The following is a 102,694-nucleotide window of genomic DNA, read 5'->3' as shown; positions in this document are numbered from 1 at the left end:
GGGGGGGGGAGGCGGAGAGGCGGAGAGGCGGAGAGGCGGAGAGGCGGAGAGGCGGAGAGGCGGAGAGGCGGAGAGGCGGAGAGGCGGAGAGGCGGACAGGCGGAGAAGCAGACAGGCGGAGAGGCGGACAGGCAGCCCGCGATGCTTCGCGCGGGCTGCCTCGTCGGCCGATCAGTGCGCGCCGGCCTTCGGCTTGCGCGGTGCCTTCTCGAACAGGCGGTCGTAGAGCCAGCGTGGCAGCACGTGCAGCACCTTCGCGACGACGCCCATCTGCCACGGAATCACGCGGAACGCGTGCTGCCGTGCGATCGCCCGGGCCGCACGCGCGGCGAAGCGGTCGGCGTCCATCAGGAACGGCATCCGGTACGGGTTGTGCGCGGTCATCGGCGTGCGGATGTAGCCGGGCGCGATCGTCACGACGCCGACGCCGGCCGGCCGCAGTTCGACCCGCAGCGCTTCGAGATACTTGATCGCGGCCGATTTTGACGCGCTGTACGCGCCTGAGCCGGGCAGGCCGCGCACGCCGGCGACGCTCGCGACACCGACCAGCGTGCCGTGGCGCGTGGCCGTCATCGGGCCGACGAACGGCTCGAACGTCGCGACCATCCCGTAGTAGTTGATGTCCATCACGTCGCGGAACGTCGCAAGATCGCCCTGGCCCGTGACGGCGCCCTGGCTGATGCCTGCGTTCGCGATCACGACGTCGGGGCAGCCGTGCGTCGCGATGAACGATGCGGCGGCCGTCGCGAGCGCTTCGGCATCGCGCACGTCGGCGGAGTAGACGGAGATGGACAGCTTCGGGAAGCGTCGCGCGAACGCATCGAGGGCATCGGTGCGTCGCGCGACGAGTGCGAGCGTGGCGCCCTGGCGGGCGTATTCCTCGGCCATCGCGAGGCCGAGGCCGCTCGATGCGCCGGTGATGAAGACCTTCAGCGGAGTAGTCATGCCGGCGCGCGGGCGGGGATCAGAGCTTCTTGTCCTGAACCTGCTTCACGAGGAAGTCGAGCACCTGGGCCGTGCCCGGGATGCTGTTCGCGTAAGCGGGGCCCGTCTTGTACTTGCCCTGGACGACGACCGTCGGCACGCCGTCGATCGCGTAGTCCTTCAGCAGCTTGGCCGCCTGGTTCACTTCGCCCTGCACGCTGAACGAGTTGTACGCGTCCATGAACTGCTTCTTGTCGACGCCCTGCGTGGCCAGGAAGTCGGCCTGCGCCTGCGGCGTCAGCAGGTAGTTCTTCTGCTTGTGGATCGCGTTGAAGATCGCCGGCGTGACCTTCTCGGAGATGCCGAGCGCGGACACCGCGTAGAACAGCTTCGAGTGCGGGACGAAATCGTCACGGAATGCGACCGGGACGCGTTTGAAGTCGATGTTGTTGCCCTGTTTCTTCACCCAGGCCTCGATCGTCGGCTCGAATTCGTAGCAGTGCGGGCAGCCGTACCAGAAGAACTCGATCACCTCGACCTTGCCGGCCGGCGCGGACACCGGCTGCGGCGACTTCATAACCTCGAAGTCCTTGCCGGCGACCGGCGCGGCGGGCGAAGCCTGCGCGAGGCCGGCGGCCAGGCCCAGGGACAGAAGGAGCGTGCTAAGCAGTTTTTTCATGTTGTGAACGTCGAATCAGTTGCTCGGGTTACGGAACGTAACGGGTTCTGAGTGGGCTCGGCTGGTTGCTTACTGCTTCGTGAAGCGGATCACCGCCGTGTCGACACCTGCATCGGACAGGCGCTGGCGGGCCGAGTTCATATCCTCGAACTTCGAGAACGGGCCGACGCGCACGCGGAAGTACGTCACGCCGCTGACATCGCGCTTCGACACCTTCGACTCGAAGCCCTGGAAGCCGAGGCGCGCGCGCTGCTGCTCGGCGTCGCCTTCGGTCTTGTACGCGCCCACCTGCAGGAAGTAGCCGGTATTTGCGTCGTTCGCGGTCGGCGGCTTCGCTGCCGCGGCGGCCGTGGCCGACGAGGTGGGCTTCGGCGTGTTCGCGGCCAGTTGCTGCTGTTGCTGCTTTTGAGCGGCGGCTTGCTGGGCCTGCTTCTGTGCGGCGAAGCGTGCGAGGTCGTCCTCACCGCCTTGCTGCTGTTGCTGCGCTTGCTGCGTCTTCTTCGGCGGCGGCGTGGTGTCGGCCGGCTTCGGCGCGACGGCGACGCCGTTGCCCGACGACGTGTTGTTGTTCGACGCGGTCGTGCCGTTCGAGCTGCCGGTGTTGTTCGAGCCGCTCGACCCGTTGGCCGACGGCGGCACTTCGACGATCTGCGGTTCGGGCAGCAGGCCGCCCTGGGTCTGGTTCGCGGCCTGGCCGGGCGCGGTGTTCGGCGGCGCGGGCTGCGCGGCCTGCGGCACCGGCTGGCCGGGCGTCTTGCCCTGCAGCGCACGGTTCGGATCGAACTGCTGCGGCTGGCTCGCGCCGTTGTCGGCCGGCGGCGGCGCGACCTTCGACACGAACGGCGACGGGGAACGCGTGATGTAGAGCGCCACCACCACGGCGATCGCGAGGCCGACGATCAGGCCCAGCACGATTCCAAGAAATGTTCCTCCGGCTTGTTTCGATTGCTTCGAAGTTCGGCGTGGTTGTGCCATTGCTTGAGTCACCTGCAAAAAGAATCGTGAAAAGGCCGCGACGGGCACCCGACGGCGGGTATCCGACGGCGGGCGCTGCCGCGGCCATTCGCTGCCCGGTTCGGGCCGCTTACGTCGTTACATCTTGGCGGGCGCGGACACGCCGAGCACCGCCAGACCGTTCTCGAGCACCTGCCGGGTCGCGGCGAGCAGCGCGGCGCGCGCATTGCGCGGCGCTTCGTCGTCGACCAGCACGCGCTCCGCATTGTAGAACGAGTGGAATTCGCCAGCGAGGTCGCGCAGGTAGAACGCAACCGCATGCGGCGCCAGCTCGTTCGCTGCGTGCGTGAGCATGTCCGGGTACTCGGCCAGCTTCTGCATCAGCGACGCCGCCTGCGCGCTCGTCAGCTGCGTCAGGTCGGCGCCCGGCAGCTGCGCGGCGTCGACGTTGTAGCGCGACTTCAGCTCATTGAGCACCGAGCAGATCCGCGCATGCGCGTACTGGACGTAATAGACCGGATTTTCATCGTTCTGTTTCAGCGCGAGGTCGATGTCGAACACGAACTCGGTATCGGCCTTGCGCGAGATCAGGAAGAACCGCACCGCGTCACGACCGCGCGTGATGGTTGCTTCGTCGATCAGGTCGGGCGCCGCTTCCTGGCCTGCCGCCGCGCCACCCGACCATTCGATCAGGTCGCGCACCGTCACGTAGCTGCCTGCGCGCTTCGAGATCTTCACTTCCTGGCCGTCGCGCATCACGGTGACCATCTTGTGCAGCACGTAGTCGGGGTAGCCCTTCGGGATCCCGATGTGCAGGCCCTGCAGGCCCGCGCGCACGCGTGCGATCGTGCCGTGGTGGTCCGAACCCTGGATGTTGATCACCTTCGTGAAGCCGCGCTCCCACTTCGTCACGTGGTACGCGACGTCCGGCACGAAGTACGTGTAGGTGCCGTCCGACTTGCGCATCACGCGATCCTTGTCGTCGCCTTCGTCGGTCGTGCGCAGCCACAGCGCGCCGTCCTGCTCGTAGGTCATGCCGGCCTTGACCAGCGCGTCGACCGTCTTCTCGACGCGGCCTTCGCTGTACAGCGACGACTCGAGGTAGTACTGGTCGAATTTCACGCCGAACGCCTGCAGGTCCATGTCCTGCTCGCGACGCAGGTACGTGACCGCGAACTTGCGGATCGCGTCGAGATCCTCGACGTCGCCCGTGCCCTTGACCGGCTCGCCGTCCGACGCGGCGACCGTTTCGCCGTTCAGGAAGTCGCGCGCGATGTCGGCGATGTATTCGCCGTTGTATGCGGCTTCCGGCCAGCCCGCGTCACCCGGCTTCAGGCCGCGTGCGCGCGCCTGCGTCGAGATCGCGAGGTTGCCGATCTGCACGCCCGCGTCGTTGTAGTAGAACTCGCGGTGCACCGCGTAGCCCTGGCTCGCGATCACGTTCGCGAGCACGTCGCCGAGCGCGGCCTGGCGGCCGTGGCCGACGTGCAGCGGGCCGGTCGGGTTGGCCGACACGAATTCGAGCAGCACCTGCTTGCCTTTCTCGCGATCCGACGTGCCGAACGCGCGGCCCTGGTCGAACACGGCGGCGATCACCGCCTGCTTCGCGGCGGCCGACAGGCGCAGGTTGATGAAGCCGGGGCCGGCGATCTCGGCGGCTTCGACGAGGCCTTGCGCGCCCGGCTGGGCGGTGAGGGCGGCGACGATCTGCTCGGCGAGCTGGCGCGGGTTCGTGCCGAGCGGCTTCGCGAGCTGCATCGCGACGTTGCACGCGACGTCGCCGTGCGCGGCGACCTTCGGGCGCTCCAGCGTGATGGCGGGGGCGACGAATGTGGCGTCGGCGCCTTTCAGCGCGTGTGCGACCTGCTTGACGCTATCCGCGAGCAGGGCTTCGAGGGTCTGTTTGTGTGCTGGCAGCATGCTGGTAGAAGGCTTCGTTGGTGGCGGCCGGAAACGCCGGCCCGCCGGCGCGCTTTTTAAGCGCGCGTTTCAGGGATCGCAGAATTTTAACAGGTGCTAATATGCCGCTCAGGCGGCCCGCGTCCGCGAGGCCGGGCGCCGGTCTGCCGGCGTTCCCCAACCGCGCCGCGCAGGCACAACAAGATGAAAAGGGAATTGTCATGATTACGTTCAAGAGCAAGGCGGCACAGGATCTCGACGTGCTGAAGGATTTCGCCGTGTATGTGCTGGGTCTCGTCGGCAAGCAGCTGGGCGAGCGCGGTGTGATTACGCACGACGAGCTGGACCACGCGATCGCCAAGCTGGAAGGCGCCGTTGCGCAGGCGAAGCAGGAACGCGCCGAGCATGCCGGCCATTTCCACGAGGACGAAGCCGACCACGCGCACCACGAAGTGCCGCCGAGCCTGGCACAGCGCGTCGCACCGTTCCTCACGATGCTGCGCGAAGCGAAAGCCGGCGAAGCCGACGTGCACTGGGGTTTCTGAGCTTCCTTGCCTGGCAGGTTGAAAGGTTAGTAAGACAAGAAAAAGCCCGCTTTCGAGCGGGCTTTTTCTTTTGTCTGACCAAACGGGCGGCTGGCCGCCCGTTCGCATCGATCAGAGCTGCGGCGCAAGCGCGCGGCGCGCGTCGTCGAGCGACAGCGCCATGCGCTGCGCGTAGTCCTCGAGCTGATCCTGACCGATTTTCCCGACCGAGAAATACGTGCTGTCCGGATGCGCGAGATAGAAACCCGACACGCTCGCGGCCGGCAGCATCGCCAGCGAGTCGGTCACGCTCATGCCGATCTCGTCCGCGTGCAGCACGTCGAACATGTCGCGCTTCACGAGGTGATCGGGGCAGGCCGGGTAGCCGGGTGCCGGGCGGATGCCAGCGTACTTTTCCGCGATCAGCGCGTCATTGTCGAGCGTCTCGCCGCTCGCGTAGCCCCACAGCTCGCGGCGCACGCGTGAGTGCATCGCTTCGGCGAATGCTTCAGCGAAGCGGTCGGCGAGTGCCTTCAGCATGATCGCGCTGTAGTCGTCGTGGTCGGCTTCGAACTGCTTTTCCTTCACGTCGACGCCGAGGCCGGCCGTCACCGCGAACATCCCGATGTAGTCGGCGACACCCGATTCCTTCGGCGCGATGAAGTCGGCGAGCGAGCGGTTCGGGCGCATCACGCCGTCGACCACCGGGCGCACGCTCTGCTGGCGCAGGTTGCGCCACGTGAGCAGCACCTCGCTGCGCGACTCGTCGCTGTAGATCTCGATGTCGTCACCGTTGACGGTATTCGCCGGCAGCAGCGAGATCACGCCGCTCGCGGTCAGCCAGCGGCCCTGGATCAGGCGCGCGAGCATCGACTTTGCGTCGGAGAACACGCGGCGCGCCGATTCGCCGACGATCTCGTCGTTCAGGATGGCCGGGTACGGGCCCGCGAGATCCCAGGTCTGGAAGAACGGGCCCCAGTCGATGTATTGCGCGAGCTCGTTCAGGTCGTAGTTCTTGAACACGCGGCGGCCGATGAACTTCGGCTTCACCGGCTGGTAGCCCGCCCAGTCGACCTTGGTCTTGTTCGCGCGCGCTTCGGCGAGCGTGACCATCGGCTGCGCCTTGCGGTTCGCGTGCTGGTCGCGGATGCGTTCGTAGTCGGACTTCAACTCGTCGAGGTACTTCGCCGCGCCTTCGTCGGACAGCAGGCTCGAGGCGACCGACACCGAGCGCGACGCGTCGGGCACGTAGACGACCGGGCCTTCGTAGTGCGGCGCGATCTTCACGGCCGTGTGCACGCGCGACGTGGTGGCGCCGCCGATCAGGAGCGGAATCTTCTTCACGCGGAAGTAGTCGTCGCGCTGCATTTCGGATGCGACGTACGCCATTTCCTCGAGGCTCGGCGTGATGAGGCCCGACAGCCCGATGATGTCCGCGCCTTCGACCTTCGCCTTCGCGAGGATCTCGTTGCACGGGACCATCACGCCCATGTTGACCACTTCGAAGTTGTTGCACTGGAGCACGACCGACACGATGTTCTTGCCGATGTCGTGCACGTCGCCCTTCACGGTCGCGATGACGATCTTGCCCTTCGCGCGCACGTCGCCGCCGGCTTCCGCGAGCAGGCGCTTTTCTTCCTCGATGAACGGGATCAGGTGCGCGACGGCCTGCTTCATCACGCGCGCCGATTTCACGACCTGCGGCAGGAACATCTTGCCCTGGCCGAACAGGTCGCCGACGATGTTCATCCCGTCCATCAGCGGGCCTTCGATCACGTTGATCGGGCGGCCGCCCGCCGCGTCGATCTTCGCGCGCACCTCTTCGGTATCCTCGACGATGAAGGTCGTGATGCCGTGCACGAGTGCGTGCGAGAGCCGCTTCTCGACCGGCTGGTTGCGCCACTCGAGGTTCTCTTCCTTCTTCGCGCCACCGGCCTTGAACTTGTCGGCGATTTCGAGGAGCCGGTCGGTCGAATCGTCGCGGCGGTTCAGGATCACGTCCTCGACGCGCTCGCGCAGCTCCGCGTCGAGATCGGCATACACGCCGAGCTGGCCCGCGTTGACGATGCCCATGTCCATCCCGGCCTGGATCGCGTGATACAGGAACACGGTGTGGATCGCCTCGCGCACCGGGTCGTTGCCGCGGAACGAGAACGACACGTTCGACACGCCGCCGCTTACCTTCGCGTACGGCAGGTTCTGCTTGATCCAGCGGGTCGCCTCGATGAAGTCGACCGCGTAGTTGTTGTGCTCCTCGATGCCCGTCGCGACCGCGAAGATGTTCGGGTCGAAGATGATGTCTTCCGGCGGGAAGCCGACTTCGTTCACGAGGAAGTCGTACGAGCGCTTGCAGATCTCGGTCTTGCGTTCGTACGTGTCGGCCTGGCCGGTTTCGTCGAACGCCATCACGACGGCGGCCGCGCCATAGCGGCGGATCAGGTTCGCGTGGTGGCGGAACGCTTCCTCGCCTTCCTTCAGCGAGATCGAGTTCACGATCGCCTTGCCCTGTACGCACTTCAGGCCCGCTTCGATCACTTCCCACTTCGACGAGTCGATCATGATCGGCACGCGCGCGATGTCCGGTTCCGACGCGATGAGATTCAGGAAGCGCACCATCGCCGCCTTCGAATCGAGCATCGCCTCGTCCATGTTGATGTCGATCACCTGCGCGCCGTTCTCGACCTGCTGGCGCGCGACGGCGAGCGCCTCGTCGAACTGGCCGTTGAGGATCATGCGTGCGAACGCCTTCGAGCCGGTGACGTTGGTGCGCTCACCGACGTTGATGAAAAGCGTCCCGGACGTGACGTTGAACGGCTCGAGGCCGGCAAGGCGCATCATGTGATCGGTCATGGCGGTGCGAATTCTTTGAATGAAGGACGTGGGGCGGTCGGGTCAGGCGTTGTCGCTGTACTGGTTCGGCCAGCGGCGCGGCTTCACGTCGGCGAGCGCCTTCGCGATCTCGGCGATGTGTTCGGGCGTCGTGCCGCAGCAGCCGCCCGCGAGGTTCACGAGCCCGGCCTGCGCGAATTCCTTCAGGAGGCCCGACGTGACGTCCGGCGTCTCGTCGAAGCCCGTCTCGGCCATCGGGTTCGGCAGGCCCGCGTTCGGGTAGCACGATACGTAGGTGTCGCACAGCTTCGCGAGCTCGGCGATGTACGGGCGCATCAGCGCCGCGCCGAGCGCGCAGTTCAGGCCGAACGTGAGCGGCTTCGCGTGGCGCAGCGAATTCCAGAACGCCTCGACGGTCTGCCCCGACAGGATCCGGCCCGATGCATCGGTGACGGTGCCCGAGATCATGATCGGCAGGCGCACGCCGGTGTCCTCGAACAGCTCGTCGAGCGCGAACAGTGCGGCCTTCGCGTTCAGCGTGTCGAAGATCGTCTCGACGAGGAACAGGTCGACGCCGCCGTCGAGCAGCGCCTTCGCCTGCTGGTAGTACGACGCGCGCAGCTCGTCGAACGTGACGTTGCGTGCACCCGGATCGTTGACGTCCGGCGAGATGCTGGCCGTTTTCGGCGTCGGCCCGATCGCGCCCGCGACGAAGCGCGGCTTGTCCGGCGTCGCGCATTTCGCGGCCGCTTCGCGCGCGAGCTTCGCCGATTCGACGTTCATCTCGACGACGAGATCTTCCATCCCGTAGTCGGCCTGCGCGACGGTCGTCGCGCCGAACGTGTTGGTCTCGACGATGTCGGCGCCGGCCGCGAAGTACTGGTCGTGGATCTCGCGGATGATCTGCGGCTGCGTGATCGACAGCAGCTCGTTGTTGCCCTTGATGTCGCGCGGGAAATCCTTGAAGCGCTCGCCGCGATACGCGGCTTCGTCGAGCTTGTAGCGCTGGATCATCGTGCCCATCGCGCCGTCGAGGATCAGGATGCGCGATTTCAGCAGCGCAGGCAGAGCGGCGCCGCGCGTGTAGGGCGCGTCGAGCGGGACGGAAGCGGCGAGAGGAGTCGCAGACATGGGCGAAAGACCGGCGAAGACGGGAAAGGCGTCATTGTAGCCGGTGCGCATGGGTGCCGCCCGGCCTTGCGCCGCGCCGGCCGGGCCGCCAAATGAAAACCCCCGCCCGGCGAACCGGGCGGGGGCATGATCGGAGTGCTCGCGGCGCCGCGTCGATGCGCGGCGAATCGCCCGGCCGCACGAGGCGCCGGGCAGCGGGCCGTCAGTGCAGCACGACGGGCATCATCATCAGGCTGTCGAATTGTCCGAGGAATTCGTCGACTTCGTCGAGCGATGGTTCGTCCTCGATCAACTGCTTCACGTGCGCGCGGAATCGTTCGGCAAGTTCGCCGTCGATGAAGATTTCGCGCTGCGCGTTCTTGTCGACGATCTCGTATCCGCCGGCATTCATCAGGTGGTGGCCGGCCTGCGGCGCGAATTCGACGACGCAGTAGTTGGGGCTGTTGTAGATCATTTGCATGGCGGCACTCCTCTTCGCAGTGGCATTTGGCCTTGTTGTCCCCTAGGTGGGGCGAGCCTTGCCGGTTTCAAGGGGCTTGCGCTGCACACCCCGGTCCCGTTTGCGTGGGGTGTATCGGTTAGAAGCCGATGTCTATGAAACGTTTCCTATTGTCGACCGGTGGACTGAAATAGTTGTTAAAGAGTGTCATCGGCCATTTCACGGAAATCTGTAGTCGGTCGAAATTGCCGAATCGCGTGCATTCGCTCGCGAGTTCACTGTGTGACAGGCGATGTGACAGGCGAAGACGCGGGTGGTGCAGCCGGTTGGGTAGCCGGTTGTGCCGGCGGTTGCACGGTGGCCGGCGGCGCGGGTTGTGCCGGTTCCGCGGCCGGTGCGGCCGATGGTTCGGGTGCGGGTGCAACGGCGGGCGCATGCGTGGCGCCGCCTGCCGGTTCCGTGTCGGACGGCGCGCCCGGCGCCGCGAGCGGACCATGCCACAACAGCTCGATCTGCGCGCCGTTCGGTTCGGTCTGCACGAGCCGCGCGGGCAGCCAGCCAAGCGACGGGGCGAGCCACATGTCGATGCGGCGCGTGTCGCCGTCGCGCCGCGGCAGGCGCATGAAGTGCCGCGCGCTGATGATGCCGGCCTGCGTCTGCACCTGCTCGTCGCCGATCACGGTGATCGGCCAGGTCTCGCCGCTGTTGTTGTCGATCACGAAGAACTGCTGCGTGACGCCCGGCTTGTACGCGGACGGATTGCCGCGCACGAGCCCCGACAGCTGCATCAGCATGCTGAAGCGGTCCTGTATGCCGTCGGGCAACGGTGCGTTGTTTGGCGTGCGCGTGAACACGACCTGCCGGATCTCGCGATTGAAGATCGCGATGTCTTCCGGACGCTTGCCGCGCTTCTCGACGTAACGCTCGGGCGCGACGCCGAACGCGTCGATGCGGCCTTCGCTGCGATAGGTGAACGGCCCGACGAACGGCACGGGCATCGACACCGACAGGTCGTAGGTGCGCCCGTCGGTGCGCCAGCGGATCGTGCCGATCATGTTCTGCATGCCGTTGTAGAACGTGTCGTACTGCAGGTCGCCGGAGGGCGGTGCGGTGAACTTCACGCCGTTCGTCGCGGGGCCCGGTGTCGTGGCACTGGCGGCACTGGCGGCACTGGCGGCGCCAGCGGCCGACGCGGCATGCGCGCCCGAGGCGCCCGGTACGCCACTCGCTGCAGACGCGGCGGCCGGCGGCTCACCGTGTTCGGCCGTTTGCGTCGACGTGAGGACCGGCTCCGGCGTGGCCGCGGGTTTCGGAGGGGCGGCCCTGGGGGCAGCCGGTGCGGGAGCCGCCGGATGCTCGACCGGCTTCGCCGCAGGCGGCGCGGGCTGGCGCTCGATCGGTTGCGGTTTCAGCAGCTCGATCTGCACGGGGATTTCGGCGGGCACGGGCGGCGTGAACGCGTCGCGGTTGCGCATCAGCCAGAACCCGGCGAGCGCGTGCAGCACCAGCACGACGACGAGCGCAACGCCCACGCGCAGCCAGCGGCGGGGCAAGGCATGACTCGGGCGGATGTCGGCAGGCTGCATGGGCATCGGAACAGGATCGGGGCGCTCGCATGACGTCGGGCGCGCAGCGCGCGCCACAGGAATCGGACTGTCGAATGCGCCGCGCGTTCGCGCTGCGTGACGTTAGGTGACGTGACGGGTACCGTGTGTGTCAGGCGTCGCGCGCGTCGGCACTATAGCCGAGTTCGTAAGACAGTTTCTGCGCGCATGCGCGCAGCGCCGTGTCGATCTCGCCGCCCCATGCAATGTCGAACGAGCCTTCCTGGCCGAGCGCGACGATGGCGAGCGCGAGCTCGCCGACCGCATCGAACACGGGCATGCAGAATGCGTGGATCGTCGGCAGCAGCATCCCCTCGACGCGCGCAGCCTCGTGCTCGCGCACGTCGGCGAGCACCGCGTCGACCTCGTCGAGCGTGCGCGGGCCGCCGTGGTGCGGCGAGCGGCGCGTATCGGCGAGTTCGCGCTCGAGCATCGCGGCGGTCTTGCCGCGCGGCAGGTACGCGGCGAACAGCAGCCCCGTCGCGGAGCCGAGCAGCGGCATCACGTCGCCGAGCTTCAGCGACGCCTTCGCCGGGTGGCTCGATTCCATCCAGTGCACGATCGTCGGCCCCTGGTTGCCCCACACCGCGATGCCGACCGTCTGGTCGAGGCGGTCGCGGAATTCGGTCAGCGCGATCCGTGCCAGCTTCACGCCGTCGACGCGTGCGAGCCGCGCGAGCCCCATCTGCAGCGCGAAGCCGCCGAGCTCGTAGCGGCCCGAGACGGGATCCTGCGACACCACGCCGAGCCGCGAGAAGCTGACCAGGTAGCGGTGCGCCTTCGCGGGACTCATGCCCGCGCGCTGCGCGAGGTCGCGCAGCATCATCGCGCGCGGCTCGCTCGTCAGCACGTCGAGCAGGCGGAAGCCCACCTCGATCGACTGGATGCCGGAACGGACCTTCTCGCTGTTTTCGCCGTGCTCGCCGGAAGCGGCGTCGTCGGTGTCGGAGTCGGCGAGATCGTCGTCGGGAAGCGGGCTGGCGGGCATGGGCGGCAGGGGCGCGAAAATGCGGCAGGAATCGGGGCGAAAAATCGGGGCGAAAACGGCGTGCACGATCGTGGCGCGCCGCAGGGATTCACCATCGTAAAATAGATTCCCTCCATCGTCACTACAACGGCAGAGTCCCCCTTATGAAACTTGCTTCGCTGAAGGACGGCACGCGCGACGGCCAGCTGATCGTCGTGTCGCGCGACCTGCACACCGCGGCGATCGCCGACGCGATCGCGCCGACGCTGCAGCGTGTCCTCGACGACTGGGCGTTCTACGCGCCGCAGCTGCGCGACCTGTACGACGCGCTGAACCAGGGCCGCGCGCGCAATGCGTTCGCGTTCGATCCGGCCAACTGCATGGCGCCGCTGCCGCGCGCGTTCCAGTGGGCCGACGGCTCCGCGTACGTGAACCACGTCGAGCTCGTGCGCCGCGCGCGCGGCGCGGAGATGCCGCCCGAATTCTGGACCGATCCGCTGATGTACCAGGGCGGCAGCGACGATTTCCTCGGCGCGCGCGACGACGTCGTGTGCCCGTCCGAGGAATGGGGCATCGATTTCGAGGCGGAAGTCGCGGTGATCACCGGCGACGTGCGGATGAGCGCATCGCCCGACGAAGCGCTGAAGGCCGTCCGGCTCGTCACGCTGGTGAACGACGTGTCGCTGCGCAACCTGATTCCGGCCGAGCTCGCGAAGGGCTTCGGCTTCTTCCAGAGCAAGCCGGCCACCGCATTTGCGCCGGTCGCCGTGACGCCCGACGAGCTCGGTGACGAATGGCGCGAAGGCCGCGTGCACCGGCCGATGATCGTCCACTGGAACGGCAAGAAGGTCGGCCAGCCCGATGCGGGCACCGACATGGTGTTTCACTTCGGCCAGCTGGTCGCGCACGCGGCGAAGACGCGCAACCTGCGCGCCGGGTCGATCGTCGGCTCGGGCACGGTGTCGAACAAGGACGCGAAGCGCGGCTACTGCTGTATCGCCGAGAAGCGCTGCCTCGAGACGATCGAGCACGGCGCGCCGCAGACCGAATTCATGCGCTACGGCGATACCGTGCGCATCGAGATGTTCGACGCGGCCGGCAAGTCGATCTTCGGCGCGATCGAGCAGTCGGTCGCTCCGCCCGACGGCGCGGCGTAAGTCACGCGGAGCACGCAGCGCGCCGCACCCGCGAAACCCGGCTTCCGCCCGCGCGCCGGGTTTCGCCTGATGTTTGCCCGCGCGGGCTTGGCTACACTCGATTCAAGAGCCTTGACTCGAAGGAGCGGCACATGGCCGATCTCGCCGCATATGGCGGTTACGAAGCACTGAAGGTGACGCGCCGGGACCACGGCGTGCTCGACATCGTGATGAGCGGCGAGGGCGCGAACCGCAGCGGGCTCGCGACCGCGAACGCGCGCATGCATCGCGAGCTCGCCGACATCTGGCGCGACGTCGACCGCGATCCCGACACGCGCGTCGCGGTGATCCGCGGTGAAGGCAAGGGCTTCTCGGCGGGCGGCGATCTCGCGCTCGTCGAGGACATGGCGAACGACTTCGACGTGCGCGCCCGCGTGTGGCGCGAGGCGCGCGACCTCGTCTACAACGTGATCAACTGCAGCAAGCCGATCGTATCGGCGATGCATGGCCCGGCCGTCGGCGCGGGGCTCGTCGCCGGGCTGCTCGCCGACATCTCGATCGCCGCGAAGGATGCACGCATCATCGACGGCCACACGCGGCTCGGCGTCGCGGCCGGCGACCACGCGGCGATCGTGTGGCCGCTGTTGTGCGGGATGGCGAAGGCGAAGTACTACCTGTTGCTGTGCGAGCCCGTGAGCGGCGAGGAGGCCGAGCGGATCGGGCTGGTCTCGCTCGCGGTCGAGCCGGCCGACCTGCTGCCGAAGGCCTACGAAGTGGCCGAGCGGCTCGCGCACGGTTCGCAGTCGGCGATCCGCTGGACCAAGTACGCGCTGAACAACTGGCTGCGCTCGGCCGGGCCGACCTTCGATGCGTCGCTCGCGCTCGAATTCATGGGTTTTTCCGGGCCCGACGTACAGGAAGGCCTCCGGTCGTTGCGCGAGCGGCGCCCACCCGAGTTTCCCGGCGACGCGCCGTTCTGACACGCGCCGGCGCTATGATCGAACCAGGCGCGGCTCGCGCGACGCATGGCGGCCGCCTCGCTCTCACCCAGTCAACCAGGATGCCCGTATGACGACCGATGCCTCCGGCGCCAACCCTTTCGCCGGCTTTGCCGGCTTCAAGCCCGCCGACATGATGGACCGGATGTGGGACATGATGCGGATGTCGCCGTTCGGCGCGATGACGCCGTTTCCGGGCGGCACGCAAGGGCTGCCGCCGTCGCTGTCGAGCATGTCCGACATGATGGCGCCGCTTACGAGCGTCGAGGAGCTCGACAAGCGGATCACCGACCTGCGCGCGGTCGAGCAGTGGCTGAAGCTCAATCTCGGGATGCTGCAGTCCGCGATCCAGGCGCTCGAGGTGCAGCGCGCGACGCTCGCGACGCTGCGTGCGTTCGGCGCGTTCGCGCAAAGCTCGATGTCGGCGGCCGAGGAAGCGGCCGTCGCGGCGGCGCATGCGGCGAAACACGCGTCGGCGTCGCCGGGCGATGCACCGCCGGCGGCGGATGCCGCGGATGCAGCGGCGGGTGACGCTGCGCAGCAGGCCTTCGATCCCGCCGGCTGGTGGAACCTGCTGCAGTCGCAGTTCAACCAGCTCGCGAGCCTCGCGATGGCGCAGCCGGGCATGCAGCCCGCCGCGCCGGGCGATGCGCCGCCGGCCGCGGCCGCTGCGCCGGAGCCGGCCGTGAAGCCGGCACCGGCCGCCGCCGCGCCGCGCAAGCCCGCCGCGAAGCGCGCGAAGTCGACCGGTGCGGCCGGTTCGGCCGCGGCGCGCGCGGCGGCCGCATCGTCGCCCGAAACCCGTCCGCCGAAGCGCTCGACGTGACGCGGCGCGGATAGCAGGTCGATCATGCGGCTCGCGCTCGTTCTGATGGGAGGCGGCGCACGTGCCGCCTATCAGGTCGGCGTGCTGAAGGCGCTGGCCGAGATCGCGCGCGAGGCCGATCCGCAGCGGCACACGCTGCCGTTCGCGGTCGTGTGCGGCTCGTCGGCCGGCGCGATCAACGCGACGTCGATCGCGAGCCACGCGGACGATTTCTCTCACGGCGTGCGGCGCCTGCTCGAATTCTGGGAGCCGTTGCGGGCCGACTACGTGTATCGCACCGACTGGCTCGGCGTCGCCGCCGCCGGCGCACGCTGGCTCGCGGCGATGACCTTCGGCTGGGCGTCCCGCCGCTCGCCGCGCGGGCTGCTCGACAACGCGCCGCTCGCACACTTGCTGCACCGCGAGCTGAGTTTCCACCGGATCGAGCAGATGCTCGAGGCGCGCCTGCTGCACGCGCTGTCGATCACGGCGCTCAGCTATTCGAGCGGGCGGCACCTCACGTTCTACCAGGCGGCCGAGCCGATCCAGGCGTGGCGGCGCGCGCAGCGCACTGCGCGGCTCGTCGACCTGTCGGCGTCGCACCTGCTCGCGTCGTCGGCGATTCCGTTCGTGTTCCCGGCCGTGCCGCTCGTGCTCGACGGGCAGATCGAATACTTCGGCGACGGGTCGATCCGGCAGATCGCGCCGCTGTCGCCGGCGATCCACTTCGGCGCGCACCGGATCGTCGTGGTCGGCGCGGCCGACCCGCGGCCCGAGATTCCGGCCGCGAACGGCGCAGGGCTGGTACGCGGCTATCCGACGCTCGCGCAGATCGGCCAGCAGGTGCTCGCGAGCGTGTTCCTCGACTCGATCGGCTCGGACATCGAGCGGATCGAGCACATCAACCGGATGATCGAGCACCTGCCGCACCAGGTCGAGGTGGACAGCGGCTGGCGGCATGTCGACGTGCTCGCGATCGCACCGTCCGAGCGCATCGAGCTGATCGCCGCGAAACACCTGAAGCAGATGCCGGCGACGATGCGCGGGCTGCTCGGCGCGATCGGCGGCAGCCAGCCGGCCGGCGCGTCGTTTGCGAGCTACCTGCTGTTCGAGGAGGCGTTCACGCGTGAACTGATCGAGCTCGGCTACCGCGACGGGCGCGCGCAGCGCGACACGCTGGCCGGCTGGATTGCGCTGGCGGACGGCGGCAGCACGACGGCCGCCGGCATGCCGCCGGAAGACGGTCTTGCCGCAGGCGAAATACGGGTCTGACTCGCGCAGGGGAATGTAAGGTTGTGTTTTCGCGACGGTTGCCCGCGACCGATCGCCGCACCGCGGTTGGCGGCGCGCGACCGGGCAGGCGTCTCGGAACCGTCATGCACGCGTGCTATCATGGCCGCCGCCGTATACACCATATCGAGCAGTCCGCCGATCCGGCATCCGCACGGGACCCTCCGGGGAACCCGCCTGGGGCAGGGGATGGGCGCGCCAACGAGCCGGCCAGCGCCGGTCCCCAACTCAGGCAGGCGTGGCCGGCTCCGTCCGAACGGAGCGTGGCTGCGGCATGCCAAACGGCGGCGACGCGGCCGCCCGGCTGCCGGACGAGGAATCAGCGTCCGGCGGGTCGGTTTCCCGCGTAAAATTAGAGTCTTGGCTGCAAAAAGCGCGCTCGGGCGCGCTTGCGCGGCAACAGTCACGTTTAGAGAAGTCGCATTGCGCAGAACAGGGGTGGGACCATCATGAACACGATGCTTTATCCGGAACTTTACAGGTCGCTCGAAGCTGTCCGCTGGGACATGGAGAAGGACATTCCGTGGGACAAGTTCGACGCTTCGCTGCTCACCGACGAGCAGGCGAAGACGATCAAGATGAACGCGATCACCGAGTGGTCGGCGCTGCCCGCGACGGAGATGTTCCTGCGCGACAACCAGCACGACAGCGACTTTTCCGCGTTCATGAGCGTGTGGTTCTTCGAGGAGCAGAAGCATTCGCTCGTGCTGATGGAATACCTGCGCCGCTTCAAGCCGGAAATGGTGCCGACCGAAGAGGAACTGCACGCGGTGCGCTTCCAGTTCGACCCGGCGCCGCCGCTCGAGACGCTGATGCTGCACTTCTGCGGCGAGATCCGCCTGAATCACTGGTACCGCTGCGCGGCCGACTGGCACACCGAGCCGGTCATCAAGCAGATCTACGAAACGATCTCGCGCGATGAAGCGCGCCATGGCGGCGCGTACCTGCGCTACATGAAGAAGGCGCTGAACAACTGCGGCGACGTCGCGCGTGCGGCGTTCGCGAAGATCGGCGTGCTGATGGCGTCGGCGCGCCGCACCGAGAAGCCGCTGCACCCGACCAACCTGCACGTGAACCAGGCGCTGTTCCCGCGCGACACTGTGCAGTCGCGCCTGCCCGATCCGGAATGGCTCGAGCGCTGGCTCGACGAGCAGATCCGGTTCGACGGCGAGTGGGAAAAGAAGGTGGTCGAGCGGATCCTGCACAACCTGTCGATCCTGTTCGAACGCACGTTCGCGACCGCGCAGGAGCTGAACCGCTACCGCAAGGAAGTCACCGGCCGCCTGCAGGCCGAAAGCGGCCCGTCGTCGGCTGCGCAACCGGCCTGAGGCCGGTCGGCTGGCGCCGCAGCCGGTGCGCATTGCGCCGGCCGCGTGGTCGGCTTGTCCGCTTCGCATGCGATTCGCATCCGTAGCATGAAGCCCGCCCGGCCGGTCCGGCGGGCTTTTTATCTGGTGCCGCCGCCGCGTCCTGCCGTCCGGTCCGCCGCGCGCGCCGTTGTTCATTCAGTCCGCCATCCATCATGCCCGCCACCTTCGAACGCAAGCTGATCACCCGTGATGCCCTCGTCGCCCTGCGTGCGTCGCTGCCGTCGCCCGTCGTGTTCACCAACGGCGTATTCGACATCCTGCACCGCGGCCACGTCACGTATCTCGCCGATGCGAAAGCGCTCGGCGCATGCCTGATCGTCGGCGTGAACAGCGACGCGTCGGTACGCATGCTCGGCAAGGGCGACGACCGGCCGATCAATCGCGAGGACGATCGCGCGGCGCTGCTCGCGGCGCTGGAAAGCGTCGACTGGGTCGTGAAGTTCGAGGAACAGACGCCTGTGTCGCTGATCGAGGCCGTCCGGCCGGACATTCTCGTGAAGGGCGGCGACTACGACATGGATGCGTTGCCGGAATCGGCGCTGGTGCGCGGCTGGGGCGGTCGGGCGCTGGCGATTCCGTTCGAGCACGACCGCTCGACCACCGCGTTGCTGAAGAAGGTGCGCGCGCAGCAGCCCTGAGTACGGCCCGGCGCCGTCAGGGCGCGGACGCCGCGAGCGGCTCGGCGGTGACGGCCGGCGGCGCGATCGGGCCGCCGATGACGGGCTGGTCGGTTGCCTGCGCGAGCGGCGTCACGCGTAGCGCATCGGGTCGCACCTGGCGCGACAGCACGCCGGGTTCGCGCGGGCCGGCCGCCGGCAGCGGCCCGAACACGCCGCGTGCCACCACGAACGCAAGCATGTTGGCGAGAAAGAGAACAGCGATCAGCCAGCGCAGCATCGTCGACACTCCTCGTCGTCATTGACGTGGTTCACGTCATTCAATCGGGCCGGCCGCATCGCCGGCTGCTTCATTCCTTCCGTTGACCGTGCGCGCGCGGCCGTCGTGGCACCACGCGCTCTTCACCGTCATCGTGACGCAGGCCCGCCCGGGCCTGCATTGCCTTGCGCCGGCGAGATGCCGGCGCTCTTCCATCACTCCTGCGCCGCCGCCGCAGTTGCCGCTTCCGCGGCAATCAGCGCGAGCCCGGACAGGATCAGTGCGTCGTGCCGCGTATGCGGGAGCGTCAGCGCACGCGCGACGTCGTCCGCCGCGCCGCCGGCCAGCACGAGCCGCACGGGCGCCTGCCACGCGGCGGCGAGATCGCGCCACGCGCGTTCGATCAGCCCGGCTTGCGCATACAGGCAGCCGGCCGACAGCGAGCGCGGCGTATCGACCTGGAACGGTTCGGCCTGCGCATCCGCGAGCAACCCGCTCGCGATGTCGGTGGTCAGCGTCGGCAACTGCGCGGTGTGCGTGCCGAGCGCGCGCATCATCAGCGACCAGCCCGGCGCGATCAGCCCGCCCGTGAAGCGGCCGTCGGCGCGCAGCGCCTCGAGCGTCGTCGCGGTGCCGAACGTCGCGATCAGCAGGTGCTCGCCCGGAAACGCCGCGTGCGCGCCGATCAGGCCGGCCCAGCGGTCGCTGCCGAGCTGTTCGGGCGTCGTATAGCCGTTCGTCACGCCGCATTGCGCCTGACGCGAGCGTATCGTCGTGCGCGGCAGGCCCGGCCAGCGCGCGTCGAGCAGCGCGTCGAGCCGGGCGGCCACGTCGGTGCCCGCGACGTTCGAGATCCACGCGCCGCGCGGATGCGGCAGGTTCGACCAGTCGGGATCGGTGCCGCCGTCGCGCGTGTGGCCGAATGCGCCCGTCTCGACGAGCGTGCGCTGCGCATCGGCGAGCGCCCACTTGATCCGGCTGTTGCCGGCGTCGATCAGCAGGTGCGGTTCGTTCATTGCGCTTCGCGCAGCGACACGTCGCCGGCCGCAATCGTCTGGATGCCGTCCGGCGTGTCGAGCAGCAGCTGGCCGGTCGCGTCGATGCCCGTCGCGATGCCGCGCGCGCGTTCGACGCCCTGTTCGAGCAGCACGACTTCGCGCCCTGCGTATGCGTGCAACGCGTGCCAGCGCGGCAGGAACGGCGCGAGCCCTTCGGCGCCGAACTGCGCGAGCGCGGGTGTGAGCGCGTTCAGCGACGCGGCGAGCGTATCGGTGAGGTTGGCCGAGGCGCACGCGATCGACAGCGCTGCGGGCGGCAGCCCGCTCGCGAGGGTCGCTTCGCGCGCGCGCAGCGCGTCGACCTGCGCGGCGACGGCTTCCGCGCCGCGCACGTTGATGCCGAAGCCGATCACGACGGCGGTGGCGTCGGCGCTGGCCCAGGCGGTTTCGATCAGGATCCCGGCGAGCTTGCCGACGATACGCGGCGTACCGTCGTCGGTGGCCGTCAGCAGCAGGTCGTTCGGCCATTTGAGCGCGACGCGCGAGCGGGCGTCGAGCGGCAGGGCGGCGAGCCCTTCGGCGAGCGCGACGCCGATCGCGATGCTGAGGCCGCCGAGCGCGTCGACGGGGCGCGGCACGATGCAGCCGACCGAGCACAGCAGCGCATTGCCGGGCTGCGCGAACCACGGGCGGCCCTGCCGGCCGCGGCCGGCCGTCTGCTCGAACGCAACGCGCACGAGCGGCGCGGGCAGCGCGTGCGCGTTGCGCGGCAGCGCCTTGAGCCGGGTGGCGACGTCGGCGTTGGTCGAGCCGGTGGCGGCGACGATGTCGAGCGGCCACGCACGCGGCGCGGCGTCCAGGTGCGCCTCGAGCCGGTTGCGCGCGATGTGCGCGTCGCCGGAGTCGGGCGTGTCGGAGGAGGTGGGGGCGTTCATGGAGGCTATTGTAGCGACAGGGGGCGGTGGCGCGCGTCGAGCGGCGCGCGCCACCGGCAGCGACCCACCGGCAGCGACCCACCGGCAGCGACCCACCGGCAGCGACCCACCGGCAGCGACCCACCGGCAGCGACCCACCGGCAGCGACCCACCGGCAGCGACCCACCGAAAGCGACCGACCGGCAGCGACTGGCAGCGCGGCGCGCGGCCGCCCGCACGCGAACGGCGCCGGAGCGCCGCCGCACGGCTCAATGCTTTTCCATCTGCTCCAGCGCCTTGATGTCTTCTTCGGACGTCATTTCGCACGCGAGCAGCGTCTTGCCCTTCAGCGCCGGGCCCTGGCGGGCCGACACTAGGATCAGCGCGCCGCCCGGGCCGCGCACGGTCAGCCGGCGCGAATAGCCTGCCGACGCCGCGCCCAGCAGGTGGCCCTTTTCAGGCGCGAGCTTGTAGCGTTGCGCGAGCTCGCCGGCGACTTCGCCGTCCACGAGCACGCCGATGCCCGTGCTGGTGAACACGACGTGCTGCGTCGTGAAGCCGTCTCGGTGGATCGGCTCCGGCAGACGGAAGACCGCGGCGCCCAGCATCGATTCGTCCGGCTTCGGATCGGTGGCCTTGACGGTGTTGTAGATCGAGTCCATCAGGTCCGACGTGAACGGCGGATTGCAAATCGCGGCGTTGAAGATGTCGGGATGGGCGGGCGGCGCGGCGAGTGCAGTGAGCGGCGCGGCGGCAATGGCAATGGCGGTGGCGCCGACGGCAGCGGCGCAACGCCCGGACAGGCGAAGGGACATGGATGCAGTTCTCTCAGGTTTTATTGTGAGGCTGCATGTTAATGCATTGCCGCACGCCGACCGATCGATGTGGAGCGGCCGGATGGCGGCAATGCAACAGGCGCGTGCGCCCGCGCTCCGCGATCGATTCCGTTGCCGGGCGATCGATGCGCGGAGCGTCGGGGCTTGCCTGTCAGGCAGCCGGTGCGATGCGGGTTCGCGCTCGTGCGTGCGGAAGAACCGTCACGGCGCGACGACCGGGTGCTTCAGCGCATGCGCGGTCTCGATCCACTGCGCGTGGAATTCGTCCGCGTCGGGCTTGAGCCCGAGCTCGCCGTTGCGATAGGCCATCGCGAGCGTCTGCACGGCTTCCGGCAACTCGTGCTCCGCGGCCCGGCGATACAGCGCCAGCGCGCGTGCATCGTCGCGCGGCACGCCGGTGCCGTCGCGGTACGCGTTCGCGAGCATGAAGTCGGCGGCCGGGATGTCCGCGCGCGATGCGACCTCGAACCAGTGCGCGGCCTGCACGGGATCGGCGGCGATGCCGTAGCCGCTGCGATAAATCAGCCCGAGGTAATACGCGGCGGCCGGGTCGCCCTGCGCGGCCGCTTCACCGAGCAGCGTGCGGGCGCGCGCATAGTCCTTCGGCATGTCGCTGCTGCCGAGCAGCAACGCCTTGCCGAGCGCGAGCTGCGCACGCCGGGCGGCCGGCGCGCCGGCCTTGCTGTCTGCCGTCGCGGCCGTTTCCAGCCAGCCGCGCCCCTCGTCGCGCAGCCCCGGTTCGTGCGCGTCGACGAGCGCGATGCCGAGCGCCGCCTGCGCGTCGCCCGAGCCGCGGCGCGCCAGCGTGCGCAACTGCGCGAGCGCGCGCGGCTCGGTGGCCTGCGTGACCATCGCCTGCCACTCGTCGAGCTGCGCGGCGCTCGGCGCGGGGCCGGCGCTGCGCAGTCCGGTCGCAGCTACCACGGCCGCGACGGTCACGGCCGCCGTCGCGAGCAGCGCGGCCGGCGGGAGTTTCGCGCGCAGCAGGCGCCGCGCGGCAGCGGCAAGGCCGGTTTCGGCCGGCCGCATCGTCCGGATCGGTTGCATCGCGTGTCTCATTGGGTGAGGTCGATCTCGTAGGTGGCGAGGTTCTTGCCTGAACCGTCGTCGGCCGCGACCTGCGTGATGCCGGTCAGGCCGGCCGCCGCCGCGTCGCCGAGGCGGTTCGGTGCGGACGCGAACTGCACGTGCGCGACCGAGCTCGCGAGCTTCGTGAAGCGCCAGCTGCGCTGCGCGCCGTCGGCCGTGCGCGTGATCTTGCCGCGCTGTTTCACGAACGCGATCAGCACGTCGCGGTTCGCATCGGGCGACGCGAAGATCGTCTTGCTGCCGTCGAGGCCCGGGAAGTTGCCGCCGCCGCTCGCGCGGTAGTTGTTGGTCGCGACGATGAACTGCGCGTTCGGGTCGATCGGCGCGCCCTTGTACGTCAGGTTCTTGATCCGGCTGCCGACCGGCTGCGTGACGTCGATTTCATACGCGAGATCGGCGGACGTGAACATGTCGAAGTTGTAGCCGGGGAACGTGCTGACGAGCGGCTGCACGGTCGCCTTGGTCGGGTCGATGCGGTTGAAGCGCTTCGCGGCGGTTTCGAGCCAGTTCTTCACGTCGGCGCCGCTCACCTTCACCGCATACACGGTGTTCGGATACAGGTACAGGTCGGCCGCGTTGTTGATCGCGAGCGCGCCCGGCGCGACGTCGGTGTAGTCGGTGCCGCCGCCGAAGCCGCTCTTGAACGGCGCGCTGACCGACAGCACCGGCAGCGACGCGTATTGCGGCAGGTTCGCCTGCACGTAGGTTTTCACGTAGTCGGCCTGCGCCTCGTTGACGATCTGGATCGCGCCCGGGTCGCCGACGTCCGCGAAGTACGAGTTCATCCGGTAGTCGGTCGAGCCGATCGGCGTCTTCACGTAGTCGATCGTCGCCTGGTGTTCGGCGGCGATCGCGGTGGAAACCGACGGATCGGCCGCGACGTAGCTCTTGTCGGCGTTCTGGGTCGAGCGCGCCTCGACGGTCGTCTGCGACTTGTCGACGCTCCACGTCTTGCCGTCGAACTTCAGGCCGAGCTTGATCACGCCGAGGTGCTTGCCCCAGTAGTTGGCCATCACGGTCGGCACGCCGTTGACGGTGCCCTTGACCTTGTCGACGCCCGGCAGGTTGAACTGCGACACGGTGCTGTTCGCGTCCGGGAACACCTGGTGCGAGTGGCCGATCAGCATCGCGTCGATGCCGGTCACCTTCGACAGCCACCAGCTGCCGTTCTCCATCGTCGGCGAATACGCGGAATTGTCGAGGCCGCCGTGCGAGATCGCGACGACGAGATCGGCGCCCTTCGCGCGCATCTCCGGAATGTACTTCTCGGCGGCTTCCTTCAGGCCGGTCGTGTAGACCTTGCCGTCGAGCCAGCGCTTGTCCCAGTTCATGATCGCGGGCGGCGTGAAGCCGATGATGCCGATCTTCACGGGCGCGCTGACCGTCTTGCCGTCCGGCGTCGTCGCGGTCACGGTGCGGGTCAGGATCGTGTACGGCGTGAACAGCGGCGCGTTGGTCTTCGCGCTGATCACGTTCGCGAGCACCTGCGGGAAGTTCGGGCCCGCGCACTTCTTCTGCTGGGCGGGCGCCGGCAGGCCGTCGACCTCGAACGTGTTGCCGGTCACCTGCGACAGGTACGGCAGCCCGTAGTTGAATTCGTGGTTGCCGATCCCGCCGCCGTCGAATTTCGCGGCGTTCATCACCTTGTAGATCGCGAGCGTCTGGTCGCAGCCGACCGGCTTCACGAGCGCTTGGTAATCCGACAGCGCGGTGCCCTGGATCGTGTCGCCGTTGTCGAGCAGCAGCGTGTTCGGGTATTGCTTGCGTGCTTGTGCGATCAGCGTCGACACGCGTTCGAAGCCGAGCGAATTGTCGGCGGCGAGCTTGAAATAGTCATACGACAGCACGTTGGTGTGCAGGTCGGTCGTCTCGAGCAGGGCGAGCGTGGCCGTCGTGCCGACGGGCGCCTGGGCCGCCGGCGGCGTCACCGGCGGCGAGGTGACGTCGTCGCCGCCGCACGCGGCGAGGATGAAGGCGAGGCTGGCGAGCGCGGCGATGGCCGGCATGCGACGGCGGGAAAGCAGGGGGAGATGCATCGGTTGTCCTGTTCGGTGTTCTGTTTTATGAAACGCGAGGTGCGCAGCGAATGGCGGCGCGGGGCGCCGACGGCCTGATGTGCGGCGCGTGAGAGTATCGAAAGGAAACGTGACGGAAGAATGAAAGGTGGTGAAGCCGTCAACCGGCAGGGGCGGCGGCTTCCACGCGCACCCCGGGGCGGGCGACCCGGCCCGGCGCCTCCGGCTGGGCGCACCCGGCCAGGCGCGCCCGGCTGCGGGCCCCGGGCTGGGCGTCCACACGGAAATCCTCACGTCGCGTCGCCGGGCGGTTCGCTACAATGACCGCTGTCACCTTTTTGCAAACAACCTGCCCTTGGACTTCGAGACTCCTCCCGGCCTGTCGGTCGACGCCGGCGGCCAGGGCCAGACGGTGCGCCTGTACGGCCAGTGGACCGCGCTCGCGCTTGCACGCAATCGTGGCGCGGTGGCGCGTCGTATCGCGAGCATCGGGTCCGGGCGCGTGAGCGAATGGGATCTGTCCGGCATCGAGCGGCTCGACCACGTCGGCGGCCAGGCGCTGTGGCGCGTGTGGGGCCGCAAGCTGCCGGCCGGCGTCTCGTTGAGCGACACGCAGCGCACGATCTTCGAGCGCATCGAGCGGCTCGACAGCGGGCGCGAGGCGCCCGAGCGCGTCGTGCGCTTCGATCCCGTCACGCGGCTCGGTCAGGCGATCTTCCGGTTCGGCGAACACCTGCAGGGCGGCATCGCGTTGTTCGGCCTCGTGATCCTCGATGCGCTGTCGGTGTTGCGCCGTCCGCAGACCATGCCGTGGAAGGAGACCTCGGCGAACATCTACAGCGCCGGCGCGCAGGCCCTGCCGATCACCGCGCTCGTCGCGTTCCTGATCGGCATCGTGCTCAGCTACCTGTCCGCGCAGCAGTTGCAGATGTTCGGCGCGAACCGCTACATCGTGAACATCCTCGGGCTGTCGGTGATCCGCGAGCTCGGCCCGGTGCTGTCGGCCATTCTCGTCGCGGGCCGCTCGGGCTCGGCGATCACCGCGCAGATCGGCGTGATGCGTGTGACCGAGGAGCTCGACGCGATGCGCGTGATGGGCATTCCGCACGGGCTGCGGCTGATCCTGCCGCGCGTGCTCGCGCTCGGCGTCGCGATGCCGCTGCTCGTGATGTGGACCAACATCATCGCGTTGACGGGCGGTGCGCTTGCCGCGAAGCTCGTGCTCGGGATCGACGTCAACTATTTCGTGCGCTCGCTGCCGGGCGTCGTGCCGATCGCGAACCTGTACATCGGCGTGGGCAAGGGCGTCGTGTTCGGCATGCTGATCGCGCTGGTCGCGTGCCATTTCGGCTTCCGGATCAAGGCGAACTCGCAGAGCCTCGGTGAAGGCACGACCACGTCGGTCGTGTCGTCGATCACGGTCGTGATCCTCGCCGACGCTGTGTTCGCGATCCTGTTCCAGAACGTGGGGCTCGGATGAACGCATCGAACGAAACGACCGCGCATGCGGCGGCCGTCGGTGCCGGGTCGGTCGGCGACCGGCCGGCCGCGGCGGCCGATCCCGGCGACCTCGTGATCGAGGTGCGCAACCTGACCAAGCGCTACGGGCGCAACATCATTCACCAGAAGCTCGACTTCGACGTTCGGCGCGGCGAGATCGTGGCGATCGTCGGCGGCTCGGGCTCCGGCAAGACCACGCTCGTGCGGCAGATCCTCGGCCTCGAGCGGCCGACGTCGGGCACGATCAAGGTGTTCGGCGAAGATACCGCGACGATCGACGACGCGAGCGCGCGGATGATGCGCACGCGCTCGGGGATGCTGTTCCAGCAGGGCGCGCTGTTCTCGTCGATGACGGTGTTCGACAACGTCGCGCAGCCGCTGCGCGAGCTTGGCCGCGTGCCGCCGGATCTCCTGCACGACATCGTGATGCTGAAGCTCGAGATGGTCGGGCTGCCGTGCAAGCACGCGTCGAAGATGCCGGCCGCGCTGTCGGGCGGAATGGTCAAGCGGGTCGGCATCGCGCGTGCGATCGCGCTCGAGCCCGAGCTGCTGTTCCTCGACGAACCGACGGCCGGCCTCGATCCGCAGGCGTCGGACGAATTCGTCGAGCTGATCGCGACGCTCCACCGCACGCTCGGGCTGACCGTCGTGATGGTGACGCACGATCTCGACACGATGGTCGCGCTGTCGACGCGCGTCGCGGTGCTGGCCGACCGCAAGGTGCTGGTCGCCGCACCGGTCGAGGAGGCCGCGAACGTCGACCATCCGTTCATCCACGAATATTTCCTGGGGCTGCGCGGGCGCCGCGCATTGCAGGCGCTGCCGCCCGAGCGACGCGCGAAGCTGCCGAAGGCGGCCCTCGAACCGGCGCTGTCGAGCGTCGAGCTGTAGGAACGAAGGAATCCCCGAATGGAAAACAAATCACATGCGTTCTGGGCCGGCCTGTTCACGATCGCGCTGACGCTCGCGATCGCGGGCACCGTGTTCTGGTTCAACGTCGACCGCACCGTACGCGTGCCGTACGACCTGCTCGCGCGCACCAACGTGACGGGGCTGTTCCCGGACGCGGCCGTGCGTTTTCGCGGCCTCGACGTCGGCAAGGTGCAGTCGATCGGCTTCGATCGTTCGCACCCGGGCCAGATCCGGATCCGGATTCTCGTCGATCACGACGCGCCGATCACGCAGTCGACCTACGGCAGCCTCGGCTTCCAGGGCGTGACGGGGATCGCGTTCGTGCAGCTCGAGGATACGGGGCGCGACCTGGCGCCGCTGCCGTCGTCGACGAAGTCGATCGCGCAGATCCCGATGCGGCCGAGCCTGTTCGACCAGATCCAGGAGCGCGGCGACGTACTGCTGCGGCAGCTCGAACTGGCCGCGAAGAGCGCGAACGCGCTGATGTCGCCCGAGATGCGCGAGCAGTTGCGCGCGACCGCCGAAAGCCTGCAGCACGCGGCCGATGGTGCCGCCACGCTGACGAAGCAGCTTGGCCCGACGGTCACCGCGCTGCCGGAGACGATGCACGAGGTGAACCGCGCGATGGCGTCGGCGAACACGCTGCTGCAGCCGAACGGGCCGCTCGTGTCGAACCTGAACAAGGCCGGCACGGCCGCCGAGCAGGTCGGTGTCACGCTGAACGAGCTCAACGCGCGCGTGCAGTACGACACGCTGCCGCGTTTCAACGCGCTGGCCGGCAGCGTCGGCGATGCGTCGCGGCAATTGAAGGACGTGGCCGGTGAACTTGGCCGCAACCCGCGCAGTCTGTTGTTCGGTGCGCCCGGCGCGGCGCCGGGGCCCGGCGAAGCGGGCTTCGTCTGGCCCGGTGCGACGGCCGGGCAGTGACACCCATCGAAACCGGAAACATCATGCAGGAACACGCCATGCCACGAATCCTTGACCGCGCGCTGCGTCCGGCCGCGGCCGCGCTTGCCGCGCTGACGCTGTCGCTCGCGGCCGGCTGCGCGGGCAACAGCGCGGTGCTGTCGAATGTCCGCTATGACCTCGGGCCGGCCACACCTGGGGCGGCCCCGTCGGTCGTGACCGCAGGCCCGGGCCCCGCGCTGAAGGTGCTCGACGTCGCCGCGCCCGACGCGCTCGACTCCGACAAATTCTCGTACCGCCTCGCGTACGTGGACGCGCAGCACGTGGCCGTCTATCGCGACAGCCGCTGGACGGCACCGCCCGCACAACTGCTCACGCAGCGGCTGCGCGGCGCGCTGTCGTCGCGCGGCACGGTGCTCGAAGGGTCCGACGGCGTGCGCGCGCCGACCCTCAAGGTCGACCTGAACGAATTCGAGCAGGTGTTCGACGGCCAGTCGCAGAGCCACGGCGCCGTTACCGCGCGCGCGACGCTGACACTGGACGGCAAGGTGCTCGGCCAGCGCACGTTCGTCGCGCGTGCGCCGTCGAGCACGCCCGACGCGGCGGGCGGCGCCCGCGCGCTCGCGACGGCGAGCAACGAGCTCGTGTCGCAGATCGCCGCGTGGGTCGGCATGCAGGCGTACGCGGGCACGCCGTGACGCGTGCCGTGCAGCCGCGATGAGCGCGACCGGCACGCCTCGCGCATCGCCGCTCGCGCGGCAGGCCTTTGCCGCTTACACGGCACTCATCGTCTACGCGTCGCTGTATCCGTTCGAAGGCTGGGTGTCGCTCGGCATCGGGCCGTTCGACTACCTGTTCGCGCCGATGCAGCGCTACGTGACCGCATTCGACGTGGTCACGAACGTGCTCGGTTACCTGCCGTTCGGCGCGCTCGCCGTGCTCGCCGTGCTCGCGCTGCATCCGCGCTGGCGCGGCGTGGCCGCGACGCTGATCGCGGCCGGGCTCGGCGTACTGCTGTCGGGCTCGATGGAAGCGTTGCAAACCTACCTGCCGACGCGTGTCGCGTCGAATCTCGATCTCGCGGCCAATGCGCTCGGCGCGTTGCTGGGCGCGGCGCTCGTCGCGCCGGCCACCGGTGCGCTGCTCGATCGCGGCGCGCTGCGGCGGCTGCGCTTCGCGTGGTTCGAGGACGACGGTGCGACGCCGCTGCTGCTCGCCGGGCTGTGGCCGTTCGCGATCCTGTTCCCGTCGCCGTTCCTGTTCGGCATCGGCGACTGGCCGGCCGCGCTGTGGGAGCGTGCCGACACGTCGATGCAGGACGCGCTGCTCGCGTGGCTGCCGGCCGCGTGGCGCGTGGGCGAATGGCCCGAGCGCGTCGACGGCTGGCTGTCCGACTCCGCGTGGGAGGCCGCGCTCGGCGGGCTGATGCTGTTCGCCGCGCTGACGATCGCGTCGCTCGCAATGCGGCCGCGCGCGCCGCGCATCCGGCTGCTGATCGCGCTCGTCGCCGCGACGCTCGTGCTGAAGGCGGCCGCGACGTTCATGCAGTCGGCCACCGGCCTCGTCGTCGTATGGGCGACGCCCGGTGCGCGGCTCGGGATCGAGCTCGGTTTCGCGGCCGCGCTCGTCGCGCTGCACGTGCCGGCGACGTGGCGCGCGACGCTTGCGGCGCTCGCGCTGCTGGCCGGCGTGGCGCTCGTGAACCTGCTGCCGGTCAATCCGTTCTTCGACTTCACGCTGTCGGGCTGGCGGCAGGGCCGCTACCTGCACTTCAACAGCCTCGCGCGCTGGCTCGCGTGGATCTGGCCCTACGCGGCGCTGATCTGGCTCGGCCAGCGCGTCGAGCACGCCTGGCTGCCGGCCGTGTTGCGCCGCTGACGCGGTAGCTGCGATGGCTGCGGCGGTTGCAACGCTTCCAGCGCTTCCAGCAGCGCGGCCGCGGCGGTATCGCGGGCAGCGGCGTACGCCGGTCGCTATAATCGTCCGCATGAGTGCAGTGTTCGGCACCAATCGGCACTCATGTGCGGCGCCTTCGCACCCGTGGCCGCGTTGCAAATCCTCGCGATGCCACCAGGCATCGCTGCGGTTTGCGCCTTGCCACGAGCACGAATCCGCTGGCACATCAGCGCCGCCTGGCACCGAACACTACACACCCGTTGCCCCGCGCAGCGGCAATCGCTCCTCTTTCCGCACGGCCTTGCGCCGGGCCGCTCGTCACGATCATGGATTCCTACTACCAGCACCACGTCTTCTTCTGCCTGAACCAGCGCGAACCGGGCGCCGAACGCCCGAGCTGCGCGCAATGCGGCGCGCAGACCATGCAGGAATACGCGAAAAAGCGCGTGAAGGAGCTCGGCCTTGCGGGGCCCGGCAAGGTTCGCATCAACAAGGCCGGCTGCCTCGACCGCTGCGAGGAGGGGCCGGTGATGGTCGTGTATCCGGAGGGCACGTGGTACACGTACGTCGACCAGGCCGACATCGACGAGATCGTCGAATCGCACCTGCGCGACGGCAAGGTCGTCGACCGCCTGAAGATTTGAGCGGGTCGGCCGAATGAACGTTCATACGCAGAAATCGCTGATCGCGGGCCCGGTCGGGCAGATCGAGATCGCGGTCGATCTCCCCGATGCCGTGCGCGAAAGCGGTGCCGCGCCGCGCGGCATCGCGCTCGTCGCGCATCCGCATCCGCTGTTCGGCGGCACGATGGACAACAAGGTTGCGCAAACGCTCGCGCGCACGCTGGTGCAGTTGAACTACGTCGTGTTCCGGTCGAACTTCCGCGGCGTCGGCGCGACCGAGGGCGTGCACGATAACGGCACCGGCGAGGCCGACGACCTGCTCGCGGTGCTCGCGCACATGCGCGCGCAGCCCGCATATGCCGACCTGCCGCTCGTGCTCGCGGGCTTCTCGTTCGGCACCTTCGTGCTGTCGCACGTCGCCAGGCGGCTGTGCGACGCGGGCGAGTCGATCGAGCGGATGGTGTTCGTCGGCACGGCCGCGAGCCGCTGGCAGGTGGCCGACGTGCCCGAGAACACGCTCGTGATCCACGGCGAAACCGACGACACGGTGCCGATCGCGTCGGTGTACGACTGGGCGCGGCCGCAGGAACTGCCGGTCGTCGTGATCCCCGGCGCCGAGCATTTCCTGCATCGCAAGCTGCACGTGCTGAAACGCATCATCGTCGACGCCTGGCGCTAGCCGGCGCGCGGGTGCCGGCTAGCGCCGGCGGCCCGCGACGTCTTGCGCACACGGCCTCCGGCACGCGCCGGAGGCGCGATCCTCCCGCGCGACATCGCGCCGCAGCGTGCGGCGCGGCCCCACTTCCACCTCGCCTGCACACGCCTTTCGCACACCTTCGCGTGCGATGACGCGCAGCCTGCCGGTACCCTGCGCCCGATGAAGATGGTCGGCCGTCCGGCGCCAGGTTCGCGAAAACGCCCTGCGCGGCCACGTATAATGGCCGGATTCCGCGTCGCCCGCGGCCCGGCTGGGCCCATGCGGCGCTCGTTTCGCCATCTGTCCGCCCGCTCGCGACAGCCGCGAACCGAACGCGTCCGCACGAGTCCAACCGGCGCGTTTCGCGTCGCCCGACGATATCGGGCGAGTGCCCGAAACGCCCGCCGCCTTGCCGTTCAACCCTGCGCGTTTCGCACCGCACTTTCTGCCATCAGCCTGAATCGATCATGCGTCTGTCTCCCCAAGGCCTCAAGTCCCTCGCTTCCTCCATCGCCTTCGGCACCGCCGCGCGCAACGTCGCGCTCGGCGTGATGCTGCCCGTCGCGCTCGCGTCGACGATCGTCGTCGCCGAGGCGAAGCCGGCCGCCAAGGCCAAGGCCGCGCATGCTGCGCCGGCCGCCGCCGAGCAGTTCACCGGCGCGCCCGCGACCTACATGCCGGGCGCGGTGCCGCCGCCGGGCGTGAATGCGCGCTCGTGGGTGCTCGTCGATGCGACCAGCAACACGGTGCTCGCGTCGGGCAATGCCGATGAACGTGTCGAGCCCGCATCGCTGACGAAGCTGATGACGGCGTACCTCGTGTTCGAGGCGCTCGACAAGAAGAAGATCTCGATGGAGCAGATCGTCACGCCGAGCGAAGCCGTGCGCCGCGTCGGCCGCGACGAGTCGCGCATGTTCATCGAGGCGAACAAGCCGGTGTCGGTGCACGACCTCGTGTACGGGATGATCATCCAGTCGGGCAACGACGCCGCGATCGCGCTGGCCGAACTCGTCGGCGGCAGCGAAGGGCAGTTCGTCAACATGATGAACGACGAGGTCAAGCGCCTCGGCATGAAGGGCACGCACTTCGCCGACGTGAACGGCATGCCCGACCCGAACCACTACACGACGGCCGGCGACCTCGCGAACCTGTCCGCCCACCTGATCCGCGATTTTCCGCAGTACTACAGCATCTTCTCGGAGAAGGAATTCAAGTACAACAACATCCGCCAGGGCAACCGCAACCGTCTGCTGTGGCTCGACCCGACGGTCGACGGCCTGAAGACGGGCCATACGCAGGCGGCCGGCTACTGCCTGATCGCGTCGGCGAAGCGCGCGATCCCGGGCGTGGACGGCCAGCGCCGCCTGGTGTCGGTGATGATGGGCGAGCAGAAGGAAGGCGAGCGCACGCAGGACAGCATGAAGATGCTGAACTACGGCTACAGCGCGTTCGATTCGGTGCGCCTGTTCAAGGGCGGCCAGGCGATCTCGACGCCGCGCATCTACAAGGGCAAGGACAACACCGTGCAGGTCGGCGTGAAGGGCGACCAGTGGGCGACCGTGCCGCGCGGCCTCGGCGACAAGGTCAAGACGGAAGTCGACGTCAACGCGCCGCTGATCGCGCCGCTCGCGGAAGGCCAGCAGGTCGGCACCGTGAAGATCGTCGCCGACGGCAAGACGCTGTCGGAATTCCCGGTCGTCGCACTGCAGGCCGTGCCGGAAGCGGGTATCTTCGGGCGTATCTGGGACTCGATCCTGCTGATGTTCAGCAAGAAGAAGTAAGCACGACGGGCCTTTGTTTTCACGACTTCATCCCCATCTGTCATAGCTATGAGCCAAGCCGAATTCGAACCGATCGTCTACCTCAGCGTGTCGTCGCAGGAAGAAATGGTGCCGCTGTCGGAAGCCCGTGTGCCGGTGCTCGACCGTGGGTTCATCTTCGGCGACGGCGTGTATGAAGTCGTCCCCGTTTATGCGCACGATGGCGCGCACGTGCCGTTCCGGATCGAACAGCATCTGGCGCGGCTCGAGCGCAGCCTGAAGAAGATCGGTATCGCCAGCCCGCACGACGACGCGGGCTGGCGTGCGCTGATCGAGCGCGTCGTCGCGGCGAATGCCGAAGGGCTCGGCGACGGCAACGCGCTCGTCTACCTGCAGGTCACGCGCGGCGTCGCGAAGCGCGGCCACGCGTTCCCCGCGAACGCGGTGCCGACGGTGTTCATGATGACGAGCCCGCTGCGCCTGCCGTCCGCCGACGAACGCGCGCAGGGCGTGCGCTGCGTGACGGCCGAGGATCGCCGCTGGCTGCATTGCGACATCAAGTCGATCTCGCTGCTCGGCAACGTGCTGATGGCGCAGCATGCGGCCGAACGCGATGCGTTCGAGACGCTGCAGTTGCGTGACGGCAACCTGACGGAAGGCTCGTCGTCGAACGTGTGGATCGTGAAGAACGGCGAGCTGCTCGCGCCGCCGCGCAGCAACAAGATCCTCGAGGGGATCCGCTACGCGCTGATCGAGGAGCTGGCCGACGAATGCAGGATTCCGTTCGTCGCGCGCGAGATCAGCGAAGTGGAATTGCGCGCAGCCGACGAGATCATGATCACGTCGGCCACGAAGGAAGTGCTGCCCGTCACGTCGCTCGACGATCTGCCCGTGCAGGGCGGCAAGCCGGGCCCCGTGTTCGCGGCGTTGTATGACGCGTACCAGCGCGCGAAGGCGCGCGAGTTTGAACAGTTTGACCTAACCCGGAGAAAGTGATGAGCGAACCGACCAAAACCATCGAGGTGACCGGCGCGATCGATACCCGGAAGGAGTCGCTGCTGGAGTTCCCGTGCGATTTCCCGATCAAGATCATGGGCAAGGCGCACCCCGAGTTCAAGGACACGATCTTCAAGGTCGTCGCCGTTCACGACAACGAGATCGATGTCGAGAAGATCGAGGAGCGTGCGTCGAGCGGCGGCAATTACACGGGCCTTACGATCACCGTGCGGGCGACGAGCCAGGAACAGCTCGACAACATCTACCGCGCACTGACCGGCCATCCGATGGTCAAGGTCGTACTCTGAGCGAAAGCGCCTTCCATCCTCCTTCCTGCGCGCACTCGGCGGGGGTCTTCCCCGCCGCGCGCCGCGCGTCCAGCTCGTCGCACAGCCGTTTGTATTCGGCGACTTCCTGAAGCAGCCAGGTCCTGAACGCCTGCACGCGCGGCGTGTTCAGGAGCGGCGGCGGACACACGAAAAAATAGTGCCACGGGCTCGGCCCGTCGATGTCGAACAGGCGCACGATGCGCCCGTCCAGCAGGTCGTGCACCGCGAGCGAGCGGCGCACCAGTGCGATGCCCTGGCCGTCGATCGCGGCCAGCAGCAGGTTCGACGAATCCTGGTACAGAATCCCCCGTTTCGGCTCGGTCAGCGTCTTGAGTCCGGCCACGTCGAACCACGGCCGCCACAGCTCGTCATCCGAGCGCAGCAGGTTGTAGTGCACGAGATCGGCGGGCGTTTGCGGCAGCTTGCCACCGTTCAGTGTCGGCGAGCACGCCGGAAAGAACACCTCGTCGAACAGCGGCTCGACATGCAGCCCCGGATAGTTGCCGTGCCCGAAGCGGATCGCGAGATCGACGTCGTCGCGCGCGAAATCGGTGAGCGAGTTGGTCGACTGCAGTTCGACGTCGATTTCCGGATGCCGCTCGATGAACGAGCCGATGCGCGGCGTGATGAAGCGCGCGGCAAACGACGACAGCATCGACACCACGAGCCGCCGGTCGCGGTCGCTCGCGCGCACGTCGCGGGTCGCGTCGGCGATCACCATCAGCGCGGTGCGGATCTGCTGCGCATAGCGCATGCCGGCGTCGGTCAGGCACAGCCGCTTGCCGTTGCGCGTGAACAGCTGCACGCCGAGCTCTTCCTCGAGCGCGCGTACCTGGTGGCTGACCGCGCCGTGCGTGACGTACAGCTCGTCGGCGGCGCGCGAGAAATTCTCGTGACGGGCGGCGGCTTCGAACGCGCGAATCGCGTTCAGCGCAGGCAGCTGGCGGAGGTCCATTTGCTAATTTTCCTCACATCGACGTGAAAATTGGTCGTTTTGTCGGACGCCTTGAAGTGACTACGATTGTAGCCATCGAAGCACTTTTTGGCGGAGTCGATCATGCAAGAAATTTCCTCAAGCATCACGTTCGAAATCCCGGCGGGCGAAACCGTGCCGATGAAGGTACAACGCAGCACGCGGCTGGTGGTGCAGTGCGGGCCGGTGTGGGCGACGCGCAGCAACGACGTCGACGATTACTTCCTGGTCGATGGCGAGACACTGAAGCTGCGCCGCGGCGAGCGGCTGTGGCTCAGCGCGGAAGGCCGGGAGGGCGCGTGCGTGGCGTTCTCGGTGTCGCGGCCGCCCCGGGAAGTCGCGCTCGGCGGGCTGGCACGGCTGCGCGAACGTGTGAGCGCGCTGCTCCACGACGGATGGCGGACCGTCTGACCATCATTTCCTCCGACGGATACCGGCGATCCGTCCCCCTCCAAGGCCGGCGAGACCCACGGGTTTTCGGTAAACTACCGCCCATGTCCGTTTCGCCGGTTTCCATCGTGTCCACGCCTGTTGCCGTTTCCGCATCGCCCGCCGGGTCCCCGGATCAGCCGGCCCCGCCGGTCACCGTGCGCTGGCGGGGCGTCGAGACCTACGAGGCGAGCTTCGACGCGATGCGCGCGTTCACCGACACGCGCACGGCCGACACCGGCGACGAGATCTGGCTGGTCGAGCATCCGCCCGTCTACACGCTCGGCCAGGCCGGTGACCCGTCTCACCTGCTGGTGGCCGACAGCGGCGTGCCGCTCGTGAAGGTCGACCGCGGCGGGCAAATCACTTACCACGGCCCTGGCCAGATCGTCGCGTACCTGCTGCTGGACCTGCGCCGGCGCAAGCTGATGGTGCGCACGCTCGTGACGAAGATCGAGGAGGCCGTGATCGAAACCCTCGCGGCGTATAATCTCGCTTCGGTCCGCAAGGCGGGTGCGCCCGGGATCTACGTGGCGTCCGGCGTGCACGAGGGCGCGAAAATCGCGGCCCTCGGCCTGAAGATCCGCAACGGCTGCAGCTATCACGGGCTGAGCCTGAACGTGAAGATGGATCTGCGCCCGTTTCTTGCGATCAACCCGTGCGGCTATGCCGGACTGGAAACTGTCGACATGGCGAGCCTCGAGGTTGCCGCCGACTGGAACGACGTCGCCCACACGCTGGTGCGCCGTCTGATCGCCAACCTCGACGGCGCATCCGCGGCCGCCGACAAGCCGCAGGCACTGGAACAACATTCGAATGACTGACGTTACCGCTTCCCCCGCACCGGCCGATCCGGCCGCGACCCCTGCCTACGATCCGACCGCCAAGCAGAAGGCGCAGGCGAAGACGGCGCGCATTCCGATCAAGGTCATTCCGATCGAGAAGCTGAAGAAGCCCGAGTGGATCCGCGTGAAGGCGGCCACCGGCAGCTCGCGCTTCAACGAGATCAAGACGATCCTGCGCGAGCACAACCTGCATACGGTGTGCGAGGAAGCGAGCTGCCCGAACATCGGCGAATGTTTCGGCAAGGGCACCGCGACGTTCATGATCATGGGCGACAAGTGCACACGCCGCTGCCCGTTCTGCGACGTCGGCCACGGCCGTCCCGATCCGCTCGACGCGGATGAACCGAAGAACCTCGCGCGCACGATCGCCGCGCTGAAGCTCAAGTATGTGGTGATCACGAGCGTCGACCGCGACGACCTGCGCGACGGCGGTGCCGCCCACTTCGTCGAGTGCATCCGCGAAACGCGCGCACAGTCGCCGGAAACGCGCATCGAGATTCTCACGCCGGACTTCCGCGGCCGTCTCGACCGCGCGATCTCGATCCTGAACGCCGCGCCGCCGGACGTGATGAACCACAACCTCGAAACGGTGCCGCGCCTGTACAAGGAAGCGCGCCCGGGTTCGGACTATGCGCACTCGTTGAAGCTCCTGAAGGACTTCAAGGCGCTGCATCCGGACGTCGCGACGAAGTCGGGCCTGATGGTCGGCCTCGGCGAGACGGAAGAGGAAATCCTGCAGGTGATGCGCGACCTGCGCGCGCACGACGTCGACATGCTGACGATCGGCCAGTACCTGCAGCCGTCCGAGCACCACCTGCCGGTGCGTGCGTACGTGCATCCGGATACGTTCAAGATGTACGAGGAAGAGGCGTACAAGATGGGCTTTACGCACGCGGCCGTCGGCGCGATGGTGCGCTCGAGCTATCACGCCGATCTGCAGGCGCATGGGGCCGGGGTGGTCTGAACGCCCTTGCTTCGTCGTCTTCGGACGAACCCGAAAAAAGCCCGCAGCGATGCGGGCTTTTTCGTTGGTGCGGACGCCGCCAGCGCGTTCGCACGGCAATCGCCATCCGACCGGACACACAATCCGGTCGAGCATGGAAAGCAAAGCTGAAACAGCATCGATAGCTTCGCAGGATAAGTTCGCTCCCGCCGTGCGCAAAGCTCCTATAGTCGGCTCTCCCGCAGCATTGCCCGCATTCCGAAGGAGAGCCGCATGTCCCGTTTCAGCTTCATCCGCCGCGCCGTCGTCGCGCTGACCGCCTTTGCCGCGCTCGGTGCGGCACACGCCGAATCGCGCGAAGTCGTGATCGCGTACCAGGACATGGTGGTGCCGTGGCGCTACGCGCAGGCGAGCGGTGAAGTCGAGAAGGCGACCGGCTACAAGGTCACGTTCCGCAAGCTCGACAGCGGCGCCGACGTGATCCGCGCGCTCGCATCGGGCTCCGTGCAGCTCGGCGAAGCCGGCTCGAGCCCGATCGCGGCCGGGCTGTCGCAGGGGCTCGACATCTCGCTGTTCTGGGTGCTCGACAACATCAACGACGCCGAGGCGCTCGTCGCGCGCAACGGCTCGGGCGTCACGAACGTCGCCGCGCTGAAGGGCAAGAAGATCGGCGTGCCGTTCGTGTCGACGTCGCATTTCCATACGCTCGTCGCGCTGCAGGCCGCGGGCGTCAATCCGAACGACGTGAAGATCGTGAACCTGCGTCCGCCCGAAGTCGCGGCTGCCTGGGCACGCGGCGACATCGATGCGACCTACATCTGGGACCCGGTGCTCGCGAAGGTCAAGCAGTCGGGCACCGTGCTGACGACGTCGGGCCAGGTTGCGAAAGAAAGTGGCAAGGCGACCTTCGACGGCTTCGTCGTGAGCCGCAAGTTCGCGCGCGAGAACCCCGAGTTCGTCACGCGCTTCGTGAAGGTACTCGCGGCGGCCGATGCCGACTATCGCGCGCACGCTGCCGCGTGGAAGGTTGGTTCGCCGCAGGTCGCGGCGGTCGCGAAGGTATCGGGCGCGAACACGCAGGACGTGCCGGCCAGCCTTGCACTTTATGCATTCCCGACGCCGGCCGAGCAGGCGTCGTCGACGTGGCTCGGCGGCGGTGCGCAGTCGGGCGCCGCGAAGTCGCTCGCGGCCACGGCCACCTTCCTCAAATCGCAGGGCACGATCCAGACGGTACTCGCCGACTACTCGATCGGCGTCGATCCGCAGTTCGTGCAGAAGGCCGCGCGCTGAGCGCGGCGACCCAGACCCATCGCGGAGCCATCGAACATGAGCACGCTGGAAGTCCGTCAGGTATCGGTCGACTATCCGGGCGAACGCGGCCGGCCGACGACGCAGGCGCTCGCGCGCGTCGACCTGCGCATCGATGCCGGTGAATTCGTCGTCGCGCTCGGCGCGTCCGGCTGCGGAAAGACGACGCTGCTGAACTGCATGGCCGGCTTCGTCGCGCCGACGGCGGGCGACGTGCGCGTCGACGGTGTGCCGGTCACGGGCCCCGGCGCCGATCGCGGTGTCGTGTTCCAGAAATATGCGCTGCTGCCGTGGCTCGACGTGCTCGACAACGTCGCGCTCGGGCTGCGCTTCGCACGCGTGTCGAAGGCCGAACGCGAAGCGCGGGCGCGGGAGATGCTCGCGCTGGTCGGACTCGAGAAGCATGCGCATGCGCGCGTGTACGAACTGTCGGGCGGGATGCAGCAGCGCGTCGGCATCGCACGTGCGCTCGCGAGCGACCCGCGCGTGCTGCTGATGGACGAGCCGATGGGGGCGCTCGACGCGATGACGCGCGGCACGATGCAGGCGCTCGTGCTCGACGTGTGGGCGCGCACCGGCAAGACGGTGTTCTTCATTACGCACGATGTCGAGGAGGCGCTGTTTCTCGCGACGCGTCTCGTCGTGATGACGCCCGGTCCCGGCCGGATCGCGGAAACCTTCGAACTGCCGTTCGCGCGCCGCTACGTCGAATCGCGCGATGCGCGCGCGGTGAAGTCGTCACCGGATTTCATCGCGTGGCGCGAACGGCTGATTGAGTACCTGCATCGCGACGAGGCCGCCGAGGTGGCTGCGTGATGCACGAACTCGCGCGACAGGGCGCGTCGGTCGGGCGCGGTCGGATCAGCACTTTGCACAGGCAGGACAGCATGAGCACGCAGGATTCTTGGGCGGCCGATCGTACGGCTGCTGGTTTCGAGCAGGGCGAGCGCACGTGGGTTCACGCGGCGGCGCGTCGTGCGCCTTCGTCGCACCGCTACCGCTTGCCGGGGCAGGGGAAGACGGCCGGGTTGAGCGCGGCGACCGTCGCGACGCTGGCCGTGCTGTGGTGGGTCGCCACCTATCGCCAGTGGCTGCCGCCGCTGTTCCTGCCCGCGCCGGAAGCCGTGTGGACGGCATTCGTCGACGCATGGCACGGCCGCATCCAGGGCGGCCTGCCGTTGTCCGAGCACCTGCTGTGGAGTGCCGCGCGCGTGTTCGGCGCGTTCCTGCTCGCGACCGCGATCGGCGTGCCGGCCGGCATCCTGATGGGCGTGAGCCGCATCGCACGCGGCGTGCTCGATCCGCTGCTGGAGTTCTATCGGCCGCTGCCGCCGCTCGCGTACCTGCCGCTCGTCGTGATCTGGTTCGGCATCGACGAAACGGCGAAGCTCGTCGTGATCTTTCTCGCATGCTTCGCACCGATCGCGATGGCCGCCCGCGCCGGTGTGCGCGCGGCAACGGTCGAGCAGATCAACGCCGCGTATTCGCTCGGCGGCAGCTTCGAGCAGATCGTGCGCCACGTGGTGTTGCCGGCCGCGCTGCCGGAGATCCTCACCGGGCTGCGGATCGCGATCGGCTTCGGCTGGACGACGCTCGTCGCGGCCGAGATGGTCGCCGCGACGGCCGGGCTCGGGCAGATGGTGCTCAACGCATCGAGCTTCCTGCGCACGGACATCGTCGTGATGGGCATCCTGATCATCGGCGCGATCGCGTGGCTGTTCGACCTCGCGATGCGATGGGTCGAGCGGCGGATCGTGCCGTGGAAGGGGCGAGGGTGAGCGAGGTTCGTTGCGGCGGGCGGCGCCGTCGCATCAGGTCGCGGTGCCGCGCCGGTAGAGGCTGAGCGCAACCGCCAGCCCGGCCAGCATGCCGGCGCAGCCGCGATTGAGCCATTTCAGCGCGCTGCCGGACATGACCTTCATCGCATGATGGCCGCCTGCCGCATAGACCGCCATCAACAGGACGTCGATCGCGGCCGTCAGGATGGCCAGCGTCGCGTACTGGGCAGCGACGTTCGATTGCGGCTGGATGAACTGCGGCAGGAACGCCGAGAAGAACAGCAAGCCCTTCGGATTGGACAGCGCGACGAGCAGCGAGCGCTTGAAGGCGGAGCGGCCGTCGCGCGCGCCGTCGGCCTGCACGGCGCTGGCCGGCGGAACGGACGCGGGGGCGTGCCAGAGCGCCCAGGCGAGGTACAGCAGGTACGCGGCGCCCGCCCACTTCAGCATGACGAACAGGTGCTCCGACGCCTGCATGAGCGCGCCGAGCCCGCATCCGACCGCGCCGATCAGGATCAGGTCGGACAGCGCGGCGCCCGCGATGCCGTAGGCCGCGATGCGCATGCCGCGCGTGGCGCCGTTGTTCAGCGCCAGCAACATCGTCGGGCCGGGTGTGATGGTGACGGCGGATACGGTGATGACATACAGCACGAGTGTCGTCGAATTCATGTCATGGCTCGCCGGGGCAGGGCTTGTCAGTTTATGCGAAATCGCGGCGCTGGCCGCCGGCGTCAATCCCCCATCGCGATCCCTTCGCGCCGTGGATCAGCCCCCCCGAACCACACCGTCTGCCCCTGCACGTTCAGCCGCTGGATGCCCTGCAGCCCCGAGTTCATCTCGACGACCCGCACGTCGTGCCCGCGGCCCTTCAGCCCGTCGGCGAGCGCGTCCGACACGCGGCCGCGTTCGAGTTGCGTCGGCCCGTTCATCGACCCGAAGTTCGGCAGCGCAATTGCCTGCTGCATCGTCATCCCCCAGTCGAGCACGCCGACCAGCGTCTTCGCGACGTGATTGATGATCGCGGGGCCGCCGGCCGAGCCGACGATCATCGTCACCTGCTTCGTCTTCTTGTCGAACACGAGTTCCGGCGACATCGCCGAGCGCGGCCGCTTGCCGGGCTGCACGCGGTTCGCGACCGGCCGGCCGTTGTCGTTCGACACGAACGAGAAATCGGTGAGCTGGTTGTTCAGCATGAAGCCGCGCACCATCAGCCGCGAGCCGAACGCGTCCTCGATGCTCGTCGTCATCGACAGCGCCTGGCCGTAGCGGTCGACGATCGCGATGTCGGACGTCGACGGCAGCTCGGGGCTGCGGTCGTCGGCCATCGCGAGCGTCGCGCCCTGCGGCGTGCCGGCCTGCGCGACGCCCATGCTGCTGTCGCCGATCAGGTGCGCGCGCTGCGCGAGATAGGTCTTGTCGGTGAGGCTCGCCCAGCTGCCGCCCGGCAGCGGCACGAAATCGGGATCGGCGACATAGCGCGCGCGGTCCGCATACGCGAGCCGCCCGGCTTCGCTGAACAGGTGCGCGGCGAACGGCGTCGGCTCGTAGCCGACGTCGTTGCGCACCGGCTTCTGCGCGCCGATCTGCTGCCAGTCCGGCATTGCTTCGAGGATGCCGAGCATCTGCGCGATCGCGAGGCCGCCCGACGACGGCGGCGGCATCCCGCAGACGACCGAGCGCCGGTAATCGGCGCACAGCGGCGTGCGCACCTTTGCCTTGTAGCGCGCGAGATCCTGCAGCGACAGCAGGCCCGGGTTGGTCGGGTGCCTGCGCACCTTCGTGACGATGTCGCGCGCGATCGCGCCGCTGTAGAACGCGTTCGCGCCACGGTCGGCGACTTGCCGCAGCACGGTCGCGAGCGCGGGGTTCTTCAGCACCGTGCCGGCCGCCTTCGGCGTGCCGTCGTTGTTGTAGAAGTACGCACGCGCGGCCGGGTCGTTCTTCAGGTACCTGTCGTTGGCGATCAGCGTCGCGAGCCGCGGGCTGATCGTGAAGCCGTGCTCGGCGAGCCGGATCGCCGGCTGGAACAACCGGCGCCACGGCAGCTTGCCGTGCGCGCGGTGCGCGGCGTCGAGCATGCGCAGCACGCCCGGCGTGCCGACCGAGCGCCCGCCGACGACACCTTCGTAGAAGCTCATCGGCTGGCCGGTCGGCCCGTAGAAGAGGCGGTCGGTCGCGGCGGCCGGCGCGGTCTCGCGGCCGTCGTAGGCCTGCGTCGCACGGCCGTCGAAGTACAGCAGGAACGCGCCGCCGCCGATTCCCGACGATTGCGGCTCGACGAGCGCGAGCATCATCTGCGTGGCGATCGCCGCGTCGATCGCGGTGCCGCCCGCCTTCAGCATGTCGTAGCCGGCCTGCGTCGCGAGCGGATTCGCGGCCGCGATCATGAAGTGCTGCGAGGTCCAGCCCGGCTTGTCGGTCCAGCCGGACGACAGCTCGGGTGCATGGACGCCGGGCAGCGGCACGGCGGCGCCCGATGCGGCGGCGACGGGCACCACGGCGGCCGACGATGGCGTGGACGGGGACGTGCAGCCGGCGTTGAACGCGACGAGCGCGACAGCGGCGAGCAGCGTCCAGGAGCGCGAATGCGGACGAATCCGGTCGAACATTGAACCCTCGGCAGCAGTGAATTCGAAGGAGGCGACGGTGCCGGCGCAACGCGGCTGCCCGCCCCGGCGCGCTATTGTCGCCGCGCGGCCGGCGGGTTGTCACCCGACAGGAAACCCTGACGCATCGCGCCGGGCCCGCCCCGGCCGGTCTTCCCGGCCTGTTCGAGGATGAACTCTATGAACGTCGACGTCGCGCGCGTGTGATGCCGGTTCGGCATGTAGAGCATGTACATGTGCGTGCCGAAGATGCTGAGCCGGTATGCGTCGAGCGACGTGACGACCGTGCCGCGCCGGATGTCGTCGTGCACCACGTAGTCGGGCACGATGCCGACGCCGATCCCGCCGAGGATCGCCTGCCGCAGGAACAGGAAGTTCTCCGAAATCAGCGTGGGCTCGAGCAGCACCTCGTGGCGCTCGTCGCCGAGATACGCGGCGATCCTGAGCTGCCGGCCCATCACCGTCGCGGTGACGACGGGGGAGGCCGACAACGCGCCGAGGCTCGCCGGCATCCCGTGTTCGGCCGCGAATGCGGCTGACGCGCACGCGACGTAGCGCACCGCGCCCATGTCGCGCGCGACGAGGTTCTGCGGCGGCTCCGGCATCACGCGCACCGCGATGTCGATCTCGTCGCGCATCAGGTCTTCCACGCGGTTTTCGAACACGACGTCGAGCACGATGCCCGGATGCAGCCGCTTGAACGCGAGCAGCCAGTCGGACATCACCATCTGCCCGTAGCCACTCGGCACCGACAGCCGCACGCGGCCCTGCAGGTCCTGGCCGAGCGTCGTCACCGATTCCTGCGCGGCGAGCAGTTCGTTGCGGATGCGCCGGCCATGCTCGTACAGCTTCAGCCCGATTTCGGTCGGCTCGATGCGCCGCGTCGTGCGCCGCACAAGCTGCTGGCCGATCGAGCGCTCGAGCTGGTTCAGCCGGTAGCTGACGTTCGCGCGGCTCATCTTGAGCCGCTGCGCGGCCTTGCTGAGATTGCCGGCGTCGAGGATCTCGACGAGCAGCGTCAGCGCGTTCAGGTCCATGCGTCGCGTCTCCTGATCCGTCCCGTTTAACGGTCGGAAGCATTCAGTGTCAAGTCAGACTTGACAGCTTGTAAAAGCAGGAGGGAATTGTCAATGAATCTCGATCAATCGAGAATCGGGTCATGCCCGGCATACGGCCGGATCTTGTCCCGCTTCGTGCGGGACCGGGGCAGGCGCCCCGGCGCCGCTCGCGTGGCCGCGCGCCACGCGCCGGCGTCGACGCACCTGCCGCCGCGTCAAGGAGACACGATGAATTCACCCGCTTCCCCCACCAGCCAGGCCGGCACCGTCACGCGCGAGCGGCGCGACAAGGTGCTCGTCGTCACGATCGACCACGCGCCCGTCAATGCGCTGTCCGCTGACGTGCGGCGCGGCCTCGCCGACGCGCTCGACGCCGCGCAGGCCGACGACGCGATCCGTGCGGTGCTGATCGTCGGCGCCGGCCGCAACTTCATCGCGGGCGCCGATATCCGCGAATTCGGTAAGCCGCCCGTACCGCCGTCGCTGCCCGACGTGTGCGAGCGGATCGAATCGGGCACGAAGCCGGTCGTGGTCGCGCTGCACGGCGCGACGCTCGGCGGCGGGCTCGAAGTCGCGCTCGCCGCGCATTACCGGCTCGCGGTACCCGGCTCGAAGCTCGGGCTGCCCGAGGTCACGCTCGGCCTGTTGCCCGGCGCGGGCGGCACGCAGCGCGCGCCGCGCCTGATCGGGGCGAAGGCCGCGCTCGACCTGATGCTGACGGGCCGCCATGTGAGCGCGGACGAAGCGCTCGCACTCGGCCTCGTCGATCGCGTCGCGCACAGCGACGACACGCTCGCCGAAGGCCTCGCTTACGCGCAGGAACTCGTGTCGCTCGGCGCACCGGTGCGCCGCACGCGCGACGCGCAGGGGCTGGCGGACCGCGCGGCCGCACAGGCCGCGATCGACGCGGCGCGCGCGGAACTGCCGAAGAAGTCGCGCGGCCTCTTCTCGCCGGCGAAGATCGTCGACGCGGTCGAAGCCGCGCTCACGCAGTCGTTCGACGCGGGAATGAAGTTCGAACGCAGCCTGTTCCTGCAGTGCATCGACAGCCCGCAACGCGCGGGCCTCGTGCACGCATTCTTCGCGGAGCGCGAAGCGGCGAAGGCGCCCGAGGCGCGGCGCGCGAGCGCGCGGCCGGTCGAGCGGATCGGCGTGGTCGGCGGCGGCACGATGGGCGCGGGCATCGCGGTCGCGGCGCTCGATGCCGGGCTGCCGGTGACGATGATCGAACGCGACGAAGCGTCGCTCGCGCGTGGCCGTGCGCATGTCGAGAAGGTGTACGACGGTCTCGTCGCGAAAGGGCGGATGACGCCGGCCGCGCACGCCGCGCGGCTCGCGCGCTTCAAGGGCAGCACGTTGTACGACGCGCTCGCGCAGGCCGACGTCGTGATCGAGGCCGTGTTCGAGGACATGGCCGTGAAGAAAGCCGTGTTCGCCGAACTCGCGCGCGCGTGCAAGCCGGGCGCGGTGCTCGCGACCAACACGTCGTATCTCGACATCGACGAACTGGCCGCGAGCATCGACCGGCCGGCCGACGTGATCGGCCTGCATTTCTTCTCGCCGGCCAACGTGATGAAGCTGCTCGAGATCGTCGTGCCGGCGCGCGTGAGCGCGGATGTCGTCGCGACCGCGTTCGCGCTCGCGAAGCAGTTGAAGAAGACGCCGGTGCGAGCGGGCGTGTGCGACGGCTTCATCGGCAACCGGATCCTCGCCGTCTATCGCACGGCGGCCGACTACCTGATGGAAGACGGCGCGTCGCCGTACCAGATCGATCGCGCGGTGCGTGAATTCGGCTTCCCGATGGGGCCGTTCCAGGTCGTCGACCTCGCGGGCGGCGACATCGGCTGGGCGACCCGCAAGCGCCGCGCGGCGACGCGCGACCCGCGGGCACGCTACGTGGAGATTTCCGACCGGCTGTGCGAGCGCGGCTGGTTCGGACAGAAGACTTCACGCGGCTATTACCTGTATCCGGAGGGGGCGCGCGTCGGCACGCCCGACCCGGAAGTCGATGCGATCGTCGCCGAAGAACGCGCGAAGAAGAGCGTCACGCCGCGCACGTTCACCGACGACGAAATCATGCGCCGCTACCTTGCCGCGATGATCAACGAAGGCGCGAACGTCGTGCACGAGAAGATCGCGCTGCGTCCGCTCGATGTCGACGCGGTGTTCCTCTACGGCTACGGCTTCCCGCGCTATCGCGGCGGCCCGATGCACTACGCGGACACGCTCGGCCTCGCGAACGTGCTCGCCGATATCCGCGCGTTCGCGAAGGAGGATCCGCTGTTCTGGAAGCCGTCGCCGCTGCTCGTCGATCTCGTCGCGCGCGGCGCGGATTTCGCGAGCCTGAACCGCATCGACTGAACGCCAAACGCATTCGCAACGGAACGAAGATGGATCTCAATTTCACTCCCGAAGAGGAAGCCTTCCGCACGGAAGTGCAGCGCTTCCTGCAAGCCGAACTGCCCGAGCGCATCGCGCGCAAGGTGAAGGGCGGCCTGCATCTCACGCGCGACGACATGCGTGAATGGCACGCGACACTCAACGCGCGCGGCTGGCTCGCCAGCCACTGGCCGCGCGAATACGGCGGCCCCGGCTGGAGCGTCGCGCAGAAGTTCCTGTTCGACAACGAGTGCGCGCTCGCGGGGGCGCCGCGCATCGTGCCGTTCGGCGTGAACATGCTCGGCCCCGTGCTGATCAAGTACGGCAACGACGCGCAGCAGCGCCGCTGGCTGCCGCGCATCCTCGACGGCACCGACTGGTGGTGCCAGGGCTACTCGGAGCCGGGCGCCGGCTCCGATCTCGCGGCGGTGAAAACGAACGCGGTGCGCGGGCTCGACGCGCAAGGCGAGCACTACATCGTCAACGGCCAGAAGACGTGGACCACGCTCGGCCACTACGCGAACATGATCTTCTGCCTCGTGCGCACCGCGACCGACGTGCGCAAGCAGGAAGGCATCAGCTTCCTGCTGATCGACATGAACACGCCGGGCGTCGAGGTGCGCCCGATCATCACGCTCGACGGCGAGCACGAAGTGAACGAGGTGTTCTTCACCGACGTGCGCGTGCCGGCGGAAAACCTCGTCGGCGAAGAGAACCGCGGCTGGACCTACGCGAAATACCTGCTCACGTACGAGCGCACCAACATCGCCGGGATCGGCTTCTCGACGGCCGCGCTCGACCGGCTGCGCGCGGTCGCCGCGAAGGTCACGAAGAACGGCCGCCCGCTCGCGGACGATCCGTTCTTCGCGGCGCGCGTCGCGCGTGTCGAGATCGAACTCGAGAACATGCGCACGACCAACCTGCGCGTGCTGGCCGCGGTCGCGGGCGGCGGCGCACCGGGTGCGGAAAGCTCGATGCTGAAGATCCGCGGCACGCAGATCCGCCAGGAGATCACGGCGCTGATGCGGCGTGCGATGGGGCCATACGCGCAACCGTTCGTCGACGAAGCGCTCGATGCCGATTACGACGGCGAGCCAGTCGGCCCGGACGAAGCCGCGAGCGCTGCGCAGCAGTATTTCAACAACCGGAAGCTGTCGATCTTCGGCGGCTCGAACGAGATCCAGAAGAACATCATCGCGAAGATGATGCTCGGGCTGTAACGAGGAGCGCGACGATGGATTTCCAGCACACAGAAGACCGCCGGATGCTGGCGGACACGTTGAACCGCTTCATCGCCGAACAGTACGCGTTCCCGGTGCGCGATCGCATCGCGCAGTCGGCCGAAGGCTTCGATCGCGCGATGTGGCAGCGCTTTGCCGAACTCGGCACGGTCGGCGCGCTGTTCGCGGAAGCCGACGGCGGGTTCGGCGGCGCGGGCTTCGACATCGCCGTGGTGTTCGAATGCCTCGGGCGCGGGCTCGTCGTCGAGCCGTTCCTCGGCGCGCTGCTCGCGGGCCGCGCGTTGTCGCTCGCCGGCGGCGCCGCGCATCGCGACAGGCTCGCGGCGCTGATCGACGGCAGCGTGAGCGCCGCGTTCGCGCACGACGAGCCGGGCTCGCACTACGAACTGACGACCGTACGCACGCGCACCGAACGCTCGGGCGACGGCTGGGTGCTGACGGGCGCGAAGGGCGTCGTCGACCAGGCCGCGCAGGCGGCGTTCTTCGTCGTCAGCGCGCGTACGGCCGGGAACGACTACGATGCGGCCGGCATCGGCCTGTTCGTCGTGCCGGCCGACGCACCGGGCGTATCGCTGCGCGACTACCGGAAGATCGACGGCGGCCGCGCGGCCGAAGTGCGCTTCGAACGCGTCGTGTTGCCGGCCGATGCGGCGCTCGGCGCGCACGACGGCGACGCGGGCGCCGAGTTGCTCGAACGCGTGCTCGGCTACGGTCTGCTTGCGCTGTCGGCTGAAGCGCTCGGCGCGATGGATGTCGCGAAGGAGCACACGCTCGAGTACCTGCGCACGCGCAAGCAGTTCGGGCTGCCGATCGGCAGCTTCCAGGCGCTGCAGCACCGGATGGCCGACCTGCTGCTCGAAGTCGAGCAGGCGCGCTCGGCCGTGATCAACGCGGCGGCGCTGCTCGAGGCGCCGCGCGTGGTGCGCGAACGCGCGCTGGCGGCGGCGAAATACAGCATCGGCCGGATCGGCACGCTCGTCGCCGAGGAGAGCATCCAGTTGCACGGCGGCATCGGGATGACGTGGGAGCTGCCGCTGTCGCACTACGCGAAGCGTCTCGTGATGATCGATCATCAGCTCGGCGACGAGGATCACCATCTCGCACGCTACATCGCGCTGTCGAAACAGTAAAAGCGCACAGCGCGAATGGAGGAGACAAGGATGACGAACGAATCGCGTGCATTGCCGCTGGCCGGCGTGAAGGTGCTCGATTTCTCGCGCGTGCTCGCGGGCCCGTGGTGCGCGATGGTGCTCGCCGATTTCGGCGCGGAAGTGATCAAGGTCGAGCATCCGGCGCGCGGCGACGATACGCGCGACTGGGGGCTGCGGATCGGCGATACCGAAACCACGTATTTCAACAGCGTGAACCGCAGCAAGCGCGCGATCTGTCTCGACCTGCAGACCGACGAAGGGCGGCGGCTCGCGCGAGAACTGGCCACGCAGGCCGACGTGGTGCTTCACAACTTCAAGTTCGGCGGCGCGGAAAAGCTCGGGCTCGGCTACGACGCGCTGGCCGAACTGAATCCGCGCCTCGTGCACTGCGCGATTTCCGGCTACGACCGCTCGGGCGCCGAGGCCGCGCGACCCGGCTACGACCTCGTCGTGCAGGGTGAGGCCGGGCTGATGGCGCTGAACGGCGAAGCCGGCCAGCCGCCGCTGAAGTTCGGCGTCGCGGCGGTCGACCTGTTCACCGGCATGTATTCGGCGCAGGCGATCCTCGCTGCGCTGTACGAGCGCAATGCGACCGGTCGTGGCCGCCGCATCGAGATGGCGCTGTTCGACTGCGGGCTGATGATTACCGCGTACTACGGGCTCGACGCGCTGCTGATGGGCGAGGACCCGCCGCGCTACGGCAACGCGCATCCTTCGATCGTGCCGTACGGCGTGTTCGATGCGGCCGACGGCCCGCTCGTGATCACGGTCGGCAACAACACGCAGTTCGCGCGCTTTTGCGATGCGATCGAGCGGCCCGACCTCGCGGCCGACGTGCGCTACAAGACCAACCTCGGCCGCTCGGAGAATCGCGCCGACCTGCTGCCCGAGATCCGTCGCGAACTCGCGCGCCGGTCACGCGCGGCGCTGCTCGCGGCGCTTGCTGAGGCGGGCATTCCGTGCGGCGAAGTGCTCGGGCTGCATGAGGCGCTGAAGTCGGAACGTGCGACGCGCGCGGGGCTCGTCACGCGGCAGCCACACCCGGTCGCGGGCGGTGTCGACGTGCTGGCGCCGCCGTACCGGTTCGACGGCGAGCGGCTGCCGGTGCGCGGTGCGCCGCCGGTGCTCGGTGCCGATACTGACGCGGTGCTCGGCGGCTGGCTCGGGATATCGGCCGACGAGGTCGCGCGGCTGCGCGCGGATCGGGTCGTGTAATTCAATTTACCGCCGCGGCGCGGGCGGATCGGGTGACGCGCCGGCCATCTACAAGACAACCCTCGCGAAACGACGAGGGGCCGTGCGGGGACTGGAGTCAGCGCTCGAGCGCCGATTCCGGTCGACTGCAAAGCATGGGACCGGAGTAAACGCTAAAGCGCTAACGCTGGTCGACCGCGAAGCATGGGACCGGAGTAAACGCTAAAGCGCTAACTCTGGTCGACCGCGAAGCATGGGACCAGAGTAAGCGCTAAAGCGCCAACTCTGGTCGACCGCGAAGCATGGGACCAGAGTAAGCGCTAAAGCGCCAACTCTGGTCGACCGCGAAGCATGGGACCAGAGTAAGCGCTAAAGCGCTAACTCTGGTCGACACAGGAGACACCATGAAGCTTTCCGTCATCGAATCGGTCACGGCGCGCCGCGACTACCAGCAACTCGTGCGCGCGCGGCGCCGCTTCAGCTTCACGCTGACGGCGCTGATGATCGCCACGTACTACGGCTTCATCCTGCTCGTCGCGCTCGCGCCGCACGTGCTCGCGGCGCCGCTGTACCGCGGCGCGACGACCACGGTCGGGATCGCCGCGGGCGTCGCGATCATCCTGGTCGCGATCGGCCTGACCGCGTGCTACGTGCTGCGCGCGAATCGTGCGTTCGACCGCCGGGTCGACGCGATCCTGCAAAGTTCGTGACGGAGGCCGACATGCGACGCACATCGATCGCGCTCGGCGCGCTTGCCGTTCTCGTTTCCTCCGCCGCCCATGCGGTATCCGTCGCGGGCCCGATGCCCGACAAGGTCGAACTGAACCCGGTCGCGATCGGGATGTTCTTCGCGTTCGTGTTCGCGACGCTCGCGCTCACGCGCTGGGCCGCGCGCCGCACGCGCTCGACGCGCGACTTCTACACGGCCGGCGGCGGCATCACCGGGCTGCAGAACGGGCTCGCGATCGCGGGCGACTACATGTCGGCCGCGTCGTTCCTCGGGTTGTCCGGGATGGTGTTCATGTTCGGCTTCGACGGGCTCATCTATTCGATCGGTTTTCTGGTCGGCTGGCCGTTCGTGATGTTCCTGATCGCCGAACCGCTGCGCAACCTCGGCAAGTTCACGTTCGTCGACGTCGTTGCGTACCGCTTCGCACAGCGGCCGATCCGGCTGCTGACGTCCGCGAATTCGCTGACCATCGTCGTGCTGTACCTCGTCGTGCAGATGGTCGGCGCGGGCAAGCTGATCCAGCTGCTGTTCGGGCTGTCGTACGGCACGGCCGAGCTGATCGTCGGCGTGCTGATGGTCGTCTACGTGTTCTTCGGCGGGATGACCGCGACCACCTGGGTGCAGGTGATCAAGGCCGTGCTGCTGCTGTGCGGCGCGACGCTGCTCGTCGTGCTTGCGCTCTCCGAATTCGGCTTCAGCGTCGACGAGATGTTCCGCCGCGCGGTGGCCGTGCATCCGGGCGCGCTGTCGATCATGGGGCCCGGCAAGTTGATCCGCGATCCGGCCAACGCGCTGTCGCTCGGCATCGCGCTGATGTTCGGCACGGCCGGCTTCCCGCACATCCTGATGCGCTTCTTCACGGTGCCGAACGCGAAGGAGGCACGCAAGTCGGTGCTCTACGCGACCGGCTTCATCGGCTACTTCTACCTGCTGACTTTCGTGATCGGCTTCTCGGCGATCGTGCTGCTCGCGCAACATCCGGAATTCTTCAAGCTGGGCGCCAACGGCTCGTTCAACCTGACGCACGACCTGCTCGGCGGCTCGAACATGGTCGCGGTGAAACTCGCGCAGGCGGTCGGCGGGAACTGGTTCTACGGCTTCATCGCGGCCGTCACGTTCGCGACGATCCTCGCGGTGGTCGCGGGCCTCACGCTCGCCGGCGCGACGACGATCTCGCACGACCTCTACGCGCAGATGTGGGCGCGCGGCAAGCCCGACGAGCGCCTCGAGATGCGCATCTCGCGCGCGGCGACGATCGTGCTGTCGGCGGTCGCGATCGGGCTGTCGATCCTGTTCGAGCACGTGAACGTCGCGTTCATGGTCGGCCTCGTCGCGGCGGTGGCCGCGAGCGCGAATTTCCCGGTGCTCGCGATGTCGATCTTCTGGCGCGGGATGACGACGCGCGGCGCGGTGCTCGGCGGCGGCCTCGGCCTCGGGTCGGCGGTCACGCTCACGGTGCTGTCGAAGTCGGTGTGGGTCGACGTGCTGCATCACGCGCACGCACCGGTGTTCCTCGACAACCCGGCGCTTGTGTCGGTGCCGCTCGCGTTCGTCGGGATCGTCGTCGGCTCGCTCGCGGATCGCGGCGAGCGCGCACGGCGCGAGCGCGACGCGTTCGCGCAGCAGGAGTTTTATGCGCAGACGGGGGTGCTGGCCGGCCGCGCCGCGCAGCACTGATTCATCCGATGAATGGCCGCATCCGTCCGGATCGCCGGACGGATATTTTCCGGAAATCCGGAATCCCGGATTTCCTTGCCTGCCGCATTATGAGAAATACAATGAAAACAATGGTTTGAGGGGTTGCGGAAACCTGGCATCGACCTTGCGATATAAAGCGCACGGCCATCCCCCGGCCGAACTACTACAGCAAGCAAGGAGACAATCGATGACCACTGCCTTCCTCCCCTGTCGGATGTCCTGAGGCATCGCTTGTTGCGGCACGGCAGCCGCGCAGGCGAATGGCTCTTCCCCTGACATTCGCCTGCGCGCGTGACGCCGTTTCCATCGGCTCATCTACTTCAGCAGGAACCATCGTGAAGAAGAAACCCTTCTACAAAGTGCTCTATGTGCAGGTGATCTTCGCCATCATCGTCGGCGTGATCCTCGGCCACTACTACCCGGCGCTCGCCACCGACATGAAGCCGCTCGGCGACGGCTTCATCAAGCTGATCAAGATGGTGATCGGCCCGATCATCTTCTGTACGGTCGTCACCGGCATCGCCGGCATGGAGGACATGAAGAAGGTGGGCCGCGTCGGCGGCAAGGCGCTGCTGTACTTCGAGATCGTGTCGACCTTCGCGCTGCTGCTCGGCCTCGCGGCCACGCACATCCTGCGTCCGGGCGTCGGCTTCAACATCGATCCGGCGACGCTCGACGGCAAGGCCGTCGCGTCGTACGCGGCGAAGGCGCACGGGCAGTCGACGGTCGACTTCCTGATGCACATCATCCCGAACACGATGGTCGATGCGTTCGCGCAGGGCGAAATCCTGCAGATCCTGCTGATCGCACTGCTGTTCGGCAGCGTGCTCGCCCACCTCGGCGAGCGCGGCAAGGTCGTCACCGACTTCATCGACGGGCTCACGCGCGTGCTGTTCGGCATCGTGCACATCGTCACGAAGCTGGCACCGATCGGCGCGTTCGGCGCGATGGCGTTCACGATCGGCAAGTACGGCGTCGGTTCGCTGGTGCCGCTGCTCAAGCTGATCGGCACGTTCTACCTGACGTCGGTCGTGTTCGTGCTCGTCGTGCTCGGCACGATCGCGCGCTTCACGGGCTTCTCGATCATCCGCTTCGTGTCCTACATCAAGGAAGAGCTGCTGATCGTGCTCGGCACGAGCTCGTCGGAAGCCGCGCTGCCGCAGCTGATGGAAAAGCTCGAGAAGGCCGGCTGCTCGCGTTCGGTCGTCGGCCTCGTCGTGCCGACCGGCTACTCGTTCAACCTCGACGGCACCAACATCTACATGACGATGGCCGTGCTGTTCATCGCGCAGGCGACCAACATCGAACTGACGTGGATGCAGCAGCTCACGCTGCTGGCCGTCGCGATGCTGACATCGAAGGGTGCGAGCGGCGTCACGGGCGCGGGCTTCATCACGCTCGCCGCGACGCTCGCCGTCGTGCCGACGATCCCGCTGTCGGGCATGGTGCTGATCCTCGGCATCGACCGTTTCATGAGCGAATGCCGTGCGCTGACCAACATCGTCGGCAACGGCGTCGCGACGGTCGTCGTGTCGGCCTGGGAGAAGGAGCTCGACCGCAACAAGCTGCGCCAGGCGCTGACCGGCGGCGGCGAGGTCACGACGACCGAGACGGCCGGCGTCTGACGTCATGAAGGAGCAGGCGGCGGCACCGCCCGCCGGCCGCACGGCCCGCGGCGGCCGAGGCGGGCAGGCGGAGGCCTATGACACAATAGGCGATCCGCATCGCCAGGAAGCCTCGACCGTGACGCGCCGTCTGCTCATTCTCGTCGTGCTTGCCGCCGCGCTCGCCGCGGCGTGCACGCTGACGTGGACGATTACCTGGCGGCGCGGCGTCGCGGAGTTGCAGCGCAACGCCGCGGTGCGCGTCGACCGCACCACCAACGCGCTCAAGAGCACACTCGACCGCTACGAATCGCTGCCCTACCTGCTCGGCAGCCATCCGTACGTGCAGGACCTGCTCGCCGAGCCTGAACGCGCCGACTACACCGCGCGCGTCAATCGCTATCTCGAAGACCTCAACGAACACGCGCACGCGACCGTCACCTACGTGATCGGCGCGGACGGCCTGTGCGTCGCCGCCAGCAACTGGCGCGCGCCCGAGAGCTTCGTCGGGATCGAATACCGCTTCCGCCCGTATTTCCTCGATGCGATGAACGGCCAGGTCGGCCGCTTCTTCGGGATCGGCACGATCTCGCGCGATCCCGGCTACTACATCTCGCAGCCCGTGTGGCGCGACGGCAAGATCGCGGGCGTCGTCGTCGTGAAGCTCAATCTCGAATGGTTCCAGGGCGCCGATGCGTCCGAGCCGCTCGTCGTTGCGGACGATCACGGCGTCGTGTTCCTGTCGTCGGTGCCCGCCTGGAAGTACCACACGCTGCGGCCGCTGACGGGGCCCGTTGCCGCGTCGATCTACGAGACGCGCCAGTACGCGCAGCAACCGGTCACGCCGTTGCCGCTGCGCATCGAGCAGGTGCTCGGCCCCGATGCGGAGATCGTGCGCCTCGGCGCGGGCCTGCGTGCGCCGCGCTTCCTCGCGAGCAAGCGCCGGATCGGCGAGCCCGACTGGCTGCTCGTCACGCTGGCGCCGATCGCGCCCGTCGACGCCGACGCGCGCAACGCGACGATCGTCACGGGTTTCGGCTTCGTGTCGGTCGCGCTGCTCGCGTTCTACTGGCGGATGCGTCGCGCGCGCGTGCGCGAGATGATCCGCGGCCGCGCGCTGCTGCAGCAGGCGTACGCGGAGTTGAACCGGCGCGTCGAAGAGCGCACGGCCGACCTGTCGGAAGCGAACGAGCAGTTGCAGAAGGAGGTCGGCGACCGGATCCGCGCGGAGCAGGAACTGCGCGCCGCGCACGACGAACTGATCCAGGCGAGCAAGCTCGCCGCGCTCGGCCAGATGGCGGCCGGCATCACGCATGAACTGAACCAGCCGCTCGCGGCACTGCGCAGCTTCTCGGACAACACGCGCGTGCTGCTCGATCGCGGTGAGCAGGCGGCCGCGCGCGAGAACCTCGAGGCGATCGCCGCGCTCACCGAGCGGATGGGCAAGATCACGAACCAGCTGAAGCTGTTCGTCGGCCGCGCGAAGCCGCGCAACGAGCAGGCGCTCGTCGTGCGCGCGCTGCGCAGCGTGCTGTCGCTGCTCGACGAGCGCCTGCGTGGCGTCGCGCTCACGCTGACGCTGCAGGACGCGACCGTGTCGCCCGCACACGATGCGCCGCTCGACCTGGCGCGCGACTATCCCGAGCTCGTCGCGCGCTGCGAGGACCTGCGCCTCGAACAGGTGCTGATCAACCTGCTCGGCAATGCGCTCGACGCGGTTGCCGGCGTGGCGGCGCCAGCGATCGAGGTGACGATCGCGGTGTCGGCGGCAACGCTCGCGCTCGAGGTGCGCGACAACGGATGCGGCATTGCGCCCGACCTGCTGCCGCGCCTGTTCGAGCCGTTCTTCACGACCAAGGAAATGGGGCGCGGGCTCGGGCTCGGTCTCGCGATCTCGTCGTCGATCGCGAGCGACGCGGGCGGTGCGCTGACCGCGCGCAACGCGCCGTCGGGCGGCGCGCTGTTCGTCTTGACGCTGCGGCGCGCGCGCACGCATCATCCGGACTCCGTGTCCGAGCCGGCGGGCTCGCGCTAGGCGCGCCACGCCGCACGCCCGATCGGCGCACGATCGGTATCAACGACGCCGCGCGCGCTGCCGCCGCGCGGCCCGTCAGGAGCAAGTGAGTACGATGGCCAACCGGCTGCAAGTGATCTATATCGAAGACGATGCGCTCGTTCGCCGGGCAAGCGTGCAGAGCCTTCAGCTGGCGGGGTTCGACGTCGTCGGCTTCGAGTCGGCCGAAGCGGCCGAGAAGGCGATCGTCGCGGATACCGCCGGCGCGATCGTCAGCGACATCCGGCTGCCCGGCGCGAGCGGGCTCGACGTGCTCGCGCAGTGCCGCGAGCGCGTGCCCGACGTGCCCGTGATCCTCGTCACGGGGCACGGCGACATCTCGATGGCCGTGCAGGCAATGCGCGACGGCGCATACGACTTCATCGAAAAACCGTTCGCGGCCGAGCGCCTGATCGAGACGGTGCGCCGCGCGCTCGAGCGGCGCGAGCTCGTGCTCGAGAACCTCGCGCTGCGGCGCGAGCTGGCCGGGCAGAACGTCGTCGCGCCGCGCATCATCGGTCGCAGCCCCGCAATCGAGCAGGTGCGCAAGCTGATCGCGAACGTCGCGCCGACCGACGCGTCGGTGCTGATCAACGGCGACACGGGCGCCGGCAAGGAACTGATCGCGCGCAGCCTGCACGAGCTGTCGCCGCGCCGCGACAAGCCGTTCATCGCGGTGAATTGCGGCGCGCTGCCCGAGCCGATGTTCGAGTCGGAGATGTTCGGCTACGAGCCCGGCGCGTTCACCGGCGCCGCGAAGCGCCGGGTCGGCAAGCTCGAATATGCGTCCGGCGGCACGCTGTTCCTCGATGAAATCGAAAGCATGCCGCTCGCGCTGCAGGTGAAGCTGCTGCGCGTGCTGCAGGACGGCGTGCTGGAGCGGCTCGGCTCGAACCAGCCGATCCGCGTGAACTGCCGCATCGTCGCGGCCGCGAAGGGCGACATGAGCGAGCTCGTCGCGGCCGGCACGTTCCGGCGCGACCTGCTGTACCGGCTCAACGTCGTGACGATCGCGCTGCCGCCGCTCGCCGAGCGCCGCGAGGACATCGTGCCGCTGTTCGAGCACTTCATGCTCGATGCGGCCGTGCGTTACGCGCGGCCCGCGCCGGTGCTGACCGACCGGCAGCGCGCGAGCCTGATGCAGCGCGACTGGCCCGGCAACGTGCGCGAGCTGCGCAACGCGGCCGACCGCTTCGTGCTCGGTGTGGCCGACATGTCGCAGGAGACGGGCGCGAGCGCCGGCGAGGCCGACAACGAGCAGACGCTGAAGGAGCGCATCGAGCAATTCGAGCGCGCGGTGATTGCCGAAGCGCTGAACCAGACGGGCGGCGCGGTCGCCGCGACGGCCGACCGGCTGCATGTCGGCAAGGCGACGCTGTACGAGAAGATGAAGCGCTACGGGCTGTCGGCGAAAGGCGAAACCGAGCGCTGAAAAGCAAACGAACCGTAGAACCGGGTTGCCCGGTCGTACGGTCCGTTTGTGCGTGAAGGGCGCGGCGTGCTGCCCTTCGAGCCGGATCCCGGATCTGGCGGCGCTCAGGCCGCGTTGCTGCCGAGTGCCTTCTTGAGCAGTGCGTCGAGTTCCGCGAACTGCGGTGCGCCGACGTAGCGCTTCAGGATCTTGCCATCCTTGTCGACGACGAAGGTCGTCGGCGTGAGCTGCACGTTGCCGAACTGCTTAGCGACGCTGCCGTCGTCGAGCGCGACCTTGAACGGCAACTGGCGCGTCTGCGCGTAGTTCGCGACGTACATCGGCGGATCGTAGTTCATCGCAACCGCGACGAATTCCAGCCCCTGACCCTTGAAGCGATTATAGGTATCGACCATCTGCGGCATTTCCTGCATGCAGGTCGCGCAGCTCGTCGCCCAGAAGTTCACGAGATAGACCTTGCCTTTCAGGTCGCCTGCGGTCGAGACCTTCTGGCCCGACAGCAGCGTGAACGTGGCGTCCGGCACGCTGGACTTGCCGTTGAACGCGAAGAAGCCGGCGACGGCGATCGCCGCGACGACGACGGCGGCGACGATGTAGCGGACGGGGCCGGCGCTGCGGCGGGCGGGAGGCGTGGTGTTCATCTGGTGCTCTCGGAGTCGGTCGATGACGCGGATCAAAGCAAAGGACATCGAAATTCGGCGCTCATTTTAGCGCGAATGCGGCGTGAGCACCGACGGCGGCCACACATCCCGGATTTCACGTTCGGCGGATAATGCCCGTTTTGCCTGCCCGATCCACGCCATGCCGAAGGAAGTCACCGATTCGTTGCGCCCCCTTTTTCGTCCGCTGCGACACTTCGCCGCGCTCGCGTGCGTGAGCGTCGTGCTGGCCGCGTGCTCGCCGTCGTACGACTGGCGCACGCTGCACAACGACGCCGGCTACACGATCGACCTGCCGGCGAAGCCGACCGTCGAGCAGCAGCCGGTGGCGATCGGCGGCGCGTCGATGCCGATGCGGATGCAGGCCGCGCACGTGGACGGCGCGGTGTTCGCGGTCGGCACGCTGACGCTGCCCGACGACCGCGACGACACGCGCCGCGCGGCGCTCGAATTCCTGCGTGCCGGGCTGTCGCGCAACCTCGAAGGCGCGCCGCAGACGGCTTCGGTGCCCGTGCCGCTCGCGTCCGGCGGCGCGGTGAACGGGCTCGAGCTGCGCATCGCGGGCGCGGCTGCCGGCGGCGATCGCACACGCAAGACGATCGTCGCCCGGCTCGCTGCACGCGGCCGGCACGCGTACCAGGCCGTCGTGATTGCCGACGGGCCGCTTGCACAGGAGCAGCTCGACCAGTTTTTCGGGTCGTTCAAGCTCGACTGACAGCGGGCGGCGAGGGCGCCGGGACACTCTGTGACAACTGAAAGTTCATTCGCAGCTTTCGGCGCTAGTCATCGGATTTTGCGAGGTTTTTTCGACTATCCACAGCGCATGTGGATAACTTTGTTGAAAAGTCGCCCGGATTTCCCGCCAAGCCGCGCGGGACGGCCTTCCGGCCCGTTTGGTCGCGTGCTCGTGTTTTGAGAAAAATCAATTAAAACAACGAGATACGGATTCCGTGCTGCAAAGGCCCCGCCGAGCCTCGATCCGGGGCCGGATTCGCGAAATTGTGCATAAGTCAAGTCTTGACAGCCGGATTTTGTCCTCCGAGGGCGCTCACAGCGCCGTCAGCGCGCGCCGGTAGCGGATCGCTTCGGCGATCTGCGCGGCCGTCGGCAGCGGGTCGCCGGCCAGGTCGGCGATCGTCCGCGCGACCTTCAGCACGCGGTAATACGCGCGCGCCGACCAGCCGAAGCGCTCGCCGGCTTCGCGCAGCAGCCGTTCGCCTTCGTCGGTCGGCCGGCACAGGTCGTCGGTCTCGCGGCCGCTCAGCATGTGATTCGTCTTGCCCTGCCGGCCGAGCTGCAGCGCACGCGCGTGTGCGACCCGCGCGGCCACCGCCGCGCTCGGCTCGCCGGGCGCCGTCGCGCGCGACGCGAGTTCGGCCGGCGATAGCGCGGGCAGGTCGATCTGGATGTCGATGCGATCGACGAGCGGCCCCGACAGCTTGCGCAGGTAGCGCGCGGCGACATCCGGCGTGCAGCGGCAGCGCCCGGACGGATCGCCGTGCCAGCCGCACGGGCATGGGTTCATCGCGGCGATCAACTGGCATGCGGCCGGGAAATCGACCTGCTGCGCCGCGCGCGAAATCGTGATCCGGCCGGCTTCCAGCGGCTCGCGCAGCATTTCGAGCACGTGCCGGTCGAATTCGGGCAGTTCGTCGAGAAACAGCACGCCGAGATGTGCGAGCGTGATTTCGCCCGGTTGCGGCGGGTTGCGCCCGCCGACCAGTGCGGCGGCGCTCGACGAGTGATGCGGTGCACGGAACGGCCGCCGGCGCCACTGTGCGGGTGAAAAGCCGAGGCGGCTCGCAGAGAGGAGCGCCGCCGAGGTCAGCGCCTCGTCGTCGGTCAGCGGCGGCAGGAGGCCCGGCAGCCGTGCGGCCAGCATCGACTTGCCGGCACCCGGCGGCCCGACCATCAGCATGTGATGGCCGCCCGCGGCCGCGACTTCCAGCGCGCGGCGGGCGCCGCGCTGGCCGACCACATCGGCGAGATCGGGGGCGGCCGGCATCGGCAGGCCGTCGAGGCACGGCGCCGCGACCGGTGCGAGCCGGCCGTCAGGCGCCCCGGCGAGGTGAGCACACAACGCGGGCAGGTCCGGCGCGCCGAACACGGTGACGCCCGGAACGAGCGCCGCCTCGGCGGCGCTGGCGAGCGGCAGGTACAGCTCGGGGGCGTTTGACGCGGCGGCGGCGCCGGGCTCCGGGCCGGCCCCTGGGCCACCGTTGCTCGAATCGGAAAGCGCGCCGACGCGCAAACCGGAAGCCGCGCCGCTTTCTGCAACCTGCCAGTCCCGCGCCACCCCGCACGCCATCGCGAACGCACCGCGCATCGGCCGCAGCGCGCCCGTCAGCGACAGCTCACCCGCGAATTCGCGGCCGGCCAGCGCGTCGGCCGGGATCTGGCCGTTCGCGGCGAGGATGCCGAGCGCGATCGGCAGGTCGAACCGCCCCGACTCCTTCGGCAGGTCGGCCGGCGCGAGGTTGACGGTGATGCGGCGCACGGGGAATTCGAAGCCGCAGTTCTGCAGCGCGGCACGCACCCGCTCGCGGCTTTCGCGGACTTCGAGATCGGGCAGGCCGACGATCGAGAACGACGGCAGCCCGTTGGCGAGATGGACTTCGACGGTAACGTCCGGCGCACGGCCGGAGGCGGGCGCGCGGCTGCGCACCACGGCGAGCGACATGGCGAGGCTCCTGTAAACAAAACGGACGGGCGACGGCCGTTCGTGACCGTATGCCGCGGAAATCGGAGGAATCGGTGCGCGCTTGCCGGCGTGGCGCGGGAAAAGAACGAGGGACTGCGAAGAGCGAGGGGCTACGAAGAACGAGGGACTACGAAGAACGAGGGACTACGAAGAACGAGGGACTACGAAGAACGAGGGACTACGAAGAGCGGGGGACTACGAAGAGCGACGGACTACGAAGAGCGAGGGACTGCGAAGAGCGACGGACTACGAAAAGCGAGGGGCTACGAAGAGCGGGGGACTACGAAGAGCGGGGGACTACGAAGAGCGACGGACTACGAAGAGCGACGGACTACGAAGAGCGAGGGACTGCGAAAAGCGACGGACTACGAAAAGCGAGGGGCTACGAAGAGCGACGAACGGCGAAGAGCGATGAACAGCGAAGAGCGGGGATGCTGCGGAGAACGACGGACGACGAAGGGCGGCAGGGCGACTTCAGGGCTTCGGAGGCGGCGGGCGCGGGCCGCACGAGGCGGCCCGCGCCCGGACCTTGCGGCCGGGTGGGGCGTCAGGCTTGCGGTGCGGCGAGCTTCTGCTCGAGTTCCGCGACGCGCTTTTCGAGTTCCTCGAGGCGCACGCGGGTGCGGGCGAGCACTTGCGCCTGCGTGTCGAATTCCTCGCGCGTGACGAGATCGAGTTTCGAAAAGCCTTGCGACAGCATGGCCTTCACGTTGCGCTCGACGTCCTTGGCCGGCGAGTTTTTCAGCAGATCGCTGACGCGCGACTGCAGATCGTTGAAAACGTCGCTGGGTTGCTTCATGTGATTCCCCTTCCTTGCACAAAAAATGTGCATCTTCAGTTGCGTACGTGCCCATGATGCACGCGTGACCGGAAATGGTGCGCCCGGAGCGCGAATTCCGGGCATGGCGCCCGCATGGGTGAATGCCCCGGCGATCCGGGACGTGCGTGCACTCTAGCAACGATCCTTTCGCCGCGCCAGCAAACCGGGCCACGTTGGCCATTCGGCCGGGCTTCCGTACCTTACATCACGGGATGCGACCCCTTGATGAAGCCCTTTGAAACGGTGCTCGAACCGACATGGCATGCGAGTTGCTGAGGAGAGTCCGTTACAACATTCCAACCAATTCGACGGGACAACCCAGCGAGAGGACTTCATGAAACTCATTACCGCAATCATCAAGCCGTTCAAGCTCGATGAGACGCGCGAGGCGCTGTCGGCGCTTGGCGTCTCGGGCATCACGGTCACGGAGGTGAAAGGGTTCGGGCGGCAGAAGGGGCACACCGAGCTGTACCGCGGCGCCGAATACGTGGTCGATTTCCTGCCGAAGATGAAGATCGAGGCAGCCGTGTCCGACGATCTCGTCGACCAGGCGGTCGAGGCGATCGAGCGGGCCGCGCGCACCGGCAAGATCGGCGACGGCAAGATCTTCGTCACGGCGATCGAACAGGTGATCCGGATTCGCACCGGGGAGACCGGCGCAGACGCGCTGTAACAGAACACACAAGACAAGCGACAAGAGGAAACCCAAGATGCGCAAACTTCTGATGTCCCTGCTGATGGCCGGCTCGCTGATCGCGGCCGGCGTCGGCTCCGCGCTCGCCGACGACGCGGCGTCCGCCGCGGCTGCGTCCGCGCCCGCCGCCACGGCTTCCGACGCCTCGGCTGCCGCCGCTCCGGCCGCTTCGGCGCCGGCCGCAACCGATGCCTCCGCCACGGCCGCAGCCGCCGCACCGGCTTCGGGCGCCACCGACGCGTCGGCCGCCGCCGCCGCTTCGGCACCGGCCGCACCCGCCGCGCCGACCGCGCCGTTCTCCGTCGATTCGTCGAAGATCAACTCGGGCGACACCGCGTGGATGCTGACCTCCACCGCGCTCGTGCTGTTCATGACGATCCCCGGCCTCGCGCTGTTCTACGCCGGCATGGTCCGCAAGAAGAACGTGCTCGCGACCGTGATGCAGAGCTTCGCGATCACCGCGCTGATCACGGTGCTGTGGACGGTGGTCGGCTACAGCCTCGCGTTCACGCCGGGCAACGGCTTCATCGGCGGCCTGTCGCGCGCGTTCCTGCACGGGATGAACTACATCCACGGCGACAAGGCGACCACGCTGACCGTCAGCCACCTGGCGCCGACGATTCCGGAGACGGTCTACTTCGTCTACCAGATGACGTTCGCGATCATCACGCCGGCCCTGATCTGCGGCGCGTTCGCCGACCGCATGAAGTTCTCGGCGATGCTGGTGTTCATGACGCTCTGGTCGCTGATCGTCTATGTGCCGATCGCGCACATGGTGTGGGAGCCGACCGGCTGGCTGTCGTCGGACGGCGTGCTCGACTTCGCGGGCGGCACGGTGGTGCACATCAACGCCGGTATCGCGGGCCTGATGTCGTGCCTGGTGCTCGGCAAGCGCGTCGGCTACGGCCGCGAATCGATGGCGCCGCACAACCTCGTGCTGACGATGATCGGCGGCTCGATGCTGTGGTTCGGCTGGTTCGGTTTCAACGCGGGCTCGGCGGTCGCGGCTGACGGCCGTGCCGGCTTCGCGATGCTGACGACGCAAGTCGCGACGGCCTGCGCGGCGCTCGGCTGGATGTTTGCCGAATGGGTCGCGAAGGGCAAGCCGTCGGTGCTCGGCATCGTGTCGGGTGCGGTCGCGGGTCTCGTTGCGATTACGCCGGCGGCCGGCTTCGTCGGCGTGACGGGCGCACTCGTGATCGGCATCGCGGCCGGCGTCGTGTGCTTCTGGTCGGCGACGTGGCTCAAGTCGAAGCTCGGCTACGACGATTCGCTCGACGCGTTCGGTGTGCACGGCGTGGGCGGGATTCTCGGCGCGCTGCTGACGGGCGTGTTCGCGGTCAAGGACATCGGCGGCGCCGACGGCAGCCTGCTGCTGCAGGCCAAGGGCGTGCTGATCACGCTGGTGTACAGCGGCGTGCTGAGCTTCGTGCTGCTGAAGGTGATCGACATGACGATGGGCTTGCGCGTGTCGGAAGAAGAAGAGCGCGAAGGCCTCGACGTGATCCTGCACGGCGAGCATGTCGAATAAGTCATAAGGATGACCGGCGGGCCGCCGCGACGACGGCGCCCGCCATGAATGAGCGCAGCGACTTCGGCCCGCCCACCCGGCGGGCTTTTTTTCTCCTGCCGGCTGCTGCCGTAGCGCATAACCCTTCGCGCTATCGGGTCAATAGCCGAAAACTTCCTCCAAACCCTTGCGAAGCCGGGAACAATCCCCAAATGGGCGGGGCAATTGCTCTACAATCTTCATTCTCCCGCTCGCGAGTGATTCATGGTTCCCCACCTCGTTACCGCGTTGAACGGTCCGCTGCTCGAACTCGAGCAGAAGATCCTCGACGCGACGCCTGCGATCGAACGCTGGTTCAGGCTCGAATGGCAGGAACATACCCCGCCGTTCTATTGTTCGGTGGACCTGCGCAACGCCGGCTTCAAGCTGGCGCCCGTCGACGCGAACCTGTTTCCCGGCGCGTTCAACAATCTGCCGTCCGAAGTGCTGCCGCTCGCCGTACAGGCCGCGATGGCCGCGATCGAGAAGATCTGCCCGGACGCGAAGAACCTGCTCGTGATTCCCGAGCTGCCGACCCGCAACGCGTTCTATCTCGAAAACGTCGCACGCCTCGCGACGATCATGCGCCAGGCCGGCCTGAACGTGCGCTTCGGGTCGCTCGACCCGAGCATCACCGACATGACGCCGATCACGCTGGCCGACGGCCAGAAGATCGTGCTCGAACCGCTCGAGCGTTCGCAGCGCCGCCTCGGCCTGAAGAATTTCGACCCGTGCTCGATCCTGCTGAACAACGACCTGTCGGCCGGCATCCCGGGCGTGCTGGAAAACCTGCACGAGCAATACCTGCTGCCGCCGCTGCACGCGGGCTGGGCCGTGCGCCGCAAGTCGACGCACTTCTCGTGCTACGACGACGTCGCGAAGAAGTTCGCGAAGATGGTCGGCGTCGATCCGTGGATGGTGAATCCGTATTTCTCGCACGTGGAAGGCGTCGACTGGCAGGCGCATGAAGGCGAGCAGGCGCTCGCCGAGTCAATCGACAGCGTGCTGAAGAAGATCGCGCGCAAGTACCGCGAATACGGGATCAGCGAGAAGCCGTACGTCGTCGTGAAGGCCGACGCGGGCACGGCGGGGCGCGGCGTGATGACCGTGCACGACGCGGCCGAGATCGGCCGCATGTCGAAGGCCGAGCGCGCGCAGATGGCCGAGTCGAAGGCCGGCCTCGCGGTGCGCGACGTGATCGTGCAGGAAGGCGTCTATACGTTCGAGCGCGTCGGCGACGAAGTCGCGGAGCCCGTCGTGTACATGATCGACCGCTATGTGGTCGGCGGCTTCTACCGCACGCACGCCGGCCGCGAGCGCGACCAGAACCTGAACGCGCCCGGCATGCACTACGTGCCGCTCGGCTTCGAGCACACCGCGCTGCCGGACGCCGGCGCGAAGCCGGGCGCCGCGCCGCCGAACCGTTTCTACATGTACGGCGTCGTCGCGCGGCTGTCGCTGATCGCGTCGTCGATCGAACTGGAAAAGACCGATCCCGAAGCCATCCAGGTGTAACGGACCTTCGCTACGTACAGGACCTCATGGACATTCTCTTTATCGCCGACCCGCTCGAGCGCTTCAAGATCTACAAGGATTCGACCTACGCGATGATGGCCGAGGCCGCGCGGCGCGGGCATGCGGTGTACGCGTGCGAGCCGAACCACCTCGCGTGGACGGGGTCGGCCGTCGAGGCCGACGTGCGGCGTATCACCTTCGTCGGCGAACCGGACGACCTGCATCGCGAGACGTGGTACGAGGCCGGGCCCGTCGAGGCGCGCCGCCTCGAATCGTTCGGGGCGGTGCTGATGCGCAAGGATCCGCCGTTCGACATGGAATACGTGACGTCGACGTGGCTGCTCGAGCTGGCCGAGCGCGCCGGTGCACGCGTGTTCAACAAGGCGCAGTCGATCCGCGACCATTCGGAGAAGCTCGCGATCGGCGAGTTTCCGCAGTTCGTCGCGCCGACGCTCGTCACACGCGACGCGAAACGGCTGCGCGCGTTCCACGCCGAGCACGGCGACGTGATCCTGAAGCCGCTCGACGGGATGGGCGGGATGGGCGTGTTCCGCGTGAAGCCGGACGGCATGAACCTCGGCTCGATCATCGAGATGCTGAGCCACGACGGCACGCGCTCGGTGATGGCGCAGAAATTCATCCCGGAGATCAAGGCCGGCGACAAGCGCATCCTGCTGATCGGCGGCGAGCCGGTGCCGTTTTCGCTCGCGCGGATTCCGCAGGGCAGCGAGGTGCGCGGTAATCTGGCTGCTGGCGGGCTGGGTGTCGCGCAGCCGCTGACGGCCCGCGATCGCGAGATCGCCGAAACGCTCGGGCCCGTGCTCGCATCGCGCGGGCTGTTGCTGGTCGGCCTCGACGCGATCGGCGACTGGCTGACCGAGGTGAACGTCACGAGCCCGACGTGCTTCCGCGAGATCATGGAGCAGACGGGCTTCGACGTCGCCGCGATGTTCATCGACGCGCTGGAGCGTGCGGCCGCGTAGGCCGTCTCCCGCGTAACCCCGGCGGCGGCCGCGCAGGTCCCCCGTCGCCGGAGCAGCTCGACCGGCCTGCTACAATGCCCGCTTGCCCGGTGCCGCGATCGCGCACCGAAGGCCCGGCGGTCGGGCCGAAACTGTTGCAAGGCTGACCATGAAACGTTTCCCACACTCGCTACGCTCATTGCCCCGCCGCGGGGTATCGGCCCGCCAGGGGCGGCCGGGAGCGATCTGACATGGCCGGGATCCTGATCATCGCGCACGCCCCGCTCGCCACCGCGCTGCGGGACTGCATCGCGCACATCTACGGCGGCGTGCCCGCCCGCATCGGCTGTATCGACGTGACGGCGGACAGCGATCCGACCCAGGTGATGGCGTTCGCGCACGCGGAGCTCGCTCGGCTCAAGGAAGAGAACGGCGTGGTCGTGCTGACCGACATGTACGGCGCGACGCCCGCAAACATCGCGGGCCAGCTTGCCAAGATCGACAACGTGCGCGTGCTCGCGGGCGCGAACCTGCCGATGCTCGTGCGGGCCGTCTGCTACCGCACCGTGCCGCTCGACAAGCTGGTCGACAAGGCGCTGTCCGGCGGCGCGAAGGGCGTCCACGAGGTGTCGTCCGGTACGCCGCCGCCGCCGACGGAAACCGGCTGCGGCCAGTGCGCACCGATTCCGCCCGAACCGCAGCCGCGCACCGAATCGCACTGATTTCCCGTTTTCCGTTTTAGACAACACCGCCGACGCGCGCCGCCGGCGGCTCCGACCGACCCGACCGAGAATCATGCTTCAACAAGAAACCACCATCGTCAATAAATTGGGGCTCCATGCGCGCGCATCGGCCAAGCTTACGCAACTGGCCGGCAACTTCCAGTCTGAAGTCTGGATGACGCGCAACGGGCGCAAGATCAATGCGAAGAGCATCATGGGCGTGATGATGCTGGCGGCGGGCATCGGCAGCACCGTGACGATCGAGACCGAAGGGTCCGACGAGCGGGAAGCGATGGACGCGCTGCTGAAACTGATCGCCGACAAATTCGGCGAAGGCCAGTGATCCACGCGCGGGATCGTTGCCGTTTCCAGTCAGAATGCCGCGGATTTCGCGGCATTTTTTTCGTCGGAAGCATTGATGCGGAATGCGCAATGCTGCGGTGCATGCAGTCAGCGGGGGCGCGCGGAATTTATAATCGCTAACCGGGGTCATAAGCGCATCGCAGCAGTGTGCCGCGGCTTTACTTGTACAGAGGAGGTGCGCGTGTCCTTCACGCTGCATGGCATTCCCGTCTCACGTGGTATCGCGATCGGGCGAGCGTACCTGATCGCGCCGGCGGCGCTCGACGTCGCCCATTACCTGATCGACGCAAACCAGATCGATGCCGAGGTCGAGCGCTTCCGCACGGCACTCGAAGTCGTGCATCACGAACTCGAGGCGCTGCGCGCCGACCTGACCGACGATACCCCGAGCGAAGTCGGCGCATTCATCGACGTTCACGCGATGATCCTGAGCGACGAGATGCTCGTGCAGGAAACCATCGACCTGATCCGCGCGCGCCGCTACAACGTCGAGTGGGCGCTGACCGAGCAGCTCGAGCTGCTCACGCGTCACTTCGACGACATCGAGGACGAATACCTGCGCGAGCGCAAGGCCGACATCGAGCAGGTGGTCGAGCGCGTGCTGAAGGCGCTCGCCGGCGCACCGTCCGCGTCGCAGGCACTCGACCGCGCGGCCAAGAACGGCACGAACGATATGATCGTCGTCGCGCACGACATCGCGCCGGCCGACATGATGCAGTTCAAGTCGCAGTCGTTCCAGGCGTTCGTCACCGACCTCGGCGGGCGTACGTCGCACACGGCGATCGTCGCGCGCAGCCTCGGCATTCCGGCCGCGGTCGGCGTGCAGCACGCGAGCGCGCTGATCCGCAAGGACGACCTGATCATCGTCGACGGCGACCAGGGCATCGTGATCGTCGATCCGGCGCCGATCGTCCTCGAGGAATATTCGTACCGGCAGTCCGAGAAGCTGCTGGAGCAACGCAAGCTGCAGCGTTTGAAGTTCTCGCCGACGCAAACGTTGTGCGGCACCAAGATCGAGCTGTATGCGAACATCGAACTGCCCGACGACGCGAAGGCGGCCGTCGAGGCCGGCGCGGTCGGCGTCGGGCTGTTCCGTTCCGAATTCCTGTTCATGCATCAGAAGGAGATGCCGGAGGAGGAAGAGCAGTTCGCCGCGTACAAGCGGGCCGTCGAGTGGATGAAGGGCATGCCGGTGACGATCCGCACGATCGACGTCGGCGCGGACAAGCCGCTCGAGGCGCTCGACGAAGGCTACGAGACGGCGCCGAACCCCGCGCTCGGCCTGCGCGCGATCCGCTGGAGCCTGTCCGAGCCGCAGATGTTCCTCACGCAGCTGCGCGCGATCCTGCGCGCGTCCGCGTTCGGCCAGGTGAAGATCCTGATCCCGATGCTCGCGCACGCGCAGGAGATCGACCAGTCGCTCGACCTGATCCGCGAGGCGAAGCGCCAGCTCGACGACGCGGGGCTCGCGTACGATCCGAACGTGCGCATCGGCGCGATGATCGAGATTCCGGCCGCGGCGATCGCGCTGCCGTTGTTCCTGAAGCGGTTCGATTTCCTGTCGATCGGCACGAACGACCTGATCCAGTACACGCTCGCGATCGACCGCGCCGATAACGCGGTCGCGCACCTGTACGACCCGCTGCATCCGGCCGTGCTGCACCTGATCGCCTATACGTTGCGTGAAGCGAAGCGTGCGGGTGTATCGGTGTCGGTGTGCGGGGAGATGGCGGGCGACCCGGCGCTCACGCGTCTGTTGCTCGGGATGGGGCTCACCGAGTTCTCGATGCACCCGAGCCAGTTGCTCGTCGTGAAGCAGGAGATCCTGCGCGCACACCTGAAGGCGCTCGAAAAGCCGACGGCCGACGTGCTCGCCGCGTTCGAGCCGGAGGAAGTGCAGGCCGCGCTGCAGCGGCTGTCGGTCGCCGAGCCGCGCGCGGACGCGGCCGCGTAGGCGAGCGCGTCGCCGCTCGAACGGTAGCGAAGTGTCAACACGCATGCGCCGGCTGGCGCATGCCCGTCGCGCGTCAGTGCCGGCCCCCGCACACGGGGCAGTCGGCCTGGCGCGCGATTTTCATTGTCGTCCATTCCATCCGCAGCGAATCGAGCATCATCAGCCGCCCGTTGAGCGTTTTGCCGATGTCGCCGATCACACGCAGCGCCTCGGCGGCCTGCATCGCGCCGATGATCCCGACCGTCGGCGCGAACACGCCCATCGTCGCGCATGCGACTTCCTCGAACGGCTGGTCTTCCGGAAACACGCACGCATAGCAGGGCGCGGCCGGGTCGCGGAAATCGAACGTGCTGATCTGGCCGTCGAAGCGCAGCGCGGCGCCCGACACGAGCGGCACGCCGTGCGCGACGCACGCGCGGTTGATCGCGTGCCGCGTCGCGAAGTTGTCGGTGCAGTCGAGCACGACGGTCGCGCGCGGCACGTGCGCGTCGAGCCATGCGTCGTCGACGCGCGCTGCGACCGCGTGCACCGTCACCTCGGGGTTCAGCTGCGCGAGCGTGTCGCGCCCCGATTCGACCTTGCTGCGGCCGACCGATGCCGTCACGTGCAGGATCTGCCGCTGCAGGTTCGTGAGATCGACCGTATCGGCGTCGACGAGCGTGATCGTGCCGACGCCCGATGCCGCGAGGTACATCGCGGCGGGCGAGCCGAGGCCGCCCGCGCCGACGACGATCGCGTGCGCATCGAGAAAGCGCTGCTGCGCCTCGATGCCGATTTCGTCGACGAGGATGTGACGGGAGTAGCGAAGGAGTTGATCGTCGTTCATGGGGAGTCGTGGGCGAGGCGGCGTACGTGTCGTTATTTTAGGCGCGCATGAAAAACGGGCCATCGCGGTCTTCCCGCGATGGCCCGTCGGATGCCGGCCGGCGCTTACTGCGGTGCCGACGCGGGCTTCGGTGCGGCGGCCTTCGCGCCCGACGCCTTCGCGGCGGACGTGGCCTTGCCGGCCGGGCTCTTCGTCGCGCTCTCGGCGAGCAACGACTTCGATTCCTGCACCGGTTTGCCTTCGAGCTTGTTGAGCGCCTGCTGCATCATGAAGTCGTCGGCGCTGCCGAACTCGATCGGCTTGCGATCGCGGTCCTTCTGGCGCTGCTCCGGCGTCTTCTTGTCGTTCTGCTCTTCGAGGATGCGCAGCTGATCCATCCGGCGCTGCTCGCGGTCTTCCTGTTCCTTCTTCTCGTTCGGGTCCTGCGTGTTCGCCAGGTGGTTCGAGTAGTCGACCTCGCGCGTCACGAGCACGTCGTCCGGATCGCCGTCCGCATACTGATCGACCGGCACGTCGGGCGTGATGCCCTTGTTCTGGATCGAACGGCCGCTCGGCGTGTAGTAGTACGCCGTGGTCAGGCGCAGCGCGGTATCGGCCGTCATCGGGCGAACCGTCTGCACCGAACCCTTGCCGAACGTCGTCTTGCCCATGATCTGCGCGCGCTTCGAATCCTGCAGCGCGCCGGCGACGATTTCCGACGCGGACGCCGAATAGGCGTTCGTCAGCACGATCATCGGCACGGTCTTGAAGACCGGCGGCAGGTTCTTCAGCGGATCGCCGTCGAAGGACGGCAGGCGATAGTTGTCGTACGTATCGCGGTAGACCTGCTTCGAATCGGGGATCTGGCCGTTGGTCGACACGACGACGGAGTCGGGCGGCAGGAACGCGCCGGCGACGCCGACCGCGCTCTGCAGCAGGCCGCCGCCGTTGTTGCGCAGGTCGAGGACGAGGCCCTTCAGGTTCGGCTGCTGGCGTGCGATGTCCTGCAGCTTCTGCGCGAGATCGGGCGTCGTGCGCTCCTGGAAGCTCGTGATGCGGACATACGCATAGCCCGGATCGAGGATCTTCATCTTCACGCTCTGGACCTTGATGATCGCGCGCGTGACCGTGACCGGGAACGTGCGGTCGTCGCTCTTGCGGAAGATCGTCAGCGTGACCTTGGTGCCCGGCTCGCCGCGCATCTGCTTCACGGCCTTGTCGAGCGTCATGCCGCGCACCGGCTTGTCGTTGATGCGCGTGATCAGGTCGCCCGGACGGATGCCGGCGCGGAACGCGGGCGTATCTTCGATCGGCGAGATCACCTTGACGAGGCCGTCTTCCTGCGAGATCTCGATGCCGAGACCCGCGAAGCGGCCCTTCGTCTGCTCCTGCAGCTCGTCATAGTCGGTCTTGTCGAGGAACGACGAATGCGGGTCGAGGCTCGACACCATGCCCTTGATCGCGGCCGTCAGCAGCTTCTTGTCGTCGACCGGTTCGACGTACTCGCGCTTGATCTGTCCGAAGACTTCCGCGAACAGGCGGAGCTGGTCGAGGGGAAGCGGCGCCGTGGCGGTCTGCTCGGCCGATGCGGAAACCTGCAGCGTGGCGAACACGCCCGTGGCGAGGCCCGCGGCAATCAGGCCGATGTTCTTCAATTTCATTCGCATAGAGATCTGGTGCGGTCGGGAAGCGCGTGGCGGTAGCGGGGATGTAGCGGACAAGTATAACTGTTCGTCCGATAACTCAGTGGAACGGCGCGAAAAGCGTCGAAAAGGGCCCCGGGGAAGGCCCGGCGGGGCACCGCCGGACGCGCTGCGGGTTCGAAAGCGGATTCGACAGCGTCGGGCGCGCGAAGGTTCGCGCGGTACGCCGGGCGAGGGCCGGGGCCGGGCATGCCGCGCCGGACGCGGCTCACCCAGCCTGCCCGGCTCACCCGGCCGACGGGCGTCAGCCCGCCTTGCCCTGCTTCGCGACGGCGGCCTGCGCCTGCGCGATCGCGTCCTGGTCGCCGAGGTAGTAGTGCTTGATCGGCTTCAGGTTCTCGTCGAGCTCATACACGAGCGGCACGCCGTTCGGGATGTTCAGGCCGACGATGTCGCTGTCCGAGATGCCGTCGAGGTACTTGATCAGCGCGCGCAGCGAGTTGCCGTGCGCGGCGATCAGCACCTGCTTGCCGGCGCGGACCGCCGGGGCGATCGACTCGTTCCACAGCGGCAGCACGCGCGCGACCGTGTCCTTCAGGCACTCGGTGAGCGGCAGCTGCTCGCGCGGCACCTTCGCGTAGCGCGGGTCGTTGAACGGCGCGCGTTCGTCGGTCGGCTCGAGCGCGGGCGGCGGCGTGTCGTAGCTGCGGCGCCACACGAGCACCTGGTCGTCACCGAACTTCGCGGCCGTTTCCGCCTTGTTCAGGCCCGACAGCGCGCCGTAGTGGCGCTCGTTCAGGCGCCACGAGTGGACGACCGGCAGGTACATGAGGTCCATCCGGTCCTGCACGTGCCACAGCGTGCGGATCGCGCGCTTGAGTACCGACGTGTACGCGATGTCGAACGTGTAGCCGGCCTCCTTGAGCAATTCGCCGGCCTGGTAGGCCTCGTTGCGACCCTGTTCGGTCAGGTCGACGTCGACCCAGCCGGTGAAGCGGTTTTCCTTGTTCCACGTCGATTCGCCGTGGCGGATGAGAACGAGTTTGTACATGGATCTTGCGGTCGGTAGTGAAGGAAGCTGTGGCGCGTCGCGCAGGACCCGACCCGGGCCCGCCATCGCGCAAGACGGTTATTTTATAATGGCGGGATTGTCCTCATCCGATTTCTCTTTTTCCGGCGGAATTCCGTGACGTTCTTTACCGATTACACCAACCTGGCCCTTATCGCGATCCTGGTGGTATCCGGCGGCCTGCTGGCCTGGCCCGTACTGCGCCGCGGCCGCGGCGGCCTGTCGGCCGCAGAGGCGACGCAACTCATCAACCGCCGCAACGCGGTCGTGATCGACGTGCGCGCCGCGTCCGATTTCGCTGCCGGCCACCTGCCGTCGGCACGTCAGGTCGCGGCGGGCGAGATCGGCGCGAAGATCGCGCAGGTCGCGAAGAACAAGAGCACGCCGGTGCTGCTCGTCTGCCAGAACGGCCAGCAGTCGCAGAAGGCGGCGCGCGAGGTCGAGGCGGCGGGCTACGCCGAGGTGCACGTGCTCGAGGGCGGCGTGGCCGCCTGGCAGCAGGCCGGGATGCCGGTCGTCAAACAAGGAGTGGCGAAGTGAACAAGGTTTTGATGTACAGCACGCAGGTGTGTCCGTATTGCATCCAGGCCGAGCGCCTGCTGAAGCTGCGCGGCGTCGAGCAGATCGAGAAGGTGCTGATCGACCGCGATCCGGCCCGCCGCGACGAAATGATGACGCGCACGGGGCGCCGCACGGTGCCGCAGATCTATATCGGCGACACGCACGTCGGCGGCTACGACGATCTGTCGAAGCTCGACCGCGAAGGCGGCCTCGTACCGCTTCTGCAAGCGGCCTGATTAGGGCAGAATGGCCGCCGGCCGCGCTGCGGCTCGAGCGCGCAGGATTCATCCGTGGCGGCCGGCGAGAAGCCGGGCCGCTCCGTCACCACTTTTAGGGAAACACCATGTCCGACGTCGAAAATCAACCGTTCTTCAACATCCAGCGCGTCTACCTGAAGGATATGTCGCTCGAGCAGCCGAATTCGCCGGCGATCTTCCTCGAGCAGGACATGCCGTCGGTTGAAGTCGAAGTCGACGTCAAGGCCGACCGCCTCGCGGAAAGCGTGTTCGAAGTCGTCGTGTCGGGCACCGTCACCGCGAAGGTGAAGGACAAGGTCGCGTTCCTGATCGAAGCGAAGCAGGCCGGCATTTTCGACATTCGCAACATTCCGGACGAGCAGCTCGACCCGCTCGTCGGCATCGCGTGCCCGACGATCCTGTTTCCGTACCTGCGTTCGAACATCGCCGACGCGATCACGCGCGCGGGCTTCCCGCCGATCCACCTGGCGGAAATCAACTTCCAGGCGCTGTACGAACAGCGTCTCGCGCAGCTTCAGCAGCAGGCCGGTGCCGCAGCAGGCGCGCCGAACGGCACGACGCTGAACTGACGTTTTACTCGGAGGACCGGTGCTGGGTATGAAAGTAGCCGTTCTCGGCGCCGGTGCCTGGGGCACCGCGCTCGCGGGCCATCTGGCCGCGCGGCACGATACGCTTCTGTGGGCGCGCGACGCCGCGCTCATCGCCGGGCTGCAGGCCCGGCACGAAAATTCCCGTTATCTGGACGGCATCGCGCTGCCTGACGCATTGCGCTACGACGCCGATCTCGGCGCCGCGCTCGCGCATGGCGCCGCGGACGACGCACTGTGCGTGATCGCCGCGCCGGTGGCCGGGCTGCGCACGCTGTGCCATGCGATGCGCGATGCGGGCTGTGTGCCCGCGCACGTCGTCTGGGTCTGCAAGGGCTTCGAGGCCGACACGCATCTGCTGCCGCATCAGGTGATCGCGGCCGAGCTGCCCGAACAGCAGAGCAACGGCGTGCTGTCGGGGCCGAGCTTCGCGCGCGAGGTCGGGCAGTCGCTGCCCGTCGCGCTGACGGTGGCGAGCGCGTCCGCCGAATGCCGCGAGCGCACGCTCGCCGCATTCCATCACGGTGCGATGCGGATCTATACAGGCGACGACGTGGTCGGTGTCGAGGTCGGCGGCGCGGTGAAGAACGTGCTCGCGATCGCGACCGGCATCGCCGACGGCCTTGGCCTCGGGCTGAACGCGCGCGCCGCGCTGATTACGCGCGGCCTCGCCGAAATGTCGCGGCTGGGCGTCGCGCTCGGCGGCCGTGCGGAAACCTTCACGGGCCTGACGGGCCTCGGCGACCTGATCCTCACCGCAACGGGCGACCTGTCGCGCAACCGCACGGTCGGCCTGCAACTGGCGGCCGGCCGCACGCTGAACGATATCCTCGGCGCGCTCGGCCACGTGGCCGAAGGCGTGCGCTGTGCGCAGGCCGTGCTGGCCATCGCGCGCGCGCAGTCGATCGAAATGCCGATCACCGAAGCCGTGTGCGGCGTGCTGTTCGACGGTATCGCGCCGCGCGACGCCGTCAGCGGCCTGCTGCGGCGCGACGCACGCGCCGAGTAGCGCGAACCGGCGCTGCCCGGTGCGGTTGCGCCGGGCGCGCGGCGCCAAAGCGGACTACGCTTGAACAGTCTCCGGCGTTCCGGGAGGTTGTCATGCTGCAGATCCATTCCACCACGCTCGATGCGCAGGTCGTCGACATCACGACGCTCGATGTCGATGCGATCGTCAACGCCGCGAACGGCTCGCTGCTCGGCGGGGGCGGCGTCGACGGCGCGATCCACCGCGCGGCCGGCCCCGGCCTGCTCGCCGAGTGCCGCACACTCGGCGGCTGCGAGACGGGCGACGCCAAGCTCACGCGCGGCCATGGGCTGCCGGCGCGCTACGTGATCCATGCGGTCGGGCCCGTGTGGCACGGCGGCGGGCGCGGCGAGGCCGACCTGCTCGCGTCGTGTTACCGGCGTGCGATCGAGCTGGCCGAGGAGGTCGCGGCGACGTCGATCGCGTTCCCGGCGATCAGCTGCGGAATCTATCGTTATCCGGCTGAAGAGGCCGTCGACATCGCCGTGGGCACCGTCGCCGAAATGCTGCCGCAGGCGCCGAACCTCGCACGCGTGGTGTTCGCGTGCTTTTCCCCCGACATCTACGACCTGTATCGCGCGCGGCTCGCGCGGGCGTGACGCATCCCGCAGTGCGGGATGCGCAGTGCGAGTGTCATGCGCCGCCTTCGAAGCCGGCCTGGCGCCACGCCTCGAACACGACCACCGCGACCGTGTTCGACAGGTTCAGGCTGCGGTTGTCCGGCCGCATCGGCAGGCGCACGCGCTGTTCGTTCGGGAAGCGCTCGAGCAGTTCGGCGGGCAGGCCGCGCGTTTCCGAGCCGAACACGAACCAGTCGCCGGGCAGGAACGCATGATCGTGGAAGCGGCCCGAGCCGCGCGTCGTGAACGCGAACATCCGCGCCGGATCCGGTGTTTCCGCCGCGAGGAACGCGTCCCAGTCGCGGTGTACGCGCATCTGCGCGTACTCGTGATAGTCGAGGCCCGCGCGGCGCATCCGCGCGTCGTCGAGCGGGAAGCCGAGCGGCTCGATCAGGTGCAGGTGCGCGCCCGTGTTGGCACACAGGCGGATCACATTGCCGGTGTTCGGCGGGATTTCGGGGGCGACGAGGACGACGTTGAACATGTTTCGGTTTGGCTGGGCCGGCCGGGGCGGCGCTACACGCGCGTTCCCGGCCGGCCGGTTCGGGGCGGCCGCCGCCGTGTCCGGTCGGTCGGCCTCTCTATCTAATTAATCCCTGGCGGTGCGCAGCGCAACCAGATTCGTCACGCGTGCGGCGCCGGCCGCCTTCAGCGCGTGCGCGGCGGCCGCGAGTGTCGCGCCGGACGTCATCACGTCGTCGACGAGCGCGACGTGGCGGCCGGCGACGCCACCGGCCACCGCGAATGCCGCCATCACGTTGTCGCGCCGCGCATGCCGGTCGAGCCGCGACTGCGGCGCGGTGTCGGCGACGCGCGCGAGCAGCGCCGCATCCGCGCGCACGCCGAGCCGCCGCGCGAGCGGGCGCGCGATCGCCCACGCCTGGTTGTAGCCGCGCGCGACGAGCCGCCGGTGCGACAACGGCACCGGCGCCACCAGGTCGAAGCCGCTGACACCGGGCGTATCGTCGATCAGCCGCGCGAGCCGCGCCGCGAATTCGGCGCCGAGCGCGAGCTGCCGGTGAAACTTCAGGCCGCGCGCGAGCCCGTCGAGCGGCGCGCGGTAATCCGCCAGCGCGAGCGTCGCATCGAACGGCGGCGGCGCCGTGCGGCACGCGTCGCAACGGTACGCGGCCGCGCGGCCGGCGCCGGCGTGAGCGCCGCGGGGCCGGTGCGAACGCGGTTGACCGACGCCCAGCGGCATGGCGCAGACGTCGCAGCGCAGCCGCGCTTCGTTCCAGTACGCGACGTCGCAGGCGCCGCAAATCATGATGTGTGACAAATTGCCGCACAGTGCGCAGCGATTCGGCAGCGCGAGCGCGGCGACGCGCGCTGTCAGCGCGCGAACCTGCGACAAAGCGACGCGCATCGTGCGTCGGGCGGAACTGCGGATCATCGCAACACTCCTGACACCCCGCCTCAATGAAGCCTGCGGGGCGAGCGAGTATACTTCGGGCTCTTCGCCAGTGTGCCCGACATGTCCCCAGCTTCGACTTCAACCGGCCGTCCGGCCAATGACGCAAGGCGCCTGCGGCGGATCTTCGACCGCCGTGCCGCCACGTTCGACGCGGTCGCGTTCCTGCCGCGCGAGATCGCGCAGCGCATGAACGAGCGTCTCGAATACATCAAGGTAAGCCCCGCGGCCGTGCTGGACGCGGGCTGCGGCCCGGGGGACGACCTGCCGGCGCTGCGCGCACGCTTTCCGGAGGCACCCGTATTCGGTGTCGACCTGTCCGGCGCGATGCTCGCGCGGGCCGGTCAGCGCGAGGTCGAGCAGACGAGCTGGCGCCGCTGGCTGCCGGCCTCGCTCGGTCGTGCGCTGGGCCAGCGCGGCCCCCGCGTCGCCCAGGCCGATTTCGCCGCGCTGCCGTTCCCGGGCGGCGCGTTCGACCTGATCTGGTCGAATCTCGCCCTCCACTGGCATTCGCGCCCGGACGCGGTGCTGCCCGAATGGCAGCGCGTGCTGCGCGTGAACGGGCTGTTGATGTTCAGCACGCTTGGCCCCGACACGCTGCGCGAACTGCGCGCAGCCTGCGCGGACGCCGAAGCGGCGCTCGGCATCGCGCCGCCCGCCGCGCGCGTGATCGATTTCGTCGACATGCACGACCTCGGCGACATGCTCGTCGAGAGCGGCTTCGAGATTCCCGTGATGGATCAGGAAGTGCTGACCGTCACCTACAAAACCCCCGACTCCCTGCTGGCCGACGTGCGCCGCTGGGGCGCCTATCCGTTCGAGCGCGAGGCGCCGCAGCGCGCGACACGGCGCTTTCGCGCAGCGCTCGGCGATGCGCTGGAGGCGCGCCGGCGCGCGGACGGCACGATTGCCCTGACGTTCGAAGTGATCTACGGCCACGCGTGGAAGGCCGTGCCGCGCACGACCGCCGAAGGGCACGGGATCGTGCGCATCGAGGACATCGGCAAGGGGCGTCCGAAGAATCGGTAGAGCGGTAAAGAGGGGTTTTGTTATGTCTGAAATTAGCAGCGCAAAGCAGGGTCGAATTGGCGCCTGAAATGGCCGGAAAGCTTGTCGCGCTTGGCTCGCGGGCCGATAGTCGCTTGCTTGTGGATGCCATTGAACCCGCCTATAATGCGTCAGCTTGTCGTCCCGGGGTCCCCGCAATACGGGGCGACGAGTCCGATGCAGGCATGCATCGCATGCCATTCGCGTGAGGCGGCGATGGAAGCAGCGAGGGTTTTGGCGGAGACGACGAACGGTGAGCCGGTCCTCGAAGACTGGCTGATGAAACGCAACTGTTCGGCGTCACCGCGCCAGTTCGTGCTGTTTTACGCGTCGCTCGCGGGTTTCTCGCTGGTGATCGCGACATTGCTGATGTGGCAGGGGGCCTGGCTCGTCATGCCCTTCACCGGAATCGAGTTGCTGGCGGTGGGTGTCGCATTTGCGATCTATGCTCGCCATGCGGTCGATTACGAACGCATCAGGCTGTATCCGCACCGGCTCGTGATCGAGCGGATGGATGCGGAGCGGCTCACGCAGATCGAATTCAACCCGCGCTGGGTGCGGGTCGAGCCGGGTGCGACGCCACGCGATCCGATTCGGCTGGTATCGCGCGGGCAGACCGTCGTAATCGGTCAGCATCTCGCGCAGTACAAGCGTGCGCAGTTCGCCGACGAACTGCGCGTGTCGCTCAGGCGCTGCGGCTGACGAGGCGCGGGCACCGGCCGCATGGCGGACGGTGACTTGCGACGGGGGAGGGTTTGAATGGAAATTTTGGGTAAGGATGCTATGAAAACAATCAAGCGAGCCCTCACGGGCGTGCTGGCATGCAGCGGATTGCTCTTTGCCGGTGCCGCCCTGGCGGTCGGTGATAGCCCGGGCGGCCCCCGCGTCAACGAGATCAACTTTCAGCCGCCGGTCACGAAAATCGCCGAGGAGCTCTACGATCTCCACACGATGATGCTGATCCTGTGTACGGTGATCTTCGTCGGCGTGTTCGGCGTGATGTTCTATTCGATCTTCGCGCACCGCAAATCCAAAGGCCACAAGGCCGCCAATTTCCATGAAAGCACGACCGTCGAGATCATCTGGACGATCGTGCCGTTCGTCATCGTCGTGCTGATGGCGCTGCCGGCCACGAAGGCCGTCGTCGCGATGAAGGACACGACCAACGCCGATCTCACGATCAAGGTCACCGGCTACCAGTGGAAGTGGGGCTACGACTACGTGAAGGGCCCGGGCGAGGGCATCGGCTTCCTGTCGACGCTGAGCACCCCGCGTGACGAAGTGATGGGCAAGAAGCCGATCACCGACACCTATCTGCAGGAAGTCGACAACCCGCTCGTCGTGCCGGTCAACAAGAAGATCCGCATCATCACGACCGCGAACGACGTCGTCCACTCGTGGTACGTGCCCGCGTTCGGCGTGAAGCAGGATGCGATCCCCGGCTTCGTGCGCGACACGTGGTTCAAGGCCGACAAGGTCGGTACGTTCCGCGGTTTCTGTACCGAGCTGTGCGGCAAGGAGCACGCGTACATGCCGGTCGTCGTCGAAGTCCTGTCGGACGACGACTACGCGAAGTGGGTCACCGCGCAGAAGGCCAAGCTGGCCAGCGCCGCAGTCGATCCGAACAAGGTCTACACGATGGCTGAACTCGTCGCGCACGGCGAGGAAGTCTACAAGGCGAACTGCGCGGCCTGCCACCAGGTGAGCGGCAAGGGCCTCGGCGCCTTCCCGGCCATGGACGGCAGCCCGATCGTGAACGGCCCGATCGCCGGCCACGTCGAGCGCGTGCTGCACGGCAAGGGCGCGATGCCGTCGTGGGCCTCGCTGTCGGATCTCGACATCGCATCGGTCATCACGTACGAACGCAATTCGTGGGGCAACCACAAGAACGACCTGCTGCAGCCGAAGCAAGTGGCCGACGCGCGTAACGGCAAGATGCCGGAAGACACGGCAGGCGCAGCGGCATCGGCCGAAGCGGCCTCGGCACCGGCGCAAGCCGCGTCGGGCGCAGCCGAGCAACCGGCGGCAGCGTCGGCATCGGCCGCACTGTCGACCATCTACTTCGAGACGGGCAAGAGCGAGCTGCCGGCCGACGCGAAAGCGGCGATCGCCGCCGCGGCCGACTATGCGAAGGCACATCCGGACGCGAAGCTCGCGCTGTCGGGCTTTACCGACAAGACGGGCTCGGCCGACGCGAACGCCGAACTGGCGAAGCATCGCGCACAGGCCGTGCGCGACGCGCTGAAGGCAGCAGGCGTGGCGGAAGACCACATTATTCTCAAAAAGCCGGAAACGATCTCGGGCGGGGCTGACGCGAAGGAAGCCCGGCGTGTCGAGATCGGGCCGGCGGCTTGACGTGTCGCTGAGTTAGTCGACGTATTCGCATTAGGAGATTCTCATGTCTAGCATCGGGCACGACGTAGCCGCGGACCACGCGCACGACGACCACGCGCACGAAATGCCGCACGGCTGGCGGCGCTGGCTGTTCGCCACCAACCACAAGGACATCGGTACGCTGTACCTGTTGTTCTCGTTCATCATGTTCCTGTCGGGCGGCGTCATGGCGCTCGCGATCCGGGCCGAGCTGTTCGAGCCGGGCCTGCAGATCATGCGTCCGGAGTTCTTCAACGAACTCACGACGATGCACGGCCTGATCATGGTGTTCGGCGCGATCATGCCGGCGTTCGTCGGTTTCGCGAACTGGATGATTCCGCTGCAGATCGGCGCGTCCGACATGGCGTTCGCGCGGATGAACAACTTCAGCTTCTGGCTGCTGCCGGTCGCGGCCGTGCTGCTGGTCGGTTCGTTCTTCGCGCCGGGTGGCGCGACGGCTGCCGGCTGGACGCTCTACGCGCCGCTGTCGACGCAGATGGGCCCGGGCATGGACTTCGCGATCTTCGCGGTCCACATCATGGGCGCATCGTCGATCATGGGCGGGATCAACATCGTCGTGACGATCCTGAACATGCGCGCACCGGGCATGACGCTGATGAAGATGCCGATGTTCGCATGGACGTGGCTGATCACGGCGTACCTGCTGATCGCGGTGATGCCGGTTCTGGCAGGCGCGATCACGATGGTGCTGTTCGACCGCCACTTCGGCACGTCGTTCTTCAACGCGGCAGGCGGCGGCGACCCGGTGATGTACCAGCACATCTTCTGGTTCTTCGGCCACCCCGAGGTGTACATCATGATTCTGCCGGCGTTCGGGATCGTGTCGCAGGTGATCCCGGCGTTCGCACGCAAGACGCTGTTCGGCTATAGCTCGATGGTGTATGCGACGGCTTCGATCGCAATCCTGTCGTTCATGGTCTGGGCGCACCACATGTTCGCGACGGGCATGCCGGTCACCGGCCAGCTGTTCTTCATGTACGCGACGATGCTGATCGCGGTGCCGACGGGCGTGAAGGTGTTCAACTGGCTCGCGACGATGTGGCGCGGCTCGATGACGTTCGAAACCCCGATGCTGTTCGCGATCGGCTTCCTGTTCGTGTTCACGTTCGGCGGCCTCACGGGCCTGATGCTCGCGATGGCGCCGCTCGACATCCAGTATCACGGTACCTACTTCGTGGTGGCGCACTTCCACTACGTGCTGGTGGCCGGCTCATTGTTCGCGCTGTTCTCGGGCTGGTACTACTGGGCACCGAAGTGGACGGGCTGGATGTACAACGAGACGCGCGGCAAGATCCACTTCTGGGCGTCGATGATCTTCTTCAACCTGACGTTCTTCCCGATGCACTTCGTCGGCCTCGCAGGCATGCCGCGTCGTTATGCGGACTACCCGGCGCAGTTCACGGACTTCAACCAGGTCGCGACGATCGGCGCATTCGGCTTCGGCCTCGCGCAGGTGTACTTCCTGTTCGCAGTCGCGCTGCCGGCCTACCGTGGCGGCGGCGAGCTGGAAAAGGCGTCGGACAAGCCGTGGGATGGCGCGACGGGCCTCGAGTGGACGGTGCCGAGCCCGGCTCCCTTCCACACGTTCGAGCAACCGCCGCACGTCGAATAAGTTTTACCCAGCGTTCCGCCGCTGCCTGCCGCGCAGGCAGGCGCGGCGGGCGCGGAATTGAAATTTCAGCGAAGTTTCAGATGACCCGGAATCCACAAGAAAGACGAACGCCCGAGCAGATCCGCGCGGGCAACAAGCGGCTCGGCCTCATCCTGCTCGTCATCGCCGCCGTTTTTTTTGTGGGTGTCGTGATCAAGCAGTGGTGGCTGTCCACTCACTGATGCAGCAACAGACGCAGTAGCGAGGAAGTTGTCGTATGTCGAAGCCGGAAGAGGGCGCCGTCGATCGCGCATTCAATCGTTCGATGCTGGTGAAGCTCTTCGTCGTGGCCGGGCTGATGTTCGGTTTCGGCTTCGCGCTGATCCCGATGTATCGGGCGATCTGCCAGATCACCGGCATCAACAACCTGGTGCAGCGCGACGTCAGCGAGCGCGAGGTGAAGAACTCGCAGGTCGACACCAGCCGCACGGTGTCGGTCGAGTTCGATGCGAACGCGCGCGGGCCGCTCGGGTTCAAGCCGGAGCACAACAGTCTCGACGTGCATCCGGGTGAGCTGACGACGATCGTGTACGACGTGACGAACGGGCAGGGCAGGCCGGTCGTTGCACAGGCGATTCCGAGCTACGCGCCGAAGCAGGCGACGGAGTTCTTCAAGAAGATCGAGTGCTTTTGCTTTACGCAGCAGACGCTGGCCGCGAACGAATCGCGCAAGATGCCGGTGGTGTTCGTGATCGATCCGAAACTGCCGAAGGACGTGAAGACGATCACGCTGTCGTACACGTTCTTCGAGCTGAATACGCCGGCCACGCCGGCGCCGGCGCCGGGCAAGACCGCGGCGCAGGGCGCGGCGAAGCCGGACGCATGACAACGGAGGCGGGGCGATGACGGAGGTCAAGCGGGGCGGGTCGTTCGGCCAGGCGCTGAAAGCCGTGCTGTGGTCGTTCTTCGGGGTGCGCAAGCGGCGCGACCTGGAGGCCGACGCGACGCAGCTCAATCCGCTGCACGTGCTGATCGTCGCGTTGTTGGCGGCCGGTGTGTTCATCGGCGTGCTGATCCTGATCGTGCGTGCCGTCGTGGGCTGAAGCCCGCGGCCACGAAAGAAGAATGCAGTGCGCGGTGCCACGGCGCCGCGTGCAGGAAGGAGCGGTGGTGGTCACGCCGCGCAAGAAATAAAGCCGGAGCGGTTTCCGGTACACAAATTGGACTGAAGTGGAGAATCAAGCATGAGCGGTCAAAACCAGACCCCGTACTATTTCGTGCCGCATCCGTCGCAGCATCCGATCAGCGCGGCCATCGGCCTGCTGGTCATGCTCGGATCGACAGCGCTGTGGATCAACGGTCACGACTGGGCGCCGTTTACGGCGCTGCTCGGCCTGCTTTGGTTGCTCTTCACGCTGTATCACTGGTTCGGCGACGCGATCGCCGAATCGGAAGGCGGTCATTACGGCAAGAACGTCGACAAGTCGTACCGCTGGAGCATGAGCTGGTTCATCTTCTCGGAAGTGATGTTCTTCGGTGCGTTCTTCGGCGCGCTGTTCTATGCACGTGAAATCGCGCTGCACCAGCTCGGCAGCCTCGACTACAAGCTGATCTGGCCGGATTTCTCCGCCGTGTGGCCGAACGAAGGCCCCGCCGCGCTCGCCGGTCACTTCAAGACGATGGGCCCGTGGCCGATCCCGACGCTGAACACCGCATTCCTGCTGTCGTCGGGCGTGACGCTGACGATCTCGCACCACGCACTGCGTGACGATCATCGCAAGAAGGCGATCGCATGGCTGGCCGCGACGCTCGCGTTCGGTATCTGCTTCCTGTTCCTGCAGGGCTTCGAGTACTACCACGCGTACAACGAACTGAACCTGACGCTGAACTCGGGCGTGTACGGTTCGACGTTCTTCCTGCTGACCGGCTTCCACGGCTTCCACGTGTTCCTCGGCGGCACGATGCTCGCGGTGGTGCTGGTGCGGATGATCCGCGGCCACTTCAAGCCCGATCACCACTTCGCATTCGAAGGTGCCGCGTGGTACTGGCACTTCGTCGACGTCGTCTGGCTCGGCCTGTACGTCGTCGTCTACTGGCTGTAAATGGAACAACGGCCCGCGCAGCAATGCGCGGGCCGTTTTCATTGGGGGCGGCCGGGCAGCGTGACTACCGGCCTTCACCACCCTGGCGCCGCCGCGACTCAGTCAGGCGGCGCTTTTGCTTGGTGGCACGGCCGTGCGGCGAAATGTCACAGCGGCCGTGGCGGCAAACGGATCAACGTCCGATCGGCAGGCCGGTCGAATGGATCCAGCCCATCCAGTTCGCGATCAGGATGAGCAGGAACAGCGACACCGACAGCCCGACGCGGGTGGCGAGCGACCAGACCATGCGTTTCGTGTGGCCGCGGTCGTGCATCATGAAGTAGAGCGCCGAGCCCATGCTGGCAATGATGAGGACGAAGGCGATGGGAACGAGTATGTGCATGACACGAACCGGACGACGGCAATTCGAAAGGAAGAGGATAATTATCGCACTTCGCTTTCCGGCACGTGCCGGGCGGGCCGCATGATGAAGATTCGCTGGCTGCCTGCGCTGCTGATTCTCGTCGTCGTCGCGGTCACGATCCGTCTCGGTTTCTGGCAGCGCGACCGTGCGCACCAGAAGGAAGCGCTGCAGGCGAGTATCGAACGCTACGAGCAGGCGGTGCCCGTCGACGTCGGCGCGCAGCCGATGCCGCTCGCGTCGATCGAGTTTCATCGCGTGCGGGCCAAGGGCCAATTTCTGCCCGAGCAGGCGGTGTTCCTCGACAATCGGCCGTATAACGACCAGCCGGGTTTTTACGTCGTGATGCCGTTTAAACTCACGGGCGGCGGCGTCGTGCTCGTGAACCGCGGCTGGCTGCCGCGCAATATCTCCGATCGCACGGCGATCGAGCCGTTCGCGACGCCGGCGGGCGATGTCGAGATCGTCGGCATTGCGCGCGCCGACGCGTCGCGTGCGTTCGAGCTCGGCGAAGGCGGGTCGGCGGCGCACCAGAAGATCCGGCAGAACCTGGACGTCGCCGCGTATGCGAAGGAAACCGGGCTGGCGCTGCAGCCGTTCGTGATCCAGCAGACGAGCGACGACGGCGACAAGCTCGTGCGCGACTGGCCGGCGGCGACGACCGGCGTCGAGCGCAATTACGGTTACATGTTTCAGTGGTGGGCGATGGCGGCGGCCGCGCTCGGCTTCGGCCTGTACGCCGCGCGGCGTGCGGCGAAGAAGTCGGCCGGCGCGTGAGCGCCATGCCAGGACGCGGCGCCGGCGCCGCGGGTTCGTTTCGAGAGGTCTGATTTGTCCATGCAATCTTCCCGTCAGGGTCCGGCCGCAGCGCCGATCTCGCCGGCGGCCCGCAAGCGCGGTCGCTGGATGCTCGTACTGCTGGGTCTCGTGTGCGCCGCGCCGATGATCGCGTCGTACTTCACCTATTACGTGATCAAGCCGAAGGGCGGCTCGACCAACTACGGCACGCTGATCGAGCCGCAGCGTCCGATCCCCGCGGATCTGCAGGTGACCGACGAAACCGGCAAGACCGTACCGCTGTCGTCGCTGCGCGGCGTGTGGCTGTTCGTGATGACCGACCGCAGCGCGTGCGACGATGCATGCGCGCAGAAACTCTATTTCATGCGCCAGATCCGCGTCACGCAGGCAGGCGAGCGGCACCGGATCACGATGGTGTGGCTGCGCAGCGATGCGGGCGCGACGCCGCAGAAGGTGCTGGATGCCTATCCCGATACGCGCCGGCTCGTCGCCGACCCGGCCGCGGTGGCCGCGTGGCTGCCGGCCGACGCGGGCACGAAGGACAGCGACCACATCTACATGGTTGACCCGAACGGCAACCTGATGATGCGCTTTCCGAAGGATCCGAACCCCGGCAAGATCAAGTCGGACGTGACGAAGCTGCTGAAGTGGTCGAGCATCGGCTAAGGCAAGACGAGAGGCAAAGAACCGATGTCGTATCTACTGCAACTCGGCCTGATCGGCTTGTGCATCGCGCTGCTGCCGCTGTCGTACGTGTGGGTGAAGGCCGACGACAACAAGTTTCGCAAGCTGGTATGGATCACCACCTTCCTGACGCTCGACCTCGTGATGTTCGGTGGCTTCACGCGGCTCACCGACTCGGGGCTCGGCTGCCCTGACTGGCCCGGCTGCTACGGCACGTCGTCGCCGTTCATCGCGCACGCCGCGATCACGGCCGCGCACCAGGCGATGCCGACGGGCCCCGTCAGCATGTCGAAGGCGTGGATCGAGATGATCCACCGCTATTTTGCGATGGCGATCGGCGTGCTGATCATCGCGCAGGTCGTGATCGCGTGGTCCGCAAGGCTGCGCCGCCGCCCGTTGCACGTGTCGCCGTGGTGGCCGACGAGCCTGCTGCTGCTGATCCTCGTGCAGGGTGCGTTCGGCGCGTGGACGGTCACGATGAAACTGCAGCCGGTGATCGTCACGATCCACCTGCTGCTCGGCCTCACGCTGCTCGGCACGCTTGGCTGGCTCGCGGCGCGGCAGACGCCGCTGCCGTCGTACGATCCGGAAGCCGGCCGCTATCGCGCGGCCGCGCTCGCGGCGCTCGCGCTGCTGGTCGTGCAGATCGCGCTCGGCGGCTGGGTGAGCACCAACTACGCGGTGCTCGCATGCACCGATTTCCCGACCTGCAACGGCCAGTGGATTCCGCCGATGGACTTCCAGCACGGCTTCCACCTGTGGCGTGCGCTCGGGATGACGAAGGACGGCGAGGCGATCACGCAGGACGCGCTGGTCGCGATCCACTGGACCCACCGCACGTTCGCGTTCGTGGTGGTCGCGTATCTGGTCGCGTTCGCGCTGAAGATGCGCCGCTTCGAGTCGCTGCGGCGGCCCGCGAACGGCGTGCTGCTGGTCGTCCTGCTGCAGTTCGTGACGGGCCTGACCAACATCGTGCTGCAGTGGCCGCTGCCGGTCGCCGTCGCGCACAACGGCGGGGCCGCGATCCTGCTGCTGCTCGTCGTCATGTTAAACTTTCGCATCCTTTCAAGCCGCCCCGGCCGTGTCGCGCAGCCTGCGCGCGACGCCGCCCCGGCGTGACCGCCCCCATGCAAAGCACCCTTTCCCAATCGCCCGGTAGCCGGTTTTCGCAGTACATGGCGCTGACGAAGCCGCGTGTCACGCAGCTCGCGGTGTTCTGCGCGGTGATCGGCATGTTCCTCGCGACGCCGGGCATGGTGCCGTGGCACGTGCTGATCGGCGGCACGGTCGGCATCTGGCTGCTGGCCGGTGCGGCGTTCGCGATCAACTGCCTCGTCGAACAGAAGATCGACGCGATGATGCGCCGTACCGCGTGGCGCCCGTCCGCGCGCGGCGAGATCACGACGCCGCAGATCCTGGTGTTCTCGGCCGTGCTGGGCAGCGTCGGTGCATGGACGCTCTACACGTTCACGAACCCGCTGACGATGTGGCTGACGATCGCCACCTTCGTCGGCTACGCGGTGATCTACACGCTGCTGCTCAAGCCGATGACGCCGCAGAACATCGTGATCGGCGGCGCGTCGGGCGCGATGCCGCCGGCGCTCGGGTGGGCCGCGGTCACCGGCGCGGTGCCGGGCGACGCGTGGATCCTCGTGCTGATCATCTTCGTGTGGACGCCGCCGCATTTCTGGGTGCTCGCGCTGTATCGCCGCAAGGATTACGAGAACGCGGGGCTGCCGATGCTGCCCGTCACGCACGGCGAGAAGTTCACGCGGCTGCACATCCTGCTGTACACCGTGATCCTGTTCGCAGTCACGCTGATGCCGTTCATCTCCGGGATGAGCGGGGCTGTCTACCTGACGAGCGCGGTGCTGCTCGGCGCGGTGTTCCTCGCGTATGCGTGGAAGATCCATCGCGACTATTCGGACGAACTCGCCCGCAAGGCCTTCCGCTACTCGATCGTCTACCTGTCGCTGCTGTTTGCCGCGCTGCTCGTCGATCACTATGCACGCCCGCTGCTCGGCGTGTAACCGCACGGTTTGAACGCAATGCTCCACTCACGGTTCGGGCGCCGCGCGCGCCAAGGCTGGATGCTCGCATGCGCATTCACGGCAGCACTGCTGCTCGGCGGATGCGACAACGCGCCGAAATTCCAGAATCTCGACATCACCGGCAACACGCAGTTCGGCAGCGACTTCTCGCTGCCCGATACGGCCGGCAAGGTGCGCACGCTCGGCGATTTCAAGGGCCGTGCGGTCGTGATGTTCTTCGGCTATACGCACTGCCCGGACGTGTGCCCGACGACGATGGCCGAGCTGTCCGAAGCGCTGAAGCAGCTCGGGCCCGATGCCGCGAAACGCGTGCAGGTGCTGTTCGTCACCGTCGACCCGGAGCGTGACACGCCGGCGCTGCTCGGCCAGTACGTGCCCGCGTTCGATCCGTCGTTCATCGGCCTGCGCCCGGCCGACGAAGCCGCACTGAAGAAGGTCACGAAGGATTTCCGCGTGTACTACGCGAAGGTGCCCGGCAAGACGCCCGGCAGCTACACGATGGATCACACGGCCGCGAGCTACGTGTTCGACCGCGACGGCAAGCTGCGCCTGTTCGTGCGCGACGGCCAGGGCCCCGGCCCGTGGGTCCACGACCTGAAGCTGCTGGTCGACTGACCGGCAGCCACCGGGCGCCCGGCCCGGTGATCGCGTGACGGCCGCCCCGCGCCGTCACGTTTGTTCTCCCCTCGTTGTTTGCATGCGCCGCCCGTCGGGCGGCGTGCCGGCCTGCGCACGCATCGCGCATGTGTCGCGCGTCGCGTTACGGCAGCGCGGGCACGTTGAAGCCTGATGCGGCGCGCGTGATCCGGAATTCCGTCACGCGATACGTGGCGAGCCCCTCGGTGACGAACGGATCGGTCTTCAGGATCGCGTCCAGCTCGTCGCGATCGATACGGGCCGCGAGGATCACGCCGCCTTCGCGCGGCACCTTCGGCCCGGCCGCGATGAAGATGCCCTTGTCGAACTGCGGCTGCAGAAATGCGCGATGGCGTTCGAGCGCATCGTCGATGCGCTCGAGCGATGCGGTGTAGTGGATGTCGATGACGTACATGGATGGCCCCCGGAATGATGCCGGCTCTTGGTGCGCCGGCCAGCCGGTCTTTTTAGCACAGCGGATGCGGGTTGTCGCACGGGCGGTCGCGGTGCGGGCGGCCTGCCGATCGGCGGTTTGCCGCACCCGGGCGTATTCAAGTTGTAAGCCTCGGTGCCGTAAATAAAAGGGCAAGCGTTTGCGCGCGGCAGGCCGTTCGCGCGCAGCGTGCGCATCGACATCGACAAAGGCACGCAGATGAGCAGAATGAGTTTGAACCGCAAGCTGTGGCTCGCGCTTGCGCTGGTATGGATCGGTCTCCTGGGCGTCGGCGCATGGAGTGCGTACGAGACGCGCGCGACGATGCTCGCCGAACGCAAGGCGGGCATCGCGAATCTCGTCGACTCGGCGGCCGGCATCGTGAAGGCGTATCACGCACTCGCGCAGAGCGGCACGCTGCCCGAGGCCGACGCGAAGCGCGACGCGCTCGCGAGCCTGGCCGCGATGCGCTACGGCGATTCGGGCTACGTGTTCGTGATGGACTCGAAGCCGGTCGTGCTGATGCATCCGACGCTGCCGAAGCTGGTCGGCACCGAGGTCGGCGACTATCTCGACCCGGACGGCAAGCCGTTGTTCGTCACGATCCTGAACGCCGCGAAGGAAACCGGCAGCGGCTTCGCCGAGTACCGCGGGCGCCTGCCGCACAGCGAAACCGCCGTGCCGAAGATCAGCTACGTCACGCGCTTCACGCCGTGGGACTGGAACATCTCGAGCGGCGTCTTCCTGAAGGACATCGACACCATCTATTACCGGACCCTGCTCGGCCACCTCGCGGTCGTGTTCGTAATCGGCTTCGTGATCAGCGCGGCGATGCTGGTGATCATCCGCAATGTGCGCGGCAGCCTCGGCGGCGAGCCCGACGAAGCGGCCGCGCTTGCGGCGCGCATCGCGCAGGGCGACCTGACGCAGCCGGTGCCCGTGCGCGCGGGCGACCGCACGAGCATGATGGCCGCGATGCACGACATGCAGGCACGCCTGCAGGCGACGATCGGCGGGATTCGCCAGTCGGCCGGATCGATCGCGTCGGCGAGCCGCCAGATCTCGGCCGGCAACGACGACCTGTCGCAGCGCACCGAGGAGCAGGCGGCGTCGCTGGAAGAAACCGCCGCGAGCATGGAGCAACTGACCGCGACGGTGAAGCAGAACGCCGACAACGCGCGGCAGGCGAGCGGGCTGGCGAACAACGCATCGGAGATCGCGCGCACGGGGAGCGACGTCGTGAACCGCGTGATCGGCACGATGGGCGAGATCGACGACAGCTCGCGCAAGATCGCCGACATCATCGGCGTGATCGAGGGCATCGCGTTCCAGACCAACATCCTCGCGCTGAACGCGGCGGTCGAAGCGGCGCGTGCGGGCGAGCAGGGCCGCGGCTTCGCGGTGGTCGCGGGCGAAGTGCGCTCGCTCGCCCAGCGCAGCGCGACGGCCTCGAAGGAGATCCGCGAGCTGATCGTCGCCTCGGTCGAGCGCGTGCGCAACGGGTCGACGCTGGTCGGCCAGGCCGGTACGACGATGGGCGAGATCCTGCAGGCCGTCGCACGCGTGACCGACATCATGGGCGAGATCGCGGCCGCATCCGAGGAGCAGGCGAGCGGCATCACGCAGGTCGGGCGCGCGGTCACGCAGATGGATCAGGTGACGCAGCAGAACGCGGCGCTCGTCGAGGAGGCCGCCGCCGCCGCCGCGTCGCTGCAGGAACAGGCCGCGCGGCTGCGCGACGCGGTCGGCGCGTTCCGGGTCGTCGATGCCGACGGCCTGTCGCCGCGCCGGGCCGGCGGGAAGATGGGCGAGCCTGCGTTCGACATGAAGGCGGCCGACCAGGCGGCGGTGGCGTGATGCGCACGGGTTGATGTGCGATTCATCTAAACGCAACTAACGGCCGAATCGCGCAGCCTCCGCCAGCACCGCTGCGGTGCATACCCATATGAGCGGGATGTATTTCACTTCCCGCCGATCCTGTGACACCATTTGCGCCTTCCTGCGAGTCGGGGCATACCCGTATCGCGCCCCATTTCCAGTAAGCAAGAAAGCGAGAAACAGATGAAGCGTCGCAGTCTCCTGAAGGTATTTTCCGCGCTGGCCACCGGTGCCGCGCTGACGCTGTCGGCAGGCGCGCACGCCGAAGACAAGGTGATCAAGGTCGGCACGGTCGCCGGCCCGGATTCGGAAGTGTGGCAGCTCGTGCAGAAGGTCGCGAAGGAGAAGGAAGGCCTGAACGTGAAGGTCATCGAGTTCAACGACTACGTGCAGCCGAATGCGGCGCTCGACTCGGGCGATCTCGACGCGAACAGCTTCCAGCACCAGCCCTACCTCGACAGCCAGGTAAAGCAGCGCGGCTACAAGATCGTCAGCGCGGGCCTGACCTACATCTCGCCGATGGGTGTGTACTCGAAGAAGTTCAAGGCGCTGAAGGACCTGCCGCAAGGCGCGAAGCTCGCGGTGCCGAACGATCCGTCGAACGAGAACCGCGCGCTGCTGCTGCTGCAGACGCAGGGCGTGATCAAGCTGAAGGCGGGCGCCGGCACGGGCGGCAACAATGCGACGGTACTCGACATCGCCGAGAACCCGAAGAAGCTGAAGATTTCCGAACTCGACGCCGCGCAACTGCCGCGCGTGCTGTCGGACGTCGACGCAGCCGTGGTCAACACGAACTACGCGCTGGCCGCGAACCTGCAGCCGACCAAGGACGCGATCGCGCTCGAATCGCTGACGAGCCCGTACGCGAACCTGATCGCCGTGCGCGCGAAGGACAAGGACCAGCCGTGGGTGAAGAAGCTGGTCAAGGCGTACCAGTCGCCGGAAGTGCGGGAATTCATCAAGAAGCAGTTCAAGGGCTCGATGGTCGCGTCGTTCTGAACGCCGCACACCGGTCGTACCGCTGAACGAAAAGGGCCTGCATCGCGCAGGCCCTTTTTCATTGGCGCGGCCGGTCGAGGGCCGCAGGGTGTCTCGCGTTCAGCGCCGGCTCACATCTCGCCGCGCCGCGAGCAGATCGACATGATCTGCTGGATCGCATAGTTGTCGCGCACGCCCGGCAGCGACTGCACCACGCACTCGTGAAAGCGCCGCTCGCGCGGCAGCAGCATCGCGTTGTTGCGGTACAGCGCGTCGCACGAGCGCTGGATCAACTGGGCCGCCGCGCCGTTGCGGCTCTCGCGCAGCGCATTGAGCATGCAGTCGTCGTATTGCGCGCTGCCGTCGGTCAGTGCGAACGCCGCTCCCGGCAGCGCCAGCGCGACAGCCGCGAATGCGATGGCTCGGATCCCCCGTTTCATGTGGCCTCCGATGACGTGGATTGAGTCGGCCGACAGCATAACGTAAAGCCGCAAGCGCGGCTGACGCGTTGCGCCGAGGCCGGCTGGAACCGCCGCCGGCCGGGCTTCACGCTCGCTCGCGCATGTCGGTGGGCGCTGCGATCCGGGGCGCGATGCGAAAGCGTGGAGTCAGGCGGTGGTCTGCGGAAATGGTATCCTCGTGCGTTCGCCGCTGCACGCCTTCCCGGGGCGTGCGCGGGCCGCTCGCCAACGCGTCGTATGCATGGCGGCGCCCGCCTGACGGCGGCGGGAATCCATCATCCAGAACCGACACAATACGGGGGAGACACACCCATGAAGCGTTTCAAGACTTTCGCGATCCGTTCGATCACGGCCGGCGTGGCCGCACTCGCGCTGGCCGGTGCCGCGCACGCACAGACCGTCAAGGTGCTGTCGATCGTCGACCATCCGGCGCTCGATGCGATCCGCGACGGCGTACGCGCCGAGCTGAAGGCGGAAGGTTACGGCGACGACAAGCTCAAGTGGGAATACCAGAGCGCGCAGGGCAACACGGGCACGGCCGCGCAGATCGCGCGCAAGTTCGTCGGCGACCAGCCCGACGTGATCGTCGCGATCGCGACGCCGGCCGCGCAGGCGGTGGTCGCGTCGACGAAGAGCGTGCCGGTCGTCTATTCGGGCGTGACCGATCCGGTCGCCGCGCAGCTCGTGAAGGGCTGGGGCCCGTCGGGCACCAACGTGACGGGCGTGTCCGACAAGCTGCCGCTCGATCGCCAAGTCGCGCTGATCAAGCGCGTCGTGCCGAATGCGAAGACGGTCGGCATGGTCTACAACCCGGGCGAGGCAAATTCGGTCGTCGTCGTGAAGGAGTTGAAGGAGATCCTCGCGAAGCAGGGCATGACGCTGAAGGAAGCGGCCGCGCCGCGTACCGTCGACATCGGCCCGGCCGCGAAGAGCCTGATCGGCAAGGTCGACGTGATCTACACGAACACCGACAACAACGTCGTGTCCGCGTACGAAGCGCTCGTGAAGGTCGCGAACGAAGCGAAGATCCCGCTCGTCGCCGGCGACACCGACAGCGTGAAGCGTGGCGGCATCGCGGCGCTCGGCATCAACTACGGCGACCTCGGCCGCCAGACGGGCAAGGTCGTCGCGCGCATCCTGAAGGGCGAGAAGCCGGGTGCGATCGCGTCGGAAACGAGCAGCAACCTCGAGTTGTTCGCGAACACGGGCGCGGCCGCGAAGCAGGGTGTGACGCTCGCGCCGGATCTGCTCAAGGAAGCGAAGACGGTCATCAAGTAAGCCGCGGCCCGACCGCCGCGCTTGCGGGCCCGATCCGGGCCTGAACGACACCGCCGAACGGGCGGCTCCCACCCGGGGCCGCCCGTTCGCTTCGCCCGGCCGTACACGTCCGGCCGGGAAGCAACAGGATTTCCCCATCATGTCTCTGTTCTCGTTACTGGGCGCCCTGGAGATCGGCCTGATCTTCAGTCTCGTCGCCCTCGGGGTGCTGATCTCGTTTCGCATCCTCAACTTCCCCGACCTCACCGTCGACGGCAGCTTTCCGCTCGGCGGCGCCGTCGCCGCGACGCTGATCTCCGCCGGCTACGACCCGTTCAGCTCGACCTGCATCGCGATCGTCGCGGGCGCGGCGGCCGGCTTCATCACCGGCTGGCTCAACGTGCGCCTGAAGATCATGGACCTGCTCGCCAGTATCCTGATGATGATCGCGCTCTATTCGGTGAACCTGCGGATCATGGGCCGGCCGAACGTGCCGCTCATCACCGAGCCGACGATCTTCACCGTGCTGCAGCCCGACTGGATGCCCGACTACGTGCTGCGCCCGGCGCTGCTCGCGATCGTCGTCGTGGTCGCGAAGCTCGGCCTCGACTGGTTCTTCTCGTCGCAGCTCGGCCTCGCGATGCGTGCGACCGGCGCGAACCCGCGGATGGCGCGCGCTCAAGGCATCGCGACCGGCCGTGCGACGCTCGCCGGGATGGCGCTGTCGAACGCGCTCGTCGCGCTCGCCGGCGCCCTGTTCGCGCAGACGCAGGGCGGTGCGGACATCTCGATGGGGATCGGCACGATCGTGATCGGGCTGGCCGCCGTGATCATCGGAGAAACGCTGTTGCCGGCGCGCAGGCTCGTGCTGACGACGCTCGCCGTCGTGCTCGGCGCGATCGTCTACCGCTTCTTCATCGCGCTCGCGCTGAACAGCGAATTCATCGGGCTGAAGGCGCAGGACCTGAACCTCGTGACGGCCGCGCTCGTCACGATCGCGCTGGTGCTGCCGGCGACGCGCAAGAAACTGTTCGCGCGCAAGAACGGAGGGGCCTGACATGCTGTCCGCACAAGATCTCAAACTCACGTTCAATCCCGGCACGCCGATCGAGACGCGCGCGCTGCGCGGGCTGTCGCTCGAGATTCCCGACGGCCAGTTCGTCGCGGTGATCGGCTCGAACGGCGCCGGCAAATCGACTTTCCTCAATGCGATCAGCGGCGACCAGGCCGTCGATGCGGGACGCATCTCGATCGACGGCACGGAGGTCACGCGCAAAGCGGCATGGGACCGCGCGCACCTCGTCGCGCGCGTGTTCCAGGATCCGATGGCCGGCACCTGCGAGGCGCTGACGATCGAGGAGAACATGGCGCTCGCGATGGCGCGCGGCGCGCGGCGCGGCTTCAAGGCCGCGCTCGACCGGCCGTCGCGCGAGCTGTTCCGCGACAAGCTGCGGCTCCTGAATCTCGGGCTGGAAAACCGGTTGACCGACCGGATCGGGCTGCTGTCGGGCGGCCAGCGGCAGGCGGTGAGCCTGTTGATGGCGTCGCTGCGGCCGTCGCGGATCCTGCTGCTCGACGAGCACACGGCCGCGCTGGATCCGAAGACGGCTGCGTTCGTGCTGGAGCTGACCGCGCGCATCGTCGCCGAGAGCAAGCTGACGACGATGATGGTCACGCACAGCATGCGGCAGGCGCTCGACTACGGCGACCGCACGGTGATGCTGCACCAGGGGCAGGTCGTGCTCGACGTGTCGGGCGACGCACGCAAGGGCCTCGACGTGCCGGACCTGCTGCAGATGTTCGAGAAGGTGCGTCACGAGCAACTCGACGACGACGCATTGCTGCTCGGCTGACGGGCGGCCGGCGGGCCGGTGCGGTGCGGGGTGCCGCATCGTGCCGGTTCGCGTGCGGGTTGGCGTGTCGGCCAGGCGAATCGGGTCGGCAAATCGGACCGGCGATTCCGCCCGGATGGCGGTGGAGCGCGTTCGGGCGACATGATCCGGCCACGCCCGCTCCGGTGCGGCGTAACATGACGGCCGCGCCGGCTGTCCCGTCGTTTTTCCTCTGACGAAAAGCGGTTTCGCACCGATGCTGTGCGACGCGAGCGCATTGCCATATACTGTATATCCATACAGTTGTGGGTGGCGTCATGCTCGCATCCTCCATTTCTCCCGAATCCCTTCATCCGTCCCTCTGGCGCGGTTCCCAGCTCGCGCGCGGCGGCCCGCGCACGATCGATACCGGCTTCGCGTCGCTGTCGGCCGAGTTGCCGGGCGGCGGCTGGCCGGTCGGCGGGCTCGTCGAACTGCTGGCCGCGCAGCCGGGCTGTGGCGAGATGCGGCTGCTCGCGCCCGCGCTTGCACGCACCGTCAGCGCCCGGCGTCCGCTTGCGCTCGTCGCGCCGCCGCAGTCGCCGCATGCCACCGCGCTCGCCAGTCTCGGCGTGCCGGCCGACGCGCTGCTGTGGCTGCGTGCCGGCAGCCGCACGGATGCGCTGTGGGCCGCCGAGCAGGCGCTCAAGACCGGCTGTTGCGGCGCGCTGCTGCTGTGGCAGGACGCGCGGCCCGATGCGCTGCGGCGCCTGCATCTCGCGGCCGCGCGCACGGGCGATACGCTGTTCGTGATGCTGCGGCCGCTGTCGGCCGCGCGGCAACCGTCGCCGGCCGTGCTGCGTGTCGAGCTGTACCCCGTGCCGGGCGGCGTGTCGCTCGACATCGTCAAGCGTCGCGGCCCCGCACGCAGCGAGCCGCTCGTGCTCGACCTGCCGTCGCCCATCGTGGAGAGCCGCTATGCGCGTCTTGCTCGGCATCCATCTGCCGCGCCTGCCGCTCGACGTGTGCGTCGCGCCGCCGTCTGACGGCGCGGCGGACGACGACGCAGGCTGCGCGGTGCTCGAGCAAGGCGTCGTGCTGATCGCCGATGCGTCCGCGCGCCGGCATGGCGTGCGCGCGGGCATGAAGCGCGGCGGCGTGCTGACGCTCGCGCCCGCGACGCAGCTCGTCGAACGCGATCCCGCGCGCGAAGCCGATGCGCTGCGCGCGGTCGCGCTCGCGTTGCTGCGCTTCTCGCCGTGCGTCGCGCTCGACGACGAAGCCACGCTGATCGTCGACGTCGGCCCGAGCTTGCGGCTGTTCGGCGGGTTGCCGTCGCTGTGCCGCCAGGTGCGTGCGACGCTCGCGGCGCTCGGCTATGCGGCGCGCCTGTCCGCCGCGCCGACCGGGGGCGGCGCGTGGCTGCTCGCGCGCGTGTCGGCCCGTGCGCGCATCCGGCGCCGTATCGCCGGCCAGGTGTCGCTCGTTCGTTCGCTCGACCGGCTGCCGTGCGTGCTGCTGCCCGATGCGCGTCCGTATGCGGGCTGGTTCGACGGCCTCGGTTGCCGCACGCTCGCCGATCTGCGCGGCTTGCCGCGCGCGGGGCTGCAGCGCCGCTGCGGCCCCGCGTTGCTGGCCGCGCTCGATCGCGCGTATGGCGACGCGGTCGAGCCGCTTGCGTGGATGGCAGTGCCGCCGGTGTTCGACGTACGGCTCGAATTGCAGGAGCGTGTCGAATACGCGGAAGCCGTGTTGTTCGTTGCGCGGCGGCTCGTCGTGCAGCTCTGCGGCTGGCTGGCCGCGCGGCAACTGTCGCTGGCCGCGATGACGTTCGATCTCGAGCACGAACGCGGCCGCCAAGCCGTGCCGCCGACGCCGCTCGAGCTCGCGTTCGCCGCACCCGTGAGGGACGAGGCGCATTTCATGCGGCTGCTCGGCGAGCGGCTCGCGCGCGTCGAGTTGCCGGCCGCGGTGATTGCTGTGCGTCTGAAGGCCACGCGCGTCGAATCGGTCGCGCCGCCGGCCGACGATCTTTTCCCCGAACCGGGCGGCACGAAAGAGACACGCGCGCGGCTGTTCGAGCTGCTGGTCGCACGGCTCGGCGCGGAGAACGTGCTGCGCGCGGCACCCGTCGCCGATCACCGGCCCGAGGCCGCGAACCGTTGGCTGCCGCTCGATGCGCAGGCCGGCAAGCCGGCCGGCGGGCCGCCTGCGGTGCCGCCGAGGCCCGCGTGGCTGCTCGCCGAGCCGCTGCCGTTGTTGATGCGTGAGAACCGGCCGGTATTTCATACGCCGCTGAGGATGATGTCGTCAGCGGAGCGGATCGAGGCCGGGTGGTTCGATGGTCAACTCGCCGCTCGTGATTACCACGTCGCGCAGGACGAAGCCGGTGCGTGCTATTGGGTGTTCAGGGAGCGGGCGGGGAGCGAGTCCGAGCCGCACTGGTTCCTGCACGGCTTGTTCGGGTGAACGGTCATGATTGCGGAATTCAGTTGGCTGCCCGATTACGCGGAGTTGTTCTGCCGCTCGAACTTTTCGTTCCTGCATGGCGCGTCGCATGCGGAAGAACTGGTCGAGCGTGCGTTCGAGCTCGGCTATCGCGGGATCGCGATCACCGACGAATGCTCGTTGGCAGGCGCACCGCGCATGCATGTCGCGGCGAAGGCGAAAGGGCTGCCGCTCGTCATCGGTTCGTACTTCGAAGTCACGCCGGATGACGTCGCGCCCGGCCACGATCCGGGCCCCGGTGCGTTCGGGCTCGTGTTGCTTGCACAGAATCGCGAGGGGTACGGCAATCTTTCAGAGCTGATTTCATGGCGGCGGATGGCGTCGCCAAAGGGCACCTACAAGCTGACGTCGCGGATGCTGTCGGCGCCGCCTGCGGAGTTCGCACACCTGCGCGGCATGCCCGACTGCTTCGCGATTCTCGTGCCCGCGTACCCGGTGCGCGCGGACGTGCTCGATGCACAGGTCGCGTGGTTTCGCGCGACGTTCGGCGAACGTGCGCGGCTCGGGCTCGTGCAGTTGCAGCGCGCGCTGGATGGCGCGCAGCGCGAGGAGATTCGCGCGGCCGGCGAGCGGCGTGGCGTGCGCATCGTCGCGCTGGGCGACGTGACGATGCACCGGCGCTCGTGCAAGGAGCTGCAGGACGTGATGACGGCGATCCGCGTCGGGATGCCGGTTTCGGAGTGCGGTTATGCACTGGCGCCGAATGCGGAACAGCACCTGCGTTTGCGGCAGCGCATCGGGCAGTTGTACTCGGCGGACGAGATCGCGCAGACGTGCGCGATTCTCGATGCGTGCGATTTCAAACTCAGCTCGCTTCGCTACGAGTATCCCGACGAGATCGTGCCGAAGGGGCTCACACCGACGAGCTATCTGGAACAGGAAACCCGGGCAGGGGCGGCGGAACGCTATCCGCAGGGTATTCCGGAGAAAGTCGAGAAGCAGATCCGCTATGAACTCGACCTGATTGCACGACTGAGCTACGAACCGTTCTTCCTGACCGTCTACGACATCGTCAAATACGCGCGCAGTCAGAACATCCTGTGCCAGGGCCGAGGCTCGGCCGCGAACTCGGTCGTCTGTTACTGCCTCGGCATCACCGAAGTGAATCCCGAGCAAAGCACGATGCTGTTCGAGCGCTTCATCAGCGCGGAGCGCGGCGAGCCGCCCGACATCGACGTCGATTTCGAGCATCAGCGCCGGGAAGAGGTGATTCAGCATATCTACGAGAAGTACGGGCACGACCGCGCAGCACTTGCGGCCGCGGTCTCGACCTATCGCCCGCGCGGCGTGCTGCGCGAGACCGGCAAGGCGCTCGGCGTCGATCCGATGCTGGTCGATCGCGTCGCGAAAGCGCACCGCTGGTTCGACGGCAGCCGCGACCTGCTGCAGCAATTCTCGACGACCGGGCTTGATCCCGAGACGCCGCTCATCCAGGCGTGGGCCCGGCTCGCCGCGCGGCTGCTGAACTTTCCGCGCCACCTGTCGCAGCACTCCGGCGGCTTCGTGATCAGCCGCGGCAAGCTCACGCGGCTCGTGCCGGTCGAGAACGCGGCGATGGACGGGCGGCGCGTGATCCAGTGGGACAAGGACGATCTCGAAGCACTCGGGCTGATGAAGGTCGACGTGCTCGCGCTCGGCATGCTGTCGGCGCTGCATCGCGCATTCGACATGCGCACCGCGTGGCGCGGGCCGCCGGAGCCGGATGGTGAGCCGTTTACGCTGAAGCACATTCCGCAGGATGACGAAGCGACCTACGACATGATCTGCCGCGCCGACACGGTTGGCGTGTTCCAGATCGAATCGCGTGCGCAGATGTCGATGCTGCCGCGCCTGCGCCCGCGTACTTACTACGATCTGGTGATCGAGGTTGCGATCGTGCGGCCGGGGCCGATCCAGGGCGGGGCAGTGCATCCCTACCTGAAACGGCGCCAGGGCATCGAAAAGGTCAGTTATCCAAAGGAGGACTTGAAGCCTGCGCTCGCACGGACGTACGGCGTGCCGATCTTCCAGGAGCAGGTGATGCAGATCGCGATGATCGCGGCCGGCTTCACGGCCGGTGAGGCCGACCAGTTGCGGCGCGCGATGGCCGCGTGGAAGCGCAAGGGCAATCTGGAGCAATATCACAGCAAGATCGTCGACGGGATGCGCGAGCGCGACTATCCGCCCGAGTTTGCCGAACAGATTTTCGAGCAGATCAAGGGTTTCGGCGATTACGGTTTCCCCGAGAGCCACGCGGCCAGCTTCGCGAAGCTCGCCTACGCCAGCAGCTGGCTCAAATGCCACGAACCGGCGATCTTCCTCGCGGCATTGTTGAACAGCCAGCCGATGGGTTTTTACCCGCCGTCGCAACTCGTGCAGGACGCGAAGCGCCACGGTGTGCAGGTGCTGCCGATCGACGTGACGCAAAGCAACTGGGAAGCATCGCTCGAAGCGCTGCCCGGCCAGCCGCTGCCGCACGGCCAGCCGGCCGTTCGGCTCGGACTGTCGCTCGTGAGCGGTCTGGGGGAAGCCGCTGTCCGCAGGATCGAAGCCGCACGCGCGTCGGGCCCCTTCGACAACGTCGACACCCTTGCACGCCGCGCGCAACTCGAACGCCGCGACCTCGAAGCGCTCGCCGCCGCGAACGCGCTCGCGACGCTCGCCGGCCATCGCCGCGACGCGTTGTGGCAGGCCGTCGCGGCGGCGCCGGAGCGCGACCTGCTGGCGACCGCGCCGATCGACGAGGAAGAGAAGCCCGCGCTCGGCGCGCCGTCGGAAGCCGACGACATCCTCGCCGACTATCACACCACCGGCCTCACGCTGAACCGCCACCCCGTCGCGCTGCTGCGGCCCGAGCTACGCGCGCGGCGGCTGTCGTCCGCGGCCGAATTGCACGACCGCCCCGACGGCCGGCTCGCGCGCGCGTGCGGGCTCGTGACCGCACGGCAGATGCCGGGCACCGCGAAAGGCGTGATGTTCATGACGCTCGAAGACGAAACGGGCTGCGTGAACCTGATCGTCCGGCCCGAGCTGCTCGCGCGGCAGCGCCGCGAAACCCTCGATTCGCGGCTGCTGGCCGCGTCCGGCGTGTGGCAGGTCGCGAGCGACGTGAGGCACCTCGTTGTGCAGCATTTCGAGGATCTGACGCCGCTGCTCGGCGGCCTGCGCACGTCGAGCCGCGAGTTCCATTGATGCATCGCGCCGGCACGCTGCCCGCGTGCTGCCGCCAGGTGCATACCAGTCGGCTGAACTGGTTCTATTCCGGTATCGTTTCCAGCTCTCCAAACCCGGTAAATCCAGCGCCGGAACTGTCCCCTTGCATACCAATCCGGGTAAATCCCTATCCCGCATCGCGTTGTAAACAAAGGATTTATTGCTACTAAAACGCTTGCCTGGCAAGGCTTTCGGCGATTTCCACGCCGCTAATACCAGTTTGTTGACTGGTATTATGGTGGTTATATAATGCGTTCACTTTCGACGGTCCGAGATCGTCGTCCGACACCCGGAGGCACATGGAAACCGGCTGGTCCGAACTGGCGCCCGATCCCCTCAGCGACACGCCGCTCTATCTGCAGCTCGCCCGCAACCTGGCGAGCGCGATCCACGCCGGCGCGTGGCGGGCCGGCGAGGCGCTGCCGTCGGAGCGGCTGCTGTCGGTGTCGGTCGGCGTATCGCGGATCACGGCCCGTCGCGCACTCGCGCTGCTGGTCGAGCAGGGGCTGATCAAGCGGGCGCGTGGGGCGGGCAGCTTCATCACGCCGCGCGTCGCCGATCCGCTGTCGCGTCTCGTCGGCTTCACCGCGAAGATGAAGCAGCGCGGCTTCGTGCCCGATTCGGTGTGGCTGTCGCGCACGCTGCGCGCCGCGAGCCGTGACGAGATCACGCATCTCGGCCTCGCACCCGGCGCGACGGTGGCGCGGCTCGAACGGCTGCGCCGCGCGGACGGCATCGTGATGGCGGTCGAGCACTCGACGCTGCCGGCCGCGGTGGTGCCCGATCCGCAGGTGCTCGGTGCGTCGCTGTACGAGTACCTCGAGGCGCGCGGGATGACCGTCGTGCGCGCGCTGCAGCACTTTCGCGCGGCGAACGCGACGCACGCGATCGCGAAATGGATGGCGGTTCAGCCGGGCTCGGCGCTGCTGGTGATCAGACGGATCGGCTACGGCGCCGACCAGCGCGCGATCGAAGTGAGCGAAACGTATTGCCGCGACGACTACTACGACTTCGTCGCCGAACTGAAACGCTGACGCGCGAGACTGCCCGCGCGCGACAGGCGAGAAGCAACGACACGAATTTGCAAATCACGACGCGGATGCCCGCGTCACCAGATCATCAAGAGAACGTCATGCTGACTGGAAACATCCTTACCCCCGACGGCTGGATTCACGGTTCGCTCGATAGCGAGAACGGCCGCATCACGACGCTCGACGGCAAGCCCGTCGATCCCGC

The 102,694-nt window shown here is 67.9% G+C and carries 98 protein-coding genes (1 of these 98 running past the window's edge); 68 read left to right on the top strand and 30 right to left on the bottom strand.

What is annotated here, in order from left to right; all coding sequences use genetic code 11:
* Positions 1 to 171 precede the first annotated feature (171 nt).
* The 4 genes from HAV18_RS35750 to argS all read right to left on the bottom strand — a co-directional run bounded on the left by HAV18_RS35750 (position 172) and on the right by argS (position 4,477).
* Positions 172 to 945: an SDR family oxidoreductase gene (locus tag HAV18_RS35750; protein ID WP_166965223.1), complete on the bottom strand. Its 774-nt coding sequence runs from the start codon at positions 943 to 945 to the stop codon at positions 172 to 174.
* A 19-nt stretch (positions 946 to 964) separates the two neighbouring features.
* Positions 965 to 1,603, bottom strand: a complete 639-nt coding sequence (locus tag HAV18_RS35745) for a thiol:disulfide interchange protein DsbA/DsbL (RefSeq protein ID WP_166965221.1) — start codon at positions 1,601 to 1,603, stop codon at positions 965 to 967.
* 69 nt (positions 1,604 to 1,672) lie between these two features.
* On the bottom strand, positions 1,673 to 2,578 hold the full coding sequence (locus HAV18_RS35740) for an SPOR domain-containing protein (protein ID WP_166965219.1): 906 nt from the start codon (positions 2,576 to 2,578) through the stop codon (positions 1,673 to 1,675).
* A gap of 117 nt (positions 2,579 to 2,695) precedes the next feature.
* Entirely contained in the window at positions 2,696 to 4,477 is a 1,782-nt protein-coding gene (gene argS, locus HAV18_RS35735; protein WP_166965217.1) for an arginine--tRNA ligase, read from the bottom strand.
* A gap of 200 nt (positions 4,478 to 4,677) precedes the next feature.
* Between argS and HAV18_RS35730 the strand changes: the two genes are divergently transcribed.
* Positions 4,678 to 5,001 (top strand): DUF1840 domain-containing protein, encoded by a 324-nt coding sequence (locus tag HAV18_RS35730; protein WP_011353361.1) that lies wholly within the window; start codon positions 4,678 to 4,680, stop codon positions 4,999 to 5,001.
* A gap of 111 nt (positions 5,002 to 5,112) precedes the next feature.
* On the opposite strand, the gene metH is transcribed toward HAV18_RS35730, so the two are convergent.
* The 5 genes from metH to HAV18_RS35705 form a co-directional block, all read right to left on the bottom strand.
* Positions 5,113 to 7,830, bottom strand: coding sequence for a methionine synthase (gene metH, locus HAV18_RS35725; RefSeq protein ID WP_166965215.1), 2,718 nt, complete (start codon positions 7,828 to 7,830; stop codon positions 5,113 to 5,115).
* A gap of 42 nt (positions 7,831 to 7,872) precedes the next feature.
* Positions 7,873 to 8,940 carry a homocysteine S-methyltransferase family protein gene (locus HAV18_RS35720; protein WP_166965213.1) on the bottom strand — a complete coding sequence of 356 codons (1,068 nt, stop codon included), beginning with the start codon at positions 8,938 to 8,940 and terminating at the stop codon, positions 7,873 to 7,875.
* Positions 8,941 to 9,142: 202 nt separating this feature from the next.
* Positions 9,143 to 9,400, bottom strand: a complete 258-nt coding sequence (locus HAV18_RS35715) for a DUF3567 domain-containing protein (RefSeq protein WP_006477667.1) — start codon at positions 9,398 to 9,400, stop codon at positions 9,143 to 9,145.
* Between the two features lie 254 nt (positions 9,401 to 9,654).
* Positions 9,655 to 10,971: a DUF3108 domain-containing protein gene (locus HAV18_RS35710; protein WP_166965211.1), complete on the bottom strand. Its 1,317-nt coding sequence runs from the start codon at positions 10,969 to 10,971 to the stop codon at positions 9,655 to 9,657.
* 124 nt (positions 10,972 to 11,095) lie between these two features.
* On the bottom strand, positions 11,096 to 11,971 hold the full coding sequence (locus HAV18_RS35705; RefSeq protein WP_166965209.1) for an IclR family transcriptional regulator: 876 nt from the start codon (positions 11,969 to 11,971) through the stop codon (positions 11,096 to 11,098).
* 143 nt (positions 11,972 to 12,114) lie between these two features.
* Here HAV18_RS35705 and HAV18_RS35700 point away from each other — a divergent pair, with 143 nt between their 5' ends.
* From HAV18_RS35700 to rfaE2, 6 genes are all read left to right on the top strand, one after another.
* Positions 12,115 to 13,107: a fumarylacetoacetate hydrolase family protein gene (locus HAV18_RS35700; RefSeq protein WP_166965207.1), complete on the top strand. Its 993-nt coding sequence runs from the start codon at positions 12,115 to 12,117 to the stop codon at positions 13,105 to 13,107.
* A 131-nt stretch (positions 13,108 to 13,238) separates the two neighbouring features.
* Complete coding sequence (locus HAV18_RS35695; protein WP_166965205.1) at positions 13,239 to 14,066, top strand: enoyl-CoA hydratase/isomerase family protein; 828 nt, start codon at positions 13,239 to 13,241, stop codon at positions 14,064 to 14,066.
* Between the two features lie 88 nt (positions 14,067 to 14,154).
* Positions 14,155 to 14,910, top strand: coding sequence for a PhaM family polyhydroxyalkanoate granule multifunctional regulatory protein (locus HAV18_RS35690; protein WP_166965203.1), 756 nt, complete (start codon positions 14,155 to 14,157; stop codon positions 14,908 to 14,910).
* Between the two features lie 24 nt (positions 14,911 to 14,934).
* Complete coding sequence (locus HAV18_RS35685) at positions 14,935 to 16,161, top strand: patatin-like phospholipase family protein (protein WP_166965201.1); 1,227 nt, start codon at positions 14,935 to 14,937, stop codon at positions 16,159 to 16,161.
* A gap of 467 nt (positions 16,162 to 16,628) precedes the next feature.
* Positions 16,629 to 17,507: a diiron oxygenase gene (locus tag HAV18_RS35680; RefSeq protein WP_011353352.1), complete on the top strand. Its 879-nt coding sequence runs from the start codon at positions 16,629 to 16,631 to the stop codon at positions 17,505 to 17,507.
* Between the two features lie 194 nt (positions 17,508 to 17,701).
* Complete coding sequence (gene rfaE2 / locus HAV18_RS35675) at positions 17,702 to 18,187, top strand: D-glycero-beta-D-manno-heptose 1-phosphate adenylyltransferase (protein ID WP_166965199.1); 486 nt, start codon at positions 17,702 to 17,704, stop codon at positions 18,185 to 18,187.
* A 16-nt stretch (positions 18,188 to 18,203) separates the two neighbouring features.
* On the opposite strand, the gene HAV18_RS35670 is transcribed toward rfaE2, so the two are convergent.
* The 6 genes from HAV18_RS35670 to HAV18_RS35645 all read right to left on the bottom strand — a co-directional run bounded on the left by HAV18_RS35670 (position 18,204) and on the right by HAV18_RS35645 (position 24,298).
* Positions 18,204 to 18,446, bottom strand: coding sequence for a hypothetical protein (locus HAV18_RS35670; RefSeq protein WP_166965197.1), 243 nt, complete (start codon positions 18,444 to 18,446; stop codon positions 18,204 to 18,206).
* Positions 18,447 to 18,640: 194 nt separating this feature from the next.
* A complete protein-coding gene (locus HAV18_RS35665) occupies positions 18,641 to 19,441 on the bottom strand; it encodes a type III pantothenate kinase (protein ID WP_166965195.1) in 801 nt (266 codons plus the stop codon).
* Positions 19,438 to 20,358, bottom strand: coding sequence for a biotin--[acetyl-CoA-carboxylase] ligase (locus HAV18_RS35660; RefSeq protein ID WP_166965193.1), 921 nt, complete (start codon positions 20,356 to 20,358; stop codon positions 19,438 to 19,440). Before HAV18_RS35660 ends, HAV18_RS35665 begins: the two co-directional genes overlap by 4 nt.
* 248 nt (positions 20,359 to 20,606) lie before the next feature.
* Complete coding sequence (locus tag HAV18_RS35655; RefSeq protein WP_166965191.1) at positions 20,607 to 21,152, bottom strand: hypothetical protein; 546 nt, start codon at positions 21,150 to 21,152, stop codon at positions 20,607 to 20,609.
* Between the two features lie 222 nt (positions 21,153 to 21,374).
* Complete coding sequence (locus HAV18_RS35650; protein ID WP_166965190.1) at positions 21,375 to 22,220, bottom strand: tetratricopeptide repeat protein; 846 nt, start codon at positions 22,218 to 22,220, stop codon at positions 21,375 to 21,377.
* 8 nt (positions 22,221 to 22,228) lie between these two features.
* Positions 22,229 to 24,298 carry a bifunctional 2',3'-cyclic-nucleotide 2'-phosphodiesterase/3'-nucleotidase gene (locus HAV18_RS35645; protein WP_166965188.1) on the bottom strand — a complete coding sequence of 690 codons (2,070 nt, stop codon included), beginning with the start codon at positions 24,296 to 24,298 and terminating at the stop codon, positions 22,229 to 22,231.
* Positions 24,299 to 24,632: 334 nt separating this feature from the next.
* Between HAV18_RS35645 and HAV18_RS35640 the strand changes: the two genes are divergently transcribed.
* The 10 genes from HAV18_RS35640 to HAV18_RS35595 all read left to right on the top strand — a co-directional run bounded on the left by HAV18_RS35640 (position 24,633) and on the right by HAV18_RS35595 (position 33,875).
* Positions 24,633 to 25,757, top strand: a complete 1,125-nt coding sequence (locus HAV18_RS35640; RefSeq protein WP_166965187.1) for an ABC transporter permease — start codon at positions 24,633 to 24,635, stop codon at positions 25,755 to 25,757.
* Complete coding sequence (locus HAV18_RS35635; RefSeq protein WP_166965185.1) at positions 25,754 to 26,668, top strand: ABC transporter ATP-binding protein; 915 nt, start codon at positions 25,754 to 25,756, stop codon at positions 26,666 to 26,668. The genes HAV18_RS35640 and HAV18_RS35635 overlap by 4 nt, the downstream gene beginning before the upstream one ends.
* An 18-nt stretch (positions 26,669 to 26,686) precedes the next feature.
* A complete protein-coding gene (locus HAV18_RS35630) occupies positions 26,687 to 27,616 on the top strand; it encodes an MlaD family protein (protein ID WP_166965184.1) in 930 nt (309 codons plus the stop codon).
* A gap of 23 nt (positions 27,617 to 27,639) precedes the next feature.
* Complete coding sequence (locus HAV18_RS35625; RefSeq protein WP_407062452.1) at positions 27,640 to 28,293, top strand: ABC-type transport auxiliary lipoprotein family protein; 654 nt, start codon at positions 27,640 to 27,642, stop codon at positions 28,291 to 28,293.
* 19 nt (positions 28,294 to 28,312) lie between these two features.
* Entirely contained in the window at positions 28,313 to 29,473 is a 1,161-nt protein-coding gene (locus HAV18_RS35620) for a VanZ family protein (protein ID WP_166965181.1), read from the top strand.
* 344 nt (positions 29,474 to 29,817) lie between these two features.
* Positions 29,818 to 30,135: a ferredoxin gene (locus tag HAV18_RS35615; protein ID WP_059233089.1), complete on the top strand. Its 318-nt coding sequence runs from the start codon at positions 29,818 to 29,820 to the stop codon at positions 30,133 to 30,135.
* A 13-nt stretch (positions 30,136 to 30,148) separates the two neighbouring features.
* The gene (locus HAV18_RS35610; RefSeq protein WP_166965179.1) at positions 30,149 to 30,793 is read left to right on the top strand and encodes an alpha/beta hydrolase; all 645 of its coding nucleotides are present in this window, start codon (positions 30,149 to 30,151) and stop codon (positions 30,791 to 30,793) included.
* 485 nt (positions 30,794 to 31,278) lie between these two features.
* Positions 31,279 to 32,592, top strand: coding sequence for a D-alanyl-D-alanine carboxypeptidase family protein (locus HAV18_RS35605; protein ID WP_166965178.1), 1,314 nt, complete (start codon positions 31,279 to 31,281; stop codon positions 32,590 to 32,592).
* 48 nt (positions 32,593 to 32,640) lie between these two features.
* Positions 32,641 to 33,567, top strand: coding sequence for a D-amino acid aminotransferase (locus tag HAV18_RS35600; RefSeq protein WP_166965177.1), 927 nt, complete (start codon positions 32,641 to 32,643; stop codon positions 33,565 to 33,567).
* Entirely contained in the window at positions 33,567 to 33,875 is a 309-nt protein-coding gene (locus HAV18_RS35595; protein WP_011353335.1) for a YbeD family protein, read from the top strand. The genes HAV18_RS35600 and HAV18_RS35595 overlap by 1 nt, the downstream gene beginning before the upstream one ends.
* Here the strand turns inward: HAV18_RS35595 and HAV18_RS35590 are convergent.
* Entirely contained in the window at positions 33,859 to 34,851 is a 993-nt protein-coding gene (locus tag HAV18_RS35590) for a transcriptional regulator GcvA (RefSeq protein ID WP_166965175.1), read from the bottom strand. The genes HAV18_RS35595 and HAV18_RS35590 overlap by 17 nt on opposite strands.
* Positions 34,852 to 34,953: 102 nt before the next feature.
* On the opposite strand from HAV18_RS35590, the gene HAV18_RS35585 reads away from it, so the two are divergent.
* The 6 genes from HAV18_RS35585 (at position 34,954) to HAV18_RS35560 (ending at position 40,172) form a co-directional block, all read left to right on the top strand.
* Positions 34,954 to 35,280, top strand: coding sequence for a DUF2917 domain-containing protein (locus tag HAV18_RS35585; protein ID WP_166965174.1), 327 nt, complete (start codon positions 34,954 to 34,956; stop codon positions 35,278 to 35,280).
* 83 nt (positions 35,281 to 35,363) lie between these two features.
* Positions 35,364 to 36,122, top strand: coding sequence for a lipoyl(octanoyl) transferase LipB (gene lipB / locus HAV18_RS35580; RefSeq protein WP_166965229.1), 759 nt, complete (start codon positions 35,364 to 35,366; stop codon positions 36,120 to 36,122).
* Entirely contained in the window at positions 36,115 to 37,107 is a 993-nt protein-coding gene (gene lipA / locus HAV18_RS35575) for a lipoyl synthase (RefSeq protein WP_166965172.1), read from the top strand. Before lipB ends, lipA begins: the two co-directional genes overlap by 8 nt.
* A 252-nt stretch (positions 37,108 to 37,359) precedes the next feature.
* Complete coding sequence (gene tauA / locus HAV18_RS35570) at positions 37,360 to 38,376, top strand: taurine ABC transporter substrate-binding protein (protein ID WP_166965171.1); 1,017 nt, start codon at positions 37,360 to 37,362, stop codon at positions 38,374 to 38,376.
* A gap of 36 nt (positions 38,377 to 38,412) precedes the next feature.
* Positions 38,413 to 39,210, top strand: coding sequence for a taurine ABC transporter ATP-binding protein (locus HAV18_RS35565; RefSeq protein ID WP_166965169.1), 798 nt, complete (start codon positions 38,413 to 38,415; stop codon positions 39,208 to 39,210).
* Positions 39,210 to 40,172: an ABC transporter permease subunit gene (locus tag HAV18_RS35560; protein WP_166965227.1), complete on the top strand. Its 963-nt coding sequence runs from the start codon at positions 39,210 to 39,212 to the stop codon at positions 40,170 to 40,172. Before HAV18_RS35565 ends, HAV18_RS35560 begins: the two co-directional genes overlap by 1 nt.
* Positions 40,173 to 40,205: 33 nt before the next feature.
* Here HAV18_RS35560 and HAV18_RS35555 read toward each other — a convergent pair whose 3' ends face one another.
* The 3 genes from HAV18_RS35555 to HAV18_RS35545 all read right to left on the bottom strand — a co-directional run bounded on the left by HAV18_RS35555 (position 40,206) and on the right by HAV18_RS35545 (position 43,815).
* The gene (locus HAV18_RS35555; protein WP_166965168.1) at positions 40,206 to 40,841 is read right to left on the bottom strand and encodes a LysE family translocator; all 636 of its coding nucleotides are present in this window, start codon (positions 40,839 to 40,841) and stop codon (positions 40,206 to 40,208) included.
* Positions 40,842 to 40,903: 62 nt separating this feature from the next.
* Positions 40,904 to 42,781, bottom strand: coding sequence for a gamma-glutamyltransferase (ggt, locus tag HAV18_RS35550; protein WP_166965166.1), 1,878 nt, complete (start codon positions 42,779 to 42,781; stop codon positions 40,904 to 40,906).
* Between the two features lie 71 nt (positions 42,782 to 42,852).
* Positions 42,853 to 43,815 (bottom strand): LysR family transcriptional regulator, encoded by a 963-nt coding sequence (locus HAV18_RS35545; RefSeq protein WP_166965165.1) that lies wholly within the window; start codon positions 43,813 to 43,815, stop codon positions 42,853 to 42,855.
* Between the two features lie 249 nt (positions 43,816 to 44,064).
* On the opposite strand from HAV18_RS35545, the gene HAV18_RS35540 reads away from it, so the two are divergent.
* From HAV18_RS35540 to HAV18_RS35500, 9 genes are all read left to right on the top strand, one after another.
* Complete coding sequence (locus tag HAV18_RS35540; protein WP_166965164.1) at positions 44,065 to 46,197, top strand: 3-hydroxyacyl-CoA dehydrogenase NAD-binding domain-containing protein; 2,133 nt, start codon at positions 44,065 to 44,067, stop codon at positions 46,195 to 46,197.
* Positions 46,198 to 46,226: 29 nt separating this feature from the next.
* On the top strand, positions 46,227 to 47,435 hold the full coding sequence (locus tag HAV18_RS35535) for an acyl-CoA dehydrogenase family protein (protein WP_166965162.1): 1,209 nt from the start codon (positions 46,227 to 46,229) through the stop codon (positions 47,433 to 47,435).
* Between the two features lie 14 nt (positions 47,436 to 47,449).
* The gene (locus tag HAV18_RS35530; protein ID WP_166965160.1) at positions 47,450 to 48,586 is read left to right on the top strand and encodes an acyl-CoA dehydrogenase family protein; all 1,137 of its coding nucleotides are present in this window, start codon (positions 47,450 to 47,452) and stop codon (positions 48,584 to 48,586) included.
* A gap of 30 nt (positions 48,587 to 48,616) precedes the next feature.
* Positions 48,617 to 49,822 carry a CaiB/BaiF CoA-transferase family protein gene (locus tag HAV18_RS35525; RefSeq protein ID WP_166965158.1) on the top strand — a complete coding sequence of 402 codons (1,206 nt, stop codon included), beginning with the start codon at positions 48,617 to 48,619 and terminating at the stop codon, positions 49,820 to 49,822.
* 383 nt (positions 49,823 to 50,205) lie between these two features.
* Entirely contained in the window at positions 50,206 to 50,511 is a 306-nt protein-coding gene (locus tag HAV18_RS35520; protein WP_166965156.1) for a DUF485 domain-containing protein, read from the top strand.
* An 11-nt stretch (positions 50,512 to 50,522) separates the two neighbouring features.
* Complete coding sequence (locus HAV18_RS35515) at positions 50,523 to 52,208, top strand: cation acetate symporter (protein ID WP_166965154.1); 1,686 nt, start codon at positions 50,523 to 50,525, stop codon at positions 52,206 to 52,208.
* A gap of 356 nt (positions 52,209 to 52,564) precedes the next feature.
* Positions 52,565 to 53,854, top strand: coding sequence for a dicarboxylate/amino acid:cation symporter (locus HAV18_RS35510; protein WP_011353316.1), 1,290 nt, complete (start codon positions 52,565 to 52,567; stop codon positions 53,852 to 53,854).
* A 4-nt stretch (positions 53,855 to 53,858) separates the two neighbouring features.
* Complete coding sequence (locus HAV18_RS35505; RefSeq protein WP_166965152.1) at positions 53,859 to 55,868, top strand: ATP-binding protein; 2,010 nt, start codon at positions 53,859 to 53,861, stop codon at positions 55,866 to 55,868.
* 94 nt (positions 55,869 to 55,962) lie between these two features.
* On the top strand, positions 55,963 to 57,318 hold the full coding sequence (locus tag HAV18_RS35500; RefSeq protein WP_166965150.1) for a sigma-54 dependent transcriptional regulator: 1,356 nt from the start codon (positions 55,963 to 55,965) through the stop codon (positions 57,316 to 57,318).
* A 104-nt stretch (positions 57,319 to 57,422) separates the two neighbouring features.
* On the opposite strand, the gene HAV18_RS35495 is transcribed toward HAV18_RS35500, so the two are convergent.
* On the bottom strand, positions 57,423 to 57,959 hold the full coding sequence (locus HAV18_RS35495) for a TlpA disulfide reductase family protein (protein ID WP_166965148.1): 537 nt from the start codon (positions 57,957 to 57,959) through the stop codon (positions 57,423 to 57,425).
* 160 nt (positions 57,960 to 58,119) lie between these two features.
* Between HAV18_RS35495 and HAV18_RS35490 the strand changes: the two genes are divergently transcribed.
* Positions 58,120 to 58,692: a hypothetical protein gene (locus tag HAV18_RS35490; protein WP_166965146.1), complete on the top strand. Its 573-nt coding sequence runs from the start codon at positions 58,120 to 58,122 to the stop codon at positions 58,690 to 58,692.
* Positions 58,693 to 59,025: 333 nt separating this feature from the next.
* Here the strand turns inward: HAV18_RS35490 and HAV18_RS35485 are convergent, their stop codons facing one another.
* Both HAV18_RS35485 and HAV18_RS35480 read right to left on the bottom strand, forming a co-directional pair.
* Positions 59,026 to 60,657 carry a YifB family Mg chelatase-like AAA ATPase gene (locus HAV18_RS35485; protein WP_166965144.1) on the bottom strand — a complete coding sequence of 544 codons (1,632 nt, stop codon included), beginning with the start codon at positions 60,655 to 60,657 and terminating at the stop codon, positions 59,026 to 59,028.
* Positions 60,658 to 61,225: 568 nt separating this feature from the next.
* Entirely contained in the window at positions 61,226 to 61,477 is a 252-nt protein-coding gene (locus tag HAV18_RS35480; protein WP_006489451.1) for an accessory factor UbiK family protein, read from the bottom strand.
* Positions 61,478 to 61,832: 355 nt separating this feature from the next.
* Here HAV18_RS35480 and HAV18_RS35475 point away from each other — a divergent pair, with 355 nt between their 5' ends.
* The 7 genes from HAV18_RS35475 to ptsP all read left to right on the top strand — a co-directional run bounded on the left by HAV18_RS35475 (position 61,833) and on the right by ptsP (position 69,257).
* Positions 61,833 to 62,171, top strand: coding sequence for a P-II family nitrogen regulator (locus HAV18_RS35475; RefSeq protein WP_027789049.1), 339 nt, complete (start codon positions 61,833 to 61,835; stop codon positions 62,169 to 62,171).
* 37 nt (positions 62,172 to 62,208) lie between these two features.
* Positions 62,209 to 63,723, top strand: a complete 1,515-nt coding sequence (locus tag HAV18_RS35470) for an ammonium transporter (protein ID WP_166965142.1) — start codon at positions 62,209 to 62,211, stop codon at positions 63,721 to 63,723.
* Positions 63,724 to 63,966: 243 nt separating this feature from the next.
* Positions 63,967 to 65,256 carry a glutamate--cysteine ligase gene (gene gshA / locus HAV18_RS35465; protein ID WP_166965139.1) on the top strand — a complete coding sequence of 430 codons (1,290 nt, stop codon included), beginning with the start codon at positions 63,967 to 63,969 and terminating at the stop codon, positions 65,254 to 65,256.
* Positions 65,257 to 65,282: 26 nt separating this feature from the next.
* Positions 65,283 to 66,239 (top strand): glutathione synthase, encoded by a 957-nt coding sequence (gshB, locus tag HAV18_RS35460; protein WP_166965137.1) that lies wholly within the window; start codon positions 65,283 to 65,285, stop codon positions 66,237 to 66,239.
* 230 nt (positions 66,240 to 66,469) lie between these two features.
* A complete protein-coding gene (locus tag HAV18_RS35455; RefSeq protein WP_166965136.1) occupies positions 66,470 to 66,940 on the top strand; it encodes a PTS sugar transporter subunit IIA in 471 nt (156 codons plus the stop codon).
* 73 nt (positions 66,941 to 67,013) lie between these two features.
* A complete protein-coding gene (locus HAV18_RS35450; protein WP_031401331.1) occupies positions 67,014 to 67,283 on the top strand; it encodes an HPr family phosphocarrier protein in 270 nt (89 codons plus the stop codon).
* Between the two features lie 201 nt (positions 67,284 to 67,484).
* On the top strand, positions 67,485 to 69,257 hold the full coding sequence (gene ptsP, locus HAV18_RS35445; protein WP_166965134.1) for a phosphoenolpyruvate--protein phosphotransferase: 1,773 nt from the start codon (positions 67,485 to 67,487) through the stop codon (positions 69,255 to 69,257).
* 73 nt (positions 69,258 to 69,330) lie between these two features.
* Here the strand turns inward: ptsP and HAV18_RS35440 are convergent, their stop codons facing one another.
* The 3 genes from HAV18_RS35440 to gpmA all read right to left on the bottom strand — a co-directional run bounded on the left by HAV18_RS35440 (position 69,331) and on the right by gpmA (position 72,756).
* Positions 69,331 to 70,083, bottom strand: a complete 753-nt coding sequence (locus HAV18_RS35440; protein WP_166965132.1) for a molybdopterin-synthase adenylyltransferase MoeB — start codon at positions 70,081 to 70,083, stop codon at positions 69,331 to 69,333.
* A gap of 104 nt (positions 70,084 to 70,187) precedes the next feature.
* Positions 70,188 to 71,729: a S41 family peptidase gene (locus HAV18_RS35435; RefSeq protein ID WP_166965130.1), complete on the bottom strand. Its 1,542-nt coding sequence runs from the start codon at positions 71,727 to 71,729 to the stop codon at positions 70,188 to 70,190.
* A 280-nt stretch (positions 71,730 to 72,009) separates the two neighbouring features.
* Entirely contained in the window at positions 72,010 to 72,756 is a 747-nt protein-coding gene (gene gpmA / locus HAV18_RS35430) for a 2,3-diphosphoglycerate-dependent phosphoglycerate mutase (protein WP_021164239.1), read from the bottom strand.
* A 135-nt stretch (positions 72,757 to 72,891) separates the two neighbouring features.
* Between gpmA and HAV18_RS35425 the strand changes: the two genes are divergently transcribed.
* From HAV18_RS35425 to HAV18_RS35405, 5 genes are all read left to right on the top strand, one after another.
* Positions 72,892 to 73,314, top strand: a complete 423-nt coding sequence (locus HAV18_RS35425; RefSeq protein ID WP_166965128.1) for a rhodanese-like domain-containing protein — start codon at positions 72,892 to 72,894, stop codon at positions 73,312 to 73,314.
* Positions 73,311 to 73,571: a glutaredoxin 3 gene (grxC, locus tag HAV18_RS35420; protein ID WP_039346228.1), complete on the top strand. Its 261-nt coding sequence runs from the start codon at positions 73,311 to 73,313 to the stop codon at positions 73,569 to 73,571. The genes HAV18_RS35425 and grxC overlap by 4 nt, the downstream gene beginning before the upstream one ends.
* Positions 73,572 to 73,678: 107 nt before the next feature.
* On the top strand, positions 73,679 to 74,161 hold the full coding sequence (gene secB, locus HAV18_RS35415; protein ID WP_011353285.1) for a protein-export chaperone SecB: 483 nt from the start codon (positions 73,679 to 73,681) through the stop codon (positions 74,159 to 74,161).
* A 28-nt stretch (positions 74,162 to 74,189) separates the two neighbouring features.
* Positions 74,190 to 75,188 (top strand): NAD(P)H-dependent glycerol-3-phosphate dehydrogenase, encoded by a 999-nt coding sequence (locus HAV18_RS35410; protein ID WP_069257649.1) that lies wholly within the window; start codon positions 74,190 to 74,192, stop codon positions 75,186 to 75,188.
* A gap of 92 nt (positions 75,189 to 75,280) precedes the next feature.
* Positions 75,281 to 75,805, top strand: coding sequence for an O-acetyl-ADP-ribose deacetylase (locus HAV18_RS35405; protein WP_166965126.1), 525 nt, complete (start codon positions 75,281 to 75,283; stop codon positions 75,803 to 75,805).
* A 34-nt stretch (positions 75,806 to 75,839) separates the two neighbouring features.
* On the opposite strand, the gene trmL is transcribed toward HAV18_RS35405, so the two are convergent.
* Together trmL and HAV18_RS35395 are read right to left on the bottom strand one after the other, a co-directional pair.
* Positions 75,840 to 76,310 carry a tRNA (uridine(34)/cytosine(34)/5-carboxymethylaminomethyluridine(34)-2'-O)-methyltransferase TrmL gene (gene trmL / locus HAV18_RS35400; protein ID WP_166965124.1) on the bottom strand — a complete coding sequence of 157 codons (471 nt, stop codon included), beginning with the start codon at positions 76,308 to 76,310 and terminating at the stop codon, positions 75,840 to 75,842.
* 105 nt (positions 76,311 to 76,415) lie between these two features.
* The gene (locus tag HAV18_RS35395) at positions 76,416 to 77,219 is read right to left on the bottom strand and encodes a ComF family protein (RefSeq protein WP_166965122.1); all 804 of its coding nucleotides are present in this window, start codon (positions 77,217 to 77,219) and stop codon (positions 76,416 to 76,418) included.
* A gap of 81 nt (positions 77,220 to 77,300) precedes the next feature.
* On the opposite strand from HAV18_RS35395, the gene HAV18_RS35390 reads away from it, so the two are divergent.
* From HAV18_RS35390 to HAV18_RS35355, 8 genes are all read left to right on the top strand, one after another.
* Positions 77,301 to 78,266, top strand: a complete 966-nt coding sequence (locus HAV18_RS35390) for a methyltransferase domain-containing protein (protein ID WP_166965120.1) — start codon at positions 77,301 to 77,303, stop codon at positions 78,264 to 78,266.
* Between the two features lie 195 nt (positions 78,267 to 78,461).
* Positions 78,462 to 78,986, top strand: a complete 525-nt coding sequence (locus HAV18_RS35385; RefSeq protein WP_046196288.1) for a DUF2244 domain-containing protein — start codon at positions 78,462 to 78,464, stop codon at positions 78,984 to 78,986.
* Positions 78,987 to 79,043: 57 nt separating this feature from the next.
* Positions 79,044 to 80,639, top strand: a complete 1,596-nt coding sequence (gene coxB, locus HAV18_RS35380; RefSeq protein WP_166965118.1) for a cytochrome c oxidase subunit II — start codon at positions 79,044 to 79,046, stop codon at positions 80,637 to 80,639.
* Positions 80,640 to 80,682: 43 nt separating this feature from the next.
* Positions 80,683 to 82,290, top strand: coding sequence for a cytochrome c oxidase subunit I (gene ctaD / locus HAV18_RS35375; RefSeq protein ID WP_031401318.1), 1,608 nt, complete (start codon positions 80,683 to 80,685; stop codon positions 82,288 to 82,290).
* An 80-nt stretch (positions 82,291 to 82,370) separates the two neighbouring features.
* Positions 82,371 to 82,511 carry a cytochrome oxidase small assembly protein gene (locus HAV18_RS35370; RefSeq protein ID WP_034179107.1) on the top strand — a complete coding sequence of 47 codons (141 nt, stop codon included), beginning with the start codon at positions 82,371 to 82,373 and terminating at the stop codon, positions 82,509 to 82,511.
* A 35-nt stretch (positions 82,512 to 82,546) separates the two neighbouring features.
* Positions 82,547 to 83,155 carry a cytochrome c oxidase assembly protein gene (locus tag HAV18_RS35365; protein ID WP_011353276.1) on the top strand — a complete coding sequence of 203 codons (609 nt, stop codon included), beginning with the start codon at positions 82,547 to 82,549 and terminating at the stop codon, positions 83,153 to 83,155.
* A 16-nt stretch (positions 83,156 to 83,171) separates the two neighbouring features.
* Positions 83,172 to 83,372, top strand: coding sequence for a DUF2970 domain-containing protein (locus HAV18_RS35360; protein ID WP_021163748.1), 201 nt, complete (start codon positions 83,172 to 83,174; stop codon positions 83,370 to 83,372).
* A 141-nt stretch (positions 83,373 to 83,513) separates the two neighbouring features.
* Positions 83,514 to 84,371, top strand: a complete 858-nt coding sequence (locus HAV18_RS35355; protein WP_011353274.1) for a cytochrome c oxidase subunit 3 — start codon at positions 83,514 to 83,516, stop codon at positions 84,369 to 84,371.
* Between the two features lie 172 nt (positions 84,372 to 84,543).
* On the opposite strand, the gene HAV18_RS35350 is transcribed toward HAV18_RS35355, so the two are convergent.
* Positions 84,544 to 84,753, bottom strand: coding sequence for a twin transmembrane helix small protein (locus HAV18_RS35350; protein ID WP_011353273.1), 210 nt, complete (start codon positions 84,751 to 84,753; stop codon positions 84,544 to 84,546).
* An 84-nt stretch (positions 84,754 to 84,837) separates the two neighbouring features.
* On the opposite strand from HAV18_RS35350, the gene HAV18_RS35345 reads away from it, so the two are divergent.
* The 5 genes from HAV18_RS35345 to HAV18_RS35325 are packed head-to-tail and all read left to right on the top strand — an operon-like array spanning position 84,838 to position 88,919.
* Positions 84,838 to 85,548 (top strand): SURF1 family protein, encoded by a 711-nt coding sequence (locus HAV18_RS35345; protein WP_243771829.1) that lies wholly within the window; start codon positions 84,838 to 84,840, stop codon positions 85,546 to 85,548.
* A 60-nt stretch (positions 85,549 to 85,608) separates the two neighbouring features.
* Positions 85,609 to 86,235, top strand: coding sequence for a cytochrome C oxidase subunit I (locus HAV18_RS35340; RefSeq protein ID WP_166965114.1), 627 nt, complete (start codon positions 85,609 to 85,611; stop codon positions 86,233 to 86,235).
* 24 nt (positions 86,236 to 86,259) lie between these two features.
* Positions 86,260 to 87,372 (top strand): heme A synthase, encoded by a 1,113-nt coding sequence (locus tag HAV18_RS35335; protein ID WP_166965112.1) that lies wholly within the window; start codon positions 86,260 to 86,262, stop codon positions 87,370 to 87,372.
* Between the two features lie 8 nt (positions 87,373 to 87,380).
* Positions 87,381 to 88,283 (top strand): heme o synthase, encoded by a 903-nt coding sequence (gene cyoE, locus HAV18_RS35330; protein ID WP_085042142.1) that lies wholly within the window; start codon positions 87,381 to 87,383, stop codon positions 88,281 to 88,283.
* Between the two features lie 18 nt (positions 88,284 to 88,301).
* Positions 88,302 to 88,919, top strand: coding sequence for an SCO family protein (locus tag HAV18_RS35325; RefSeq protein ID WP_166965110.1), 618 nt, complete (start codon positions 88,302 to 88,304; stop codon positions 88,917 to 88,919).
* Between the two features lie 145 nt (positions 88,920 to 89,064).
* On the opposite strand, the gene HAV18_RS35320 is transcribed toward HAV18_RS35325, so the two are convergent.
* Positions 89,065 to 89,355 (bottom strand): YciI family protein, encoded by a 291-nt coding sequence (locus HAV18_RS35320; protein ID WP_039346187.1) that lies wholly within the window; start codon positions 89,353 to 89,355, stop codon positions 89,065 to 89,067.
* 237 nt (positions 89,356 to 89,592) lie between these two features.
* Here HAV18_RS35320 and HAV18_RS35315 point away from each other — a divergent pair, with 237 nt between their 5' ends.
* Together HAV18_RS35315 and HAV18_RS35310 are read left to right on the top strand one after the other, a co-directional pair.
* Positions 89,593 to 91,230 carry a methyl-accepting chemotaxis protein gene (locus tag HAV18_RS35315; protein ID WP_166965108.1) on the top strand — a complete coding sequence of 546 codons (1,638 nt, stop codon included), beginning with the start codon at positions 89,593 to 89,595 and terminating at the stop codon, positions 91,228 to 91,230.
* Between the two features lie 204 nt (positions 91,231 to 91,434).
* Entirely contained in the window at positions 91,435 to 92,250 is an 816-nt protein-coding gene (locus HAV18_RS35310; protein ID WP_166965106.1) for a MetQ/NlpA family ABC transporter substrate-binding protein, read from the top strand.
* A gap of 110 nt (positions 92,251 to 92,360) precedes the next feature.
* Here the strand turns inward: HAV18_RS35310 and HAV18_RS35305 are convergent, their stop codons facing one another.
* Entirely contained in the window at positions 92,361 to 92,669 is a 309-nt protein-coding gene (locus HAV18_RS35305) for a VF_A0006 family four-cysteine protein (protein WP_021164244.1), read from the bottom strand.
* Between the two features lie 333 nt (positions 92,670 to 93,002).
* Between HAV18_RS35305 and HAV18_RS35300 the strand changes: the two genes are divergently transcribed.
* The 8 genes from HAV18_RS35300 to nagA form a co-directional block, all read left to right on the top strand.
* Positions 93,003 to 93,968 (top strand): ABC transporter substrate-binding protein, encoded by a 966-nt coding sequence (locus tag HAV18_RS35300; RefSeq protein ID WP_166965104.1) that lies wholly within the window; start codon positions 93,003 to 93,005, stop codon positions 93,966 to 93,968.
* A gap of 139 nt (positions 93,969 to 94,107) precedes the next feature.
* Positions 94,108 to 95,004, top strand: coding sequence for an ABC transporter permease (locus tag HAV18_RS35295; RefSeq protein ID WP_128846758.1), 897 nt, complete (start codon positions 94,108 to 94,110; stop codon positions 95,002 to 95,004).
* 1 nt (position 95,005) lies between these two features.
* Positions 95,006 to 95,800, top strand: coding sequence for an ABC transporter ATP-binding protein (locus HAV18_RS35290; RefSeq protein ID WP_166965102.1), 795 nt, complete (start codon positions 95,006 to 95,008; stop codon positions 95,798 to 95,800).
* A gap of 296 nt (positions 95,801 to 96,096) precedes the next feature.
* The gene (imuA, locus tag HAV18_RS35285) at positions 96,097 to 96,804 is read left to right on the top strand and encodes a translesion DNA synthesis-associated protein ImuA (RefSeq protein WP_166965100.1); all 708 of its coding nucleotides are present in this window, start codon (positions 96,097 to 96,099) and stop codon (positions 96,802 to 96,804) included.
* Positions 96,737 to 98,227 carry a DNA polymerase Y family protein gene (locus HAV18_RS35280; protein ID WP_166965098.1) on the top strand — a complete coding sequence of 497 codons (1,491 nt, stop codon included), beginning with the start codon at positions 96,737 to 96,739 and terminating at the stop codon, positions 98,225 to 98,227. Before imuA ends, HAV18_RS35280 begins: the two co-directional genes overlap by 68 nt.
* Positions 98,228 to 98,233: 6 nt before the next feature.
* Positions 98,234 to 101,437, top strand: a complete 3,204-nt coding sequence (locus HAV18_RS35275; protein ID WP_166965096.1) for an error-prone DNA polymerase — start codon at positions 98,234 to 98,236, stop codon at positions 101,435 to 101,437.
* 320 nt (positions 101,438 to 101,757) lie between these two features.
* Positions 101,758 to 102,492, top strand: a complete 735-nt coding sequence (locus tag HAV18_RS35270) for a GntR family transcriptional regulator (protein ID WP_166965094.1) — start codon at positions 101,758 to 101,760, stop codon at positions 102,490 to 102,492.
* A 98-nt stretch (positions 102,493 to 102,590) separates the two neighbouring features.
* On the top strand, positions 102,591 to 102,694 hold the 5' portion of the coding sequence (nagA, locus tag HAV18_RS35265; RefSeq protein WP_041492962.1) for an N-acetylglucosamine-6-phosphate deacetylase. The gene runs 1,000 nt beyond the window's last position; the window shows 104 of its 1,104 coding nt (coding positions 1-104); it begins with the start codon at positions 102,591 to 102,593; its stop codon lies beyond the right edge, outside the window.

The sequence above is a fragment of the Burkholderia sp. D-99 genome (assembly GCF_011605345.1).
Lineage (GTDB): Bacteria > Pseudomonadota > Gammaproteobacteria > Burkholderiales > Burkholderiaceae > Burkholderia.
Note: the sequence above shows the minus strand (reverse complement) of the source record. Positions and strands in the feature narration are given on the sequence as shown.

Coding starts and splice junctions, on each gene's coding strand:
- HAV18_RS35280 (WP_166965098.1), top strand. CDS start 96,737: ATGCGCGTCTTGCTCGGCATCCATCTGCCGCGCCTGCCGCTCGACGTG.
- HAV18_RS35340 (WP_166965114.1), top strand. CDS start 85,609: ATGCAATCTTCCCGTCAGGGTCCGGCCGCAGCGCCGATCTCGCCGGCG.
- HAV18_RS35335 (WP_166965112.1), top strand. CDS start 86,260: ATGTCGTATCTACTGCAACTCGGCCTGATCGGCTTGTGCATCGCGCTG.
- HAV18_RS35745 (WP_166965221.1), bottom strand. CDS start 1,603: ATGAAAAAACTGCTTAGCACGCTCCTTCTGTCCCTGGGCCTGGCCGCC.
- HAV18_RS35310 (WP_166965106.1), top strand. CDS start 91,435: ATGAAGCGTCGCAGTCTCCTGAAGGTATTTTCCGCGCTGGCCACCGGT.
- HAV18_RS35530 (WP_166965160.1), top strand. CDS start 47,450: ATGGATTTCCAGCACACAGAAGACCGCCGGATGCTGGCGGACACGTTG.
- HAV18_RS35270 (WP_166965094.1), top strand. CDS start 101,758: ATGGAAACCGGCTGGTCCGAACTGGCGCCCGATCCCCTCAGCGACACG.
- metH (WP_166965215.1), bottom strand. CDS start 7,830: ATGACCGATCACATGATGCGCCTTGCCGGCCTCGAGCCGTTCAACGTC.
- HAV18_RS35730 (WP_011353361.1), top strand. CDS start 4,678: ATGATTACGTTCAAGAGCAAGGCGGCACAGGATCTCGACGTGCTGAAG.
- gshA (WP_166965139.1), top strand. CDS start 63,967: ATGGTTCCCCACCTCGTTACCGCGTTGAACGGTCCGCTGCTCGAACTC.
- coxB (WP_166965118.1), top strand. CDS start 79,044: ATGGAAATTTTGGGTAAGGATGCTATGAAAACAATCAAGCGAGCCCTC.
- gpmA (WP_021164239.1), bottom strand. CDS start 72,756: ATGTACAAACTCGTTCTCATCCGCCACGGCGAATCGACGTGGAACAAG.
- HAV18_RS35560 (WP_166965227.1), top strand. CDS start 39,210: ATGCACGAACTCGCGCGACAGGGCGCGTCGGTCGGGCGCGGTCGGATC.
- HAV18_RS35455 (WP_166965136.1), top strand. CDS start 66,470: ATGGCCGGGATCCTGATCATCGCGCACGCCCCGCTCGCCACCGCGCTG.
- rfaE2 (WP_166965199.1), top strand. CDS start 17,702: ATGCCCGCCACCTTCGAACGCAAGCTGATCACCCGTGATGCCCTCGTC.
- cyoE (WP_085042142.1), top strand. CDS start 87,381: ATGCAAAGCACCCTTTCCCAATCGCCCGGTAGCCGGTTTTCGCAGTAC.
- HAV18_RS35300 (WP_166965104.1), top strand. CDS start 93,003: ATGAAGCGTTTCAAGACTTTCGCGATCCGTTCGATCACGGCCGGCGTG.
- HAV18_RS35690 (WP_166965203.1), top strand. CDS start 14,155: ATGACGACCGATGCCTCCGGCGCCAACCCTTTCGCCGGCTTTGCCGGC.
- secB (WP_011353285.1), top strand. CDS start 73,679: ATGTCCGACGTCGAAAATCAACCGTTCTTCAACATCCAGCGCGTCTAC.
- HAV18_RS35450 (WP_031401331.1), top strand. CDS start 67,014: ATGCTTCAACAAGAAACCACCATCGTCAATAAATTGGGGCTCCATGCG.
- HAV18_RS35395 (WP_166965122.1), bottom strand. CDS start 77,219: ATGATCCGCAGTTCCGCCCGACGCACGATGCGCGTCGCTTTGTCGCAG.
- HAV18_RS35345 (WP_243771829.1), top strand. CDS start 84,838: ATGAAGATTCGCTGGCTGCCTGCGCTGCTGATTCTCGTCGTCGTCGCG.
- gshB (WP_166965137.1), top strand. CDS start 65,283: ATGGACATTCTCTTTATCGCCGACCCGCTCGAGCGCTTCAAGATCTAC.
- HAV18_RS35750 (WP_166965223.1), bottom strand. CDS start 945: ATGACTACTCCGCTGAAGGTCTTCATCACCGGCGCATCGAGCGGCCTC.
- HAV18_RS35685 (WP_166965201.1), top strand. CDS start 14,935: ATGCGGCTCGCGCTCGTTCTGATGGGAGGCGGCGCACGTGCCGCCTAT.
- HAV18_RS35520 (WP_166965156.1), top strand. CDS start 50,206: ATGAAGCTTTCCGTCATCGAATCGGTCACGGCGCGCCGCGACTACCAG.
- HAV18_RS35670 (WP_166965197.1), bottom strand. CDS start 18,446: ATGCTGCGCTGGCTGATCGCTGTTCTCTTTCTCGCCAACATGCTTGCG.
- HAV18_RS35660 (WP_166965193.1), bottom strand. CDS start 20,358: ATGAACGCCCCCACCTCCTCCGACACGCCCGACTCCGGCGACGCGCAC.
- lipB (WP_166965229.1), top strand. CDS start 35,364: ATGTCCGTTTCGCCGGTTTCCATCGTGTCCACGCCTGTTGCCGTTTCC.
- HAV18_RS35610 (WP_166965179.1), top strand. CDS start 30,149: ATGAACGTTCATACGCAGAAATCGCTGATCGCGGGCCCGGTCGGGCAG.
- HAV18_RS35435 (WP_166965130.1), bottom strand. CDS start 71,729: ATGCGAATGAAATTGAAGAACATCGGCCTGATTGCCGCGGGCCTCGCC.
- argS (WP_166965217.1), bottom strand. CDS start 4,477: ATGCTGCCAGCACACAAACAGACCCTCGAAGCCCTGCTCGCGGATAGC.
- HAV18_RS35360 (WP_021163748.1), top strand. CDS start 83,172: ATGACGGAGGTCAAGCGGGGCGGGTCGTTCGGCCAGGCGCTGAAAGCC.
- HAV18_RS35625 (WP_407062452.1), top strand. CDS start 27,640: ATGCAGGAACACGCCATGCCACGAATCCTTGACCGCGCGCTGCGTCCG.
- trmL (WP_166965124.1), bottom strand. CDS start 76,310: ATGTTCAACGTCGTCCTCGTCGCCCCCGAAATCCCGCCGAACACCGGC.
- HAV18_RS35500 (WP_166965150.1), top strand. CDS start 55,963: ATGGCCAACCGGCTGCAAGTGATCTATATCGAAGACGATGCGCTCGTT.
- HAV18_RS35475 (WP_027789049.1), top strand. CDS start 61,833: ATGAAACTCATTACCGCAATCATCAAGCCGTTCAAGCTCGATGAGACG.
- HAV18_RS35620 (WP_166965181.1), top strand. CDS start 28,313: ATGAGCGCGACCGGCACGCCTCGCGCATCGCCGCTCGCGCGGCAGGCC.
- HAV18_RS35590 (WP_166965175.1), bottom strand. CDS start 34,851: ATGGACCTCCGCCAGCTGCCTGCGCTGAACGCGATTCGCGCGTTCGAA.
- HAV18_RS35545 (WP_166965165.1), bottom strand. CDS start 43,815: ATGGACCTGAACGCGCTGACGCTGCTCGTCGAGATCCTCGACGCCGGC.
- HAV18_RS35630 (WP_166965184.1), top strand. CDS start 26,687: ATGGAAAACAAATCACATGCGTTCTGGGCCGGCCTGTTCACGATCGCG.
- lipA (WP_166965172.1), top strand. CDS start 36,115: ATGACTGACGTTACCGCTTCCCCCGCACCGGCCGATCCGGCCGCGACC.
- HAV18_RS35495 (WP_166965148.1), bottom strand. CDS start 57,959: ATGAACACCACGCCTCCCGCCCGCCGCAGCGCCGGCCCCGTCCGCTAC.
- HAV18_RS35275 (WP_166965096.1), top strand. CDS start 98,234: ATGATTGCGGAATTCAGTTGGCTGCCCGATTACGCGGAGTTGTTCTGC.
- HAV18_RS35440 (WP_166965132.1), bottom strand. CDS start 70,083: ATGAACGACGATCAACTCCTTCGCTACTCCCGTCACATCCTCGTCGAC.
- HAV18_RS35485 (WP_166965144.1), bottom strand. CDS start 60,657: ATGTCGCTCGCCGTGGTGCGCAGCCGCGCGCCCGCCTCCGGCCGTGCG.
- HAV18_RS35325 (WP_166965110.1), top strand. CDS start 88,302: ATGCTCCACTCACGGTTCGGGCGCCGCGCGCGCCAAGGCTGGATGCTC.
- HAV18_RS35615 (WP_059233089.1), top strand. CDS start 29,818: ATGGATTCCTACTACCAGCACCACGTCTTCTTCTGCCTGAACCAGCGC.
- HAV18_RS35680 (WP_011353352.1), top strand. CDS start 16,629: ATGAACACGATGCTTTATCCGGAACTTTACAGGTCGCTCGAAGCTGTC.
- HAV18_RS35385 (WP_046196288.1), top strand. CDS start 78,462: ATGCAGGCATGCATCGCATGCCATTCGCGTGAGGCGGCGATGGAAGCA.
- imuA (WP_166965100.1), top strand. CDS start 96,097: ATGCTCGCATCCTCCATTTCTCCCGAATCCCTTCATCCGTCCCTCTGG.
- HAV18_RS35535 (WP_166965162.1), top strand. CDS start 46,227: ATGGATCTCAATTTCACTCCCGAAGAGGAAGCCTTCCGCACGGAAGTG.
- HAV18_RS35350 (WP_011353273.1), bottom strand. CDS start 84,753: ATGCACATACTCGTTCCCATCGCCTTCGTCCTCATCATTGCCAGCATG.
- HAV18_RS35505 (WP_166965152.1), top strand. CDS start 53,859: ATGAAGGAGCAGGCGGCGGCACCGCCCGCCGGCCGCACGGCCCGCGGC.
- HAV18_RS35355 (WP_011353274.1), top strand. CDS start 83,514: ATGAGCGGTCAAAACCAGACCCCGTACTATTTCGTGCCGCATCCGTCG.
- HAV18_RS35565 (WP_166965169.1), top strand. CDS start 38,413: ATGAGCACGCTGGAAGTCCGTCAGGTATCGGTCGACTATCCGGGCGAA.
- HAV18_RS35525 (WP_166965158.1), top strand. CDS start 48,617: ATGACGAACGAATCGCGTGCATTGCCGCTGGCCGGCGTGAAGGTGCTC.
- HAV18_RS35515 (WP_166965154.1), top strand. CDS start 50,523: ATGCGACGCACATCGATCGCGCTCGGCGCGCTTGCCGTTCTCGTTTCC.
- HAV18_RS35595 (WP_011353335.1), top strand. CDS start 33,567: ATGAGCGAACCGACCAAAACCATCGAGGTGACCGGCGCGATCGATACC.
- HAV18_RS35490 (WP_166965146.1), top strand. CDS start 58,120: ATGCCGAAGGAAGTCACCGATTCGTTGCGCCCCCTTTTTCGTCCGCTG.
- HAV18_RS35665 (WP_166965195.1), bottom strand. CDS start 19,441: ATGAACGAACCGCACCTGCTGATCGACGCCGGCAACAGCCGGATCAAG.
- HAV18_RS35555 (WP_166965168.1), bottom strand. CDS start 40,841: ATGAATTCGACGACACTCGTGCTGTATGTCATCACCGTATCCGCCGTC.
- HAV18_RS35720 (WP_166965213.1), bottom strand. CDS start 8,940: ATGTCTGCGACTCCTCTCGCCGCTTCCGTCCCGCTCGACGCGCCCTAC.
- tauA (WP_166965171.1), top strand. CDS start 37,360: ATGTCCCGTTTCAGCTTCATCCGCCGCGCCGTCGTCGCGCTGACCGCC.
- HAV18_RS35410 (WP_069257649.1), top strand. CDS start 74,190: ATGAAAGTAGCCGTTCTCGGCGCCGGTGCCTGGGGCACCGCGCTCGCG.
- HAV18_RS35740 (WP_166965219.1), bottom strand. CDS start 2,578: ATGGCACAACCACGCCGAACTTCGAAGCAATCGAAACAAGCCGGAGGA.
- HAV18_RS35480 (WP_006489451.1), bottom strand. CDS start 61,477: ATGAAGCAACCCAGCGACGTTTTCAACGATCTGCAGTCGCGCGTCAGC.
- HAV18_RS35295 (WP_128846758.1), top strand. CDS start 94,108: ATGTCTCTGTTCTCGTTACTGGGCGCCCTGGAGATCGGCCTGATCTTC.
- HAV18_RS35585 (WP_166965174.1), top strand. CDS start 34,954: ATGCAAGAAATTTCCTCAAGCATCACGTTCGAAATCCCGGCGGGCGAA.
- HAV18_RS35540 (WP_166965164.1), top strand. CDS start 44,065: ATGAATTCACCCGCTTCCCCCACCAGCCAGGCCGGCACCGTCACGCGC.
- HAV18_RS35715 (WP_006477667.1), bottom strand. CDS start 9,400: ATGCAAATGATCTACAACAGCCCCAACTACTGCGTCGTCGAATTCGCG.
- HAV18_RS35650 (WP_166965190.1), bottom strand. CDS start 22,220: ATGCAACCGATCCGGACGATGCGGCCGGCCGAAACCGGCCTTGCCGCT.
- HAV18_RS35655 (WP_166965191.1), bottom strand. CDS start 21,152: ATGTCCCTTCGCCTGTCCGGGCGTTGCGCCGCTGCCGTCGGCGCCACC.
- HAV18_RS35600 (WP_166965177.1), top strand. CDS start 32,641: ATGAGCCAAGCCGAATTCGAACCGATCGTCTACCTCAGCGTGTCGTCG.
- HAV18_RS35390 (WP_166965120.1), top strand. CDS start 77,301: ATGTCCCCAGCTTCGACTTCAACCGGCCGTCCGGCCAATGACGCAAGG.
- HAV18_RS35710 (WP_166965211.1), bottom strand. CDS start 10,971: ATGCCCATGCAGCCTGCCGACATCCGCCCGAGTCATGCCTTGCCCCGC.
- HAV18_RS35405 (WP_166965126.1), top strand. CDS start 75,281: ATGCTGCAGATCCATTCCACCACGCTCGATGCGCAGGTCGTCGACATC.
- HAV18_RS35365 (WP_011353276.1), top strand. CDS start 82,547: ATGTCGAAGCCGGAAGAGGGCGCCGTCGATCGCGCATTCAATCGTTCG.
- HAV18_RS35605 (WP_166965178.1), top strand. CDS start 31,279: ATGCGTCTGTCTCCCCAAGGCCTCAAGTCCCTCGCTTCCTCCATCGCC.
- HAV18_RS35320 (WP_039346187.1), bottom strand. CDS start 89,355: ATGTACGTCATCGACATCCACTACACCGCATCGCTCGAGCGCATCGAC.
- HAV18_RS35305 (WP_021164244.1), bottom strand. CDS start 92,669: ATGAAACGGGGGATCCGAGCCATCGCATTCGCGGCTGTCGCGCTGGCG.
- HAV18_RS35470 (WP_166965142.1), top strand. CDS start 62,209: ATGCGCAAACTTCTGATGTCCCTGCTGATGGCCGGCTCGCTGATCGCG.
- HAV18_RS35635 (WP_166965185.1), top strand. CDS start 25,754: ATGAACGCATCGAACGAAACGACCGCGCATGCGGCGGCCGTCGGTGCC.
- HAV18_RS35705 (WP_166965209.1), bottom strand. CDS start 11,971: ATGCCCGCCAGCCCGCTTCCCGACGACGATCTCGCCGACTCCGACACC.
- HAV18_RS35695 (WP_166965205.1), top strand. CDS start 13,239: ATGGCCGATCTCGCCGCATATGGCGGTTACGAAGCACTGAAGGTGACG.
- HAV18_RS35290 (WP_166965102.1), top strand. CDS start 95,006: ATGCTGTCCGCACAAGATCTCAAACTCACGTTCAATCCCGGCACGCCG.
- HAV18_RS35700 (WP_166965207.1), top strand. CDS start 12,115: ATGAAACTTGCTTCGCTGAAGGACGGCACGCGCGACGGCCAGCTGATC.
- HAV18_RS35315 (WP_166965108.1), top strand. CDS start 89,593: ATGAGCAGAATGAGTTTGAACCGCAAGCTGTGGCTCGCGCTTGCGCTG.
- ctaD (WP_031401318.1), top strand. CDS start 80,683: ATGTCTAGCATCGGGCACGACGTAGCCGCGGACCACGCGCACGACGAC.
- HAV18_RS35370 (WP_034179107.1), top strand. CDS start 82,371: ATGACCCGGAATCCACAAGAAAGACGAACGCCCGAGCAGATCCGCGCG.
- ggt (WP_166965166.1), bottom strand. CDS start 42,781: ATGTTCGACCGGATTCGTCCGCATTCGCGCTCCTGGACGCTGCTCGCC.
- HAV18_RS35645 (WP_166965188.1), bottom strand. CDS start 24,298: ATGCATCTCCCCCTGCTTTCCCGCCGTCGCATGCCGGCCATCGCCGCG.